The sequence below is a fragment of the Pseudogemmobacter faecipullorum genome (genome assembly GCF_020539525.1).
GTDB classification, from domain to species: domain Bacteria; phylum Pseudomonadota; class Alphaproteobacteria; order Rhodobacterales; family Rhodobacteraceae; genus Pseudogemmobacter; species Pseudogemmobacter faecipullorum.
Window position 1 is genome coordinate 1 of sequence record NZ_JACDXX010000001.1, and the last position, 113,528, is coordinate 113,528.

The 113,528-nt window shown below is 63.9% G+C and carries 105 protein-coding genes and 1 rRNA gene (1 of these 106 running past the window's edge); 42 read left to right on the top strand and 64 right to left on the bottom strand.

Features of this window, described 5'->3' with window-relative positions; genetic code table 11:
• From H0485_RS00005 to H0485_RS00020, 4 genes are all read right to left on the bottom strand, one after another.
• Window positions 1-122 (bottom strand): 16S ribosomal RNA (locus tag H0485_RS00005); the annotation flags it as partial.
• Window positions 123-750: 628 nt separating this feature from the next.
• Complete coding sequence (olsA, locus tag H0485_RS00010) at window positions 751-1,557, bottom strand: lyso-ornithine lipid O-acyltransferase (protein ID WP_435531460.1); 807 nt, start codon at window positions 1,555-1,557, stop codon at window positions 751-753.
• 80 nt (window positions 1,558-1,637) lie between these two features.
• The gene (gene olsB / locus H0485_RS00015) at window positions 1,638-2,420 is read right to left on the bottom strand and encodes an L-ornithine N(alpha)-acyltransferase (RefSeq protein WP_226933265.1); all 783 of its coding nucleotides are present in this window, start codon (window positions 2,418-2,420) and stop codon (window positions 1,638-1,640) included.
• 354 nt (window positions 2,421-2,774) lie between these two features.
• A complete protein-coding gene (locus H0485_RS00020) occupies window positions 2,775-2,948 on the bottom strand; it encodes a DUF3553 domain-containing protein (RefSeq protein WP_226933266.1) in 174 nt (57 codons plus the stop codon).
• Between the two features lie 23 nt (window positions 2,949-2,971).
• On the opposite strand from H0485_RS00020, the gene H0485_RS00025 reads away from it, so the two are divergent.
• Entirely contained in the window at window positions 2,972-3,589 is a 618-nt protein-coding gene (locus H0485_RS00025; RefSeq protein ID WP_226933267.1) for a histidine phosphotransferase family protein, read from the top strand.
• On the opposite strand, the gene H0485_RS00030 is transcribed toward H0485_RS00025, so the two are convergent.
• The 6 genes from H0485_RS00030 to H0485_RS00055 form a co-directional block, all read right to left on the bottom strand.
• Window positions 3,576-4,295: a sulfate/molybdate ABC transporter ATP-binding protein gene (locus H0485_RS00030; protein ID WP_226933268.1), complete on the bottom strand. Its 720-nt coding sequence runs from the start codon at window positions 4,293-4,295 to the stop codon at window positions 3,576-3,578. The genes H0485_RS00025 and H0485_RS00030 overlap by 14 nt on opposite strands.
• A gap of 72 nt (window positions 4,296-4,367) precedes the next feature.
• Window positions 4,368-5,255 carry a sulfate ABC transporter permease subunit CysW gene (cysW, locus tag H0485_RS00035; protein ID WP_226933269.1) on the bottom strand — a complete coding sequence of 296 codons (888 nt, stop codon included), beginning with the start codon at window positions 5,253-5,255 and terminating at the stop codon, window positions 4,368-4,370.
• Entirely contained in the window at window positions 5,248-6,084 is an 837-nt protein-coding gene (cysT, locus tag H0485_RS00040; RefSeq protein ID WP_226933270.1) for a sulfate ABC transporter permease subunit CysT, read from the bottom strand. The genes cysW and cysT overlap by 8 nt, the downstream gene beginning before the upstream one ends.
• A 19-nt stretch (window positions 6,085-6,103) precedes the next feature.
• Window positions 6,104-7,066, bottom strand: coding sequence for a sulfate ABC transporter substrate-binding protein (locus tag H0485_RS00045; RefSeq protein ID WP_226933645.1), 963 nt, complete (start codon window positions 7,064-7,066; stop codon window positions 6,104-6,106).
• Window positions 7,067-7,276: 210 nt separating this feature from the next.
• A complete protein-coding gene (locus H0485_RS00050) occupies window positions 7,277-7,534 on the bottom strand; it encodes a hypothetical protein (protein WP_226933271.1) in 258 nt (85 codons plus the stop codon).
• Window positions 7,535-7,817: 283 nt separating this feature from the next.
• A complete protein-coding gene (locus tag H0485_RS00055; RefSeq protein WP_226933272.1) occupies window positions 7,818-8,270 on the bottom strand; it encodes an RrF2 family transcriptional regulator in 453 nt (150 codons plus the stop codon).
• Between the two features lie 216 nt (window positions 8,271-8,486).
• Between H0485_RS00055 and H0485_RS00060 the strand changes: the two genes are divergently transcribed.
• Together H0485_RS00060 and H0485_RS00065 are read left to right on the top strand one after the other, a co-directional pair.
• Window positions 8,487-8,960 (top strand): Lrp/AsnC family transcriptional regulator, encoded by a 474-nt coding sequence (locus tag H0485_RS00060; protein WP_226933273.1) that lies wholly within the window; start codon window positions 8,487-8,489, stop codon window positions 8,958-8,960.
• A 225-nt stretch (window positions 8,961-9,185) separates the two neighbouring features.
• Window positions 9,186-10,496 (top strand): O-acetylhomoserine aminocarboxypropyltransferase/cysteine synthase family protein, encoded by a 1,311-nt coding sequence (locus tag H0485_RS00065; protein WP_226933274.1) that lies wholly within the window; start codon window positions 9,186-9,188, stop codon window positions 10,494-10,496.
• 85 nt (window positions 10,497-10,581) lie between these two features.
• On the opposite strand, the gene H0485_RS00070 is transcribed toward H0485_RS00065, so the two are convergent.
• Window positions 10,582-11,298 carry an SIMPL domain-containing protein gene (locus H0485_RS00070; RefSeq protein WP_226933275.1) on the bottom strand — a complete coding sequence of 239 codons (717 nt, stop codon included), beginning with the start codon at window positions 11,296-11,298 and terminating at the stop codon, window positions 10,582-10,584.
• A 169-nt stretch (window positions 11,299-11,467) separates the two neighbouring features.
• Here H0485_RS00070 and H0485_RS00075 point away from each other — a divergent pair, with 169 nt between their 5' ends.
• Window positions 11,468-14,551, top strand: a complete 3,084-nt coding sequence (locus H0485_RS00075) for a hypothetical protein (RefSeq protein WP_226933276.1) — start codon at window positions 11,468-11,470, stop codon at window positions 14,549-14,551.
• A gap of 70 nt (window positions 14,552-14,621) precedes the next feature.
• Here the strand turns inward: H0485_RS00075 and cobT are convergent, their stop codons facing one another.
• Window positions 14,622-15,656, bottom strand: coding sequence for a nicotinate-nucleotide--dimethylbenzimidazole phosphoribosyltransferase (gene cobT / locus H0485_RS00080; RefSeq protein WP_226933277.1), 1,035 nt, complete (start codon window positions 15,654-15,656; stop codon window positions 14,622-14,624).
• Between the two features lie 127 nt (window positions 15,657-15,783).
• Between cobT and H0485_RS00085 the strand changes: the two genes are divergently transcribed.
• The 3 genes from H0485_RS00085 to H0485_RS00095 all read left to right on the top strand — a co-directional run bounded on the left by H0485_RS00085 (window position 15,784) and on the right by H0485_RS00095 (window position 17,583).
• Window positions 15,784-16,521 (top strand): adenosylcobinamide-GDP ribazoletransferase, encoded by a 738-nt coding sequence (locus tag H0485_RS00085; protein WP_226933278.1) that lies wholly within the window; start codon window positions 15,784-15,786, stop codon window positions 16,519-16,521.
• Window positions 16,522-16,644: 123 nt separating this feature from the next.
• Entirely contained in the window at window positions 16,645-17,109 is a 465-nt protein-coding gene (gene nusB, locus H0485_RS00090) for a transcription antitermination factor NusB (RefSeq protein WP_226933279.1), read from the top strand.
• 48 nt (window positions 17,110-17,157) lie between these two features.
• Complete coding sequence (locus H0485_RS00095; protein WP_226933280.1) at window positions 17,158-17,583, top strand: META domain-containing protein; 426 nt, start codon at window positions 17,158-17,160, stop codon at window positions 17,581-17,583.
• On the opposite strand, the gene H0485_RS00100 is transcribed toward H0485_RS00095, so the two are convergent.
• On the bottom strand, window positions 17,580-18,536 hold the full coding sequence (locus H0485_RS00100) for an alpha/beta fold hydrolase (protein WP_226933281.1): 957 nt from the start codon (window positions 18,534-18,536) through the stop codon (window positions 17,580-17,582). The genes H0485_RS00095 and H0485_RS00100 overlap by 4 nt on opposite strands.
• Before the next feature lie 26 nt (window positions 18,537-18,562).
• On the bottom strand, window positions 18,563-18,853 hold the full coding sequence (locus H0485_RS00105) for an SCP2 sterol-binding domain-containing protein (protein ID WP_226933282.1): 291 nt from the start codon (window positions 18,851-18,853) through the stop codon (window positions 18,563-18,565).
• A gap of 44 nt (window positions 18,854-18,897) precedes the next feature.
• Here H0485_RS00105 and H0485_RS00110 point away from each other — a divergent pair, with 44 nt between their 5' ends.
• The 5 genes from H0485_RS00110 to H0485_RS00130 all read left to right on the top strand — a co-directional run bounded on the left by H0485_RS00110 (window position 18,898) and on the right by H0485_RS00130 (window position 24,098).
• Complete coding sequence (locus tag H0485_RS00110; RefSeq protein ID WP_226933283.1) at window positions 18,898-19,491, top strand: tetratricopeptide repeat protein; 594 nt, start codon at window positions 18,898-18,900, stop codon at window positions 19,489-19,491.
• A 14-nt stretch (window positions 19,492-19,505) separates the two neighbouring features.
• Window positions 19,506-22,496, top strand: a complete 2,991-nt coding sequence (locus H0485_RS00115) for a helicase-related protein (RefSeq protein ID WP_226933284.1) — start codon at window positions 19,506-19,508, stop codon at window positions 22,494-22,496.
• Window positions 22,497-22,499: 3 nt separating this feature from the next.
• On the top strand, window positions 22,500-22,889 hold the full coding sequence (locus H0485_RS00120; protein ID WP_354002427.1) for an RNA-binding S4 domain-containing protein: 390 nt from the start codon (window positions 22,500-22,502) through the stop codon (window positions 22,887-22,889).
• Window positions 22,890-22,940: 51 nt separating this feature from the next.
• Window positions 22,941-23,279, top strand: a complete 339-nt coding sequence (gene fdxA, locus H0485_RS00125) for a ferredoxin FdxA (protein WP_226933285.1) — start codon at window positions 22,941-22,943, stop codon at window positions 23,277-23,279.
• Between the two features lie 309 nt (window positions 23,280-23,588).
• The gene (locus H0485_RS00130; protein ID WP_226933286.1) at window positions 23,589-24,098 is read left to right on the top strand and encodes a CarD family transcriptional regulator; all 510 of its coding nucleotides are present in this window, start codon (window positions 23,589-23,591) and stop codon (window positions 24,096-24,098) included.
• Between the two features lie 72 nt (window positions 24,099-24,170).
• On the opposite strand, the gene H0485_RS00135 is transcribed toward H0485_RS00130, so the two are convergent.
• Window positions 24,171-24,773: a riboflavin synthase gene (locus H0485_RS00135; RefSeq protein ID WP_226933287.1), complete on the bottom strand. Its 603-nt coding sequence runs from the start codon at window positions 24,771-24,773 to the stop codon at window positions 24,171-24,173.
• 161 nt (window positions 24,774-24,934) lie between these two features.
• On the opposite strand from H0485_RS00135, the gene H0485_RS00140 reads away from it, so the two are divergent.
• The 3 genes from H0485_RS00140 (at window position 24,935) to H0485_RS00150 (ending at window position 29,553) form a co-directional block, all read left to right on the top strand.
• Entirely contained in the window at window positions 24,935-26,224 is a 1,290-nt protein-coding gene (locus H0485_RS00140; RefSeq protein WP_226933288.1) for a capsule polysaccharide biogenesis protein, read from the top strand.
• A 90-nt stretch (window positions 26,225-26,314) separates the two neighbouring features.
• Window positions 26,315-27,454 carry a polysaccharide biosynthesis/export family protein gene (locus H0485_RS00145; RefSeq protein WP_226933289.1) on the top strand — a complete coding sequence of 380 codons (1,140 nt, stop codon included), beginning with the start codon at window positions 26,315-26,317 and terminating at the stop codon, window positions 27,452-27,454.
• Window positions 27,455-27,465: 11 nt separating this feature from the next.
• On the top strand, window positions 27,466-29,553 hold the full coding sequence (locus H0485_RS00150) for a capsule polysaccharide biogenesis protein (RefSeq protein ID WP_226933290.1): 2,088 nt from the start codon (window positions 27,466-27,468) through the stop codon (window positions 29,551-29,553).
• Here H0485_RS00150 and H0485_RS00155 read toward each other — a convergent pair.
• Window positions 29,512-30,891: an MATE family efflux transporter gene (locus tag H0485_RS00155; RefSeq protein ID WP_226933291.1), complete on the bottom strand. Its 1,380-nt coding sequence runs from the start codon at window positions 30,889-30,891 to the stop codon at window positions 29,512-29,514. The genes H0485_RS00150 and H0485_RS00155 overlap by 42 nt on opposite strands.
• A gap of 584 nt (window positions 30,892-31,475) precedes the next feature.
• Here H0485_RS00155 and H0485_RS00160 point away from each other — a divergent pair.
• The 3 genes from H0485_RS00160 (at window position 31,476) to parE (ending at window position 35,527) form a co-directional block, all read left to right on the top strand.
• Complete coding sequence (locus H0485_RS00160; RefSeq protein WP_226933292.1) at window positions 31,476-32,129, top strand: glutathione S-transferase family protein; 654 nt, start codon at window positions 31,476-31,478, stop codon at window positions 32,127-32,129.
• A gap of 142 nt (window positions 32,130-32,271) precedes the next feature.
• The gene (locus H0485_RS00165; protein ID WP_226933293.1) at window positions 32,272-33,291 is read left to right on the top strand and encodes an LLM class flavin-dependent oxidoreductase; all 1,020 of its coding nucleotides are present in this window, start codon (window positions 32,272-32,274) and stop codon (window positions 33,289-33,291) included.
• Window positions 33,292-33,556: 265 nt separating this feature from the next.
• Window positions 33,557-35,527, top strand: a complete 1,971-nt coding sequence (parE, locus tag H0485_RS00170; RefSeq protein WP_226933294.1) for a DNA topoisomerase IV subunit B — start codon at window positions 33,557-33,559, stop codon at window positions 35,525-35,527.
• A 99-nt stretch (window positions 35,528-35,626) separates the two neighbouring features.
• Here the strand turns inward: parE and H0485_RS00175 are convergent, their stop codons facing one another.
• The 4 genes from H0485_RS00175 to H0485_RS00190 all read right to left on the bottom strand — a co-directional run bounded on the left by H0485_RS00175 (window position 35,627) and on the right by H0485_RS00190 (window position 39,224).
• Window positions 35,627-36,610, bottom strand: coding sequence for a lysylphosphatidylglycerol synthase domain-containing protein (locus H0485_RS00175; protein WP_226933295.1), 984 nt, complete (start codon window positions 36,608-36,610; stop codon window positions 35,627-35,629).
• Between the two features lie 181 nt (window positions 36,611-36,791).
• Window positions 36,792-37,184, bottom strand: coding sequence for a c-type cytochrome (locus H0485_RS00180; RefSeq protein WP_226933296.1), 393 nt, complete (start codon window positions 37,182-37,184; stop codon window positions 36,792-36,794).
• 86 nt (window positions 37,185-37,270) lie between these two features.
• Entirely contained in the window at window positions 37,271-37,945 is a 675-nt protein-coding gene (locus H0485_RS00185) for an ABC transporter ATP-binding protein (RefSeq protein ID WP_226933297.1), read from the bottom strand.
• Window positions 37,938-39,224: a lipoprotein-releasing ABC transporter permease subunit gene (locus H0485_RS00190; RefSeq protein WP_226933298.1), complete on the bottom strand. Its 1,287-nt coding sequence runs from the start codon at window positions 39,222-39,224 to the stop codon at window positions 37,938-37,940. The genes H0485_RS00185 and H0485_RS00190 overlap by 8 nt, the downstream gene beginning before the upstream one ends.
• A gap of 322 nt (window positions 39,225-39,546) precedes the next feature.
• Here H0485_RS00190 and H0485_RS00195 point away from each other — a divergent pair, with 322 nt between their 5' ends.
• Window positions 39,547-39,723, top strand: coding sequence for a hypothetical protein (locus tag H0485_RS00195; protein WP_226933299.1), 177 nt, complete (start codon window positions 39,547-39,549; stop codon window positions 39,721-39,723).
• Between the two features lie 53 nt (window positions 39,724-39,776).
• On the opposite strand, the gene trhA is transcribed toward H0485_RS00195, so the two are convergent.
• A complete protein-coding gene (gene trhA / locus H0485_RS00200; protein WP_226933300.1) occupies window positions 39,777-40,439 on the bottom strand; it encodes a PAQR family membrane homeostasis protein TrhA in 663 nt (220 codons plus the stop codon).
• Window positions 40,440-40,632: 193 nt separating this feature from the next.
• Here trhA and H0485_RS00205 point away from each other — a divergent pair, with 193 nt between their 5' ends.
• A complete protein-coding gene (locus H0485_RS00205; protein WP_226933301.1) occupies window positions 40,633-41,568 on the top strand; it encodes an SGNH/GDSL hydrolase family protein in 936 nt (311 codons plus the stop codon).
• A gap of 59 nt (window positions 41,569-41,627) precedes the next feature.
• Here the strand turns inward: H0485_RS00205 and H0485_RS00210 are convergent, their stop codons facing one another.
• On the bottom strand, window positions 41,628-44,978 hold the full coding sequence (locus H0485_RS00210; protein WP_226933302.1) for a M10 family metallopeptidase C-terminal domain-containing protein: 3,351 nt from the start codon (window positions 44,976-44,978) through the stop codon (window positions 41,628-41,630).
• Between the two features lie 31 nt (window positions 44,979-45,009).
• The gene (locus H0485_RS00215; RefSeq protein WP_226933303.1) at window positions 45,010-45,345 is read right to left on the bottom strand and encodes a hypothetical protein; all 336 of its coding nucleotides are present in this window, start codon (window positions 45,343-45,345) and stop codon (window positions 45,010-45,012) included.
• Between the two features lie 293 nt (window positions 45,346-45,638).
• Here H0485_RS00215 and galE point away from each other — a divergent pair, with 293 nt between their 5' ends.
• Complete coding sequence (galE, locus tag H0485_RS00220; RefSeq protein WP_226933304.1) at window positions 45,639-46,625, top strand: UDP-glucose 4-epimerase GalE; 987 nt, start codon at window positions 45,639-45,641, stop codon at window positions 46,623-46,625.
• A 37-nt stretch (window positions 46,626-46,662) separates the two neighbouring features.
• Here galE and rlmF read toward each other — a convergent pair whose 3' ends face one another.
• The 10 genes from rlmF to H0485_RS00270 all read right to left on the bottom strand — a co-directional run bounded on the left by rlmF (window position 46,663) and on the right by H0485_RS00270 (window position 57,464).
• Window positions 46,663-47,568, bottom strand: coding sequence for a 23S rRNA (adenine(1618)-N(6))-methyltransferase RlmF (gene rlmF / locus H0485_RS00225; RefSeq protein WP_226933305.1), 906 nt, complete (start codon window positions 47,566-47,568; stop codon window positions 46,663-46,665).
• Window positions 47,569-47,670: 102 nt separating this feature from the next.
• Complete coding sequence (locus tag H0485_RS00230; RefSeq protein ID WP_226933306.1) at window positions 47,671-48,747, bottom strand: hypothetical protein; 1,077 nt, start codon at window positions 48,745-48,747, stop codon at window positions 47,671-47,673.
• A gap of 69 nt (window positions 48,748-48,816) precedes the next feature.
• Window positions 48,817-49,362, bottom strand: coding sequence for a hypothetical protein (locus H0485_RS00235; RefSeq protein WP_226933307.1), 546 nt, complete (start codon window positions 49,360-49,362; stop codon window positions 48,817-48,819).
• 95 nt (window positions 49,363-49,457) lie between these two features.
• Complete coding sequence (locus H0485_RS00240) at window positions 49,458-50,516, bottom strand: endonuclease/exonuclease/phosphatase family protein (RefSeq protein WP_226933308.1); 1,059 nt, start codon at window positions 50,514-50,516, stop codon at window positions 49,458-49,460.
• Complete coding sequence (locus tag H0485_RS00245) at window positions 50,516-51,229, bottom strand: molecular chaperone DjiA (RefSeq protein ID WP_226933309.1); 714 nt, start codon at window positions 51,227-51,229, stop codon at window positions 50,516-50,518. Before H0485_RS00245 ends, H0485_RS00240 begins: the two co-directional genes overlap by 1 nt.
• Window positions 51,230-51,261: 32 nt before the next feature.
• Window positions 51,262-51,762: a GNAT family N-acetyltransferase gene (locus tag H0485_RS00250; RefSeq protein WP_226933310.1), complete on the bottom strand. Its 501-nt coding sequence runs from the start codon at window positions 51,760-51,762 to the stop codon at window positions 51,262-51,264.
• Window positions 51,755-53,245: a Ppx/GppA family phosphatase gene (locus H0485_RS00255; protein ID WP_226933647.1), complete on the bottom strand. Its 1,491-nt coding sequence runs from the start codon at window positions 53,243-53,245 to the stop codon at window positions 51,755-51,757. The genes H0485_RS00250 and H0485_RS00255 overlap by 8 nt, the downstream gene beginning before the upstream one ends.
• Window positions 53,246-53,398: 153 nt before the next feature.
• Window positions 53,399-55,603, bottom strand: a complete 2,205-nt coding sequence (locus tag H0485_RS00260; RefSeq protein ID WP_226933311.1) for an RNA degradosome polyphosphate kinase — start codon at window positions 55,601-55,603, stop codon at window positions 53,399-53,401.
• A gap of 68 nt (window positions 55,604-55,671) precedes the next feature.
• The gene (locus H0485_RS00265; RefSeq protein ID WP_226933312.1) at window positions 55,672-56,349 is read right to left on the bottom strand and encodes a P-loop NTPase family protein; all 678 of its coding nucleotides are present in this window, start codon (window positions 56,347-56,349) and stop codon (window positions 55,672-55,674) included.
• Window positions 56,346-57,464, bottom strand: coding sequence for an AI-2E family transporter (locus H0485_RS00270; protein WP_226933313.1), 1,119 nt, complete (start codon window positions 57,462-57,464; stop codon window positions 56,346-56,348). Before H0485_RS00270 ends, H0485_RS00265 begins: the two co-directional genes overlap by 4 nt.
• 388 nt (window positions 57,465-57,852) lie before the next feature.
• Between H0485_RS00270 and proS the strand changes: the two genes are divergently transcribed.
• A complete protein-coding gene (gene proS, locus H0485_RS00275) occupies window positions 57,853-59,193 on the top strand; it encodes a proline--tRNA ligase (RefSeq protein WP_226933314.1) in 1,341 nt (446 codons plus the stop codon).
• A gap of 70 nt (window positions 59,194-59,263) precedes the next feature.
• Here proS and H0485_RS00280 read toward each other — a convergent pair whose 3' ends face one another.
• The 11 genes from H0485_RS00280 to H0485_RS00330 form a co-directional block, all read right to left on the bottom strand.
• Window positions 59,264-60,271, bottom strand: a complete 1,008-nt coding sequence (locus H0485_RS00280; protein ID WP_226933315.1) for a Gfo/Idh/MocA family oxidoreductase — start codon at window positions 60,269-60,271, stop codon at window positions 59,264-59,266.
• 38 nt (window positions 60,272-60,309) lie between these two features.
• A complete protein-coding gene (locus H0485_RS00285; protein ID WP_226933316.1) occupies window positions 60,310-63,000 on the bottom strand; it encodes a CDP-glycerol glycerophosphotransferase family protein in 2,691 nt (896 codons plus the stop codon).
• A 21-nt stretch (window positions 63,001-63,021) separates the two neighbouring features.
• Entirely contained in the window at window positions 63,022-63,705 is a 684-nt protein-coding gene (locus H0485_RS00290) for a PIG-L deacetylase family protein (protein WP_226933317.1), read from the bottom strand.
• The gene (neuC, locus tag H0485_RS00295; protein ID WP_226933318.1) at window positions 63,698-64,879 is read right to left on the bottom strand and encodes a UDP-N-acetylglucosamine 2-epimerase; all 1,182 of its coding nucleotides are present in this window, start codon (window positions 64,877-64,879) and stop codon (window positions 63,698-63,700) included. Before neuC ends, H0485_RS00290 begins: the two co-directional genes overlap by 8 nt.
• An 84-nt stretch (window positions 64,880-64,963) precedes the next feature.
• Window positions 64,964-65,947: a hypothetical protein gene (locus tag H0485_RS00300; protein WP_226933319.1), complete on the bottom strand. Its 984-nt coding sequence runs from the start codon at window positions 65,945-65,947 to the stop codon at window positions 64,964-64,966.
• Window positions 65,948-65,990: 43 nt separating this feature from the next.
• On the bottom strand, window positions 65,991-66,689 hold the full coding sequence (locus tag H0485_RS00305; protein WP_226933320.1) for an acylneuraminate cytidylyltransferase family protein: 699 nt from the start codon (window positions 66,687-66,689) through the stop codon (window positions 65,991-65,993).
• Complete coding sequence (locus H0485_RS00310; protein ID WP_226933321.1) at window positions 66,686-67,351, bottom strand: NeuD/PglB/VioB family sugar acetyltransferase; 666 nt, start codon at window positions 67,349-67,351, stop codon at window positions 66,686-66,688. Before H0485_RS00310 ends, H0485_RS00305 begins: the two co-directional genes overlap by 4 nt.
• Before the next feature lie 7 nt (window positions 67,352-67,358).
• On the bottom strand, window positions 67,359-68,378 hold the full coding sequence (gene neuB / locus H0485_RS00315; RefSeq protein WP_226933322.1) for an N-acetylneuraminate synthase: 1,020 nt from the start codon (window positions 68,376-68,378) through the stop codon (window positions 67,359-67,361).
• Window positions 68,379-68,389: 11 nt separating this feature from the next.
• Window positions 68,390-69,655 carry a polysaccharide biosynthesis protein gene (locus H0485_RS00320; RefSeq protein ID WP_226933323.1) on the bottom strand — a complete coding sequence of 422 codons (1,266 nt, stop codon included), beginning with the start codon at window positions 69,653-69,655 and terminating at the stop codon, window positions 68,390-68,392.
• A complete protein-coding gene (locus H0485_RS00325; protein WP_226933324.1) occupies window positions 69,652-70,722 on the bottom strand; it encodes a nucleotidyltransferase family protein in 1,071 nt (356 codons plus the stop codon). Before H0485_RS00325 ends, H0485_RS00320 begins: the two co-directional genes overlap by 4 nt.
• A gap of 3 nt (window positions 70,723-70,725) precedes the next feature.
• Window positions 70,726-71,916 (bottom strand): aminotransferase class I/II-fold pyridoxal phosphate-dependent enzyme, encoded by a 1,191-nt coding sequence (locus tag H0485_RS00330; RefSeq protein WP_226933325.1) that lies wholly within the window; start codon window positions 71,914-71,916, stop codon window positions 70,726-70,728.
• Window positions 71,917-72,188: 272 nt separating this feature from the next.
• Between H0485_RS00330 and H0485_RS00335 the strand changes: the two genes are divergently transcribed.
• Window positions 72,189-73,103, top strand: coding sequence for a GNAT family N-acetyltransferase (locus H0485_RS00335; RefSeq protein ID WP_226933326.1), 915 nt, complete (start codon window positions 72,189-72,191; stop codon window positions 73,101-73,103).
• Here the strand turns inward: H0485_RS00335 and H0485_RS00340 are convergent.
• Window positions 73,097-74,305: a hypothetical protein gene (locus H0485_RS00340; protein WP_226933327.1), complete on the bottom strand. Its 1,209-nt coding sequence runs from the start codon at window positions 74,303-74,305 to the stop codon at window positions 73,097-73,099. The two genes, H0485_RS00335 and H0485_RS00340, sit on opposite strands and share 7 nt — an antisense overlap.
• A gap of 173 nt (window positions 74,306-74,478) precedes the next feature.
• Between H0485_RS00340 and H0485_RS00345 the strand changes: the two genes are divergently transcribed.
• The 3 genes from H0485_RS00345 (at window position 74,479) to H0485_RS00355 (ending at window position 77,547) form a co-directional block, all read left to right on the top strand.
• Window positions 74,479-75,303, top strand: a complete 825-nt coding sequence (locus tag H0485_RS00345) for an ABC transporter permease (protein ID WP_226933328.1) — start codon at window positions 74,479-74,481, stop codon at window positions 75,301-75,303.
• 193 nt (window positions 75,304-75,496) lie between these two features.
• Entirely contained in the window at window positions 75,497-76,876 is a 1,380-nt protein-coding gene (locus H0485_RS00350; protein WP_226933329.1) for a KpsE/RkpR family capsule polysaccharide export protein, read from the top strand.
• Between the two features lie 11 nt (window positions 76,877-76,887).
• Complete coding sequence (locus H0485_RS00355) at window positions 76,888-77,547, top strand: ABC transporter ATP-binding protein (protein WP_226933330.1); 660 nt, start codon at window positions 76,888-76,890, stop codon at window positions 77,545-77,547.
• 15 nt (window positions 77,548-77,562) lie between these two features.
• On the opposite strand, the gene H0485_RS00360 is transcribed toward H0485_RS00355, so the two are convergent.
• Both H0485_RS00360 and H0485_RS00365 read right to left on the bottom strand, forming a co-directional pair.
• A complete protein-coding gene (locus tag H0485_RS00360) occupies window positions 77,563-78,615 on the bottom strand; it encodes an alpha-2,8-polysialyltransferase family protein (RefSeq protein WP_226933331.1) in 1,053 nt (350 codons plus the stop codon).
• A gap of 181 nt (window positions 78,616-78,796) precedes the next feature.
• The gene (locus tag H0485_RS00365) at window positions 78,797-81,976 is read right to left on the bottom strand and encodes a calcium-binding protein (RefSeq protein ID WP_226933332.1); all 3,180 of its coding nucleotides are present in this window, start codon (window positions 81,974-81,976) and stop codon (window positions 78,797-78,799) included.
• An 87-nt stretch (window positions 81,977-82,063) separates the two neighbouring features.
• Between H0485_RS00365 and H0485_RS00370 the strand changes: the two genes are divergently transcribed.
• Window positions 82,064-83,086 carry a glycosyltransferase gene (locus H0485_RS00370; protein ID WP_226933333.1) on the top strand — a complete coding sequence of 341 codons (1,023 nt, stop codon included), beginning with the start codon at window positions 82,064-82,066 and terminating at the stop codon, window positions 83,084-83,086.
• 10 nt (window positions 83,087-83,096) lie between these two features.
• On the opposite strand, the gene H0485_RS00375 is transcribed toward H0485_RS00370, so the two are convergent.
• The 3 genes from H0485_RS00375 to H0485_RS00385 form a co-directional block, all read right to left on the bottom strand.
• Window positions 83,097-84,146: a DUF2793 domain-containing protein gene (locus H0485_RS00375; RefSeq protein ID WP_226933334.1), complete on the bottom strand. Its 1,050-nt coding sequence runs from the start codon at window positions 84,144-84,146 to the stop codon at window positions 83,097-83,099.
• A 133-nt stretch (window positions 84,147-84,279) separates the two neighbouring features.
• Window positions 84,280-85,194: a DMT family transporter gene (locus H0485_RS00380; RefSeq protein WP_226933335.1), complete on the bottom strand. Its 915-nt coding sequence runs from the start codon at window positions 85,192-85,194 to the stop codon at window positions 84,280-84,282.
• A 22-nt stretch (window positions 85,195-85,216) separates the two neighbouring features.
• Entirely contained in the window at window positions 85,217-85,819 is a 603-nt protein-coding gene (locus tag H0485_RS00385) for a LysE/ArgO family amino acid transporter (protein WP_226933336.1), read from the bottom strand.
• Window positions 85,820-85,972: 153 nt separating this feature from the next.
• Between H0485_RS00385 and H0485_RS00390 the strand changes: the two genes are divergently transcribed.
• The gene (locus H0485_RS00390) at window positions 85,973-86,869 is read left to right on the top strand and encodes a LysR family transcriptional regulator ArgP (RefSeq protein ID WP_226933337.1); all 897 of its coding nucleotides are present in this window, start codon (window positions 85,973-85,975) and stop codon (window positions 86,867-86,869) included.
• Here the strand turns inward: H0485_RS00390 and H0485_RS00395 are convergent.
• From H0485_RS00395 to H0485_RS00405, 3 genes are all read right to left on the bottom strand, one after another.
• Window positions 86,852-87,787, bottom strand: a complete 936-nt coding sequence (locus H0485_RS00395) for a lysophospholipid acyltransferase family protein (RefSeq protein ID WP_226933338.1) — start codon at window positions 87,785-87,787, stop codon at window positions 86,852-86,854. The genes H0485_RS00390 and H0485_RS00395 overlap by 18 nt on opposite strands.
• A gap of 223 nt (window positions 87,788-88,010) precedes the next feature.
• Window positions 88,011-88,751 carry a YebC/PmpR family DNA-binding transcriptional regulator gene (locus H0485_RS00400; RefSeq protein ID WP_226933339.1) on the bottom strand — a complete coding sequence of 247 codons (741 nt, stop codon included), beginning with the start codon at window positions 88,749-88,751 and terminating at the stop codon, window positions 88,011-88,013.
• Between the two features lie 118 nt (window positions 88,752-88,869).
• On the bottom strand, window positions 88,870-89,682 hold the full coding sequence (locus H0485_RS00405) for a TIGR00282 family metallophosphoesterase (RefSeq protein ID WP_226933340.1): 813 nt from the start codon (window positions 89,680-89,682) through the stop codon (window positions 88,870-88,872).
• 155 nt (window positions 89,683-89,837) lie between these two features.
• Between H0485_RS00405 and H0485_RS00410 the strand changes: the two genes are divergently transcribed.
• The 13 genes from H0485_RS00410 to H0485_RS00470 all read left to right on the top strand — a co-directional run bounded on the left by H0485_RS00410 (window position 89,838) and on the right by H0485_RS00470 (window position 103,096).
• Window positions 89,838-90,479, top strand: a complete 642-nt coding sequence (locus H0485_RS00410; RefSeq protein WP_226933341.1) for a DUF2927 domain-containing protein — start codon at window positions 89,838-89,840, stop codon at window positions 90,477-90,479.
• Window positions 90,472-90,864 carry a tol-pal system-associated acyl-CoA thioesterase gene (gene ybgC, locus H0485_RS00415; protein WP_226933342.1) on the top strand — a complete coding sequence of 131 codons (393 nt, stop codon included), beginning with the start codon at window positions 90,472-90,474 and terminating at the stop codon, window positions 90,862-90,864. Before H0485_RS00410 ends, ybgC begins: the two co-directional genes overlap by 8 nt.
• 176 nt (window positions 90,865-91,040) lie before the next feature.
• Complete coding sequence (tolQ, locus tag H0485_RS00420; protein WP_226933343.1) at window positions 91,041-91,736, top strand: protein TolQ; 696 nt, start codon at window positions 91,041-91,043, stop codon at window positions 91,734-91,736.
• A gap of 3 nt (window positions 91,737-91,739) precedes the next feature.
• Complete coding sequence (gene tolR / locus H0485_RS00425) at window positions 91,740-92,210, top strand: protein TolR (protein ID WP_226933344.1); 471 nt, start codon at window positions 91,740-91,742, stop codon at window positions 92,208-92,210.
• A gap of 17 nt (window positions 92,211-92,227) precedes the next feature.
• A complete protein-coding gene (locus tag H0485_RS00430; protein WP_226933345.1) occupies window positions 92,228-93,523 on the top strand; it encodes a cell envelope biogenesis protein TolA in 1,296 nt (431 codons plus the stop codon).
• Window positions 93,520-94,023: a hypothetical protein gene (locus H0485_RS00435; RefSeq protein ID WP_226933346.1), complete on the top strand. Its 504-nt coding sequence runs from the start codon at window positions 93,520-93,522 to the stop codon at window positions 94,021-94,023. The genes H0485_RS00430 and H0485_RS00435 overlap by 4 nt, the downstream gene beginning before the upstream one ends.
• A gap of 124 nt (window positions 94,024-94,147) precedes the next feature.
• Window positions 94,148-95,482, top strand: a complete 1,335-nt coding sequence (tolB, locus tag H0485_RS00440; RefSeq protein ID WP_226933347.1) for a Tol-Pal system beta propeller repeat protein TolB — start codon at window positions 94,148-94,150, stop codon at window positions 95,480-95,482.
• A gap of 109 nt (window positions 95,483-95,591) precedes the next feature.
• Window positions 95,592-96,134: a peptidoglycan-associated lipoprotein Pal gene (pal, locus tag H0485_RS00445; protein ID WP_226933348.1), complete on the top strand. Its 543-nt coding sequence runs from the start codon at window positions 95,592-95,594 to the stop codon at window positions 96,132-96,134.
• A 6-nt stretch (window positions 96,135-96,140) separates the two neighbouring features.
• Window positions 96,141-96,971, top strand: a complete 831-nt coding sequence (gene ybgF / locus H0485_RS00450) for a tol-pal system protein YbgF (RefSeq protein ID WP_226933648.1) — start codon at window positions 96,141-96,143, stop codon at window positions 96,969-96,971.
• Complete coding sequence (tilS, locus tag H0485_RS00455; protein ID WP_226933349.1) at window positions 96,962-98,266, top strand: tRNA lysidine(34) synthetase TilS; 1,305 nt, start codon at window positions 96,962-96,964, stop codon at window positions 98,264-98,266. The genes ybgF and tilS overlap by 10 nt, the downstream gene beginning before the upstream one ends.
• A gap of 75 nt (window positions 98,267-98,341) precedes the next feature.
• Window positions 98,342-100,264, top strand: a complete 1,923-nt coding sequence (gene ftsH, locus H0485_RS00460; RefSeq protein WP_226933350.1) for an ATP-dependent zinc metalloprotease FtsH — start codon at window positions 98,342-98,344, stop codon at window positions 100,262-100,264.
• Between the two features lie 76 nt (window positions 100,265-100,340).
• Window positions 100,341-101,312, top strand: a complete 972-nt coding sequence (locus H0485_RS00465; protein WP_226933351.1) for a magnesium transporter CorA family protein — start codon at window positions 100,341-100,343, stop codon at window positions 101,310-101,312.
• A 107-nt stretch (window positions 101,313-101,419) separates the two neighbouring features.
• A complete protein-coding gene (locus H0485_RS00470) occupies window positions 101,420-103,096 on the top strand; it encodes a formate--tetrahydrofolate ligase (protein WP_226933352.1) in 1,677 nt (558 codons plus the stop codon).
• A 47-nt stretch (window positions 103,097-103,143) separates the two neighbouring features.
• Here the strand turns inward: H0485_RS00470 and ruvB are convergent, their stop codons facing one another.
• From ruvB to ruvC, 4 genes are all read right to left on the bottom strand, one after another.
• A complete protein-coding gene (gene ruvB, locus H0485_RS00475) occupies window positions 103,144-104,169 on the bottom strand; it encodes a Holliday junction branch migration DNA helicase RuvB (RefSeq protein ID WP_226933353.1) in 1,026 nt (341 codons plus the stop codon).
• Window positions 104,170-104,290: 121 nt separating this feature from the next.
• Window positions 104,291-105,256: a zinc metalloprotease HtpX gene (gene htpX / locus H0485_RS00480; RefSeq protein ID WP_226933354.1), complete on the bottom strand. Its 966-nt coding sequence runs from the start codon at window positions 105,254-105,256 to the stop codon at window positions 104,291-104,293.
• Between the two features lie 66 nt (window positions 105,257-105,322).
• Complete coding sequence (gene ruvA, locus H0485_RS00485) at window positions 105,323-106,018, bottom strand: Holliday junction branch migration protein RuvA (RefSeq protein ID WP_226933355.1); 696 nt, start codon at window positions 106,016-106,018, stop codon at window positions 105,323-105,325.
• The gene (gene ruvC / locus H0485_RS00490) at window positions 106,015-106,527 is read right to left on the bottom strand and encodes a crossover junction endodeoxyribonuclease RuvC (RefSeq protein WP_226933356.1); all 513 of its coding nucleotides are present in this window, start codon (window positions 106,525-106,527) and stop codon (window positions 106,015-106,017) included. Before ruvC ends, ruvA begins: the two co-directional genes overlap by 4 nt.
• Before the next feature lie 330 nt (window positions 106,528-106,857).
• On the opposite strand from ruvC, the gene H0485_RS00495 reads away from it, so the two are divergent.
• The gene (locus tag H0485_RS00495; protein ID WP_226933357.1) at window positions 106,858-107,061 is read left to right on the top strand and encodes a DUF1127 domain-containing protein; all 204 of its coding nucleotides are present in this window, start codon (window positions 106,858-106,860) and stop codon (window positions 107,059-107,061) included.
• Window positions 107,062-107,244: 183 nt separating this feature from the next.
• Here the strand turns inward: H0485_RS00495 and H0485_RS00500 are convergent, their stop codons facing one another.
• From H0485_RS00500 to H0485_RS00530, 7 genes are all read right to left on the bottom strand, one after another.
• Window positions 107,245-107,592, bottom strand: a complete 348-nt coding sequence (locus H0485_RS00500) for a hypothetical protein (RefSeq protein WP_226933358.1) — start codon at window positions 107,590-107,592, stop codon at window positions 107,245-107,247.
• A 117-nt stretch (window positions 107,593-107,709) separates the two neighbouring features.
• Entirely contained in the window at window positions 107,710-108,582 is an 873-nt protein-coding gene (locus tag H0485_RS00505) for a 50S ribosomal protein L11 methyltransferase (RefSeq protein ID WP_226933359.1), read from the bottom strand.
• Window positions 108,583-108,696: 114 nt separating this feature from the next.
• Complete coding sequence (locus H0485_RS00510; RefSeq protein ID WP_226933360.1) at window positions 108,697-110,094, bottom strand: glutamine synthetase family protein; 1,398 nt, start codon at window positions 110,092-110,094, stop codon at window positions 108,697-108,699.
• A 1-nt stretch (window position 110,095) separates the two neighbouring features.
• A complete protein-coding gene (locus tag H0485_RS00515) occupies window positions 110,096-111,493 on the bottom strand; it encodes an aspartate aminotransferase family protein (RefSeq protein ID WP_226933361.1) in 1,398 nt (465 codons plus the stop codon).
• Between the two features lie 93 nt (window positions 111,494-111,586).
• Window positions 111,587-112,750, bottom strand: a complete 1,164-nt coding sequence (locus H0485_RS00520) for an alpha-hydroxy acid oxidase (protein ID WP_226933362.1) — start codon at window positions 112,748-112,750, stop codon at window positions 111,587-111,589.
• Window positions 112,751-112,781: 31 nt separating this feature from the next.
• Window positions 112,782-113,477: a CbiX/SirB N-terminal domain-containing protein gene (locus tag H0485_RS00525; RefSeq protein ID WP_226933363.1), complete on the bottom strand. Its 696-nt coding sequence runs from the start codon at window positions 113,475-113,477 to the stop codon at window positions 112,782-112,784.
• A 9-nt stretch (window positions 113,478-113,486) separates the two neighbouring features.
• On the bottom strand, window positions 113,487-113,528 hold the 3' end of the coding sequence (locus H0485_RS00530) for an SGNH/GDSL hydrolase family protein (RefSeq protein WP_226933364.1). 597 nt of this gene lie beyond the right edge of the window; 42 of the gene's 639 nt are visible here — the last part of the coding sequence; the start codon falls outside the window, past its right edge — the gene reads right to left on this strand; it ends in the stop codon at window positions 113,487-113,489.

The window sequence follows — 113,528 nt, forward strand, 5'->3', positions numbered from 1 at the left end:
AAAGGGTACGTTCCCACGTGTTACTCACCCGTCCGCCACTCATCCCGAAGGATGCGTTCGACTTGCATGTGTTAGGCCTGCCGCCAGCGTTCATTCTGAGCCAGGATCAAACTCTCAAGTTGAAAGTTCCGAAGCACTATCCTTGACGTCGAACCTTCGCACATCTGTCTTAATCCGTAAGGATCAAGAACAGTCATCTAATCTGATGTGCCAAGTTACCGAAGTAACGTGACCCACAAACTAGTGAAGCTGTCACTCTCATCATCGTCCGCCTGTCCGAAAACAGACTTCCTAGAGAGCCGATATGCTGCGTGTTAGACGCCGATTGCGCCCAAACCGCCCACATATCCCTTCATTTCCATCAATGTCAAAGAGCAGAGACAAAAAATTACAAACCCGCCAGTACTCTGGCTGATCCGCAACCTTGTCAGAATGTCGTTCCGGCAGCTTCCGCCGCCTCCCTCAACCTCCCGCCGCCGTCTCCGTCTGCGTTCCGTTTCGGTGAGCCGGTATCTAGGACCCAATCAGACAGACCGCAAGGGCTAAAAATCGCTTCGTGACGTTTTTTTGTCGTTTTCCGGTTTTTTAACGGCTTTTGGCGAAATTTTACCGCACCACCCGGACCGGAAAGGGCCTCAGCGGCGCTAAGCAAAGGAATAATCTGGTGAAATCCCCGCCGAATCCGGGAATCACCCTGGCCAGCCTCCCCCGGCGCGCCGGCACGAGCCCGCTGCCCGCAGCCGCCTGTGCTCAGTTTTGAGCCAGCGGATGGGCGGTGCGGATCACCCGCTCACAATAGAGCGCCAGCTCCTTACGATGCGCAAAGGCATCCACCGGCACTTCAGGGTGCCAGATCACCTCGACCCGGCCCTGGCGCAGTTTTGACAGCACCTGCAGCAGATGGGTGCCAAATTCCATATCGCCCCACCAGCCATAGAACCGCGGATCAGCCCCGGCGGGCGCATGCCAGACCACAGTCGCCGGCTGGATATGCAGCACCCGCTCGAGCCCCTGGCTGTAGAAAGCCTCAAACAGGCTCGATTTGAACGGCAAGACCCGCAGACTGTCGGTCGAGGTGCCCTCGGGGAAGAACAGCAGCCGGTGACCCAGGCGCAGGCGCTGCTCAAACAGGGCCTGCTGCTTTTTCGCCTCGCTGCCACGGCGGGCAATGAAGACGGTGCCGGTCAGCCGCGCCAGAAAACCGATACCAGGCCAGCTGGCCACCTCAGCCTTGGAAACGAAATACACACGCGCGCGCGCATTCAGCGCCAGGATATCGAGCCAGCCGGCGTGATTGGCCACCACCGCCCCGGCCTTGCGCATCGGCGTGCCACGCATCGAGAAGCGCAGGCCGATCGCCAGCAGCAGCCCGGTGCAGACCAGTTGGGTGACCGCCGAAGTCACGGGGCGCCGGTGCCGCAAGGCAAGCCATTCCAGCGGCCGCAGGATCAGATGCAGCAAAAGCCCGGCCAGCACGACCAGCAGAATAAAGCTGAGGCGCAGCGCGATCAGGAGCCAGCCGCCAGCAGCAATCCGGCCTGGGGGCAGGCCCTGCACGGCCGATACGCCGGGGGCCGGAACATGGCCCGGGGTCGGGATCCGGTCCGGGGTGAGAGCGGGATCTTTGGGGGCTGTGCTCAACTCTGGCCTTGTTTTCGGGTATAGAAGTTACGGTGACGCGCCGACATCCGGCCGGTATCCATCACCAGGCAGACATCAGTGGTGTTAAACGCCCGGTCAATCCAGGCCCCGTCGCCGACAAAACCGCCCAGCCGCAGATAGGCTTTGATCAAGGCGGGCATGGCGGCCATCGCCTCGGCGCGCGCCATCTGCCCGGGCGGGATCAGATCCATCTCGGCGCGGGGCGCGCCCAGCGCGCGGACCCGGATCTCGGAGGGGGCGAGATGGTGATGCCAGAGCCAGGAGAGCGGCAGCGCCAGGGCAGCGGGATCGGTGCCATGAAACGAAGCAGGGCCGAACATGATCTCGATGCCACGTTCCAGCACATAATCGGCAAGCCCGTTCCAGAGCAGCAGCATCGCCGGGCCACCGCGGTGCTCGGGATGCACACAGGTCCGGCCCAGTTCGAGCAGCTTGCGGCCGGTGGCGCGCAGCGGCGCCAGATCAAACTCGGCCTCGGAATAAAAGCGCCCCTCGGGCCCCAGCCGGTCACAGGGCAGCAGGCGGTAGGCCCCGGCAACATGATCGCCACTGGCCGGGTCAATCCGGTTGTCGACAAGGATCAGGTGATCAAACAAAGGATCAAACGCATCCCTTTCGAGCCGGCGGCTGTGATCGACCATCGGGCCGCTGGCGCCCAGCTCTTCAACGAAGACGAGGTAACGCAGGCGCTGAGCGCCCAGCAGATCCTGCGGATCGGTGGCAAGGCGGAGGCTATAGATTGTATCTTCTGCAGGCATGTCGTCAGAAAGGTTCCGGCGGCGATGTTTCGGGCTGGCCGGACCAGATAATACCGGACTGGCGCGGCGCGCATTCTGTCCTGCGCATTCAGAACAGAGCCGGTGCCTGTCACGGTCCCGGACAGATCCTGCTTAGCCAGCAGAGCCCGCTATTGCAATGAAAAGCTGGGCGCGGCCCCGGCTGCAGGGGTAAGGCGCGGGCCCGGCGCCTTGCGGCTTCTGCATCACAGCCGCAGCATCGGGAGAGCAGGCCCCGCAGATCGGACTTGTCTCACCGCGCTGACAGGCGCAGGCTTGCTCCGGAACAGCTCTCACTGATTGATACTCTGCTTTATCCCCTCTCGCTGAGAGGGATCAGTCCGGGAAATCGAGCAGCAGGTTCACAAAGCGGCTGTCGATGACCTGCTTACCTGCATGTTCAAAATTAACCGTGACCCGACCCGCGATATTTGACTGAACCTGCCCCAGGCCCCAGTCCGGCCGCGCGGGGCAGCGGACAAAATTCCCAGGCTCCAGCAGCGCATTCATCGTCATTTCCAGGGAGGATCCAGATGCAAAATCAGGCGGATCTGGCGGCGCTTGTCGGCTCCAGACTGTGTCATGATCTTATCAGCCCGATTGGCGCGATTGGCAATGGCGTCGAGCTGCTGATTTCGGACCACAGCTACAACTCGCCCGAGCTGATGCTGATTGCCGAAAGCGTGGCGGCGGCCAATGCCAGACTGCGGTTCTTTCGCATCGCCTATGGCCTCGCCGGTGCAGGGCAAAGGCTGGCCCGCAGTGAAATCACTCAGGTGCTGCAGGCCATTTCGCAGGGCACCCGGCTGCAGCTGTTCTGGCACAGCGACAGCGAACTTGACCGCGGGGCGGTGAAACGCGCCTTTTTGCTGCTGCAATGCCTTGAGGCGGCTTTGCCCTGGGGCGGCACGATCCGGATCCGCCAGCACAGCGATGGCTGGGAGCTGCTGGCCGAAAGCGAGCGGCTGCGCAGCACTGGCCTGCCCTGGGAGATCCTGTCGCGCCCCGGAGAAACGACGCCTGATCTGACCCCGGCCCAGGTGCAGTTTGCCATGGCGGCCTGCGAAATCAGCCAGGCCGGGCTGCAGCTGCGCTTCAGCCCGGGGGAAGGGCAGATCCTGCTGCCCTCTGACGGCCTCAGGCGCCGATGAAGCTGCGGACGAAATCACTGGCCGGACGGGCACGGATATCGGCGGGGCGGCCGATCTGCTCAATCCGGCCCATCGACATCACCACCACCAGATCGGCAAGTTCCATGGCCTCTTCCTGATCATGGGTGACGAAAACCGTGCTCAGCCCGGTTTCATCGTGAATATCACGCAGCCCCTGGCGCAGCTCTTTGCGGACCTTGGCATCCAGCGCGCCGAAAGGCTCGTCGAGCAGCAGCATACGCGGCTCGATGGCAAGGGCGCGGGCAAGGGCCACCCGCTGGCGCTGGCCACCCGACAGCTGGCTGGGATAACGGGCACCGATATCGGGCAGCTGGATCAGCCCGAGCAGCCTCGCCACCCGGCGCGCGATCTCGGGCTTTGTCGGGCGCGAGGCGCGCGGGCGGGCTTTCAGCCCATAGGCAATATTCTCAAACACCGTCATATGCCGGAACAAAGCATAGCTCTGGAACACAAATCCGGCCCGGCGCTGCTGCACCGTCAGCCCGGTCGCATCCTTGCCATCGAACAGCACACGCCCCGAGGTCGGAAATTCCAGCCCTCCCAGAATGCGCAGCAAAGTGGTCTTGCCCGAGCCGGAAGGCCCGAGCAAAGCCACCAGCGCCCCTGAGGGGATCGCCAGCGAAACCGGCGTCAGCGCCGCGGTGGTGCCAAAGTCTTTGGAAATCTCGTCGATCTCGATGCGCATGTTCAGGCTCCTTTGCGGCGGGAAGACGGGGCCCTGCCCCTGGCCCCCGGAATTATGTCACCAGGGGAGAGATCAGGGGCCGCGTCTCGTGGCGGCCAGACCTGCAGAATGGCGGCTTTCCAGCCAGGATTTCAGGATCAGCGTCAGCAAGGCAAGGAAGGCCAGCAGTCCCGCCATCGAGAAGGCGGCGACCGAGAGATATTCATTATAGAACATCTCGATCATGATCGGCATGGTGGTGGTCTGACCCCGGATTTTGCCCGAAACCACCGCCACTGCGCCAAATTCCCCCATCGCCCGGGCATTGCACAGCAGCACGCCATAGAGCAGCGCCCAGCGGATATTCGGCAAGGTCACGGTAAAGAAGACACGCCATCCCGAGGCCCCGAGCGTCAGCGCCGCCTCTTCCTCGGCCCGGCCCTGCTCGATCATCACCGGAATCAGCTCGCGGGCCACGAAGGGAAAAGTCACGAAAACCGTGGCGAGGATGATCCCGGGCAGCGCGAAGACCAGCGGGAAGTTATGCGCCACCAGCCAGGAGCCGATCGCGGTATTGGCGCCAAACAGCAGCACGATGCAAAGCCCCGCCACCACCGGCGAGACCGAGAAGGGCAGATCAATCAGCGTGATCAGAAAGGCTTTGCCGCGGAAATCGAATTTGGTGATCAGCCAGGCTGCGGCAATGCCAAAGACCGCATTCAGCGGCACGGCAATCGCCGCCACGGTCAGGGTGAGCCGGATTGCCGCCAGGCCATCGCGGCTGTTCAGACTGCTGATCGCGGCCTGCCAGCCTTTGGCAAGGGCTTCGCTGAAGACCGCGATCACCGGGGCGAAAACAAGGATGGCAATGGCGAAGAGCGCGAAGAGGATCAGCCCCCGGCGTGCCAGCGGTGCCTCATCAGTAGGTGAGCGGAAGGCCCGCCTCCGCTCGATGTGATCTCTGGCGGAAATGTCAGACATAACCGATCCTCCTGCGGCTCCAGATCTGAATAAGGTTGATCACCAGCAGCATCAGGAATGAGATCACCAGCATCGCAATGCCAATGGCGGCGGCGCCATCATAATTGAACTCTTCCAGCTGGATCACGATCAGCAGCGGCGCGATCTCGGTCGCCAGTGGCTTATTGCCGGCAATGAAGATCACCGACCCATATTCGCCCACCGCCCGGGCGAGCGACAAAGCAAAGCCGGTCAGCGCGGCGGGCAGCAGCATCGGCCAGATCACCCGGGCCAAGGTATAGGCCCGGCTGGCCCCGAGCGTGGCCGAGGCTTCCTCGACCTCGCGCTCGATTTCCTCGATCACCGGCTGCACGGTGCGCGCGACAAAGGGCAGGCCGACGAAAACAAGAGCGAGGAAAATCCCCCATTGGCTATAGGCAATGCGCCAGTCAAACTGTTTGAAGAAGGAACCAAAGACGCCGTTTGGCGCATAAAGCGCGGTCAGGGCGATTCCGGCCACGGCGGTTGGCAGAGCAAAGGGCAGATCAACCGCCGCATCAAGGATGCGACGCCCCGGAAACCGGTAGCGCACCAGCACCCAGGCAAGGATCACCCCCAGCACCAGATTGAACAAAGCCGCATAAAGCGACAGCCGGAACGACAGGAACAGGGCCTTCCATACCCGCTCGCGGTTCACCGTCGCCCAGATCCCCTCCAGGCCGTAACTGGCGCCCTGCATCAGCAGAGCGCCAATCGGCAGCAGCACGACGAGTGAGAGCATCGTCACGGTGATCCCGAGGCTCAGACCAAGGCCTGGCATCGGCGAGCGGTGCAGCAAAGGTCTGCCCATCGCGCTTCCTTATCTGTGATTACTTCGGAACGTAGATCTGATCGAAACTGCCGCCATCGCCGAAATGTTCGGGCTGTGCTTTGGCCCAGCCGCCAAAATCATCGATGGTCACCAGTTCCAGCTCCGGGAACCGGGCCACATCTGCCGGATCCGCCGCCGAGGCATCCCAGGCACGGTAGAAATTCTTATAGGCGATGGCCTGGCCTTGCGGCGTATAGAGGTAGTTCAGATAGGCCTCGGCCAGTTTGCGCTCTTCCTCCGAGCGGATATTGCCATCGACAAGCGCCACCGGCGGCTCGGCCAGGATCGACAGGCTGGGCACGACAATATCGAACTGATCCTCGCCCAGCTCCTGCAGAGCCAGATAGGCCTCATTCTCCCAGGCCAGCAGCACATCCCCGATTTCGCGCTGCACGAAAGTGGTGGTCGAACCCCGCGCCCCGGTATCGAGCACCGGCACATGCTCATAGAGCGCTTTGACAAATTCCTTCGGATCCTTGCCGTTCTTTTCCGCCCAGGCCCAGGCCGCCAGATAATTCCAGCGCGCCCCGCCCGAAGTTTTCGGGTTCGGCGTGATCACCTCGACCCCCTCCTGAACCAGATCTCCCCAGTCTTTCAGACCCCTAGGATTACCCTCACGCACGAGGAAAACAATGGTCGAGGTATAGGGCGAGGAATTATGTGGCAGCCGGGTCTGCCAGTCGGCCGGCAGTTTGCCCGCCGCAGCGATGCGGTCGATGTCACCGGCCAGAGCCAGGGTCACGACCTGGGCCTGCAGCCCCTCGACCACCGCCCGCGCCTGGGCACCCGAGCCGCCATGCGAGGTCTCGATCACCGGCGCTGCATTGCCCTCTGCTGCCCAGTGCTTTGCAAACGCCTCATTGAATTCGCGGTAAAGCTCGCGGGTCGGGTCATAGCTGACATTGAGCAGGGACTGCGCCTGAACTGGCCCGGCAAGGGCCAGCCCGGCGCCGGTCAGCATGACGAGGGCGGCCAGGCCATTGCGCGAGAAGCGCGCAAGCGTGCTGCGGGTCAGGCCTGGCTGCAGGCGCTCATGGCGGGCAGAAGTGTCAGAAACGGGGGTCTTGGGCATGGTTTTCTCCTCGCGGCCAGGATCGGCCTTTCGGCTGTGGCTGAGAATGAAGGGCGCAGGGCCCGGAAAGATCTGTAAAGGCAGGCTCATCGCTGCCCCTCACGGTTCGATCGGGTCGGTACGGACTTCCCAGATCGAACGATCACGGCCTGAAAGCAGTTCCGCGCTGGCCTCAGAGGGTCGCCGGGTAAAGATCACCAGCGGTGTGCCATTCACCCGATGGGTCAGTCCGGTGCGCCGGTCGATCAGCCGCACCACACAAATGCCGGTCATTCCCTGCCCTGCCGTCAGCGGCGCCATGGCGTGAGAGCTGACAAAGCCCGCTGCGGGCGTTCCGGGAGCAAAAGCTGCGGTCATCCTGCGATCTCCTCTGTGCTGACCCGCAATCCGCCGGTCATCAGAGGTAATAACGACAGGATTTATCGTATTTATCAAAGGATAATTTCTGGCGAAAAATCCGCTGATACAGAAATTTTATTCCACATTATGGCGAAAAATCTGCGGAAAAATACCATTCCCTTCGCTGCGATCGCTGCGCCGAAAAGAATCACGACCCCGCGGGCCGGGATATTTTCACCTGGGTTTAACCGCGAAACGCGTGGGGCACTGATGCAAGGGGCCGCGGCAGAGGCCTGGTGCCTCAGGCGCCGATCACCTGGGCCGCCACCTGATCCGAGCGCAGCATATCTTCGAGCGTCAGCGATTCGATCAGCAGCAGATAGGACCAGAACACCTCGGCAAAGACCTTACGGATCCGGCAGCTCGCCTCATCCGCGCAATCCTCGCAGCGCTGATAGGCGGTGCGCGACAGGCAGGGCAACGGCGCAATCGGGCCGTCGATCAGCCGCAGCAGCTCAGAGATCGGCACCTCGCCCGGCCGTTTGATCAGGCTGTAGCCGCCCGAGCGGCCCCGGGTCGAGGCGATAACCCCGGCATTGCGCACTTCGAGCAGGATATGTTCCAGAAAGCGCTTCGGCGTGCCCGAGCGGCGGGCGATCTCTTCGATGGTCAGCGCTGAGGGCGTGTCACGGCGGGATTCATCTCCCAGCACCAGCAGGGCCTTCAGCGCATATTTCATCTTCTGAGTGATCATCTGGCAGGCCTGAATGCTACAGAAACGCGAATCACGGTCGGGATTGACGGATTTCCCGCAATATCTGCCCTGAATGGAATGTTCACCCCGAAAAAACAAGGCAAGCCGGGTCATCCTTCCTGATGCAGATTAAAGACGACATATTCAGTAGACAAATCCTCGCCTGTGGTTCCAGAATGAGACAGAGACCCCCGCCCTGCTCCGAGGAAAGCAAGAATGGACGAGCTTGATCTGATCGACCGCAAGATCGTTGCCGAGCTGATGCGCGATGCCACTTTGCCCGTGGCGCAGATTGCTGACCGGGTCGGCCTGTCACAGACACCCTGCTGGAAACGCATCCAGAAGCTTGAGGCGAATGGCGTGCTGTCCGGCCGAGTGGCGCTGGCCAATCCGGCGCGGCTGGGCTTTGGCCTGACGGTTTTCATCGGCATCGAGGCCCCTGATCACTCGGCCGAATGGCGCGAGGGCTTTTCCAGGGCTGTCGGCACTTTCCCCGAGATCATGGAGGTCTACCGCATGGCGGGCGAGATGGATTACCTGCTGCGGGTCTCGGTTGCGGATATGGCGGCATTTGACACGCTTTATAAACGGTTGACCGATGCCATTGCGATCAAGAATGTCACCTCGCATTTCGCCATGGAGCGGATGAAATTCACCACCGCCTATCCGGTCGATACCCGCAACCGCTGAGCCGCCCACCAGGCCATAGGGCCGCCTCTGCTTTCATCTGTCCTGAAATATCCCTGCCGGAGGCACATACCATCCCCCTCGCAGCCTGCCCCGGCCGGGTCCACTACCCTGGCCAGGACACTCTTATAACGTGCCTTTTACCAGCAGACGTGCTTTTACACGCAGTGATTGCCGGAGCCGCTTTCCCGCCCTAACCTCCGGCGCAACGACATACGGGAGGAACCAATGTCTGACACCAATGCCCCTCGCCCCCAGGGTTTTGACACGCTTGCCGTCCATGCAGGTGCCAGCCCTGATCCGGTAACCGGCGCCATCAATCCCCCGATCTATCAGACCACGGCCTATCAGTTCAAAGATGCCGATCATGCGGCACGCCTCTTTGGTCTCGAAGAGGTCGGCTATATCTATTCACGCCTGACCAACCCGACCGTCGCCGCCCTGGTCTCACGCGTGGCGGCGCTTGAGGGTGCGGCGGGCGGCATTGGCTGCTCTTCGGGCCATGCGGCGCAGATCATGGCGCTTTTCCCGCTGATGAGTCCGGGCAAGAACGTGGTCGCCTCGACCCGTCTCTATGGGGGCACCATCACCCAGTTCAGCCAGACCATCAAACGCTTTGGCTGGTCAGCGAAATTCGTCGATACTGACGATCTCGGCGCCGTGGCGCGAGCGGTGGATAAGAACACCCGCGCCATCTTTGCCGAGACCATCGCCAATCCGGGCGGCTATATCACCGATATTCCGGCCCTGGCGAAGATCGCGGCGCGCAAAGGCGTGCCGCTGATCATCGATAACACCACCGCCACGCCCTATCTGTGCAAACCGATGGAGCTGGGTGCGACCATCGTGGTGCATTCGGCCACCAAATATCTCACCGGCAATGGCTCGGTTACGGGCGGCATTGTGCTGGATTCGGGCAAATTCGACTGGTCGGCCTCGGATAAATTCCCCTCGCTGTCGCAGCCTGAGCCCGCCTATCACGGCCTGACCTTCCACCCGGCGCTGGGTGCCATGGCCTATACTTTCCATTCCATCGCCATTGGCCTGCGCGATCTGGGCATGACGATGAACCCGCAGGGCGCGCATTACACGCTGATGGGGATCGAAACCCTTGGCCTGCGCATGGAGCGTCACGTCGCCAATGCGAAGAAAGTGGCGGAATGGCTGGAAGCCGATCCGCGCATTGATTTCGTCACCTGGGCCGGGCTGAAATCCAGCCCCTCAAACAAACGGGCGAAGAAGATCGTACCGAAAGGCGCGGGGGCGCTGTTCACCTTCGCCCTGAAGGATGGCTATGATGCCTGCGTCGGTATGATCAAAAATCTGCAGCTGTTCCGCCATGTCGCCAATCTCGGCGATACCCGGTCGCTGGTCATTCATCCGGCCTCGACCACCCATCGCCAGCTGTCTGATGAGCAGAAGATCAAGGCCGGAGCCGCGCCGAATGTGGTGCGGGTCTCGATCGGCATTGAGGATGCCGAAGACATTATCGCCGATCTCGATCAGGCGCTGACCGCCGCCACCGGAAAAACGCGCTGAAAAGCGGCGCAGCCAAAGCAAAGGGGGCCACAGGGCCCCCTTTTTCGTGACAAGCCCGGCTTTGTGACAGAGCCCGGCGGCCAGTTCAGTCCGCGATTTCCCAGACCACCGTGACCGTCGCCTGGTAGGAGACCTCACCGCGCTCGACCGGCACCGCCGAGGCGGCTTCGGCGCGGAACATCGGCGCCGGACCGCCCCCAAAGCCATAGCCTTCGGTCAGCGAGACCAGATCCCCCAGCTTCACCCCGGCGGCGCCCGCCAGAACCTCGGCCCGGGCGCGGGCATCGGCCACCGCGGCCTTGCGCGCCTCATCCAGCGCCGGGCCAGGATTCACCAGGCCAAAGCTGACGCCGTTGAGCGTATTCGCGCCATCCGAGACCACGGCATCGAGCACCCCGCCCAGCCCGTCGAGATCGCGGATCCCCACGGTCAGCACATTCATCGCGGTAAAGCCGCTGGCAGTCGCGGCCGAGGAGCCGGACGGGCTGTTGTTATAAGTCGGATTGACCGAAAGGCCGCTGGTCTGCAGATCACTGCCGGCAATACCGGCCTCTTTCAGCCGGGCAATCACCGCCTCCATGGTTTTGGAATTGGTGCCGAGCGCCTCAGCTGCGCTCTCCCCGACCGAGGTCACGCCGATGCTGATCGTTGCCATATCCGGCGCACGCGAAATGCTGGCATCGCCGGTGACGGTGATGGTGCGGACCATATCAGCCGCCATCACCGGGGCGGCGCTGCTGAGAGCCGCCGCCAGCAGGGTCGCCGCGCCAAAACCGGCAAGAGAGAAAGGAAGCCTGCGCATGGAATTCTCCTTGATCTGCGTCTGGTTTCTATTCTTATGACGCAGATCACCTGCGGTTCCCTGGCGCTCACGGGTGTTTTTCTTTTATTCGGCGAAAAGCTGCTATACGGAGGTTTAACCCGGCCCGGCTCCGTATCCGCGCTTTCCTTTCCTGTGCTAGACCTGTGAAATGAAACCAAACTTCGCTCTCAATTTCACCGACACCAGCATCGCCCTTCTGCACCGGACGGCGCGAGGCTGGTTAAAAGTTGGCGAAACTCCGTTCGACGCCTCTGATCTGGATGAGGCGCTTGCGAAAATGCGCAAAACCGCCCTCGGGCTGGAACCGGGCGGGTTCACGACCAAACTGGTCCTGCCGCCCTCGCAGATTCTCTATTCTGAACTCGCCGTTGCCGGCGGGACCGAAGAGGAGACGCGCGCCGAAATTTCTGCCGAACTGGAGCGCCGCACACCCTATAAGGCGGATGAGGTGGTTTTTGACTGGCATATCGTCACCCCGCGCAGCGTTAAGGTCGCGGCTGTCGCACGTGAAACACTGGAAGAGGCCGAAGGCTTCGCCACCAGCTATGAGTTTAACCCGCTGGGCTTTGTCGCGGTTCCCGAAGAAGAGCAGTTCGATGGCGAGCCCTGGTTCGGCGTCACCGCAGCTGCAGCAGAGCTGCTGCCCGAGGGAGAAAATCCTGAGCGCGACCATGCGCCGATCGCGCTGCTCGACACCACGAATCGCGCCCGCAGCAAGGCCCGCGCCGCCAGTGAGGCTGAGCCAGAAGCTGAGGCTGAGGCTGAAACCGTGGTTAAGGCTGAAGAGATTAAGGCGGAAACTGCTGCCCCGGCTGTAAGCGCCGCTGAACCCGAAGAAGAAAAACCCCTGGCTAAGGCAGATCCCTCGCCTGCCCCGGTTGCACCTGCCACCGCTGCACCTGCCACCACCCCGCTCGCGTCCGAGCCTTTAGCGCCGCGCGCTGCCGCGCCGGTACAGCCGCAGGCGGATGCGGATGTGGATGCGGATCACCAGGCTGAACCGGCCCCCGGCACCAGCCCGGCCCGTGAAGCTGCGGCGTCCGCCGCTGATCTGCGCCCGGCCGGGGATCTCGCCGCAAAGTCTGCGCCCTTGCCCGAGGCGGTCGTCGCCGCACCTGCCGCAAAGGTTGCCACCCCGCCTGCAGCCGCACCGGCTGTTTCCGCTGCCGTGGCACCGGTCACGCGCCCCACCGCCCCGGAAATCACCGCCCCGGCGGTTACGGCTGCCATAGCTGCGGCGCCGGTGGCTGCAACCCCGCTTGCGCCCGCCCCACTTTCCCCGGCCCCACTTTCTCCAGCCACTGAAACCGAAGAAGCGCCTTTCGCGCATGTCGCGGACAGCGACACCGGGGCTGAACTGCCCGCAGCCCCCCCCTCCCCGCGTCAGGGCGGGTCTGGTCCTAGGATTCACCGCCCGGCAGCGCCCGAGGATGATCTGCCGCCCGCGCCCTCCGGCCCGGTGATGGCAGCCTATAACCGCAGCCGTTCTGATGAGCGCGCCCTGCCACAGGCCCGCGCGGCAGCACCGCGCCTTGCCGCCGCGCCGGTGGCCGAACCCCGCCCCGCCGCCCCGGCGAAGCCTTCGGTTGCCCGGGGCTTGAGCGGCCTGGTCACGGCCCCATCGATCCCTGGCACCCGCAAGACGAAGGCCCGTCCGGCTGCAACCCCGGTCGCGCCTGCGGCCGGTCCGGCCCATGAGGCAGCCCGCAGCCTCTCGACCTCGCCGTTCAGCGGCCCGCCGCCGAAACGAAAATCGCGTCATATGGCGCTGATCCTGACCCTGGTGCTGCTGCTCTGCCTGGCGCTGGTTGCGGCATGGTCCTCGTTCTACCTCGCCTCGGATCAGACGGCAGAGCGCGAGGTACAGCTCGCCAGCCCCGCCGCGCCGGTGGTGACCGATCCTGATGACGAAGGCGAAAGCGATCTCGCCTTCGCCGGGGAAACCGGGGCTGCGGCCCTGGAATCGCCGCAGGCCGCAGAGGCAATGACAGCAGAGGCAGCGCCCGAAGCCCGGCAGGACAGCCCGGCAGCAGTGGCGCTGCTCGACGGTGAGGATGAGATCTTCCTGTCCAGCGCCGATGTGCCGCCCCCGGCCTTTGACGCGCTCTCCCTGCCCGCCCCCGAGGCCAGCGCCGAGGCTCCGCCTGGCAATCCGATGCCACCGCCGCCCTTTGGCACCGTATATCGCTTTGATGAGAACGGTTTGCTGGTTCCGACCGCCGTAGGGATCCCCGCCCCCGGCGGTTTTATGCTATATGAGGGCAAGCCACCGCGCGTGCCCCCGGCCCGCAGCGCTGTTGCCACCGCCGCCGCCGGGGCCGCTGCTGCCGCTCGTCAGGCTGAGGCAGAAGCCGCGGCTGAGGCCGAAGCAACGGCCCAGGCCGAAACCGCTACCGCCGCGACGGCGCCCGCCGCTGGCAATCCCTCGCTGCTGCCCGCCGCGCCGGTTGCGGAAGCCCCGGCCGAGGCCCCGGCAGCTGAGCCGGTCGCCCAGCCTGATCCCGAACTGGCAGACCGGCGTCCGCGCACCCGCCCGGCGGGGGTGAGCCCCGATGACGATGCCGCGCTCTCCACCGAGGCTGAAACCGCCACAGCCGCGCTCGATGCGCCCTGGCTGCGCCCGCGCGCCCGCCCCGAGAGCATTATCGCCAGCGCTGCAACCGCCCGGGCCGAAACCGCCTCGGCCTCGCTGGTCGATCCCGATGCCGTGGTACAGCTGGCTTCGGCCGCCGCCCCGAACGGGATCAGCATCACCGATGCCGCCAATCCCTCGCTGCTGACGATCTCGCGCCGCCCGGCGGCAAAGCCCGACAATTTCAGCGCTGCGGTTGAGGCTGCGGTCGCCGCGGCGGTCCGCGCGCCCGAGCCGCCCGCAGCCACCCCCGAACCGGCGCCGAAAAATGGCGGCAAATCCACCGCCAGCGCCGATGAGCTGGATGAGATTGACGAGCCGCAACTGGCCTCGGCCCCGGCGCCGAGGATCCCGACCCGGGCCAGTGTCGCCAAACAGGCGACCTTCACCAAAGCGATTAACCTCTCAAAAATCAATCTGATCGGGGTCTATGGCACCCCGTCGAACCGCTATGCCCTGGTGCGTCTGGCCAATGGCAAATTCCGCAAGGTCGGGGTCGGCGATAAAATCGACGGCGGCCAGGTGCGCGCCATCACCCAAAATGAGCTGCGCTATCAGAAGGGCGGCCGCCTGCTGGCCCTGCCGATGCCAAAGGGCTGAGCCTGCCGCGACAGAAATGGGAAAAGGGCCGGTTTTCCGGCCCTTTTTCTTTTGCGCCCGGGCGTTTTACTCACAGGCCCTTACCGCTGACACCGGCCTCGGCAAAGCTGGCCATGCCGCGGTGACAGGCCAGCGCTGCCTGGACCAGCCCCAGCGCCGTGCCCGCGCCCGAGGCCTCGCCCAGCCGCAGCCCGAGCGACATCAGCGGCTCTTTGCCAATCGCCGCAAGCAGCCGGGCATGCGCGCCCTCGGCGCTCTGATGGGCGGCAAAGCAATGATCCAGTGCGCCAGGCCGGGCCCGCTCCAGCACCGCCGCGGCCGCGCAGGCGATAAAGCCGTCGAGCAGCACCGGCACGCGCTCGAGCCGCGCCCGCAGGATAGCCCCGGTCATCGCCGCCACCTCGCGCCCGCCGAGGCGGCGCAGGATCTCAAAAGGATCCCTCAGCGCCCCGGCATGGGTCTGCAGCGCCAGCGCCACGGCGGCCTCTTTCCGGGCCAGCCCGGCATCATCGACGCCGGTGCCGCGCCCGCACCAGCCGCTCACCCCCAGCTCATCCCCGAACAAAGCCGCGGCCAGCGCCGCCGCCGAAGTGGTATTGCCGATCCCCATCTCCCCGGCGATGAACAGATCGAGACCCGGCTCCACCGCATTCCAGCCTGCGCGCAGCGCCGCAACAAGCTCTGCCTCACCCATTGCCGGAGCCGCGCAGAAATCGGCGGTGGGGCGCTCAAGATCCAGCTCGACCACCTCGAGCCGCGCCCCGAAGGCCCGGGCCAGCTGATTGATCGCCGCGCCACCCTGCCGGAAATTCGCCACCATCTGCGCGGTGACCGCCGCCGGAAAGGCCGAGACGCCCCGCGCCGTCACGCCATGATTGCCGGCAAAAATCACGATTTTCACCGCTTCGGCCTGGGGGAGAGCCCGGCCCTGCCAGGCCGCCAGCCAGAGCACAATCTCTTCGAGCCGCCCCAGCGCGCCGCGGGGCTTGGTCAGGCTGGCATCGCGCTGCTGCGCGCCCTGCAGCGCCCTATCATCAGGCGCGGGCAACTGGTCGAGACAGCTGCAAAAACCGGCAAGATCGGCTGGGGGAAGGCTGCGGCTCATGTCACTCTCCTGACGGCGGGTTCTGTGGGCCGGCCCCGCGCGGGGATTGCTCCGGCCCGGTCAAGGGATTACCCCGGAGCTGGCCCTGCTGCCAGAAGGCAAGCGATGATAGGGCACGAGGAAACGCATGCGACCGCTCAAAGCCCTGTTTTCCGATCTGCTTTCGGGTCTGACGCTGCTGTCACGCCTGCCGGTCCCGGTGCATCAGCACAGCGGGGCGGCCAGCGGCTGGAGCTGGCCCCTGGCCGGGCTGGTGATCGCCGCCCCTGCCGCGCTGCTGATCCGGGCCGGAACCGAGGCCGGTATCGCGCCCGGGCCGCTGGCCGCCGCCGCGCTGGCTGTCATGGCGCTGCTGACCGGGGCTTTGCATGAGGATGGCCTCTCCGATACGGCCGACGGGCTGTTTGGCGGGCGCAGCCCTGAGCGGCGGCTGGAGATTATGAAAGACAGCCGGATCGGCAGCTATGGCACGCTGGCGCTGCTGCTGGTGACCCTTGTCAGCTGGTCTTCGCTTGCTGCTCTGATTGCCGCAGGCCAGGCGCTGCCTGCCCTGTTCGCGATTGCCGCTTTGTCACGGGTGCCGATGGTTCTGGTGATGGCCGCCCTGCCCCCCGCGCGGCCAAATGGCATTTCGGCCAGTTCGGGCCGCCCCTCCGGCCTGACCGCCGCAACCGCATTTTTCATCGGCACCGCCGTCGCAGCCGCGCTGCTCGGCGGCGCTGTCTTGCTGCCGCTCTGCGCCATGTTTCTGGTCACCCTCACCCTGGCGCAGAGCGCCCGGGCAAAGCTGGGCGGGCAGACCGGTGATATCCTCGGTGCCTGCCAGCAGCTGAGTTTCGCGCTTGGCCTGATGCTGCTCAGCTGAAACGCCGCGTGACAGCGGGGCTGCGACGCCAGAGCAGAGGGCTCTGGCCTTGCGTCCGCCCGCGCTTTGGCGCAAAGGGGCCTGTACAGCATAAATTGACATGAAGCAGAACGGATGCCGGGTATGACCTCGCGCGAAGAGAAACGTCAGATGAAATCGGCCGCCCGTCTTTATGCGGTGCAGGCGCTCTTTCAGATGGAGCATTCGGGTCAGAGCGTGCGCTCCATCACCCGCGAATTTGAAACCCACCGCTTCGGTGCCACCTATGAAGAGGGTGAGTTTGCCGAAGGCGAGCCGGGGCTGTTCCGTTCGATCGTCGAGCATGCCGTCAACTGGCAGGCGCTGATCGACCAGATGACCGACCGTGCTCTGGTGGCAAAATGGCCGATTGACCGGATCGATCCGGTGATCCGCGCATTGTTCCGCGCCGCCGGGGCCGAGATGACCCAGCTCGACACCCCGCCGAAAGTCGTGATTAACGAATTCGTCGACGTCGCCCGCGCCTTCTTCCCCGAGGGTCGTGAGGCTGGTTTCGTCAATGCGGTGCTGGATCATATGGCACGCGAAGCCAAGCCCGGGGCTTTCTGATACGTCACAGAGGAGAATGAGGGGCGTTCCGCCCCGAAGGAGACCCTGATGCGACCCCGGATTTTTGCCCTTACCCTCGCCATGACCCCGCTCAGCGCCGGGACTGTTATGGCGATTACCCCCTCAGAACTGCCGCCTGGCGAATGGCAGCTGTTCAGCCTCGATGGCGCAGAAGTTGCGTACCGCGCCACATTTTTCATTGAGGAAGATGGCCGTTATTCCGGTTGGGCACCCTGCAACCGCTATTCTGGCCAGAACGGCGCCGCTTGGCCTGCGCTGAGCTTTGGCCAGCCTGCAGTCACCCGCATGGCCTGCCCTGAGCTGGCGGCGGAACAGGATTTCCTGGCCGCGCTGACGGCTGTGCGTCAGGCACAATCCAAGGACGGCAGGCTGGTGATGCGCGCCGGGACAGGGCCGGAGCTGGTCTTCCTCCCCCTCCCCGCCGCTGCCCCGGCCCCCTCCCCGGCAGATTAATCCAGGCCTGCGCTGGCGCTGAACAGCTGATCGGCGCTGTCAAAAAAGCGCTCACGATGCGGGGCGCGTTCCATCGGAACCTCGTGACGCGCCCCCTCATAGAGGTCGAGACGACAATTCTGCCAGCCGATGATCCGTCGCCGGATCGGGGCGGCGCGGATGATACGCTCCTCACTGCCAAGCGCGATCACCGCGGGCAGCTGCGGCGGCGGCCCCTGCAGCGCCGCCGCACAGCTGCGCAAAGCGCTGCGCAGCCAGCCAAGCGAAGGCCCGCCGAGCTGCAGCTGCGGCTCGGCCTGCAATTGGCTCTGCAGCCAGGCATAGGTTTCAGCACAGCCGGTCAGATGATTGGCGGCAAAGCCGGATTTCAGCACATAGCTTTTACCCGAAGCGGTGGGCGCATAGTGCAGATCCTGCGGCAAAGCCATCGGCAGGCGGCGCATCACCCCTGCCAGCGGCAACCGCCAGAGCGGGATGCGCACCCCCCACATCGGGGCCGAAAACACCGCTGCCCGGAACGGCAGCCCCCGGTTCAGCGCCTGCAGGCCGATCAGCCCGCCCATGGAATGCGACATCAGCATCAGCGGCCCGTTCAGGCCCTGGGCCGCCCCCTCTGCCGCCAGAAAAGCCATCAGCGCATCGAGGTCGCGCTGATAATCGCTGAACTGCTGCACATGGCCCAGCATCGGGTCGGGCAGAAAGCGTCCCGACAGGCCCTGACCACGCCAGTCAAGGCTGATCACCGACCAGCCCCGTTCCCGCAGCGCCCGCGCGGCCCGGCCATATTTCTCAATATATTCCGTGCGCCCCGGCAGGAAAATCACCGTGCCTTTGTCCCCACCCGGCCAGAGGCCAATGCGGATCCGCACATCGTCAGCGGCGATCAGCCAAAAAGCGCGGCCCCCGGAGGGGCCGTCGGCAAGCGTTTCAAACAAAGGGGCCGTTTCAGCCATAAACCGGTCTGCAGCGCCGTTCAGGTTCAGGAGGACAGGACCGAGCCGAGCTTCATCGCCAGACCCATCGAGCCGTCGACTTTAAGCTTGCCGGTCATAAAGGCCATGGTCGGGTTCACATCACCGGTGAGCAGGCCAATGAAAGTATCAGCGCTGGCGGTCATGGTCACATCGGCTTCCTCATCCCCGGCGCGGGCCCCGCTTGCGTCGAGCATGATCGCGCCTTCATCCGTGATCACGAATTTTGCGACCGCGTCAAAGCGGGTGCCGACCTTCTCATTCAGCTTTTCGACCGCCTTTTCGATGATCTGGCTCATCGCATGTCTCCCTTTCGTTACCCGCGGGTGCTGGCTTTTCGCCATTGATCCGCTACCATAGCTATATGAAAGCGCGGCCCGGGTTTCACAATCATATCGTTGCGGCACTTCTGCCGCTGTGCCTGGCGCTGTTTGGCGCTTCGGCCCTGTCTGCACAGGATGCCGCAAAACTTGACGATCTCTATACCCGCCTGAAATCGGCTGATGCCGGGGCGGCGGGACGGATCGAGGCTGAGATTATCCTCGAATCAGGCAAGTCAGGCTCAGCCAGCCTTGATCTTCTGCTGCGCCGTGGCACCGAAGCTCTGGCGGCCGGCAATCCGGTTGCCGCGACAGAGCATCTGACAGCGGCGCTGGATCACGCCCCCGGTTTCACCGAGGCCCGGGCACATCGTGCCCTCGCGCTGTTTGGCGCCGGTGAGACCGGCCCTGCCATTGCCGATCTCGCCATTGTACTGGAAGAAGAGCCACGCCATTTCGTCGCCTGGTCTTTGCTCGGTGCGGTGCTTGAGGAAACTGATCAGCCTGAGCGGGCCCTTGCCGCCTTTCGCCGGGCCGCCGAAATACACCCCCATATTGCCGAGGTGAATGCGGCGATTGCCAGGCTGACCCAGTCCCTGGAAGGCCAGGCTCTCTGACCCCGGAAGAAAAGATGATGACCACGCGTGACAGGGCCGAGCGCGGCCGGGTAACGGCGCTGCTCGGCCCGACCAATACCGGCAAAACCCATTACGCGATTGAGCGGATGCTGACGCACCGGACCGGGGTGATCGGCCTGCCTTTGCGCCTGCTCGCGCGCGAGGTCTATGACCGGGTGGTCGAAAAAATCGGCCCCTCGCGGGTGGCGCTGGTCACCGGCGAGGAGCGGATCGTGCCCGAGCGCGCCCAGTACTGGGTCTGCACCACCGAGGCGATGCCGCTGGAGATCGGCGCGGATTTTGTCTGTATCGATGAGATCCAGCTCGCCGCTGATCCGGACCGCGGCCATGTTTTCACCAACCGGCTGCTGCATGCGCGCGGCCTCTCCGAGACGCTGTTTCTGGGCGCGGATACGATGCGCGGCGCGATTGCCGGGCTGGTCTCAAACCATTCCTATGTGAAGCGCGAACGCTTCTCGACGCTCAGCTGGTCGGGATCGAAAAAGATCAGCCGTATGCCGCCACGCAGCGCCATCGTCGGTTTCTCGGTGGAAAACGTCTATGCAATCGCCGAGCTGATCCGCCGCCAGAAGGGCGGCTGCGCTGTGGTGATGGGCGCGCTTTCGCCCCGGACCCGCAATGCCCAGGTCGAGCTCTATCAGAATGGCGATGTCGATTATCTGGTCGCCACCGATGCCATCGGCATGGGGCTCAACCTCGACATCAGGCATGTGGCGTTTTCGGCCACCCGCAAATTCGACGGCCGCCGGATGCGCGATCTCAACCCCCAGGAGATCGGCCAGATTGCCGGCCGGGCCGGGCGCCATACCGAAAACGGCACTTTCGGTGTGACCGGCGAGGCAAAGCCGTTTTCCTCTGAGCTGATCGACCAGATCGAGGCGCATAAATTTGCGCCGGTGAAAAAGCTGATGTGGCGCAATGATCAGCTGGATTTCGCCTCGGCCCAGGCCCTGATCCGCTCGCTCGAGCGGCCGACCTATAATGAATGGCTGTCGCGCGCCCGCGATGCCGATGATGCGCTTGCTCTGAAAGCGCTGGCCGCCATGCCCGAGATTCAGGACAGGCTGACCAGCCCCAAACGGGTGGGGCTGCTCTGGGATGTCTGCCGCATTCCCGATTTTCGCGGCATCTCTGAAACCGATCATGCCACGCTTCTGGCGCGAATCTTTAACCATCTGGTTGGGCGCGGCCTCGGCGGCGGACGGATTCCCACCGACTGGCTGGCGAAATCGGTGGCCGCTATCGACCGCACCGATGGCGATATTGACCAGATTTCGCGCCGCCTGGCGTTTATCCGCACATGGACCTACATCACACAGCGCAAAAACTGGGTTAATGACGAATCCCATTGGCGGAATGAGACCCGCGCGGTAGAAGACCGCCTGTCCGATGCGCTGCACCAGCGCCTGACGCAACGATTTGTCGACCGGCGAACCTCTGTGTTGCTTCGCCGGTTGAAGCAGAAGGAGGACCTCGTGGCCGAGGTGAACGACAAAGGCGAAGTGACGGTTGAGGGTGAATTCACCGGCCGTCTTGAGGGATTCCGCTTCCAGCAGGATGCAAGCGCCTCAACGGATGAGGGCAAGACCCTGCGTCAGGCGGCGATTGCCGCGCTGAAGCCGGAGTTCAGCCTTCGTGCGGATCGGTTCTATAATGCACCCGATACCGAGATGGATTTCACCGAGCAGGGTGGCCTCATGTGGGGCAATTCTGCGGTGGGCAAACTCGTCAAGGGTGCCGATCCGCTGAAACCCTCGGTTGAGGCTTTCGTCGATGAGGAAGCTGGCGATGAGGTGACCGAAAAGGTCCGCCGTCGTCTGCAGCATTTCATCGACCGCAAAGTGGCAGCGCTTTATGAGCCGCTGCTGGCGATGAGCCGCGATGAGACCCTCACCGGTCTGGCACGCGGTTTTGCCTTCCGCCTGAGCGAAGCCCTGGGTGTGATCCCGCGTGAGCAGATCGCCAATGAGGTCAAGGAACTCGACCAGGAAGCCCGTGGCGCTCTGCGCAAGCATGGCGTGCGCTTTGGTCAGTATACCGTGTTCCTGCCGGCGCTGCTGAAGCCCGCACCGACCCGGCTGCGTCTGGTTCTGTGGTCGCTCTGGGCAGGTCTGTCGGAATTCCCGGAAAGCCCGCCCCCGGGCCTCGTGACCATTCCCAATATCGCTGAGGTGCCGAAAGAGCATTACGCGCTTTCGGGCTATCGCCCGGCGGGCGTGCGCGCGATCCGTATCGATATGCTGGAACGTCTGGCCGATATCCTGCGCCAGAAAGACAGCCGGGCCGGCTTTGAAGCCACGCCGGATATGCTGTCGATCACCGGCATGACCCTTGAGCAATTCGCCGATCTGATGGGCGGCCTGGGCTATAAGGCTGAAAAATCGGAACGCGCCAAGCTGAAGGCAAGTGCCGCGCCGGTGGTCTCAGAAGCCGAAGTCGCAGCCGCGCTCGAAGCGGCTGCAGCTGCTGGCCAGCCGGTGCCGGAAGGCGTATCGCTGCTGGCTCCGGCCCCGGAAGCCGATGAGGCCCCGGCCGCAGCCGAGGCTGAAGCCGCCCCCGAAGGCGCTGATGCTGCCGCCGCCGAAGGCGAGGCTGCGCCGGAGATGGAAGTGTTCTACACCTTCACCTGGGCGCCGAAGCCCCGCTTCCAGCGCCCCGAGCGTGGCCCGCGCCCCGAAGGCGCGGCCCGTCGCGGCGATCGCCCCCAGGGCGAGCGTCCGCAGGGCGAACGCGCACCGCGCGGCGATCGTCCGCAGGGCGAGCGTGGCCCGCGCAAAGAGGGTGGCGAAGCTCGCAAGGAGTTTGGCAACCGTCCGCCGCGTGGCGAGGGTGGCAAACCCGAGGGCAAGGGCAAAGGCCCGCGCCGCGATGACCGCCGCAATGAGGGCGCGAAGAATTTCGAAGCGCGGCCGCCGAAAAAAGACCGTCCGATTGATCCGGACAATCCCTTCGCCGCACTGATGGCACTGAAGGGCAAGGTCTGATCCTTGGCTAAGACCGGCGGCGGCAGGAATGGTGCCGGGCGGGGGGAGACAACCCCCCTGCCCGGAGCCTCTGCCGCCGCCGTTGTTTCTGCGGCCCCCACCCCGGCAGCAAAGATCCGCATCGACAAATGGCTCTGGCAGGCGCGATTCTTTAAAACCCGCACCCTCGCCGCCGCTGTGGTCGGCGAAGGCCATGTCCGGCTCAACAGCACCCCGGTCTCAAAACCCTCGCGTGAGGTTGGCCCGGGCGATGTGCTGACCTTTCCCCAGGGAAGAAATATCCGGCTGATCCGCATTGTCGGAACAGGTGTTCGCCGCGGGCCTGCATCCGAGGCACAGACACTCTTTATTGACCTTGATAGCCCGGCCATGCCCCCTGATGCGCTTGAATGATCAGGCCCACTGGCTTAACTCAGCCCCAGACAGCGTTTTCCGGGCACATCCATGACCTATATCGTCACAGACAATTGCATCGCCTGTAAATATACCGACTGCGTCGAGGTTTGCCCGGTCGACTGCTTCTATGAAGGCGTGAACACGCTCGTCATCCATCCCGATGAATGCATCGACTGCGGTGTCTGCGAGCCGGAATGCCCCGCCGATGCCATCCGCCCGGATACCGAGCCGGATATGGAGGAATGGGTGGCCTTCAACCGCAAATATGCCGAGATCTGGCCCGTGATCACCGAAAAGCGCGACGCCCTGCCCGAGGCGGCCGAGCGTGACGGCGAAACCGGCAAGCTGGCAAAGTATTTTTCGGAAGAGCCTGGCGCCGGCAGCTGAGCCGCAGCGGGCTTTTCAGGCGGCACCGAATGGTGCCGCAAATGCACAAAGGCCAAGACCCTTTTGTGCAACAAAAAACCGGCGACGCATTGCAGGCGCGGCATGACCGCTATCCCTTGCGGCGGTTGGAATCGGGGTGATTCTGTGTTATACTCAGGCCAGAAACCAGCATAAACGCCTGAAACTGCCTCAGGACTGCTCGCCTGAGACAGCTATTTTTGTGACATCGACATCCCGAAGGCTACAGGCCCTGCCTGTGGTGGGTGACGTTTGTCAGGAAATACAGGGGTTTGACCGAGGAAGGCCCGTATGACCAAGTCGAAGAAGCCCGATTTCCGCCCGAATGAGTTCGTTGTCTATCCTGCCCATGGTGTCGGCAAGATCATCTCGATCGAAGAGCAGGAAATTGCCGGGTTCAAACTGGAGCTTTTCGTCATCACCTTTGAAAAGGACAAGATGACCCTGCGGGTTCCGACCCATAAGGCCACCGAAATCGGCATGCGTGCCCTTTCGGCCCCGGATGTGATCGTCAAGGCGCTCGAAACCCTGAAGGGCAAGGCCCGGGTCAAGCGCGCCATGTGGTCACGCCGCGCTCAGGAATATGAGCAGAAGATCAATTCCGGCGATCTGATGGCGATTGCCGAAGTGGTCCGCGACCTGCACCGCGCCGATGACCAGCGCGAGCAGAGCTATTCTGAGCGTCAGCTCTATGAAGCGGCGCTTGAGCGTCTGACCCGCGAAGTTGCTGCCGTTTCGGGCGGCGATGAGGCAGGCGCACAGAAAAAAGTCGGTGAGGTTCTGCTGTCGCGCGCGGCCTGATCCCTCGCCTGACCGCAAAGAAAAACGGCGGCCCACTGCGGGACCGCCGTTTTTTATACCCTGAGCCGGAGTTCAGTCCCATTCGCGCAGGCGGGCGACATAGCGCGCCATAGTATCGACCTCGAGATTGATCTTATCGCCAAGCGCGACCCCGCCCCAGGTGGTCACCTTCTGGGTATGCGGGATAAAATTAACCCCAAAATCGCACCCCGAAACTTCATTCACCGTCAGCGAGGTGCCGTTCAGCGCCACCGAGCCCTTCTGCGCGATGAATTTCGCCAGCGCCTCAGGCGCCCGGAAGGTCACGCGCAGGCTGTCGCCCTCGGGCGTCATCGCCACCACCTCAGCCACGCCGTCCACATGGCCCGAGACGATATGGCCGCCCAGCTCGTCGCCAACCTTCAGCGCGCGCTCGAGGTTCAGCTTTTTGCCGGCCTTCCAGCTTGCCAGATTGGTGATCGAGACGCTTTCAGCGCTGATCTCAACATCGAACCAGTCGCGCCCGGCAGCGCCCGGCCCCTTTTCAACCACGGTCAGGCAGACGCCTTCGCAGGCGATTGAGGCGCCGATATCAATTCCGGCAGCCGGGTAAGAGCTGGCGATGCGGGCGCGCAGATCGCCGCGCTGCTCAAGCTCAAGAATTTCGCCGATATCGGTCACGATTCCGGTGAACATGGCAGGCCCTCTCCGTCATTCCCAAATCTTGCGCTTTGATCTATCCCCGCTCTGTCCGGCCGAAGCAAGCCCCGTCACCGCCGCAATTCCGCCCAGAGCCAGGTGCAAAACTGCAGAGGTCAGAAGCCAGCCGCGCGCCGCGCGCAGGAGGAAATGCCGGAATGCCGCTTTCAGGTCACGGGAAAAGCTTTCTGCTGCTGCAGGGACCGCATGGCCCGTTTTTCTCGCGACTGGGAAAGATGCTCACCCGCTCCGGAGCCTCGGTCTGGCGGGTCGGCTTTAACCGCGGTGACCGTGCCTTCTGGCATGACAGTCGCAGCTATATCGCCTTTCGCGGCACCGCCGATGACTGGGAGCCGCAACTGCACCGGCTGATCGCCGATAAGGGCATTACCGATCTGGTGCTTTACGGCGATACCCGCCCGGTCCATGCAAAAGCGGTGCGGCTGGCGCGTGAAGCCGGATTGCAGATCCATGTCTTTGAAGAGGGCTATCTGCGGCCCTATTGGGTCACCTATGAGCGCGGCGGCTCGAACGGCCATTCCCGGCTGATGCAGACTTCGGTCGGGGCGATGCGCGAGGCTCTGTCACGCACCGATACCGATCTGCCCGATGCCCCGGCCCGCTGGGGCGATATGCGCCAGCATATGTTCTGGGGCGCGCTCTATCATTTCTTCGTCTGGGCCGGGTTCTGGGATTACCGCAACTTCCGCCCGCATCGCGCCCTGACCGTGCGGCAGGAGTTTCTGCTTTACCTAAAGCGGCTGAGCCTGCTGCCCTTCCACGCGCTGGAGCGCCGCCTCGCCAGCTGGCGCATCCGCTTTGGCGGCTTCCCCTATCATCTGACGATTCTCCAGCTCGAGCATGATGCCAGCTTCCGCGATCATTCGCCTTTCGCGACCATGAGCGAATTTCTTGAACTGGTGACCCGGGGATTTGCCGAAGGCGCTCCGCCGCATCACCACCTGGTGTTCAAGGCCCATCCGCTGGAAGACGGCAGGGTCGCGGTCAAATCCACCATCCGCCGGCTTGCCAGGCAGTATCAGGTGGCGGACCGGGTGCATTTCGTGCGCGGCGGCAAGCTGGCGGGGCTGCTCAATCATGCCCGCTCGGCGGTAACCGTCAATTCCACCGCCGGTCAGCAGGCCCTCTGGCGTGGATTACCGCTGCGCGCTTTTGGCCGCGCGGTCTATTCCAAGCCGGAATTTGTCTCTTCTCAGCCCGCCGCGCAATTTTTTGCCGAGGGTCAGCGCCCCGATACCAAGGCCTATCGCGATTATCGTCATTATCTGCTTGAGACGAGTCAGGTTGCCGGTGGCTTCTATTCCTCGCGGGCGCGGCGTGAACTGCTACGACAGGTGGTAGATATGCTGCTTTCCGACCAGGATCCTTATGATGCCCTGGTCAGCGGGAACGCGGCTCCCCGGCAACAGTTGCGACTGGTGACCTGAAAACTGCGCCAGCGCAGGCTTTTAATTAGTGCCCACATTCCCTATCGTTGCGGGCAAAACTTGAGGCAATTTCGCCGAAGGAGCCCGGCATTGAAGCTGAAGACCAACAGGGGGGCCAGAGCCCTCGCCTTGTTTGCCGCTGTCAGCCTGGTTGCAGGTTGCGGCCTGCCGCGTTCGGGGCCGAACAAGAAAGAGATTTACGCCGGTTCGGTGCTGAAAGAGGGTGATGCCTATATCGTCACCGTCAATTCCCGCGTGACCCGCGCCACCTCGGTAATGCCCGCTTTCGGCTTCTCGGATACATTCCGCAATGCGGGCCTGGTCGGTGCCGATACCATCGCCGCCGGCGATGTGCTGGCGGTCACCGTCTATGAAAACGTCCGCGACGATCCGCTGCTCGGCAATACCGGCCAGCGTGTCTCGCAGCTGACCGAGGTCCAGGTCGATGGCCAGGGCTTTATCTTCATCCCCTATGCCGGACGCATCAAAGCCTCAGGCAATTCGGTCGAATCGGTGCGCAGCGCCATCACCCGCAAACTCGACGCCCAGACCCCGGATCCGCAGGTCCAGGTGGCCCGCGTGGCCGGTGACGGCTCGACCGTGACCATCACCGGCGCGGTCGCCACGCCCGGCGTCTTCCCGATTGAGCAATCAACCCGCTCGCTTTCGGCCATGCTGGCGCAATCGGGCGCAATGGCGATTGATCCGGCCACGGCGCTGGTGCGGGTGACGCGCGGCGGCCAGACCGGCAAGATCTGGCTGAAGGATCTCTGGGCCAATCCGAAGATGGATATCGCGCTGCGCCCGGGCGACCGGATCGTGATCGAAGAGGATGAGCGCCGCTTCACCGCACTTGGCGCCACCGGCACCCAGAGCATCGTGCCCTTCGAATCTGAGACGCTCTCGGCGATTGAGGCGCTGGCCACCGTTGGCGGGTTGCAGACCATGGCCGCAGACCCGACCGGCGTCTTCGTGCTGCGCAACGAGCCCGAGGCGATTGCCAATGCAGTGCTGGGCCGCAAGGATCTGCGCGGCGATCAGCGCATGATCTATGTGCTCGACCTGACCGCGCCCACCGGGATGTTTGAGGCCCGCGACTTCCTCGTCCGCGATGGCGATACGCTTTACGTGACCGAGGCGCCCTATGTTCAGTGGCAGAAATCGCTTTCGGTGCTGACCGGCTCGGCAGGGGCAGCAGCAAGTCTTGATGCAGCGGCTGGCGGCAACTGAGACCTCTTGCCTTGGCAATTGAACGCGACCCGAAACCAGAGGCCGCCGTGGAGATCCCACGGCGGCTTTCGCATCTGAACCTGAGCTTTCTGCGCGACCGCCGGCTGAAACGCATATTGCAGCTGGCCGGGCATGATCTGCGCTTTGGCCGCCCGCGTCCGGGCGAGGGGGTGCTGGTCTGGGGCGCCTCGCCCACGGCGCTGCGCGGCGAGAAACAGGCGGCACGAAGCGGCGCACCGCTGATCCGGATTGAGGATGCGTTTTTGCGCTCGATCCGGCCCGGGCGGATGGGTGATGCCCCGCTGGGCCTGATGATTGATGGCGAGGGGCTGCATTTCGACCCCGCTCTCCCCTCGCGGCTTGAGCGGATCCTCTCTGGTGATGCCTTGGACAATTCGCACCTTCTGAACCGCGCCAGGCTGGGAATTCAGCGGGTACGCCAGCTGGAACTGTCAAAATACAACCTTCACGCGCTGAGCCTGCCCCTGCCCGCCCCGGGCTATGTTCTGGTGGTGGATCAGAGCCGGGGCGATGCCTCACTGCGCGCCTCAGCTGCGGATCAGCATAGTTTTGACGAGATGCTGGAGGCCGCGCGCAAGGACTGGCCCCATGCGCCGATCCTGATCCGCAGCCATCCGGAAACGGCGCAGGGCCTGCGCCCCGGCCATTACGGGCCCGAACATCTGCGCGATGCCAATGGCCCCGGCATTGCTTTCAGCGACCCCTCCCTGCCGCCCTATGCGCTGATGGAAGGGGCGCTGGCGGTCTATACCGTCTCCTCTCAGATCGGATTTGAAGCCATCCTCGCCGGGCACCGGCCCAGGGTCTGGGGCCTGCCCTTTTACGCAGGCTGGGGGCTGAGTGAGGATCGCACCCCTCCCTCCCGCCGCAACCGCAGGCTGACCCGGGCCCAGCTCTTTGCCGCGGCGATGATCCTTGCGCCGCTGTGGTACGATCCCTGCCGCGACCGGCTCTGCAGCTTTGAAGAGGTGCTCGACCAGTTCGAAGCCGAGCTGCGCGCCTTCCGCCAGGACCGCAAAGGCCATATCGCCAGCGGCATGCGGCTGTGGAAACGCCAGCGGCTGCAGGCCTTCTTTGGCCGGGAAAAGCCTTTGCGCTTCATCGAGGCACCGGAGCGGGCCCGGGCAAAGGCCGTGCAAAGCGGTAAATCGCTGCTGATCTGGGCAGGCAAAGCGCCGGAGGAACTCAGCACTCCGGCGCTGCGGGTTGAGGACGGGTTTCTGCGCTCACGCGGGCTTGGCGCCGAGCTGGTTCCGCCCTTGTCGCTGGTCTGCGATGATCTCGGAATTTACTATGATCCCAGCCAGCCTTCGCGGCTGGAACAGCTGCTGCTCAGCCCGCTGCCGCCCGGTGGCCGCGAAAGGGCCGAGCGGCTGCTCGACCGGCTGCTGCAGGCAGACCTGACAAAATACAACCTCGACGGTGCGGATTTACCTCAGATCAACCAGGAGGATTTACAGAAATCACGCATTCTGGTCCCGGGCCAGGTCGAGGATGATGCCTCGATCCGCAAGGGGGCAACCGGGCTGTGCCGCAATCTGGATCTGTTGCGCGAAACCCGCGCCGCCAATCCCGGCGCGCTGATTTTCTACAAACCGCATCCCGATGTTGAGGCGGGCCTGCGGCTCGGGGCGCTGCCAGCCGCCGAAGTCGCAAAATATGCCGATCACCTGCTCTCCCGCGTGCCAATGGCCAGGGCGCTGCATGCGATCGACGAGGTCTGGACCCTGACCTCGCTCACCGGATTTGAGGCTTTGCTGCGCGGGCGGCGCGTCACCACTTTTGGCGCCCCCTTCTATGCGGGCTGGGGGCTGACCCGCGATCTCGGCCCCATCCCCGAGCGACGGCTGCGCCAGGCTGACGGCTCGCTGCAGCCCCGCCCCGATCTGCTGCACCTGGTCCATGCCAGCCTGATCGCCTATCCGCGCTACTGGGATCCGGTCTCGCGCCGCCCCTGCCCGCCCGAAGTGGCGCTGGAGCGGCTGGCGGCGGGAGACATTCCGCATCCCGGCCGCCTCAACCGCCTGCTGGCCAGATTACAGGGCCGCTTTGCCAGCCATGCCAGGCTTTGGCGCTAGCAGCCAGAAGCGCAGCATCAGCGACAGCCCGGCGGCAAACAGACCAACCACCAGACCAAGCCAGAGCCCCGGCCCGCCCCAGCCCAGCGGGAAGGCCAGCACATAGCTGGCCGGCACCCCGATCAGCCAGTAGCTGACCGCCGCCAGGACCATCGGCACTTTGGTATCCTGAATGCCGCGCAACAGACCAAGCGCCATCACCTGCATCGCATCGGCGAGCTGGAACAAAGCCGCATAGCCCAGCAGCACCGCGCCAAAGCTGAGCACAAAGGCCGAATCCGCTTTGTTCAGATCAAGGAACTGACGCACCAGAACCTCGGGCCAGGTGAGGAAGACCGCAATCACCACGCAGACCACGCTGCCCGAAATCGCCAGCGCGACCAGCGCCGCACGACGCAATCCGAAAGCATCATGCATGCCCTGATAGCTTGCCACCCGGATCGTGGCGGCATTCGACAGGCCGACATGCGCCATGAAGGCAAGCGCGGTGATCTCAAGCGCAATACCATGCGCCGCCAGCTGGGCCGCGCCAAGCCAGCCCATCATGATCGCGCTGGCCTCAAACAGTCCGGTCTCAGCGAGGCCGGTCAGGCCGATCGGCAGGCCCAAGCGCCAGACCTGGCCCATTGCGGGCCAGTCGGCGCGCCAGAACCGGCGAAACAGCTGATAGCCGCGCAGCGAGGGCAGCAGTGCCGCATAGAGCGCGAGGCAGAGCAGCGAAAAAAGCTGCACCGACAGCGTCGCAACCCCGGCCCCGGCCACGCCCATCACCGGCGCGCCGCCATTGCCGAAAATCAGGAACCAGTTGATGACGCTGTTCACGCCAATTGCTGAAACCGTCAGCCAGAATGCGAATTGCGTGCGCCCGAGCGCCGCCAGCCAGCCCTGCAGCACCAGGACCGACAGGCCCGGCCCGAGGCTCAGGCCGGCAATACGCAGATAGGCCTGGGCCTCGCGTGCCACTTCCGGCGGCTGATGCAGGAGCAGCAGGATCGGCTCTGAGAACCAGAATACCGGATAGATCACAATGCCATAGCCAAGCGACAGCCAGAGCCCCATCCGCGCCGAGCGCCGCAGCTCGGTCTCATCGCCGCGCGCCTTTGCCGATGCCGCCAGCGGCATCACCGCCCGGCCAAAGCCGGTGCCCAGCATGAAAAGAATGAAATAGCTGGAGGTTGCAATGACCAGGCCGCTCTGGGCGATCACGCTATACCAGCCGACCATAGCGGTATTCACGACGTGCAGCCCGACCTGGGCCACCGCAGCACCGACCAGTGGCAGGCCAAGGATCAGTGTCGCCCGGATATGGCCGGGCACCGAAAGAGGCTTTTGTATCATAGTCCAATCCCTAGCCGCTGCCTTGCATCCGGACAAGCGGCCGCTGCAGACCAGGGCAGGGAATATCAGCAGAGACGCAAAAGAAAACAGGGTGGCCCAGCATGGAGCCACCCTGTGGTATTCCTCAATGATAAGTATCAATGCTCGCTGAAATAGGCGCAGTGCTTATCAGTTTCGCCACCAGATCCCGTGGCAGATTGAGGGCTGAAATGCTGCTTCATCTCCCCCTCAGGAAGGGTAGCATTTATAATAAGTTCGACCAAAATAAATTGTTCAACCGAAGAACAGTTTTTTATAGTGTGGCCAATCAATCTTGAGTTTTAAATAACGAATAGAGCCGCCCGAATTATTTCATCTGCCCGCACTGGCGCTGCCGTTTTCGGCGGGCGGAGTATAATACCGCTGTGCTATACCGGGTCAGGCGAGAATAATCCCTGTGGCAGGCCGCGGTACAAAAGCTTCGGTCCTTTCTTGCCCGCTCTGAGGCAAAGCCATAGCCTTGGGCTGAAAAATCGCTAAAAACGCAATGCCCAAAGGCAGATAGCGCGCCGGGGGGCAAGCAGAAGCTGAACCGGAGATCCCTCATGCTGACCCTTTACGGCGTCTATCGCTCCCGCGCCTCGCGCCCGCTCTGGCTTCTGGCCGAGACCGGCACCCCGTTTCGCCACGTGCCGGTGATCCAGGCCTACCGTCTCGCCGGACAGCCTGGCAGCGCTGCTGTGCTGAACACCGCTTCGCCCGAATTTCTGGCGATCAACCCGCAGGGGCAGATCCCGGCAATGCAGGATGATGGCCTGCTGCTCACCGAATCGCTGGCCATTACCCTGCATATTGCCCGTCGTTATGGCGGTGATCTCGGACCACAGACCCCGGCCGAACAGGCGCTTTGCGAGCAATGGGCTTTGTTCGCTGCCACCTCGGTTGAACCCCCGGCGCTGGAGATTCTGCTGGCCATCGAAAGCAATGATCAGCCCGAAACCCGCGCCCATATGGCGCTGAGCGCCGAGAAGCTGCGCCGCCCGCTGCAACGGCTCGAACATTTCCTCACCACTCACCTCTGGCTGGTGGGCGGGCGCTTTACCGTGGCCGATCTCAATACCGCCGAATGCCTGCGTTACGCCCAGGGCTATAGTGAGCTGCTGGCGCAATATCCGGCTGTGCTGGCCTGGCTGGCGCGCTGCCAGGCCAGGCCCGGATTCCAGAGCATGTGGGAAAAACGCCTGGCCGAAGCGCCCTGAGGCCCGGGAGCGAAGCGGATCACACCTGCGCACAGTCACTGCGCGCCTCCGCCACTGGCGCCATCGCCCGCACCGCCCCAGATTCTGCGGCGAGACGGGCCTTCCGCTTCACGGAAGGCGCCACAGGTAAAGGGCGTATGTTATGAAAAAGATCGGTTTTCTGTCTTTCGGGCACTGGTCGAGCCAGAGAGGTTCGGCCACGCGTTCGGCAGCGGATGTGTTGCTGCAATCCATTGATCTGGCTGTGGCCGCAGAAGAGCTGGGCGCGGATGGCGCCTATTTCCGGGTGCATCATTTCGCACAGCAGCTCTCGTCGCCCTTCCCGCTGCTGGCCGCCATTGGCGCGCGGACGAAATCGATCGAGATCGGCACCGGCGTCATCGATATGCGCTATGAAAACCCGCATTACATGGTGGAAGATGCAGGAGCCGCCGATCTGATCTCGGGCGGGCGGCTGCAGCTCGGCATTTCGCGCGGCTCCCCCGAGCAGGTGGTCGATGGCTGGCGCCATTTCGGCTATGCGCCCGAGGCAGGCGATACTGATCAGGATATGGCGAGAAGTCACGCGCTGCGCTTCCTGACCCTGCTCGAAGGCGATGGTTTCGCAAAGCCCAATCCCCGGCCGATGTTCCCGAACCCGCCCGGCCTGTTGCGGCTGGAGCCGCATTCCGAAACGCTGCGCGAGCGGATCTGGTGGGGCGCGGCCTCGGATCAGACCGCGATCTGGGCGGCCGAACTGGGGATGAACCTGCAAAGCTCAACCCTGAAATGGGATGAAAGCGGCGAGCCCTTGCATATCCAGCAGGCGACCCAGATCCGCAAATACCGCGAGGCCTGGAAAGCCGCAGGCCATAAACGCAGCCCGCGTGTCTCGGTCAGCCGCTCGATCTTTGCCATCATGAATGAGCAGGATCATATGTATTTCGGCCAGGGCAGGCCCGAGCGCGATCAGGTCGGCGTGATCGACGATCAGCGCGCGGTCTTTGGCCGCTCTTACGCCGCCGAGCCTGATCAGCTGATCGAAGAGCTGAAAAAGGATGAGGCGATCGCCGAGGCCGATACGCTGCTGCTGACGGTGCCGAACACGCTGGGGGTGGATTATAACACCCATGTGATTGAAAGCATTCTCAGACATGTGGCACCGGCTCTGGGCTGGCGCTGAAGCCTGCCTCCGGCCCCCCCAGGGGGCCGCGGGCCGCCCTCCGGCCGGGATATTTGCAACCGCGCCGGTCCGGGGCCGCGCGCGCATGGGCCTGCCCTTCCGTCTCGATCCCGGGCAGGCTGTATCCCCGACACGGGCCGGACCGCGGCGGCGCCCCATTTGTGCGGCCGCGACCACACGCCCTGGATCTTGCGGGGCGCGCCCCCCTTGCACCCCTCCCCTTGGCGGTGATCTAATGCGAGACCAGAAATCATAAGAGCAGCGCATGGCCCCCAACGATTCCGGCGATCTCCTCGCCGTAAGCTCCGCCCAGACTTATGACGCCTCCTCGATCGAGGTGCTCGAGCCGCTTGAAGCAGTTCGGATGCGCCCCGGCATGTATATCGGCGGCATTGACGAGCGGGCCTATCACCATCTGGCGGCCGAAATCCTCGACAACTCAATGGACGAGGCCGTCGCCGGCCATGCCAATCGCATCGAGGTCGAGCTGCTGGCAGATGGCTCGCTGTCGATCCGCGACAATGGCCGGGGCATCCCGGTTGACCCGCATCCGAAATTCCCCGGCAAATCGGCGCTGGAGGTCATCCTCTGCACGCTCCATGCCGGTGGTAAGTTCAATGGCGATGCCTATGAAACCTCGGGCGGTCTGAACGGCGTTGGCTCTTCGGTGGTCAATGCGCTCTCCGACCATATGCGGGTCGAGGTGGCGCGCAATAAAGAGCTGTTCGTCCAGGAGTTTTCACGCGGCAAGCCGAAAGGCCCGGTCGAGAAAATCGGCCCGGCACCGAACCGGCGCGGCACCACGGTGATCTTCCATCCCGACCCGGAGATTTTCGGCCAGCAAAGCTTTAAGCCGGCGCGACTGATGAAGGCGGTCCGCTCGAAAGCCTATCTCTATTCGGGGGTTGAGATCCGCTGGAAATCGGCGATCCCGGACGGCGATATGCCGCTGGAAGCGACCTTCCATTACCCCGGCGGCCTCGGCCAGTATCTGTCCGAGATCCTGTCGAAAGACAGCACCTATTCGGAAAAACCTTTCGCGGGCAAAGTCTCGTTTAAAGAGAAATTCGGTGTGCCCGGCTCGGTCGAATGGGCGATCAACTGGACGCCGATGCGCGATGGTTTCATCTCGTCCTATACCAATACCGTACCAACGCCCGAGGGCGGCACCCATGAGAGCGGCTTCTGGGCCGCGATCCTCAAGGGTGTCAAAGCCTATGGCGAGCGGGTCAAAAACCGCAAAGCCGATCAGATCACCCGCGAGGATATGCTGACCGGCGGCTGCGCGCTGATCTCGGTCTTCGTGCGTGAGCCGCAGTTTGTCGGTCAGACCAAGGACCGGCTCGCCACTGAAGAGGCGGCGAAATGGGTCGAGAATGCCGTGCGCGACCATTTCGACACCTGGCTGGCCGCCGATCCGAAATCGGCCGGTGCGATCCTCGATTTCCTGGTTCTGCGTGCCGAAGAGCGGCTGCGCCGCCGGGCCGAGAAAGAGACCCAGCGCAAATCCGCCACCAAAAAGCTGCGCCTGCCCGGCAAGCTGACCGATTGCACCGCGACCGACCGGCGCGGCACGGAACTGTTCATCGTCGAGGGGGACTCGGCGGGGGGCTCGGCCAAAGGCGCGCGTGAGCGCAAAAACCAGGCACTGCTGCCGCTCAAGGGCAAGATCCTGAACGTGCTCGGCGCGGCCTCGAACAAGCTGAACGACAATTCCGAGATCCGCGATATCTGCGAGGCGCTTGGCGTGCAGATGGGGGCGAAATTCCGCGTCGATGATCTGCGCTATGAGAAGATCATCATCATGACCGACGCCGATGTCGACGGCGCGCATATCGCCTCGCTGCTGATGACTTTCTTCTTCACCCAGATGCGGCCGCTGATCGACAAGGGCCATCTCTATCTGGCCTGCCCGCCGCTTTACCGGCTGACCCAGGGGGCAAAACGCCTCTATGTCTCGGATGATGCCGAGAAAGAAAAATGGCTGGCCAAGGGGCTGGGTGGCAAAGGCAAGATCGATGTTCAGCGCTTTAAGGGCCTGGGCGAGATGGATGCGAAAGACCTGAAAGACACCACGATGAACCCCGAGACCCGCAAGCTGATCCGGGTTTCCATCGACGAGGATGAGGGTGGCTCGACCGGCGATCTGGTCGAGCGGCTGATGGGCAAAAAGCCCGAGCTGCGCTTCCAGTTCATTCAGGAAAATGCCCGTTTCGTGGAAGAGCTGGATGTCTGAGAAAGACCAGGCACTGCCAGTCGGACAGGAAAAGGCCGCCCTCCCGGGCGGCCTTTTCCTTTATCCCCTTGCGCTGCAGGACGCGCCGCACCCCCGGGATCAGCCCCCTGTCCCCTCGCGCTTTGCTTTCAGCTGGCCATGCTCGAACCCTGCCACCAGCACCAGGCCAAGGACCAGCGGGAAGATCAGGTAGAACAGGCGGAAGACCAACAGGGCGGCAAGTACAGTCTCGGGCGGGAATTCCGGCAGGCCGGTGATCACCACCAGTTCAAACACACCGATCCCGCCCGGAGCATGGCTGAGCAGCGCCAGCGAGAAGCCGACCACGAACACGCCCATCACCACCAGATAGCCCGGATTTCCAGCCTCAGGCAGAGCGAAATACAGGATCCCGGCGGCAAACAGCACTTCAACCGGCGCCACGGTTACCTGTTTGATCGCAATGGGCAGCGAGGGATAGGACAGGCGGAAATTGCGGATCTTCAGCTCGGGCAGCTTCAGCGCCGCCGAGATCAGATAGGCCGCCACCAGGGCCAGCGTGCCATAGGCCAGCCAGCGTGCCATTTCAGCCGGGATGAAATCGCCGATCCGGGCCACCAGATCGGGAGAGAGCGCAAAAGCCACGCCCAGCACGATCATCACCGCCAGCGCGAAGGTCAGCGAGCAGAAGGCAACCAGCACCCCCACCTCGGGCCCGCTCAGCCCTTTGGTCGTATAGGCGCGATAACGGATAACGGCCCCGGAAAAGGCCGAGGCACCAATGGTATGGGCGAGCGAATAGGTGGTCAGCGCGCAGCCGGTGACGAAGGCAAAATTCACCTTCTTTCTCAGATGCTGCAGCGCGATCACGTCATAAAGCGCCAGATTGACATAACAGGCGAGCGTGCAGCCGATAATCATCAGCCAGTGGAGCGGCGGGATGGCGCGGAATGCCGCCTTCAGATCCGCCCAGGACATGTCCTTCAGCTCATGATACAGAAACCAGCAGGATATCGTGATCGCGAGCAGGCCAATCAGCGGCCAGATGAAGTTTTTCCAATTCGCGCCGCCTGAGCTGCTGCTGCCTGGGGTCAAGCCTGCCACGTGTCACTTCCTGTCGTTTTCCGCACCGGGAGTACAGAGCCCCTCACCGGCTTTTACACTATCAGACCCCCATTCCCGGGTGAGGGCAATCACGCGCAGCGGGAAAATCCATGGCTTCACGATTTTCTGTTGCCGCATTGCAGCATCACCTGCCCCGGGAGTCTGTCCTTTTGGTAAAGCCTCAGCGCTGCAGCGATTTCAGATGTTCTGCAATCTGGACAAGGCGCAGCGGTGTCGGGGTGTAAATCCCGTCACCGCCGTCATAGGGCACCAGATCCGACTGCAGCAGCTCGGCAAATTCCGGCATGACCGCATGGCTGTCACGCCCGCCGGTATAGCCCCAGATCTTGCCCATCACCGCCGTCCCGGGGAAGGTGCCGCCATTCCGGGCCGACAGGCGGGTCAGATCCGCCGGTTCTTTGGCCAGACCGGCAGCAGCCAGGCCATTGCCCGCGCCCGCTGCACCATGGCAGGCGCTGCAGAAAGTGGCGAAATCCTCAGAACCAGCGGGCTTAGGCTCCTCGACGCAGGCGGCAAGCGCCAGCGGCAGGATCATCACAAGGGCGCGGCGCATCGCTGGTCTCCGTTCCTGGGGGGTGCGTAGGCGCAGGACTGGCAGACAACCACCGGATTTTCAAGCACCTGTTCTTTTCAACCCCTTCAGAGGACGCGGCCCGCCTCCAGCCGGACGATCCGGTCCATCCGGCCCGCCAGCTCAAGATTATGGGTGGCGATCAGCGCCGACATGCCGGTGGCCCGCACCAGCTGCATCAGCGCGGCAAAAACCTGATCCGAGGTTGCCGGGTCCAGATTGCCGGTCGGCTCATCCGCCAGCAAAAGCCCCGGACGATTGGCCAGCGCCCGGCAGAAGGCGACCCGCTGCTGCTCGCCGCCCGAGAGCGCCGCCGGACGATGCCCGGCCCGGTGATCAACCCCCACCAGCTGCAGCAGGCTCTGCGCCTGAGCCTCGGCCTCGCGCCGTGGCACGCCATTAGCCAGCTGCGGGATCAGCACATTCTCCAGCGCCGAGAACTCCGGCAGCAGGTGGTGGAACTGATAGATGAAACCCACATCGGCCCGGCGCAGCTCGGTCCGGGCCCGGTCCGAGAGGCCATTCACCTCGCGCCCGGCCAGCAGCACCCGGCCCTCATCCGGCGTATCGAGCAGCCCGGCAATATGCAAAAGCGTCGACTTGCCCGCTCCTGAAGGCGCGACCAGGGCAACAACTTCGCCCTTCGCCACCTGCAGCGAAGCGCCACGCAGGACTTCGACTGCACTGGCCTTGCCGCGGTTATAGCCTTTGGTGATCTGGTCGAGGAACAGGGCCTCACTCATAGCGCAGGGCCTCCACCGGGTTCATCCGGGCCGCACGGCGCGCCGGGAAAATCGTGACAATAAACGACAGGCCCAGCGACAGACCTACCGCCGAGAGGACATCTGTCATCTGCAGTTTTGCGGGCAGGGAATAGATGCCACGCACCGAGGCATCCCAGACCTCGCCGCCATTGATAAAGGCGATAAAGGCCATCACCTGATCGACATTCAGCGCGATGGCACAGCCGAGCACAAAGCCACAGATCGTGCCGATGACGCCGGTAAAAGCGCCGCAGATAAAGAAGATGCGCAGAACCGCGCCTTCGGTCAGGCCCATGGTACGCAGAATGCCGATATCGCGGCCCTTATTCTTGACCAGCATGATCAGGCCGGAAACGATGTTCAGCGAGGCGATCAGCACCAGGATCGACAGGATGAGGAACATCACATTATCCTCAATATCCAGCGCCCGCAGGAAAGATCCCGCAGAATCGCGCCAGGTCCAGGGCATGGCATCCGCTCCGGCGGCATTCAGGATCGGCAGCACCAGCTCTTCCACCCGGTCCGGGTTATCGACGATAACCTCAATCTCATCGGCAAAGCCTTCACGGTTAAAGAAGCTCTGCGCTTCGGCGAAAGGCATATAGAGACGGGTCTTGTCGATATCATAGCGCCCGGCGGTGAAAATATAGACCACCTCATAGGCATTGGTGCGCGGCGCCGAGCCCATGGCGGTCCGCACCCCCTGAGCCGAGATCACCCGCACCCGGTCGCCCACGGTAATGCCAAGTTCACGCGCAAGCCCCGATCCGAGCGCAATTCCGGCGCCGAAATTATCAATATCGCCGTAAGCATCCGCCCCGACCCCGATGCGCGGGATCAGCTTCAGCTCTTCGGGGGTGATGCCGAAGACCTCGGCCCCCATCGTGCGCTCGCCATCCGAGACCATGACCTGGCCCTTGATCAGCGGCGAGGCGCGGGTCACGCCCGGCACTTCGGAAATCGCTGACGCCAGCGCGTCATAATCGGAAAAACCGCGCAGTTTCGCGCCGTTCTCATCGACCCGTTCCGAAGTATAGACCGTCACATGGGCATTGGCGCCGAGAATGGTATCGACGAATTCCTCCCGGAATCCGGCGCGCACCGCCAGGGTGACGATCAGCGCCATCACCGCCAGCGTGATGCCGATCAGGCTGATCCAGGTCATCACCGAGACCCCGCCCTCGGCGCGCCGCGCGCGCAGATAGCGCCATGCGATCATCCATTCAAAACCTGCGAAAGGTCTGGTGCTCACTGCCATATGCCGTTTCCTGGCCCTGTTCCGGCACGGTTCCCGGCACCGCGCATACCGGCGCGAAACTGGCGGTTCAGCGCGCAAAGGTCAAGGAATTGCACCCAGTCCCCGGCAGGCCAGCGGCCCCCGATCACGCAGGCTTGACGTTGCCAGGGCCAGAGCATCTGCAGGCTGGCAGATTTGCGGGAATTTGCGGATAAGATCAACGGCTTCCCGATACGGAAAACGGAGTTTCATGATGCCCGTCCGCGCACTGTCTGCCACACTTGCCGCCAGCCTGTTTCTGGCCGCCTGCGATGGACAGTAGAGCTGTAGCGAAGACGAGGCGATGGAGAAGCTCAACCAGGTGGCGGCAAAGTTCCAGACCGCCATTCTGACCAGACCCGGGCAGATGGAGACGCTGTCCATCCGCTTCGCAGAGCTGATGTCGCACCCCGCATCGGACGAGGCTCAGATCAGCGAATTATGCCATGCACTGGATCAGATGATCAGAGAACTCGACTGAGAGCCAGGCCTGAGCGCTGGTGGCCGGTTCGCCCCGCCCGCCGCCGCCCACGCTCAGGCGACCGCAATGGCGATAGCGGCGAAATGCAGCCCGGCGGCCACGGCGACGAAAAAATGCCAGATCGCATTATGGAACATCAGCCGGTGCTGCACGTAAAAGCCCACCCCGGCGATATAGGTCAGCCCGCCGGTTACGATCAGCCAGAGCGACAGCTCGGGCAGGGCGACGGTCACCGGACCGATGGCGATAATGCCCAGCCAGCCCATGAGAATATAGGCGAGAATGGCCAGCCGGTCATAGCGCCCCGGCAGCACGATCTTCACCAGAATACCGGTCAGCGCGCAGCCCCAGACCAGCAGGCCCAGGCTCCAGGCCCAGGCCGGGCTCTCAAACTGCGAGAGAATGGCGGTATAGGTGCCGGCGATCATCACATAGATCATCGAATGGTCAAAGCGGCGCAGCAACCATTTCACCGCCGAGGGCGGGGTCATATTATAGGCCAGTGAAAAGCCAAACATCAGGAAAAAGCCCGCAGCATAGACGCTGAGCGCGGCAAAGACCCCGATCCCGGCGGTCTGCAGCACATGAAACAGCAGGATCGGAAAGGCGATCAGCCCGGCCACCAGGGCGACCGCATGGACGATACCATCGGCCAGCAGCTCTCCGGCAGAGAAGGCACGTTTTTTCAGGCGATAATGATCTGCGGGCAGGGACATGATGCAATCTTAAGTGGTGTCCACTCCAGACTTGCCCTTTGCCCCGATCCCGGTCAACGCCCCGCCGCGCTTTGTGCCGCAGGGTCACATTGCGACAGTGCAGCCCGCTCTCCGCCTGTCGCGCATTCAGCGCTTGGCAGGGGGGCAAGAGACAGGGCTATACTGCGGCGGTCTCAGCTGTGGTGATGGTTTGATGAAAGCAGAAGATCTCGAAAGGCTGACCGCCTGCATTGAAACTGCCCATGCTCTTGCCGCGCAGGGAGACCGGGAGGCGGCGGTGCATCAGTTTGCGACAGCGCGCATTCTCTCGGGCAGCAAAGCCGATCAGGCACAGCTCGATCAGGAGATCCTGCGGCAATATAATATCTGCAAGAAAGAACGCGACTATTACCGCCAGGATGTCCGGGCCCATTCCACCGGCGATCCGAAAGCGGGCAATGGCATTGTGATCCTGTCGGATTCTCTCGCCCTGCCCCGCCCCTATGCCATGGAGACCCCGCGCCGCGGCGCCGAGGAGCTGTACCCCAATCTGCTCGGACAAATTTTTCCCGACCGGGCGGTGACCTCGATCGGGCAGCGCCTGTTTACCACCTCAGATGCGGTACAGATGCTTGAGGAAGAGCCAGATCTTGGCAAAGATGCCAGCATCATCCTGCATCTGGGGCTGAATGACGCCGCCCGCCGGATGTATCTTGAGCGCCAAAGAATATCGCTCGCCTTGCTGCCCGAGCCGCTGCGGATGCGGATCGTGCGCTTTGGCCAGATCTATCGCAACGATATCCTGCAGCATCTGCCAGCCCTGTTCTACACCAGCTATGATCAGTTCGTGACCAATCTCGACCGGGTGATCAGCATCGCCCGCCAGCGCAGGGCCCGCCGGATCGTGCTGCTGACCATTATCGTGCCGCCCCTGAGAACCTGGCCCGGCACCCCCCATGCGGCCCGCTATTTCGCCGAATATAATCTGCGGATCATGACAACGGCGCTGAAACACGATGTGCCCTATATCGATTTTGACCGGCATATCTGGGCGAATCTGGAAAAAGAACCGCTCAATGACGACGGGATGCATCTGAGCTCTTTCGGCCATCAGCTGCTGGCCGGGGAACTGGCGAAAGTCCTGCGCTGAGGCAAGTAAAGGGGCTGGCCGCGAAGCCAGCCCCCCCCTTGTGCTCTCCTGCTCCTGCCTCAGACGATCAGAAATTCCGTCGCCGTCAGGGCCAGCCCGGGTGTCAGCGTAGCAAAATGCACCGCCCCGCCAGCGGCGCTGCCATTGGCATCATAGATCAGCTGACCATTCGCCGGATTATAGATGATGCGGTGCTGCGCGGTCGTTGCCGCCGCACCGCGCGTGAAAGCGCTCACGGCGAGGAAGCCGGGGGCCAGCGCGGCAAACACCGCGTCATCGAGCCAGATCATATCATCCATAACCGAAAAATCATGGATGATATCGACATTGCCACCGCCCAGCGCCGTGTCAAAGACGAAGGTATCGGTGCCCGCGCCGCCCATCAGGAAATCAGCCCCGGCTCCGCCATAGAGGCGGTCATTGCCATTGCCACCATAGAGCGTGTCATTGCCCAGCCTGCCCCAGAGCAGGTCATTGCCGTTATCGCCCCAGATCATATTGCCTGCAGCATCGCCGAGCAGCAGGTCATTGCCGGTGCTGCCATAAAGATCCTCGATGCTGACAAAGCTGTCACCTGCCGCAATCCCGGTATTGGTTGCAGAGAGCTGCAGATCGGCCCGCAGCCCGGCACTGGTATCGTTATACTGCACCCGGTCCCGGCCCTCGCCGCCGTTCATCAGATCGGCCCCCGCCCCGCCGATCAGCGTATCATTGCCATTGCCGCCGATCAGCGTGTCATTGCCGGCCCGGCCCCAGAGCTGGTCATTTCCATTCTCACCCCAGATTATATTTCCGGTGGCATCGCCCAGCAGCACATCATTGCCGAGAGTGCCATAAAGATCCTCGATGCTGACATAGCTGTCGCCGGCCGCAATCCCGGTATTGGAGGCCCAGACCTGCAGATCTGCCCGCAGGCCGGTGGCAGAATCGTTATACTGCACCCGGTCGCGCCCATCGCCGCCATGCAGCAGATCGGCCCCCGCCCCGCCGATCAGCGTGTCATTGCCATTGCCGCCGATCAGCGTGTCATTACCGACCCGGCCCCAGAGCTGATCATTGCCATTATCGCCCCAGATGGTGTTCGCCCCGGCATTGCCCAGCAGGATGTCGTTATGGGCGGATCCATAGAGATCCTCGATACTCAGATAAATGTCGCCGGCCGCAATCCCGGTATTGGAGGCCCAGACCTGCAGATCTGCCCGCAGCCCGGCAGCTGAATCAATATACACTGTCCGGTCACGCCCGGTGCCGCCATCGAGACGATCTGCCCCGGCGCCGCCAATCAGCGTGTCATCTCCGGCACCGCCGATCAGGTGATCATCCCCATCCCGCCCCCAGAGCTGATCATTGCCATTCAGCCCCCAGAGCGCATTGCCAAGCGCATCTCCGAACAGGGCGTCATTATAATTACTGCCCGCAAGGTTCTCGATATTGCTATAGCTATCGCCGGCGGCGAAGCCGGTATTCGTGCCGTGGCTCTGCAGATCGGCGCGCAGCCCGGCAGTCGCATCGCTGTAATGCGCCATATCCGAGCCAAAGCCGCCAAACAGCGCATCCGCCCCCAGGCCGCCGAACAGAGTGTCGTCGCCCTCACCGCCATAAAGCGTATCATTGCCCGCCCGGCCGATCAGCACATCATTGCCACCAAGGCCCTCGACGATGTCATTGCCCGCGAGAGCATCAATCGTGTCATTGCCCGCAGTGCCGGACAGCACATCATCCCCCGCCGTTGGCACTGCAGGGGCAGCCAGGGCCACCATCTGCGCAAGGGTCAGGGTCCGGTCCGAAAACTGAAAGCTCTCCACCCCGGAGGCAGTGACCGAGCCACCGGCAAAGGCGATGCGCAGCAGGCTGGCATTGCCCGTGACCGTGATCGCGACTGAGGCCAGCGAGAACACGGCCAGATCCGTGCCAAGCCCCCCCTGCAGCGTGTCATGGCCGCCGCCACTCACAATCAGCCGGTCATTGCCCGATCCGCCATTCAGCTGATTATTCGCGCTGTTACCGGTCAATGTGTCATTGCCCGAGCCCCCCAGCGCATTTTCGATCACCGTGCCCCGGGCAATCACCACATTGCCGCTGCCCCCGCCGACATCTGAGCGCAGCAGCGGATTGAGATTGATGTTCTGGTTCTGCGAGAAAACCGAAAAATCCAGCGTATCGGTGCCGCCGGTGTCATAGACCATGAAGGCGAAATTATTGCCCGCATAGATCTGCGGATCGGCTACCGTCAGACCACCCCACATATTCAGCAGGATCTGGAAGTAATCCCCGCTGTGATTTCCGCCCGGTCCCCAGGTGGTATTGCCAGTCTCATAGCCTGCCCCCGCGCCATAGAGGTTCTGAATGGCGATCAGATCCGCGGGCATGATCGTTGCCAGATAAGCAAAGCTGGCGGGATCAAAGGTATTATCATCCTGGTCAAAATAGGACATGATCGTCGCCGACCAGCTGTCATTATCATAGCTGTTATCGAGGCCCCAGGCGGCGGATCCGTTATAGGGGCCCGCATGTCCCAGCCCCAGCGCATGACCGATCTCATGGATATAGGTCTGCAGCATATAGCCGTTCAGATTATGCACTTCCCAGTTGTCATCAACATTGATGAAAGAGCGCAGGATCGTATTGCCGGTGATCTCTGACCAGGCATAGGCCCCGCCGGGGTCAGCATCGTTAAAGGTCAGATCCGCCGCTGGCTGCACCGAAAGCTCATAGCCGCCGCTTCTGTTGCCGTAATCACTTACTGCGATGTAATAGGTGCCGGTCGTGACGGCGGTGAATGTGATATATTCCCCGGCAGAGGACGAGCTTGGATCATCCTGGCGGGTGATCAGATTGCCCGCCGTATCATAAAGCGCAAGGACCGGATCCAGCATGCTTCCCGCCGTGCGTGACAGCGACAGAACATAAGACTGCCCCGCCGTCAGCGTCACCGCGTAATAATCCTGGTCAAAGCTCGCGCCGACCGATCCGGTGACGATCGTATTCGCGCTGATACCGCGTGCCGTGCCGGTTGTACCTCCGGCGTCCACCCCCTCATTGACCAGAACCGTCAGGCTGAACTGCGAGACGAAACTGATGCCGGTGGCCGCCGCCCAGACATCGAGTGAATATTCCGCAATGGCCGCCGCCGTCGCCGAGAGCCGCGAGACATCGTAAGTGATCGTCCGGCCAGCGCTGAGATCAAAAGCGCGCCAGGCACCGCCATTAAACCCCCAGTAACCATCGGTCAGATATCCGGCAATCTGATCCCATGTATAGGGCGCATGGCTTCCTTCTGGCCCGGAGGAGCCGGTACCGATCAGACCGGCAGGCATCTCATCGCCAGAGCCCGGCCCGAAGGCATCATCATGATAGTCAAAGCGCGAGAGCGTATCAGAATTTGGTGAGGCAGAGCAGATGTAGCACATCGTTAATTCTCCCTGTCGCAGGATCTGAACTCTATTCAGGCAATGGGCTGGCCATCAGCGCCCGCCGGTAAAGTGACTGTCGCATTGATGAGGAAAGCTGGCGGTCCATGGCAGAGACCGATTCAATCCGGCCTTCGCTTTTCACGCCCTGCAGATCAGTCCAGACCAGCTGCAGAGCGGTGGCGCTGCGACTTGCCTGTGAAATAACCAGATCAAGCCGCGGCCTGCCCTCGCTGTCACTGGCTGCAGAGAGAAAGCTCTGGTCCGGATAGGCTGAGCGCAGCAGCTGAAGGAACTCTTCGCAGACCTCAGCCGCTGAACGGTGATCTGTTCCGGGCCCGGCACTACAGACAACGTCGTATTCCATATCCGCTCTCCCGGCGCTGACCGCGCTCCAGGGCAAGAACCCGATCAGCAGGATTGCTGCCAGGAGGCTCTGTCCGGGATGGGTGAAACCAGACAAGAACACCGAAATGCTCCGCAACAGCTAAGGAATCAAAGAAAACAGCCATTACTGTCCGGTAAGCCTCCATTCCGATCAAGTCCTCAAATCAGCCTTGCTGAACTTTTGAGTGCAGCTCACCCGCAAAAGTCGACAGCCCGGGGCAGAGTTGTTAAATAATCGCCGCGGCAGGGCTTTCTCGTAGCAATATGGATCACATGGGTCAGAACATTCTCGTCACCGGCGGCGCAGGCTATATCGGCTCGCATGCCTGCAAGGCTCTCGCCCGCGCGGGATTCACCCCCATCGCCTTTGACAATCTGTCGACCGGCTGGGCCGGGGCGGTGAAATACGGCCCGCTGTTTCAGGGTGATCTGACCGACCGCGCCTCGGTTGCCGCCGCCCTGGCCGAGTATCAGCCCCTCGCCGTCATGCATTTCGCTGCCCTTTCGCTGGTGGGCGAGTCGATGCGTGATCCCGAGACCTACTGGCGGGTGAATGTGAACGGCGCGCTCAATCTGATCTCGGCCACGGTCGCGGCCGGGATCCGCAATTTCATCTTTTCATCGACCTGCGCCACCTATGGCGATCAGGATGGTGTGGTGCTGACCGAGGCCACCCGCCAGGCGCCGATCAATGCCTATGGCGGCTCAAAACGCGCCATCGAGGATATGCTGCGCGATTTTGGCGCCAGCCATGGGCTGAACCATGTGATCTTCCGCTATTTCAACGTCGCCGGTGCCGATCCCGAGGGCGAGCTGGGCGAGCAGCACCAGCCCGAGACCCATCTGATCCCGCTGATGCTCGAGGCGGTTCAGGGCAAACGCCCGGCGCTGACCGTATTCGGCGATGATTATCCGACCCCGGATGGCACCTGCCTGCGCGATTATGTCCATGTCTCGGATCTGGTCGATGCTCATGTGCTGGGGCTGAACTGGCTGCTCGACGGCAGGCCGAGCCGCGATTTCAACCTCGGCTCGGGAAAGGGCTTCTCGGTGCGCGAGGTGATCGAAGCCAGCCGCTTTGTCACCAATCGCGACGTGCCGGTGATCCAGGGCGCGCGCCGCCCCGGCGATGCGGCCGCCCTGGTTTCGGGCTCCGAACGCGCGCTGGAAGAGCTGGGCTGGCAGCCGAAACGATCCGAGCTGCGCCAGATGATCGGCGATGCCTGGGCCTGGGCGCAAAAGCCCGGCTATCAGGCCTGAGCGGGCAAAATCGCCGCCGCCCCCCCGCGCGGCGGGCTTACAAAGATCGCTGCCGTTCGGGGTAGTAAGTCCAGGCGATAAAGCGGCTGACCTTCTGGCCCTGGCCCATTTCCACAATGCGCGTATCGGCCACCCCGGCGCGCTTCAGCAGCCGTGTCAGCGGCCTGAGGCTGTCCTGCTTTGAGACCAGCGAGGTGAACCACAGGCAGCGTTCGGCAAAATCCGCGCTCTCTTCAATCATGCGGGCGATGAAGCCAATCTCGCCGCCCGGGCACCACAGCTCGGCATTCTGGCCGCCGAAATTCAGCGCCGCCGTATCGCCCTTGCCAAGGTTGCGCCATTTGCGCCGGCTGCCTCTCTCTCCCTGTTCGGGTGAGGCATGAAAGGGCGGATTGCAGAGCGTGACATGGAAGATCTCCTCCGGGCTAATCACGCCGGTAAAAATATCCTGCGGATCCGGCTGCAGCCGGATCGTGACCCCGAGCCCATTTTTCTGACAGATCTGCCGCGCCGAGCGGATCGAGACCGGATCAATATCAGCGGCGGTGAAATGCCAGCCATATTCATATTGCCCGGTCAGCGGGTAGATCAGGCTGGCCCCGGTGCCGATATCGAGCGCCCTGATATCGCGCCCCTGCGGGATCTGCCCGCCGTTGGCTTCGGCCAGCAGATCGGCGAGGTGATGAATGTAATCGACACGCCCCGGGATCGGCGGGCAGAGATAGCTCTCGGGAATCTCCCAGAAATCAACGTCATAATACGTCAGCAACAGGGCCCGGTTCAGCATCCGCACCGCCGCCTGGTCCGAGAAATCAATCGTGCTTTCGCCCCGGGGATTTAGCGTCATCACCCCGGCCAGCTCGGGTGATTTCACCAGCAGCCGCTCAAAATCATAGCCCTCGCGGTGCCGGTTGCGCGGATGCAGCTTATGCTTGACTGACATGGGTCACCTTCGAACGGGCTGGCGCAGATCCGCAGATGCGGCCGGAAAAACAGCGGATTGCCGCAAAATGCGGCGACCGGCAATCCGGTTATCAGGCCGCGGCTATGAACACGAGGCCCCGGCGAGCCATCCGCCCCGGATCGGCAGCTGCCGTTCCGCCCCCCAGTCACCGGTCACGGTCAGGAGATCACCCTCGAGCCGTACCCCGGCCACGGCCTGGCCCGAGGGCCAGCGGATCGCGCCGAGAATATGGCGCATATCCCGCGTGCCCTGCGGTTCCAGCTGCAGCAGCGGCGCCTGTCCGGCGGCGCTGAGGGGATCCGGGCTCTCACGCGAAGACAGACCCAGCACCGGCAAAGCCGCGCCCTCCTCAACCCCGAGACACCCGCGATGGCGGCCGTTCCAGGGTGCATAATCGCGCCCGCCATTGGAATGCCAGAGCATGGTCATCGGCAGCTGGCGCGGATTGCGCAGCGACAGGAAAACATCGCCCTGATCCAGCCGCACCACTGCCGTCCAGCCCAGCGGCGAGGCTGGCTCCTCAACCGCGGCAACGAAATCCTCATGCGCCTCGCCCCAGGGGTAGTGATGCAGATTCACCGCCCCGCCGTCAGCGCCGGGAAATTCGCTGCCATCTTCCATCCGCGCCGGGTATTTCAGGGCCGAACGGCCGCGCGAAGGATCCGCTTCCAGCGGCGTGTCCAGGGTTTCAAACCAGCGCTTGCGCGAGAAAGACAGTTTCGCCGTCCCGGTCAGCGCCACCATCGCATGATTGGCGAAAGCCAGGCTGCCACTGCCGCCGATGAACAGATGGCGCTGATAGAGGAAGGGCTGATCCGGCTCGAACGACAGCTCTTTGACCAGAGACGCACCCTGGATCTCGCCCTGATAGACTGCGCGCAGCACGCCTTCGGGCGAGGGGGTCAGCTGCCACTGGCCATTTGCCGCCCCATGCAGCCCCAGCGCGCCCGGGCCAAAGGGCGCGGCGATAAAATCGCCCTGCAGCCGGGCCTGATGGCGCGGCGCATCCCCGGGCATTGCCTCGCCCAGCCATTGCGCCTTGTGCAGCGGCATGATGGCCTGGCCCTGATCGCTCAGCCGCAGATCGGTCAGATAGCCGCAATCGGGCTCAAACCGCAGCTGGTTCTCTCCGGCGCTGAGCAGAATAGTCCCGGTCATCAGCAGCTCCCTCTCCGACCCTGTCACCGGGCAGGCTGGCAGGTCGGCACGCGGCCCGCAAGGGGCGGATCAGAGGTCGATCTGGCCGTCAGGCCCGGGCAATGGCTGCGCCCTGCCGCCGCCAGGCGGCGGCGTGCCCGGCGCTTTCTCTGGCGGCAGCGGCGCATTGCGCCGGATCAGAATATCGCCGTTTTCCAGCATCACCGGCATGTCGTAATTGCGGAAATCACCCACCAGCCGGGCCAGTTCGCTCAGCTGCGGCCCAAGCGCCCTGATCTGGGGCGCAAGCTCGCGGATACTCTGATCCATGTCAGAAAGGGCGGGCTCCATTTCGGTCATCAGGCCGCGAAACAGCAGCTTTGCCCCCTCTTCGATCAGTGAGAACCCCTGCTCTGCCCCGGCGGCGGGGGGCTCTGCACCCGGGGCAGGAGCGGGTTTTACCCCCTGGGGCGGCAGCTGATGGGGCTGATCCGGCCCGGCCTCAGCCCGCAGATGGCTATGGCCCGGGGCGGTGACAGGCAGGGTAACGAGCAAAGCAAAGGCAAGGCCAGTGCTGGCGGCAAGACGTTGCAGGCTGAACCAGCGGCGCAGCTTTCTTCTGAACAGCCTTTCCATGATGCAGCTCCTCTCTGCCCGGATCACCGCGAAAGCATGCGTCGCAGACCCCTGCCACGCAATTCACAACTCTGCGGCGGGGCCGTGATCCGGCATCAGCCCGCCTGCAGCGGCAGATCCAGCGTCACCGGGAAATGATCCGAAGCCTCAAGCAGCGCCGCGGCCAGATCAGGAATGGCAATGATGCGCGGATCCTGAAACGGATGCCAGATCCGCCAGTCAGGGCTGCGGGCGGCAATGCCGGGCGAGACCATGATGAAATCGAGCAAAGCCTCGAAATAGCGTTTCTGCGGCGCCAGCCAGAACCGCGCCGTGGTCGGGCAAAAACCCATACGCGCGCAGATCGCCATATTGGCATGCGGGTCAGTCAGCCGCTGACCGGGCGGCAGATCCATGCCCAGCACCACCTCGACCCCGGATTTGCCGAACAGTTTCTCAAACTCATCCAGCCCCGGCCCGTCGTTGAAATCGCCCAGAACGATCACATCCTCACCCCGGCTCAGATGATCGCTGACCCGGGCCCGGATCCAGATACATTGCGCCAGCTGTTTACGGCGGTTCTCAATCGAGATCCGCAAAGCGGCCTTTTCATCCGCCGCCCCATGCGGGTTTTTTGATTTGGCATGGACGCCGATCAGCCGCAAAGCCCGGCCATCCGGCCCGGTCAGCGCCAGTTCCAGCGGCGGCTTGGCAAAACGGATGGTGTCTTCGGCCGCATCGGTATCGAGGTCATAGCGAAATGTGCCGTCAAAGCGCGGCACATCACGGCTGCCCTTGCGCCCCGTCGCGGCCCCCTGCGGGTCATGATGCGCCGTGATCCGGTCCGGATCATAGAGGAAGGCAATCTCCTGCTCGGTCTCAGAGGAAAAGCCGTGCACCACCCGCCGCGCCCGCAACCCGAATTTCACCGCGAACTGCTCCAGCGCCCGCACCGTCGAGCGGCGCGCCGTGCTGTCGGGCCCCTCGATGATCATGATGCCATCCGCATCGAGCGCGCTGAACACCAGCCCCAGAGCCCCGAACTGCGCGCCGCGGCTGACGCCATAGCGGCCAGAGGGGGCCTCATCCTCATAGCCCTGCCCCAGATCATCAAACAGCCGGTCGAACCATTCGACATTATAGCTGGCCAGTCGCAGGAAAGGCCGGCTCTGCATCAGGCCGCCTTTGCCTCAGACAGTTCTTTCCAGGCGGCATTGATCGCAATCAGCCGCCGTTCGGCCAGATGCACCGCCTCGGGCGGCACACCGCGCGCGGCCATCACATCGGGATGGGTGTCGCGCACCAGCGATTTCCAGGCCGCGCGCGCCTCGCTCAGATCGGCATCGCGGGCAATGCCCAGCACATCCCAGGGATCACGCGGCGCCCCCTCGACCAGCCGGGCCCGCACCGCGCGGAAACAGGGCTCATCGAGACCAAAGATCCCGGCGACATGGCGTAAAAACTCATCCTCGCCCGGATGATAGCTGCCATCTGCCAGCGCGACCTGGAACAAAGCCTCCAGCAGATCGACCAGAATATGATGATCATCGGCGCAGAGCGCCCGCCCCTCGGGGTTGAACAGCTTGGCAATCTTGCGGGCATAGGCGTCAAAACCCGCGACATCCTCGCGCGCCAGGTTGAACACCCGCGCGGCATGGGCCTCTTCGCCTTCGGGAACCGAGAAAATGCGGCGAAAGGCCGTGACTTCCTCGCGCGAGACCGAGCCATCGGCCTTGGCCATTTTCGCCCCGAGCGCGATGACTGCGATGGTAAAGCCCACCGAGCGTTCGGGCGAGACAGCACCGCGCAAAAGGTCAAATACCGCCGAGAGCGGTTCGCCACGCGCCAGCGCGGCCAGGGCTTCAGAAATACGGGTCCAGAGTGACATAGCGGCAGTCTACCCCGGAAAAGCTAAATTTGTCAGAGCACTTTTCCGAGAAGCCAGAGATCCATATGGCGGCCGAATTTATAGCCGGCGCCGGGGATGCTGCCCCAGAGCTGATAGCCGATTGCCTCATGAAAAGCCCGGCCTGCGGGGTTTTCGCCCGAGACCCCGGCGATCATCAGATGATGGCCGGCGGCGCGGGCATGGTCCTCGAGCCTGCGCATCAGCGCCCGGCCAAGGCCCCTGCCCCGCGCCCCGGGCCGCAGAATCACCGTATGCTCCATCGAGCGGGCATAGCCTTCGCCGGCGCGGAACTGGCTGTAGCCGGCAAAGCCCAGGACATCGCCGGCAGCATCTTCGGCGAGATAGAAGCCATGCCCTGCCGCCTGCCGGGCCGCGAGCAGCGCCGTGATATCTCCCGGGGCTTTCGGCGCGGGGTTAAAGGTAACCGCGGTCTCAAGGATCCAGGGATTCCACAGCGCCACAATCGCCGGGGCATCCCCGGCACAGACCGGGCGGATTACCGGCTCAGCCATCAGCCGCGAGACCGATTTTGGTCTCGGCCTTCAGCGCGACAGCCAGCGAGGCAAAGCGGGCTTGTGCCACTTCGCCAAAGAGGTCGACGCCCAGCTCGGTCAGCTCCAGCCCCAGCACCTTTTTCTTCGGCATCCATTTCAGCCGCCCGGCCGCCGCCGGATCGCCCACGGCAAACATCGCGCCGAACCGCATCGCCTTGCCCAGCACCTCGGCCTGTTTCAGATCCCTGTCATCGAGCAGACGGAACAGGGGCTCAAGCCGGCTGCCCGAGCGCGAGTTCTTATAGCGGTGCAGAAGCGCAAGACCGATAAACACCCGGCCCGGATGATCCAGACCACCCAGATTGGCCCGGGTCACATTGTCAAAACAGGCCTCGGCCCGGTAATCAGGATGGGCCCGCCAGGTGGTGTCATGCAGCAGGCAGGAGGCTTTGACCAGGCGCCTGCGGTCTGCATCAGCATCGGCAAACAGCGGCAGGATGAACTCATAGAGCTTTTTGCCATAGCCCGGGCTGCGGGCCTGGTGGCGCTCGGTCATCCGCGCTGCCTCGATCAGCGGATCACGGGCGCGCAGCCTTTCGGGCATCTGCTCATAGAGCAGCCCCTCCCGGATGCCATAGGCCGACACATCAATCTCTTTCGGCTTCAGCACCCTGATCAGCTCGCGCAGCATTTCGCAGGCATAGGGCACCAGCTCCATGCGCTCAGAAGAGGTGCCGGTTGCAGCCCGCAGAATGCCGGTATCCGAGCTGGCAATCCAGTCCAGCGTTTCCAGCACGCTTTCCGGTGTCATCCGGTATTCATGCAGCACCAGCAGCGGATAATTCCGCCGCTCCATATCCAGGCGGGCAATCACCCGCCACGAGCCGCCGACCAGATAGAGCCGCTCCTGTTCGGAGCGGATCTCTTTTTGCACCTCTTTCAGCACGGCGCCGATATGGGCCTGGCGTTTTTGGGGCCCGCCCTGCAGCTGCTGCAGCCGGAACGGTCCCAGCCGGGTTGAGACCCTTTTGCCGACCTTGCCCTCACCGATCCGCGCCAGCTCCATCGAGTTGCCGCCGATATCGCAGACCAGGCCCGAGGCATCGGGCCGGCCCAGCAGCACCCCCTGGGCCGAAAGCCGGGCCTCTTCATCGCCATCAATCACATGAATGCGCAGCCCGGTCTCACGCAGAACCTCGGCATGAAAATCAGGCCCGTCTGTGGCTTCCCGCACCGCGGCGGTGGCCACCACCATCATCGGGTTCACATCCATGCCGCGGGCGAGATGGGCAAAACGCTTCAGCGCCGCCAGCGCACGTTTGCGCCCCTCGGGGTTCAGCGCCCCGGTCTCGGCCAGGCCTTTGCCGAGGCCGCACATGATCTTTTCATTGTAAAAATAGGCCGGGCTGCGGGCTGCGCCGTCAAAGACCACCATCCGCACCGAGTTTGAACCGACATCGACCACGCCCACCCTGGACAAAGCCCGCGCGTCCTTATCCATGAACAATGGCCGGGCCAGCCGCGATTCCTCTTCCGAGGCGAATGGCTCGCTGGCCGAGGCGGGGATCGTGTCTTCAGGCTGCATGGCAACTCCGGCCAGTAGTTCCAGTCATGCCCCGGGCCGATGACTGCCGCCCCGGGGTTTGCCTGCGCCTTAGCCGGCGCAGTCTTTCTCGGTTCCAGCGCCCGGCAGATGCAGGATACGCGGAGCTTCTTTCGCCGCCGCCGTGCCCCGGCCCGAAAGCGAAGGGTTTTCCATAAAGAAGCGGTGGCAGTTAAACAGGCTTTCCGCCGGTTTGCTCCTGAGATCACGGCTGTAGCGGCCATCCGGGCTCAGCACCCAGCTCTGCGCCTCATCGGCCAGATTGGCCGCCATGATCTGCGACAGGATCTGGCTTTTCACCGTCGGATTATTGGCCTCGACCAGGGTCTCGACCCGGCGTGTCAGATTGCGCCCCATCCAGTCAGCCGAAGACAGGAAGACCCGCGCCTGCTGGGCCGGCAGGCCATGGCCATTGCCGAAACAGACGATGCGCGAATGTTCGAGGAAGCGTCCGACGATGGATTTGACCCGGATATTCTCGGACAGGCCCCGCACCCCGGGGCGCAGCCCGCAGATGCCGCGGATCACCAGGCTGATTTTCACCCCGGCCTGGCTGGCTGCGTAAAGCGCATCGATCACCTCGGGGTCGATCAGGCTGTTCATCTTGGCCCAGATCTCGGCCGGGCGCCCTGTGCGCGCATGTTCCGCCTCGGCGGCGATCAGCTCAAGCAGGCGCGGCTTCAGGGTGATCGGCGAGATTGCCAGGTTTTCCAGCCCCTGGGGCTGCACATAGCCCGACAGATAATTAAACACCCGCGTCGCATCGCGCCCCAGCGCCGCATCACAGGTGAAGAAGGACAGATCGGTGTAAATCCGGGCAGTGATCGGATGGTAATTGCCGGTGCCGTAATGGGTATAGGTGACAAGGCTGTCGCCCTCGCGCCGTACCACGGTCGAGATTTTCGCATGGGTCTTCAGCGTCATAAAGCCGTAAACCACATGCGCCCCGGCACGTTCGAGCCGGCGCGACTGCCGGATATTCGCCGCCTCATCAAACCGGGCCTTCAGCTCAACCAGCGCAGTCACCGATTTACCGGATTCGGCGGCCTCGCACAAAGCCGAGACAATCGGGCTGTCCCAGGAGGTGCGGTAGAGCGTCTGTTTGATCGCCAGCACATTGGGGTCACGCGCGGCCTGCTCGAGGAAGCGGATCACCGTGTCAAAGCTTTCGTAAGGATGATGCAGCAGCATATCCTTTTGCTTGATCGCGGCGAAAATATTGCCGTCATGATCGCGCAGCCGTTCGGGCACACGCGGGGTGAAGGGCGGCCAGAGCAGATCGGGGCGCGAATTCAGCACAAGGTCTTTCAGATCCGAGACCCCGATCAGACCCCGCACCTCAATCACCTCATCCTCATCGGCATCGATCTCTTCCATGATCAGCGCGCGCAGTTCAGGCGGGGCACCGGCCGAAATTTTCAGCCGGATCACCTCACCGCGACGCCGCCGCTTCAGCGCCGTCTCAAATTCGCGCACCAGATCCTCGGCCTCTTCCTCGACCTCCAGATCGCTGTCGCGCAGCACCCGGAAGGTGCAATGGCCGCGATCACTGAAACCCGGGAACAGCATATCAAGATGCAAAAGCAGCAGCTCTTCGAGCGGCAGGAAACGGTTCTCGCCCGGTTTCGCCGGCAGTGGCACGAAACGCGACAATTGCTGCGGGATCGGCAGCAGCGCGTTCAGCACACGTTTATCGGTGGTGCGCTCCAGCTCCAGCGCCAGCGAGAAACCGGTATTGGGGATGAAGGGGAAAGGATGCGCCGGATCAATCGCCAGCGGCGACAGCACCGGGAAGACATTGGAGAGGAAATACTCCTCAAGGAATTTCAGATCCCGCACCGTCAGCTTGGAGCGGGTCAGCAGGATGATCCCCTCGCCCTCCATCTCGCTGCGCAGCTTCTTGAACGTGGTCTGCTGCACCTGCATCAGCCGCCGCGCCTCAGCGGCGATCAGCACCAGCTGTTCGGCGGGGGTGCGGCCATCCTCAGAAATGACGCTGTTGCCGGTGCGTTTCAAGGCCCGCAGCCCGGCCACCCGCACGGTGTAGAATTCATCAATATTGGTGGCCGAGATCGACAGAAAGCGCAGCCGCTCCAGCAAGGGCACGGCGGGATTGACCGCTTCTTCCAGCACCCGCCAGTTAAACGCCAGCCAGCTCAGCTCACGGTTGAAGAACCGCCTCGGGCCGCCCACCTCCACATCAGGCAGCGCTACCGGAGCGGGAATGGCGGTCTTAAGAAAATCTGCCTGGGTCATAGCGGGGATATACGTTCGCGATCCGGTTTTGGGTGTGAAGTTTTTGTAACAGACTGGTAACGTTTTTTCTAAGGCGATATCATTTCTTCGAGCACTTCGGCGGCGAGGCGCAGCCCCGGCCCGGTGCCCCGCGCCAGAGCCAGCTCATCCATCCGCGCCACCAGCCGCCGCGCCGCGCCGAAAGAGCGCGGCATCCGCGCCAGCAGCCAGGGGATCAGCTGCGGTGCGGGCTGCAGCTGGCGGTCGGCGAAAAGTTTATGCAGCACGCCCTGCAGCAAAGGGTCATCGGGCAGATCGATCCGGGTCAGACCGGCCGATTGCAGGCGCGACAGCAGATCCGGCTGCACCAGCCCCCAGTCACGCGGCGGGACCGAAGCGGTGACCAGGAGCCGCCCGCCCGGGATCAGAAAATTATGCAGGTGAAACAAAGCCTCCTCGCCGGCGCGGTAGCCGACCAGCTCCTGGGCATTTTCCACCGCCACCCGCCCGGCCGCGGCCAGTTCCGGCAGATCGGCCAGCGGCAGCTCGCGCGCCGGCAGGCGAATGGCCCCGGCCTCGGCCGCCCAGATCGCCGCCAGATGACTTTTGCCCGAGCCTTCCGGCCCGGTCAGAACCATTTTGCCGTCCGGCCAGTTTCGCCAGTCGTCCATCACGGCGAGCGGCAGTGCAGTTGCGGGGGTGACCATGTAATGCCGCCGGGTAAAATTCTCGCGCGGCGGCAGATCAAAGGTCAGCTGCTGGCTCACCAGTCACCGCCCTCTGGCGGTGGAGTATCGCCATGAAACAAGGTGCTGGTCTGATACTGGCCGACCGCAAAACGCACCAGCACCCCGATCACCGCCGCCACCGGCACCGCCACCAGCATGCCGACAAAGCCAAAGAGCGAGCCGAAAGCCGCCAGCGCCAGCAGCAGCCAGACCGGATGCAGCCCGACCGACTGGCCGACCAGTTTCGGCGTCAGCACATTGCCTTCCAGGAACTGGCCCACGGCAAAGATCGCCACGATCACCCCGATATGCAGCCATTCGCCCCAGAACTGGAACAGAGCGAGGCCAATCGCCAAAGTGCCGCCCACCAGGGCGCCGACATAGGGGATGAAGGTGATCGCCCCGGCAATCGCCCCCACCACCAGACCGAACTGCAGCCCGGCCAGCATCAGCGCCACCGAGTAAAAGGCCCCCAGCGCCAGGCAGACGGTGAACTGGCCGCGAATAAAGCCCGCGAGCGTCTCATCAATATCGCGGAAAATCTGGCGCAGCGCCGGTGCATGCTGGCGCGGCAGCAGAGCATCGGCCCGGGCGACCATCTTGTCCCAGTCGAGCAGCATATAGAATGTGACCACCGGCACGATCAGCAGGAACACCACGATCGAGACCGCGCCAAAGGCGGTGGTGATCACCCCATTGGCCAGCTCGCCGCCGCGCGCCTTAATGGTCTCACCGATCTCGGCCAGGGTCTGGCGCATGGTCGAGGTCGAATCGGCCAGATCCGGGAAGCGCTCCATCATGAACCCCTGCAGCCGCTTGGAGATTTCGGGCGCAGCTTCGACCAGCGCCGTCAGCTGATTGAACAAAGTCGGAATGATCGCCAGCACGAGGGCGACAAATATCAGCAGCGCGCCAAGCGCGATCACCGTGGTCGCCTTCACCCGCGATAACCCCCAGCGCTGCAGACGATCAGCAATAGGATCAAGGAAATAGGCGATGGCAGTGCCGAGGATGAAGGGCAAAAGCACATCGCCGAGCAGCCAGAGCATCAGCAGCACCAGCAGGGCCGCAATTCCCCAGTATCTGGCCTGGGCCCCGAGGGTTGACGGCCGCCGCAGCGGGGCGGGGGCGGGCTTGCAGACAGGCTCAGACATCACAACCTCGGTTCAAATTCACCGCGAGGATAATGCCCGGCCCGGCCTCAGGCGCAAGGGCAGAAGGGGAAAAGCGTCAGTCATCAAACGGCCAGCCGTGGAGACCGTGATAGTCGCGCCATTGACCCGTTTGCCCGACGGCACTGTATCGAACACAGCCCGGCGGCCATGCCGCTGATCAGCGTCAGCAGGAAAATCATAAAAGCCACGGATCCCGGGCTGAGACCGGAGAGTGGAAGGCTGAAGGTCATGAAAATGCATCCCGGCTGAATCCCCCCATCCTGGCCCCATATCCGGCCGCTGCATAGGCGCCAGGCTGAGGCTTCTCTTGCCCGGCAGGCCCCCGCGCGCTAGGTGTTTGGCCAAATCCTGCTCTCATGAGGCCACCATGCGTCTGTCGCGCTATTTCCTGCCCGTTCTGAAAGAAGACCCGAAAGAGGCGCAGATCGTTTCGCACCGCTACATGCTGCGTGCGGGCATGATCAAACAGCAGGCCGCCGGGATCTATTCCTGGTTGCCGCTGGGTCTGCGCGTGCTGAACCGCATCCAGCAGATCGTCAATGAAGAGCAGATCCGCGCCGGCCATATCCCGGTGCTGATGCCGACCATGCAGCCCGCCGATCTGTGGCGCGAATCTGGCCGTTACGACGATTACGGCGCCGAGATGCTGCGCATCAAAGACCGCCATGAGCGCGATATGCTGTTCGGGCCGACCAATGAGGAGATGATCACCGACATCTTCCGCGCCCATGTGAACAGCTACAAAGACCTGCCGCTGACGCTCTACCAGATCCAGTGGAAATTCCGCGACGAGACCCGCCCGCGCTTTGGCGTGATGCGCGGGCGCGAATTCCTGATGAAGGACGGCTATAATTTCGACGTCGATAAAGCTTCGGCGCTGCATGCCTATAACCGCCATATGGTCAGCTATCTGCGCACCTATGAGCGTATGGGCCTGACCGCGATCCCGATGCGTGCCGACAGTGGCCCGATCGGCGGTGATGACACCCATGAATTCCTGGTACTCGCCAATACCGGCGAGAGCGAGGTCTTCTATGACGACCGCGTCACCGCGCTGAAACTGGGCGATCGTGAGGTCGATTTCGACAATCGCGACGAGGTTCTCGGCGTGTGCAAAGAATTCACCACCCTCTATGCCCGTACCGATGAGACCCATGATGCGGCTCTGTTCGAGCAGATCCCGGACCAGCACCGCAAGGTCGGGCGCGGCATCGAGGTTGGCCAGATTTTCTATTTCGGCACCAAATATTCCGAGGCCATGGGCGCGACTGTCGTGACCAAAGACGGCAATAAGGTTCCGGTCGAGATGGGCTCGCACGGGATCGGCGTCTCGCGCCTGCTCGGCGCGATCATCGAGGCCAGCCATGACGAGAAGGGCATCATCTGGCCCGAGGGCGTCACCCCCTTCCCGGTCGGCATCGTCAATCTCAAACAAGGCGATGCCGCGACCGATGCGGCCTGCGCCGAACTTGAGAAAGCGCTGCTGAAGCAGGGACTTGAGCCGCTTTATGACGACCGCGATGAGCGCGCCGGCGCGAAATTCGCCACGATGGATCTGATCGGCCTGCCCTGGCGCATCACCGTCGGCCCGCGTGGTCTGGCCAATGGCGTGGTCGAGCTGACCTCGCGCCGCAGCGGGGAAAGCGAAGAGCTGACGGCCGAGGCAGCGGTAGCGAAACTGGTCGGGATCTACGCCGCCCACCGCTGAGCGGGCGACGCCCCCCGGGCCCTGAGATCTGAAAGCCCCCTGCGCAGCCGCGACAGGGGGCTTTTTTCTGTCACTTTGCGGCACTCCAGCTCTGGCCGCTGCGCATTGCCTCCAGCGCCTGCATCACCGCCGCATGATCCTCCAGCGGCAGCAGTCTTGGATCCTGTGGCCTGCTCAGGAAAGCGCGGGTCTGCGCCAGCAGCCCGGGCTTGAAGGCCTGATCCTCGTGATCCTCCAGCGCCACCTCGGTTTCGGCAAAGCTGGCATGGCTCTGCAGCCGCAGCTTCTCCAGCGGCTGGAAGATCAGCCGATGCGCGCGGGTGACCACCTCTACCCCCCAGCGCCCCGGCCCGATCCAGTTGGCATGCCAGGCCAGGTGACAGCCCGAGCGGCTGATGCCATGACCGGTGAAAATCCCGGCCTGCGGGTCAATCACCGATCCCCCTGCCACTGCAGAGTGCAGCGAGGCCGGGAGACCCGCGAAATAGAGCGCCAGATCAACCACATGGGTTGAATTGCCATAAAACCAGGTTGTCAGCTCGCGCGCGGGCTTGCCCAGAGCGGCAATGCGATGCGCCGGTTCAGAAAAGTTGAAGAATACCGAGAGCGCCCCGCCATCTGCGGCGATGATCCGGTCCGCCGCCGCCACCGAGGCGAGGAAGCGCCGGTTATAGGCCACCCAGGCCCGCGCCCCCGCGCTCCGCATGGCCTGCAGCAGGTCCGCCATCTCGCGCAGATCCAGCGCCGCAGGTTTCTCGATCAGCACCCGCCGGATACCATGCCCTGGCAGCATGGCGCTGACCGCGGCAAGATTGCGGGCATTCACCGCGACAATCGCCTGATCAGGCAGAGCGCCGGTACCCTGCGCCTGCAATGCCGCCAGCTGATCCGGCAATGGCCCGCTGCCGGCCTTAAGGCCGGTCGCAGCCTCAAACCGGGCGGCAGATTCCGCGCCCCGCCCCAGCACCACCGGCTCGACGTTCAGGGATTTCAGCACCTTAGAGTAATCAATCGCCATCTGCCCTGCCCCGATCAGCAAGATCCGCTCTGGCAGCGCTGACCTGACACTATCTTTCATCTCGCCTCACTCCCGGCCCTTCTGAGGGCACGGCTCTGTTAAATACGGAAGACCTCAAACGGCCCTTCCAGCACCAGCCGCTCTGGCAATTCCGCCGCAGGACGCAAAGCCCCGGCGCTGTTCAGCAATTTGTCGACCGAGGCGATCAGCGGCTCTTCCGGCCCGGTCACAAACTGCGGCTCTTCGGCAACAAAGCGCGCGACACTGCGGCGCGCCGGGCCGGGATCTTCCAGAAAGGCCGCAAGCGCCGCCTTCAGGCTTGGCGCATCCCGGTAGAGCGGGCCGCCATAAACCTCATTCTGGTTCAGCGGGTAATTCTCGGCACCGCTGGCGATGCAGAACACCGGCTTGCCCATGATCGCGGCCTCGGTGGCGGTCGCACTATAGCAGGTCAGCACCAGATCCGAGGCCTCGATCGCCTCAGTCGCGCCGCCGCTGATCAGGTGCAGACGATCCGACAGCCCCGCTGCGGCGGCGATTGACAGAAACATATCGGCCCGGGCTGAACCCTCTTCGGGATGAAGCTTCAGCAAAATCGAAATCCCCGGCAGGGCGGCACAGGCCGTGACCACGCTCTGCCAGACTTCGGCCATCTGTGCCTGATGCGAGGGTTGCGAAAAGAAGGTGACGCTGATCCGGTCCGGCGCAAAACTCAGGCCAGGGTTTTTCCCGGCCAGCGCCAGACGGGCCGCCTGCTGCGCCGCCACAGGATCGCGGCCCGGCTCGAGGGTCAGACGCGGGGCACCGATGACATCCACCCGCTCTGCCGGGACACCGAAATCTTTCTCGGCCGCCTGACGGAAATAGCCCGAGATCACCCCATAACGATCCGTCGGGATTTTGCAGTAGCGGCAATAGGCCCCGTTCAGCCCATGCGGCTCAAGCGCAAGGCTTGGAATGCCAAAATGCCGGGCCGCCGCCGCCGCCATGGCGGCAAAGGCCGGTCTGAAAGGCGAGATGACCACTGCCTGCGGCGGACGCCCCTCATCGCACATCAGCTGCAGCCAGCCACGCAGCATAAACCAGTGGCGATAGCTGCCGAGCAGGGCCTTCATCTCGATCATGGCCGCATTATCTTCCAGCACTTTCACCACATGCGGGCTGCGCCCCTCGCGGATCATGCGCCGGCGCACCTGGTCGAGCAGGGCCTGGGCCATAGAGCTCAGCAGGTCATGACTGGCCTCAGGCTCGGCCAGCAGCTGAACCCGGGCGGCCGCCGGCATCTCGCCCGCCGAAGCACTGGCAAAGAAAGCCCGCAGATCCTTGCCCACAAAGCCGGTCAGCTGGGTGTAATGGCGATCGAGCATCGCCAGCCAGGCGGCCGAAGAGCTGTTATAGGCCGCCACTGCGGTGGAAATATAAAGAATACGAGGCTTTCCCGCCGCCTCTGTCGCCGGAAAGCGGCGCATCTGGGCGATAGATTCCTGCAGATCTGCGGCCATCTCTGCCATGAACCCCGCCCCCGAGGCACCGCGGCGCAGGCGGGGAAACTCAACCGCTGCAAGTTCGGTCTCAGGCGGCGCAAAGGCCTGGCTGACCTGCTCACGCAAAGCCGACCGCCGGGCCGCCTGGTCCTGCAGTGTCACGAATTCAAGGCGCGGATCCTCGGTCAGCCCGGGCACAGAGGCGAAATAGCGCAGCAGTGACGCCGTGCTTTTCACCTCCTGCGAGGCGATGATGATCTGATCAAACTCTGGCGCCTGCAGGTAATCCTCTACTGCGGCAAACTGCAGCGCGGGGAAGAACAAAGTATCGGCCAGCTGCAGGGTCGCATAGGGCCGGGCCTCCTGCAGGGCGGCCCCGGTCAGCTCCTCCATCGCGGTCAAAATCTCCTCGGCGGCGCGCCAGGTCTCCTCATGGAGCGCATGATATTGCCGCGAGAAACGGGTGATCCGGCTGCGCGCATGGGCCACGATAATCTCAGCGGGGCGCGCATGCAGCGCCAGATCCTCGATGGCACTGCTGCGACCGTAGAGATTGGCGGGCGCGATCAGGGTGACTTTGTCTGCGCCCTCGAACAGCAGCGAAAGCCGGCGCATATCGGTCAGCCCGTCGGTAAAGATCAGCCGGTGCTGCGCCGGGCGCCGCGAGGGCGCCAGATCAACGGTGCCGGTCTCGGGCAGCGGCGCGTCAGACAGCACCATGGCCTGAGCATCCAGCAGCCGGTTGAAAGCGGCGCGATCGCGCGGCAGGCAGGCCCGCGCCAGCTTCTCATAGCCGCGCCGCTCTTCCTCGCTCAGCAGGAAAGCCACCGCCGCCATGACATCAGCGCAAAACGCTGTCGATTGCCGCATACGCCGGCTCAGCTCGCCACTGGCGCTCAGATCCGCGCTCAGCAGCGCGTCGCGCAGCATGGCGCGGACCAGACCAGAGCGGGCCATCAGCGACAGCGCCATGCAATGCACCGCAGAATAATGCTTCAGCGTTTTGCCGACAAAATCCCGCAGCAGCTGCGGATTATCCTGTGCCGCGAGCACAAAAATCCGGTCCTCGATTTCGGGCCAGCGATGCGCGTTGCTATGGCTCCAGAACCAGGAGTTTCCGGCCTCAAAACTACGGCTGTCGGCCCTGGCCTGGCGGCGCAGCAGCAGGCGGCGGCGCAGATCCTCGGGCAGCACACGGCGCAGCCCCCGGCGCAGCACCGATCTGGCCCCGCCGAGCAGAGGGCCGCTGCCCGCCTGTTTCATCATCGCCGCGAGACGCAGGTTTTTGCGGATTGCCAGTGTCACACTCATCCCTCCTGATCGGGCTTAAACCCGTCCGCGCAAAATCATAAACGCCTCTGCCGCTTCTGATCCCGAGGCCGCCCCCCGCAGCTGGGCCTGGGCGCGCAGAGCGGTTTCGCTGCGCGGGAAGGGAAAGGCGTGAAATTCTCCGTCAAAATGCCGCGTCATGGCCAGTTTACGCTCGAGCTGGCCCGAGATGTCGACAAAAAGATCGGGGCGGAAGGCCGGAGCCTGCTGCAGCCCGGCATCGGTTTCCGACAGGGTCTCATAGACGAGCGTCCAGCGCACCGAAGGATAGCGGAACCATTTTGAACAGGCCGCACCGGCATCATGCACCACCTGGTGATCGCTATGCGCATCGCCCCGGTGCGGCAGCAAAATAACCTCGGGCTGTACTTCGGCCACCACCTGGCCCAGAGCCGCCACCACATCGCCCAGCGGCAGGGTATCGAGCCGCGCTGTCGGCAGGCCGAGCCGGTGCACCGCGGCAAAGCCGTAATCCGCGGCCACGGCGGCAATCTCGCGGTCGCGCTTTGCAATCCGCCCGGCGGGCCAGCCCTCTTCGGGGCGCATCGTGGTGACGATCAGCCAATGGATCGCCCGCCCCGCGGCGGCCGCGCGCAGCAACAGCCCGCCCGCGCCCAGGGTTTCATCATCGGGATGGGGCGCGATCACCAGGACCGGACCGCCTGCAGCCGGATCAAACATCGCTATCCCCCATTACGAAACGTTTATGCAGCAGCCGCGCATCGACCGGGCTGTCGCGCAGAATATCGGCGATGCGGCGGCTGGCCTTGCCATCGCCGTAAGGGGTGTCACAGCAGGCCACCCGGTCACGAAAGGCCTGGTCCGAACTGGCCCGGTTCAGCGCCGCCGCGATTTCAGCCGGATCATAGCCGGTGAAGATCACATTCTGCGCATGTTCGCGGTCGCGCTGGCGGCGGCCGATATTGACCACCGGCAGGCCCAGCGTCGGCGCCTCAAGGATCCCGGCCGAGGAATTGCCGATCATCGCTGTCGCATGGCGCAGCAAATTCACAAAGACCCGGCGCTCCAGGAAGGTAAACAGCTTCACCCGGTCACAGTCGCGCGCCAGCTGGTTCAGCCCGGCCTGCACCGCATCCGAGCCCGGATCGGTATTCGGGGCCATCGCCGCCACCCGCAGCCCGCTCTCGCTCAGCACCTTTGCAATCGCCTGGATATGGGCCGAAGCCGCATCGAAATCGGTGATGGTGGGATGGTAGAGCAAAACCACATAGGGCGCCCCCGCCCAGCCCGCACCAAGCGCCGCATCCAGCTCGGCCCGGGTCATCACCGGCGTCGAGATCAGCCGGTCGAGACCGCTTGCCCCCACCACATTGATCCGCCAGGCCTCCTCACCCAGAGCGCGCAGGCGTCGGCCCGAAAGTTCGGTGGTCGCCATATGCAGATGCGCCAGCTTCGAGACCGCATGCCGGATCGGGTTATCGACATTGCCATCCTCGGCATGATCACCGCCGCCGATATGTACGATAGGGATATGGTGATAGCTGGCGGCAATGGCCCCCGCCATCGGCTCTTCGCGGTCGCCCATCACCACCAGCATATCGGGCCGGTTCATCGCGAAAAGATCGGTCATGCCCGCCAGCTGCAGCCCCAGGCCCTTCACCCGTCCCGCCAGACCATCCGAGGCCAGAAGCGAATCGATCCGCGCCACGATGTTAAACCCGTCCGCCTCGATCTGGCGCACCGAATAGCCGTGGCGCGCGCCCAGATGCGCGCCGGTGACAATCACCCCGGCCTCCAGCCCCGGCGTGTCATTTATCGCCCCGATCACCGGGGCCAGAATGTCATATTCCGAGCGGATGCCGGTCAGGATATGGATCTTTTTGGCTGCTTGCATCGCTGGTCTCCGGGGTCATTCTTGTCAGATCGTCATCGGCCTCGGGCGCGCGCGCGCAGTCTCAGGCCCGGCTTCGCCCCGGCGCTAGCTGACCGGACAGGGGTCATCTGTGGCATTCGACAAGCCCAGCCAGGGGCGCAAAGCGTTCAGATAGATCCGGTGCTGACGCGCCGAAGCCGCATAGGGGGTCAGCGCGCTGCCCCGGCCCTGAAACAGCCCCTCATAGAGATCGGGCATGCCCGAGACGAAGCGGATGCCAAAGGGCGTGACCGCTCCTGCCTCGCTCAGAGTTCCGGCCCGTTCATCAAGCCTGAGCACCGCGCCGCCCTGCGGCTGCAGAGTCACGCCGATCTCCAGCCCCTCACGGTTTTCGCAGAAAGCACTGAACCGGGCCCCATTGCTGAGCCTGCCCTCAACCCGGCCGAAAATCTCGATGTAATCACCACGTTTTGAGCTGACAGTCGCAGGCTCCAGCCCCGAGAAATCCAGCGAGACCAGCTCGGCCTGGTTCAGAAACTCGGCCAGATCGAGGAAATGCACGAGGTTTGAGGCAAGGCCATAGCTGCTGCCCGCAACCGCCAGATCGACCGGGATGCCGGTGCTGGCAAAACGCGCCTGCAGCCGGTGATAATCGGCAAAGCCACGACGGCCGCAGTTCACATAGCCCGCGATCCCCTGCCGGGCGAGCCGGGCCCCGACCTCATCGAGATCGCGCAAAGTGGTGAACAGCACTTTTTCAAAGATCACCGCAGCGGGGCGGGTCACGGCGCATAAATCCTCCCAGGCGGCGCGGCGATGCAGGCTGCCGGTCGCGATCACTGCCAGCCCGACCTCTGCCGGAACCCCGGCCTCGGCCAGCGAGGCAGCGAGGGCAAAACGGTGCCGCCCCTTTGCGCTTTCCTCCCCGATCAGCGCCTGAATGCGCGGATGCAGCGCCAGCACCGGCTCGATGATAAAAATCTGCACCGGAATCGCCATTGAGGCCAGGGCCTGAAGATGGCGAAAGCCGATATTGCCACATCCCATCAGCACCACACTGGCGCTGGTCTGCCCGCTGTCTCTCCGCACGCTTGCCTGCCTCCCTTGTATCAGGGTTACTTTTTACGTCGCCTCAGCCCGCTGCTGCCGCCTCTTGCATCAGCATCTCGACCAGGCGGAAATCGATCTCACTGTCGATATCGACCGAGCGTTCGCGCGGCATATCGTAAAGCCGCACCCGGCCGGACCAGACCCCGTAAGACAGGGTGGCGCGATGCCAGACATAGACCGAGCCATTCATCGCCCAGACCGGCGGTGCCGCCTGGCGTGACAGCACCCGCTGGCCGTCGGGCGCGGTTTTCACCATCTGCACACAGCCATCCAGCCGCTGCTCGACCATATTGAAATAGGGATTTTTATCAGCGTGATAGCCGGTGATCACCACATCGGTCTGATCATCCAGCATCGCAATCGCCGCCGAAATATCCGAAACCCGGCGCAAAGGAGAGGTCGGATCCAGATCGACAACCCGGTCGATCTGCAGCCCGCCCGTCTCAACATGGGCGACCAGATGCTCGATCACCGGCAGCTTGCCGGCCTGCGATGTGGCCAGCTCGGCCGGGCGCAGACAGGGCACCTCTGCGCCACAGGCTGCGGCAATCTCCGCGATCTCGGGATCATCGGTCGAGAAAAACACCCGGTCAATTTCCGGACAGGCCAGGGCCTGTTCAATCGTATGCGCGATCAGCGGCCTGCCGCGCAAAAGCCGGATATTCTTACGCGGCACCCCGACCGAGCCGCCCCGGGCGCAGATTGTGCAGACGGTCGTCATTCGCTGTTCCCTCCGGCAGATCTGACCATAGCGGGCACCCCGGTGACCATGGCGCCGGGGGGGACATCGCGCAGCACCACGGCCCCCGCCCCGACCAGCGCGCCCGCGCCAATGCGGATGCCCTGGCGCAAAACGGCTCCGGCCCCGATCAGCACGTCGCGGCCCAGCCCGACCCCGCCGGTCAGCCTGGCCCCGCTGGCGATGTGGCAATTTTCGCCGGTGCTGCTGTCATGCTCGCACAGACTCTGGCTGTTCATGATCGTAGCCGGCCCGAGCCGTGCCGCGGCACTGACCACCGCGCCCGCAGCGATGAAACTGCCCGCACCGATGCTGGCCGAGGCTGAAATGACCGCCGCCGGATGGCTGATCACCGGCAGATCGGCGCCGGTCTGGCGCAACCGCGCCAGAACCCCGGCCCGCCGCGCCGCGCCGCGCTGATCGACAAAGCCCATCGACAAAGCCATGGCGCTGCCCCCGGCCAGCAGCGCCCGGAAAGGGTCATCGCCGAGAATGTCATCGCCGCCAAGCCAGGGGCCGAACCACTCAGCCGCGCCTGCCTCAGGCGCAACATGACCCTGGATCGTCCAGCCGCTGAGCCGGGCCGCTTCGGCGACCACTTTGGCATGGCCGCCTGCCCCGATCAGGATCAGACCGCGCCCCATACCGCACTCAGTCATGCAGATCTGCCAGGCTCAGCGGGCTGCCTTCCGCCAGGCCATGCTTCAGGCGCCGCCCGGTCACCCGCTCCAGCTCGCGCGGGTGCAGACCGGTGCCAGGGCGCAGAATGGCCAGATCTTCCGGCCGCAGCACCGCGCCCGCCGCCAGATCCCGGCGCAGAGCAATCGAGCGCCGCCCGACTTTGGCGGTCTCGCGTTCCGCCGCAGAGGGCTGTTTCACCCCAGAGCCAAGCGCCCGTTCAATCGCCCGGATCCCTGCGACAAAATCAGCGAAATCAGCGGGTTCGCTCGAGGCGCGGTGATCCGGCCCCGGCAGATCCTGCGACAAAGTGATATGTTTTTCGATAATCTCCGCGCCCCGCGCCACTGCCGCCCATGAGATGGCCGGGCCCATGGTGTGATCAGACCAGCCGACCGGCAGCGCGAAGACCGCGCGCAGAGTATCAATGGCGCGCAGATTGCAGTCTTCCGGCGCGGCCGGGTAATTTGAGACGCAATGCAGGATCGAGATCTGGTCGTTGCCCGCGCCCCGGATTGCCTCGACCGCCTCCTCAACCTCGGAAATCACCGCCATGCCAGAGGAGAGGATCACCGGCTTGCCCTTGCGGGCCAGATGGCGCAGCAGCGGCAGATGGGTCAGATCGCCCGAGCTGACCTTATAGCAATCCACCCCCACCCGTTCGAGCAGATCGGCCGCCGCCTCGCTGAAGGGGGTCGACATAAATTCAATGCCGCGCTTCCGGCAATGCGCTTTCATCGCCGCGAAATCGGCCTCGGACAGTTCCAGCGCCTTCAGCATGGCAAACTGGCCATCATCGCTGCCGGTATTGGCGACCTGATAGGCGGCTTTGCGCGCCGAGCGCGTCACCAGCTCTTCGGCAAAGAAGGTCTGAAACTTTACCGCATCCGCCCCGGCTTCGGCGGCCACATCAATCAGCTGCAGCCCCAGATCTGGGTCACCATTATGATTGACCCCGATCTCTGCGATGATCTTACAGCGTTTTTCCTGCATATCCCGCCCCTTCAGATCCGCTGATCCAGCGATTTGGCCGAGGCGACATGACTGTCGCGAAACCCGGCCTCAACGCCTGCGATCATCTCTTTCAGCCGGTCGATCGACAGGGTCTCACCATCCGAGGCCAGGATCTGCCGCAATCCGGCGATCAGCCCTGGCAGCGAGGCCGGATCTTCGGGCGGGATATAGGGCACATGGTTCAGCGAGGCGAAGCGGGTCGGCAGCTCCTGCTCGCCCTTGCCGACAAATTCCTCATAGGGTTTCTCGCCTGCGGTATCGAGCGGCGTCAGCAGCATCGGATATTTGCCTTCGGCCAGCAGGCGCTCAACCGAAAGCCGCGCCTCATCCTCATCGCGGGTGAAGAAGGGCGTCAGGCCCTGGCTTTGCAGAAAGGCCATAGCCACATCCTCAAGCAGCACCAGATGCCGGGCCGGATCCAGCGTCGGCACCATCACCGAACGATCTTCGCCCAGCAAAGCCGCAAGGGTGCACAGATGACCGGATTCCGGCAAAGTGACAAAGAAACGCCGGGTGTTCTCGGGGCAGGCCATCGGCTGGCGCAGCGCGAGCCGGATCTGCCAGGACTGCAGCAGCGAGCCATTCGACAAAGCCACATTGGCAAAGCGTGCCGAGGCGATCCCCAGCTCCGGCGCCCAGTTCACCGCCGGGGAAAACAAAGCATGTTCCATCAGCCGCTTGGTCGCCCCCATCATCGACGAGGGATTGGCCGCCTTATCGGTCGAAACACAGAACAGCCGCTGCGTGCCCGGCGACTGCGCGATCAGCTGCGCCAGGGTATCGAGCCGCATCAGATTGGTCTCAAGCATGGCAAGGATCGAATAGGGATCCTTTTCCGAACGCACATGTTTCAGCGCGGCAAAGTTCAGCACCAGATCATAATCGGCGCTGCGGGCCTTAAACCACAGCCGGAAGGGCGCGCCGCCATAATCGAATGGCAGGGTCAGCAGATCACCGATCTTTGGCGGACGCGGCGCTGAGCGGATGCGGCGCACCACTTCCGCCAGACCGTTTTCATTGTGATCAATGACATGCAGCACCGCCGGCTCAAACTGCGCCAGGGTGGCGAGGGTCTGAAAACCGATCGAGCCCGCACCGCCGATGACCAGCAGGCGCCTGCCGCGCACCAGAGCACTGATCTCATCACTGGCGGCCAGCATATCGCTGGCGAAATAGCTTTCGCTGCGGCCGACGATCCGGCTGTCGAGCGCATCATGACGGAAATCCACGGGAAAAGCGGGGAAATGTTCCGTCATCCGATGGGATCCTCAAAGATTTTACGGGCCCGGGTCAGCTCAGAGATGGTGCCGATATCAATCCAGCGCCCCTCATGCTGATAAGTACCGACAGGGCGTCCCTGCTGGCGCAGGCTTTCAAACAGGCAGGGCATGTCGAAAAACACCCCTTTCGGCACGTCTTTCAGCACCGATTTCGACAGCATGTAGATGCCGGCATTGATCGGAAACTGCAGCGTCGGCTTTTCATCCGAGCCGTTAAACGTCCCGTCCTCGCCTATGCGCACCACACCATAGGGCACGGTATAGCCATGGGTGCGCGTGACCATTGTCGCCTCCCAGCCACCGGCCTGATGCCCGGCCAGCAGGCTGGGCAGGTCGAGATCATTCAGGAGATCGCCATTGAGGCAGAGGAACGGGTCCGAGAGCGTATCAGGATCAATCAGGCTCAGCGCGCCACCGGTGCCCAGACGGCTGGTCTCGCGCACATAGGACATGGCAATGTCATGCGACGAACCATCGCCATAATGGTCGACGAACATATCGGCGAGATAATTCAGCGACAGCACGAAGCGGCTGACACCATGGTCGCGCAGATGATCGATGATATGGCTGAGGATCGGCTTTCCGCCCAGATCCAGAAGCGGCTTGGGGCAGCAGTCGGTCAGGGGCGAAAGGCGCTGGCCCAGCCCGCCTGCCATGACCACTGCCGTCATTTCACGCGCGATTGAGGTCAGCCAGAGCGAGTAGAGCGCGACCACCCGTCCCTCGATCACCAGCGGCAGATATTCCACCCCGCGCCGCAGCATGGCCGAGCGCACCTCGCGGTCGCCGCCGGGATCCTGATGAATGATGATCGGATTGCGGTTCATCGCCCGCGAGACCGGATCACCGGCATCGCCGCCCGACCCCAGCATACGACGCACATCGCCATCTGCCAGCACGCCCTCAAATCGTCCCTCGCGGTCCACCACCGGCAGCAGCCGCAGCCCTGCCGCATTCATGCGCGAGATCACCACCCGCACTGTCTCGTCGCTGCGCGCGAGGATCGCATCAAGAGCCGGCCCACGATATTCGTTGAGCTTCATCCGTTATTTACCCTTTACCGGCGCCCGCCAAAAACACTCTGCGGCCGCCAAAACCTGTTCCAGCTCCTCTTCAGTCAAATGAGTGGAGCAGGGAAGCGGGTAGATGCGCTGCCAGAGTGCTTCGGCAATATCCAGCCGTCCGGCAGGGGCACCGCGATGCGCTTCCTGCAGGTGCAGGGGCTTCCAGAACAGCCGCAGATCAATGCCCGCGGCCACCATATGCTGACGAAATCCCTTTGAAAGTTCCGCCGCCTCCTGATCGCTCAGTCCCGGATCCGACAACCAGAAACCCGAGAACCAATGCGTACTGCGCCCCCCGGCCGGGGTCGGGAAAGGTGAAAGCTGATCAAAGCGCGCCGCCAGACCGGCATAGGCCTGGGCCAGCGCGGCCTTACGCGCCAGGAATTGCTCCAGCCGCTCCATCTGTGCCACGCCAATCGCCGCCTGCACATTGGTCATGCGGAAATTATAGCCCGCGATATCATGATCATAATCGCGCCCGACCCGCCCGGTCGTGGTCATGTGCCGGATCCGCGCGATCAGCGACTCATTCGCCGATGAGACCGCGCCGCCGCCGCCACAGGTGATGGTTTTATTGCCGTTGAAAGAATAGCAGACCGCATCCACTCCGGTCTCGCAGAGCCTGCGCCCGCCCGAAGCCCTGGCCCCGATCGCTGCTGCCGCATCAACCACCACCCGCAGATCATAGCGCCCGGCGATCTGCATCAGGCGGTCAAAATCCAGGCTCGCGCCCATGATCATCACCGGCATGATCGCCCGCAGGCGAAGCCCGGTCGCGCGGTGAATGCGGATCCCCCCCGCCAGCAGCTCGGTCTTCGCCTCGATCTCGGCTTCCAGACTGTCCAGATCGATCAGCCAGTCCTGCGCCGCGCAGTCGATGAACCAGGGGCGTGCGCCGCTGTGATGAATGGCATTTGCCGTGGCGATGAAAGACAGCGTCGGACAGAGCACCAGATCCCCGGCCCCTATCCCCAGCCCCTCCAGCGCCATCTGCAGCGCCACGGTCCCCGAGCAGAGCACGGCAGAATCCACCGCCCCGCTTTCGCTGCTCAGCTGAGCGGCAAAGCGGTCAACGAATGGCCCGACAGATGATACAAATGTAGTGCTGATGCACTCTTGCAGATATTGGCCTTCATTCCCGAGAAGGTTCGGTACAGCCAGCGCTATGGACATCTAAAATCCTCAGGGCCGAAAAAATGATCGTTACTTCAGGCTGCCCGGAACATTGGATAGGCAGCCTGTGAATGAGCTTAGCAGCGGTTGCCTGGGGTGAACAGCCAGCAGATGCGGATTTCTCGGGACCAGGCGAAACCCTGTCACCTGTTGATTTTTTCTGAACGTTTCGTCGTTTTTCTGCCCGGTTTTGCCTGAGCGGCAGGGCCAGGCTTGTCCGGTTCAGACACTGGCCCTAGACTCAGCTCTCCCCTGCAGTAAGGAACCCGGCTTTGGAGATCAGACCCTGGAAGCCCGGCGATGAGATCGCCATCCGCGCCCTGTTCGAAGCGGTTTTCGGCAGCGCCATGAGCGAGAGCTTCTGGAAATGGCGCTATCACGATCACCCGGCCGGACCGCCGATGATCATGCTCGCCTGGGAGGGGGACCGGCTGGCCGCGCATTATGCCGCCAGCTATGCGCCTTTGCTGATTGACGGCGAGCCGCAGCTCTCGGCGCTGTCGATGACCACGATGACCCATGCGGATTTTCGCGGCCAGGGGCTGCTCGAACGCACCGGCCTTGCGCTTTATGAAGAGCAGCGCCAGCGCGGCCTGATCGGCTGCTGGGGCTTTCCCAACCGCAATGTGAATGTCACCCGCCGCCGCAAGCTGGGCTGGGAGGGCATTGCCGATATTCCGACGCTGCAGCGCCCGATCAGCCCCGGAGAGAAATTTGCCAGCGTCGCAGTCTCGCTGTCTGACAGGATCCCCGCGCAATATGACAGCCTTGCCCGTGCCGCGGCCCCGGTCCGGGCTGATCGCGCCCGCGCCTTCCACGCCTGGCGCACCGATGACAATCCGCAAAGCCGCTACACCCATCTCACGCCCGAGGACGGCAGCGGCTATGCGGTGATCAAGCCCTGGAAAGACGGGGCCTATGATCTGGTGCTGCTGGAGGCCGCCGATCCCGGCAGCCTTGCCCGGCTGACGGAGGCCTGTCTGGCGGCGGTCCAGGCCCTGGGCGGCAAGCTGCTGAACGCATGGAGCCTTGCGCATCGTCCCGAGCGCGTGGCGCTGGAACGCGCCGGTTTTCTGCCGCTTGGCATGGTGACCAATTTCGGCGGGCGCAGCTTTCCCGCCGGGGACAGGCGCCTGACCACGGCGCAGAGCTGGAAGCTCGATATGATCGATTCAGATCTTTACTGATCACGGCGCTGAGGCCCGCCGGCCTGCGCCTCGAAATCCCCGACCAGCTGCGCCAGCCGGGCCTCGCTGTGCCGGATCAGCGCGTCATAGCGCCGGTTGGAAAAGCCAAAGATCGTCGAGCGCTGCTCTGAATTGTGACCGGCAAGGAATGGCAGGGTGGTCGCGACCCGCAGTCCCGGCATCTGGCCAAGCCAGGTATCGATTGAATTCTCGCGGATCCCCCCCCGCCCGGGCGACCAGGCGGCGAGATGCTGCAGCGCGCTTTCACGGCAGATATTGAACACCATGCCGGTGGTGAAATTGAGAAAGACCAGCTTCTGCCCGGGCAAAGCGATCACCTCGCTGACCTTTGCCCCCGGGGCCAGATCACTGATCAGACCCGAGAACACATCCCAGTCCGGACGCGCCGCCAGAACCGCCTCAGCCGCCCTCAGCCGCTGCTGAAAACCGGGGCAGGGCTGCAGATCATCCTCGCAGAGCGTCAGCGGCACCGCGCCACGCGCCAGCGCGCCGCGCGCGATCAGCGCATAGCTCTGCGCCGCGCCCTGCCAGCCAGGCCCCTGCCGCAGGCCCGGGAAAAACCGCAGGCCAGCGAGGCTGAGCGCCCTGAAACCGGCCCGCCGCTCGGGCGATTCGGGCAGGCTGAGACACAGACCCTGGCCGAAGGCCGCGCCAGGCTGCAGCGCGGCCAGCTCGGGGAAAAGCTCCGGGGCCAGATCTGCCGGATCGAGCGCCTGCGCCGCCACCAGCCAGCGCAGCAGCCCCGCGCCCAGCGCCGCCGGACCATCATTCACCGCCACCAGCATCACCTGATCCAGGTGATAGCCCGCGGCCCGGGCCAGCTTCAGGCTCGCCGCATCCGGCACCAGCAGCATCAGTCCCGGCAGGGGGGCATCCTGACCAGAAAGAAATGCCGTAAGGTAATCGGGGCGGGTAAACAGCGCCGCTGCTGCCGCATGGCCCTGCTGCGGGTCGGGATCTGTGATCAGCAGGGCCCCTTCGGCGGCAAAACAGGCCGCAAGCCTTGTCTCGCGCAAAGCCTGTTCCAGCACGCCGGATCCATCCCTCAGCCGCAAAGGCAGCTGCACCGGACGCACTCCGCCCAGCGCAAGACCAGGGGCCCTGCGATAGCGCAGCCGGGCCCCCAGACCCGCCAGCCCCTCGCGCCGCAGTTTTTGCCAGATCGCCTTCAGCCCGGGCAACAGATACTCTCTCTCCCTCAGGGATTTCGCCCCAGATCTGCCCGAACCAGACCCCGAGGTCCATGTGGACCGGCGAAACCCGGCGCAGTCCCGGCGAATAATTTGCATGAATCGCGACTTTGGCGCATCAATAGCAGAGTTCCAAGGCTGCCCCGTGAGCGTCAGACCTGTTAATGCGTGATCCTTCGTCCCCCATTCTGCCCATGAACCGGCCCCTGTCCGGGCTGAAACCTGCGAGCTTTCCGGCGCTGCGCTCGATCGGCGCCCTCATGCTGCGCGAGATGGTCGCGACCTATGGGCGCAATCCCGGTGGCTATGTCTGGGCCGTGCTGGAGCCAATCGGCACGATTGCCATCTTCGCCCTCGGCTTCTCGCTTTTCATTCACAAACCACCGCTTGGCTCGGATTTCCTGCTGTTCTTCGCCACAGGTTTTCTGCCCTTCAGCATGTATCTGTCGATCTCGACCAAGGTGCAGCTGGCGCTGCGCTATTCGCTGCCCCTGCTGAATTACCCAAGGGTGGTCTGGATTGACGCGGTGATCGCCCGGCTCGCTCTGGCGGTGATCACCGATCTAACAGTGATGTTTATCGTACTCTCCACCCTGATCTGGCTGGGCCGTGATCAGATGCTTCTGGATTTCGCCCCCATGCTGACCGGGCTTGGCATGATTGTGATCGGCGCCACCGGCATCGGGCTGATCAATGGTCTGCTGGCGGGGTTGGTCCCGATCTGGCCCACCTTGTGGAATATCATCAACCGGCCGATTTTTCTCGCCTCGGGCGTGTTGTTTCTGTTCGATTCCATGCCGTCGGTCGCACAGGATTTCCTGTGGTGGAACCCGCTGCTCCAGGCGATCTCGGAATTCAGATCCGGCTTCTACTCGGGCTATGATCCGGATTTTATCTCGCTGCCCTATGTGTTCGGCGTCACGATGGTGCTGCTGACCATGGGCCTGCTGGTGATGCGAAAATGGCACAAAATCGCACTGGAGCGCTAAGCATGGCGCTTGTGATGCAGAAAACCAGGCCCGCCCGGGTTTTACTGGAGCAGCGCAGTGTCAGCCCCTGCGCGCGCAACTCTTTCGCGGGCTGGGCCTTTGCCCCGAACCTGGTCTCGCCGCTCCGCAAGGGGAGCCGCAGGCCCCGGTCGGGGTTGTCGCTATGCGGCATTGCAGAGGGAGTGCTTAAATCGTGACGACTGCTCAGGGTGCCACACCGCCCGGACCTGCCAGAACTGCGCCTTCCGGCGTGGCGCCAAAGCCCCTGCCGGCAGCGGCAGCGCCGCTGCATCCCCCCCAGGTGACGCCGATCCGCGACACGCCGGCCCGGCCCCCCGGGGTCGCGGGCCCCAAAGCAGCACCTCCGGTGATGCCCGCGCCGCCCGGACCGCGCCCGGTACCGGTCGCTGTGCCGCCGGTCCAGCTGCCAGGCGCGCGCCCGGTGCCGCCCCCTGCCCCTCCGGCACGGCTCAGACCCCGTCACCGCAGGCTGGCCATCTCCTTTGGCATCATCGTGGTGCTGCCGGTGCTGGCCACACTATGCTACCTGCTGCTGATCGCCACGCCGCAATATGCCTCACGCATGGCCTTTACCGTGCGCTCAGAGGCGCATTCCCCGGCCGCATCCGAGCTGCTCGGCGGCTTTGGCGCGCTGCTCGGCGGCTCGGCCTCGTCCGACAGTGAAATTCTGAAGAATTTCATCCTCAGCCAGGAAATGGTGTCGCGTGTCGATGCCCGGATAGATCTGGGCAAGACCTTCCGTGGCAACGGACGCTATGATTCGCTTTTCACCTATGATGCCGATGGCAGCACCATCGAGCACCTCACCGATTACTGGCGCCGGATGGTGCATGTCTCGCATGAAAGCGCGAGCGGTATTCTGGAGCTGGAAATTCTGGCCTTCAGCGCTGAAGATGCCCAAAAAATCGCCGAAATCGTGCATGAGGAAAGCACGGTGATGATCAATAACCTCTCAGCCGTCGCCCGGGAGGATGCTTTACGCTACGCCGGAGAGGATCTGTCACGCGCGCTCGACCAGGTGAAGATCGCGCGGGAGGCGGTGACCGATTTCCGCATCCGCAATCAGATCGTCGATATCGCCACCGATCTGGCCGGGCAGTCGGGGATCATCGCGACGCTGCAGCAGCAGCTGGCAACGGCGCTGGTCGAGCTTGATCTGCTGCAGAATTCCACCACCGCGAGCGACCCGCGCCTGACCCAGTCCGAGCGCCGGATCCAGGCCATCCGCGACCGCATTGCCGAAGAGCGCCAGAAGATTGGCTATAGCGACGGCGAGGAAAGCTATGCCACCATCGCCGGTGAATATGAGCGGCTGACGGTGGAACGGGAATTTGCCGAAGCGCTCTATGTGGCGGCGCTGCGTCAGCAGGAGCTGGCCCTGGCCGAGGCAAAGCGGCAGACCCGCTATCTCGCCACCCATATCCAGCCCAGCCTGGCGCAATCGGCTGAATATCCCCGCAACGGCTTTATCCTTGCCGGGGTGGCATTCTTTGCCTTCCTCAGCTGGGCGATCATGACGCTTGTGTTCTACGCGGTCCGCGACCGGAACTGAGCCAGAGCGATATGATCCGCCTCGAAAACCTCAGCAAATCCTTTCGCACCCCGGGCGGGGCGCGAAAGGTGGTGGCGCAGAATATCAGCGCAGTCTTCCCCTCCGGCGTCGCGGTCGCGCTGCTCGGGCGCAACGGCGCCGGGAAATCAACGCTGATGGAGATGATCTCCGGCAAGGTACGCCCCGGCAGTGGCCGCATCGTGGTGCGCGGCACCGTGTCCTGGCCGGTGGGCTTTTCCGGCTCGTTCCATGGGGATCTGACCGGGGCACAGAATACCCGCTTCATTGCCCGGACCTATGGGGTCGATTCAGACGAGCTGATCGCCCATGTGGCTGAATTTGCCGAGCTTGGGGACCATTTCACCTCTCCCGTGCGCACCTATTCCGCCGGGATGAAATCGCGCCTCGCCTTTGGCGTTTCCATCGGCATCCCCTTTGACACCTATCTGGTGGATGAGGTGACCAGCGTCGGTGATGCCGCGTTCCGCGAAAAGAGCAAACGCTACTTTCTCGCCCGGATGCAGACCGCAGGGGCGATTTTCGTCAGCCATTCCATGCCGCAGATCCGGGAATTCTGCCAGAGCGGCGCGGTGCTGGAGAACGGCCGGCTGCATTACTTCGATGATCTCGAAGAGGCGATCCGGATGCATGAGGAAAATATGGCGCTCTGAGGTGCCGCTCCGGGATCAGGAAAGCGCGCGCTCGAGCCGGCTACGCCAGCCCGAGACCTGGTTGCGGCCAAATTCGCGCGGCGAGCAGAGCTGCAGCTGATCGCGGCTGAACATCGATCCCACCTCATCCAGCGCGGCCGAGCAGAGCGCGACCGCCAGATCAAATTTCTCGGGATGCAGCCAGCGCCAGGCCTCAATCGGGAAGAAGCCGGGCAAGGCGCCCTCGCGCCGGGCCCGCTCCTGGGGATGGGTCTTAAACATCACCGAATATCCGGCCTGCCTCAGCATCCCGGCCATTTCAGCATAAAGCCGCTCCGCCTCCGGCGCGGACATCATGCCCATACCGGCAAGCGGCTGCGACAGGATCAGCGCACTGCGCATGGGCAGGCCGCCAAAAGCCGGGCCGGGCCAGAAGGCCTGAACCAGCCGGCGCGCGGCGGCATCGGGCAATTGCTCCATCATGGCAAAGACCTGGCGCGGCGCGGCCTTGCGGCGCAGCCCGGGGGGCAGCGCCTCGGGCCGGGCGATCTCGATGCGGTCCACCCAGTCCTCTTCGCCCATCCATTGCCGGAAGGGCGACAGGCCGCGCGCCGCCCGGGCCAGGGCCTTGACCGGCGGGATCTGCTGGCTGTGGTAATTGCCCAGCCCCTCTTCGCGCAGGATGATGCTCTGGCACCGCCGCCGCAGCGTCTTCATCATGAAGGGGCCGGTGACATAGATATAGGCATTGCGGTAGCCTGGGCCTAGCCATTCCGGCGGCCGGTCCGCCGGGCCGGCCAGCAGACCCGAGGCCCCGGGGGCAAAATTGCGCCGCAGCAGCGCGGGCATCCAGCGCGGCAAAGTGGCGAATTCCTCGATACAGTCACTGTCGCGGCGCACCGAAAGATGAATATCGGGAAAGGCCCGGATCAGCCCGAGCCGCACCTCTTCGGGCAGCGGTGCGTAATCGTTCATATAGACGATTTCGGCCGCATGACCGCTGAGCAGGGCTGAAATGTAAGAAAACAGCAAAGGGCGCGAACTGGGCGCGAGGTAAAGATCCGGCGCGGTTGCAACAGCCTTCATCATTCCACCATCTGACGAAAAGTGCTGAAAAGCTCAGGCGGCACACGGCCTTTGAACCTGGAATCGCGATCTGGTGAAGACAGGGCTAACGGATCTCGCATCACCCGACAATAACTTCATTGGCAAATGGCTCCCTCCAGGCGGGAGGAAGCGGCAAAATCTTTCCCCCTGGGGCAAAAGCGCGTCAGATCAGCCAGAAATCCGCTGCAGTCAGACTGAGACCGGGCGACAGAACCGCGATCAGCGTCCCCCCGCCCGCCGCATTGCCATTGGCATCCCAGAGCAGCTGGCCCGTCACAGGGTCATAGAGCAGGCGATGCTCTGGCGTCGTCGCCAGCGCAGCTGTGTCAAAGGCAGCAAAGGAGAGGCTGCCTGGCCTCAGACCAGGGTATGCAGCACAGACCAGCCGGATCTGATCCTCCCCCGGCCTGAAATCCTGAATACGGTCGATATTATTCGCGCCGGGGGCGGTATCAAACACGAAGACATCCGCCCCCGCCCCTCCGGCCAGCAGATCGAGACCAGCGCCACCGATCAGCGTGTCATTGCCATCGCCGCCGATCAGTGTGTCATTACCCGCCCGGCCCCAGATCTGATCATGGCCAGCGTCGCCCCAGATCACATTCCCCGCCGCATCGCCCAGAAGCGTATCGCCAAAGCGGGTGCCATAGAGATCCTCGATACTGACGTAGCTGTCCCCGGCGGCATAACCGGTATTCCCGGCCGGGGCCTGCAGATCGGCCCGCAGACCGGCAATTGCGTCATTATACTGCACCCGGTCGCGGCCATTGCCGCCATGGAGCAGATCCGCCCCCGCCCCGCCCAGCAATATATCATCACCCTCGCCGCCGATCAGCGTGTCATTGCCCGCCCGGCCCCAGATCTGATCATTGCCGGCATCGCCCCAGATCACATTCCCCACCGCATCGCCCAGAAGCGTATCGCCAAAGCGGGTGCCATAGAGATCCTCAATACTGACGTAGCTGTCCCCGGCGGCATAACCGGTATTCCCGGCCGGAAGCTGCAAATCGGCCCGCAGACCGGCAGTTGCGTCATTATACTGCACCCGGTCGCGGCCATTGCCGCCATGGAGCAGATCCGCGCCTGCCCCGCCCAGCAATGTATCATCACCCTCGCCGCCGATCAGCGTGTCATTGCCCGCCCGGCCCCAGATCTGGTCATTGCCAGCGTCGCCCCAGATCACATTCCCCGCCGCATCGCCCAGAAGCGTATCGCCAAAGCGGGTGCCACAGAGATCCTCGATACTGACGTATCTGTCCCCGGCAGCATATCCGGTATTCCCGGCCGTAAGCTGCAGATCGGCCCGCAGCCCGGCAGGGGCGTCGTTATACTGCACCCGGTCGCGGCCATTTCCACCATCCAGCAGATCCGCGCCTGCCCCGCCCAGCAATATATCCTCTCCGGCACCACCATAGAGGCTGTCATTGCCCGCCCGGCCCCAGAGCTGATCTGCCCCGGCCTCGCCCCGGATCCTGTTGCCTCCCCCATCGCCGAGCAGCGTGTCGCCAAAGGGCGATCCCGCCAGATCCTCGATGCTCAGATAGCTGTCCCCGAGCGCGAAACCGGTATTCGCAACAGGCAGCAGCAGATCGGCCCGCAGCGCCGCAGACGCATCTTCATAGCAGGCCCGGTCCCGCCCCTCACCACCCTGCAGCAGATCGGCCCCGGCGCCGCCGCGCAGCACGTCATTACCCTCTCCGCCATAAAGCCAGTCATTTCCCGCCCCGCCGATCAGCGTATCATTGCCGCCCATCCCCTCAATCGTGTCGCTCTCTGCCCCGCCGCGCAAAAGATCCGGCCCAGGGGTGCCGAAGATCGTGCCCTGGTCCACTAAGGGCAGGGGCAGGCTGTGCCAGAGCCCGGTGAGCGTGGCGAGGCGCAGCTCTTCGCGGCTGAGCGGCAGCCCATTCGCGCTGAAAATTTCAAGACGCTCGGCCCCGAACCACAGCACGGCACCGCTGGGCGTGGCCAGAAACTCAACCGCAGAAAAATCACGCAGCCCGGACCAGCCCGTCAGATCGAGCCGGTCGAGACCGGGCTGAAAATCGGTGATCACATCCGCCATGCCATCCGCGCTGAGCACGAAAAGATCCGCGCCACCGCCTCCGGTCAGCCGATCCTCGCCCGGCCCGTCGGTCAGCACATCACTGCCCTCGCCCCCCGAAAGCGTGTCATTGCCCGCCCCGCCGGTCAGCAGATCATCAAGCGCGGTGCCGTTCAGCCGGTCCGCACCCTCACCACCGCGCTGCGGCAGAGCGATGGCCGAAAGGTCAAGGCCAAGCCGGGTGATGCCGCTGCCCTCTCCGGCGAGGAAAATTTCGAGCTGCCCGCTCTGCAGCCGCAGGCTGATTGCGCTGATGGCCCCGGGCGCGACCAGGCCCTCGCCGGTCAGCTCCGCCATCAGCACCAGCCGCCCGCCAGGCAGGATCTCAAACAGATTGAGCCCCTGATCCGCCCCCCCCGCCAGGATGAAAGCGCGCTCCTGCAGCACCACAACCTCCAGTGCCCGCAAGGCCTGAAACCGGGTGTTCAGCGTATCGATGATGTGATCGGCAGCCTCCATCCCACCGCTGGCGGTCAGGCGGATCAGGCTGATCGAGGAACTGCCGGAGGAACCGGCCACCAGCCAGGTCCCGCCATGGGCCGTGACCTGCCGCACCACCTCGGGCGAGGCGATGCCAAGCCCCTCAGCCGCACCGATGGCGGCGCTTTCGCGCGGGCGGCCATCATCCTCCAGCGCGATCAGATGGATCCGGGCGGCGGTCTGCGATAAAACGATCAGATAATTGCGGCCGTCATAGCTGAGCGGCTCAATTGCCGTGATATTGATCTGATCTGCGACATCCGGCCCCAGCCGCAGCCCGGGCAGTGCCGTCAGCTCGCCGCTGTTGCCGAGCCGCCAGGCCTGCAGCATACCCGCTCCGGTTGCAGATCCGTAGCAGAAATTTTCACCACCCAGCGCCAGGCTCGCACTGGCGGAGAAGCTGATGCCGCCGCCGGCAGGGGGCAGGACATTGCTGCGCAGGGTGCCGCTGTCGCGCAGCTGGTAGAAACTCAGCCCGCCCGGCCCGAGGCCGGAGACCAGCAGCATCTGCGCGCCATTGAGGCTCAGCGCCGCCAGCTCCGGCCCGGCGGAGAGGCCACCAGAGGAGCGGATATCATAGCTGCCGCTGAGCCGCAGCGGGCCGTCGATCTGCAGCGCCAGCACGCCACCGCCCGCCCGGGTGAGGCTATAGAGCATAAATCCGCCACCCGGGGCCTGCAGGATCAACAGATCTTCGATCCCCGAGAGCATATGGAGCGGCGCCTCGGTAAAAGTCTCTATCCAGCTGAACCGGAACATGTCACACCTTTTCCCTATAGTGAGTTTCCCCGGCTAAGGGTGTGGTGCTGTGAGCGCTCTGTGGCGGAAAAGGGGCGTTAAAGTAGAATGCGAGTAAGTACAGACAAACCAGGCATCGCTGCCGCTCTGCCCTGCCGGGCCTGGCGAAGTCAGGATCCCTGCAGGACGACTGGTGCCACCGAGAGCCCGGCCGGGCCCTCGGCGCCGGTCACCATCCTTATGGCCACCTATAATGGCGAGCGGCATCTGCAGGCCCAGCTCGACAGCTTTGCCGCACAAAGCCATCGCAACTGGCAGTTGTTCATCACTGATGACGGATCGGGCGACAGAACGCTCGGAATCCTGCAGGATTTTGCCCGGCAGTATCCGGTGCAGATCGTACAGGGACCGCAGCAGGGCGCGGGGATGAATTTCCTCTCGGCGCTCTGCCATCCTGAGCTGCCCCAGGGCATCCTGGCACTGGCGGATCAGGATGATGTCTGGCTGAAGGGCAAGCTGGCGCGCGGCCTGCGCCGCATGGCCGCGGCCCCCGATCCCTCCGCCCCGGTGCTCTATTCGGCCGAGAGCCTGATCGCGGATGGTGCGCTGAAGCTGATGAAGCGCTCGACCAGCGGCACGGTCGCCCCGGGCTTTGCCCCGGCACTGGCGCAGAACCTGTTCGCCGGCCATTCGATGATGCTGAACGCCCCGGCCCTGGCCCTGGCGCGCAGCGCGGGCTGTCCGCCGGGAGTGATCTGGCATGACTGGTGGCTCTATCAGCTGCTGGCCGGGGCCGGGGCGCAGCTGATCCTCGATCCGCTGCCCACGGTGATCTACCGCCAGCACAGCAGCAATACGCTGGGCGTGGTCAATGGCCCGGGCGCAGCCTTGCGCCGGTTGCAGATGGTGCTGCGCGGTGAATGGGGCGAGACCATCCGTGCCCATGCCGGGGCGCTGCAGTCACGGCGCAGCCTGCTGACCGCTGCGGCTCAGGGGCAGCTCGATGCTTTCCTGGCCCTGCCGCCAAAGGGCCTGGCCAGGGCGCGCCGTCTCCAGGCGCTGGGTGTCAGGCGCAGCTCAAAGGCCGGAGACCGGATGATGTCGCTCGCCGCGCTGTTCGGCCGGATCTGAACCTCGCGCCTCAGATCCAGCGTCCGACCGCCATGACGCGCAACGCCTGGCTGCCGGCTTTCGACAGGAAAGACAGCACACGCAGGCTGGCACTGCTGGCCGAAGGGGCGGCCGCGGCCAGCCAGCAATCGACGCCATCCGCCAGGCCGCTGACCACCGGCGCCGATCCGGCGAGGAAGGACTGCGGATAGCTCCAGCTGACCGCAGGCGAGGTAAAGCCCGCGCCCAGCGCCGTGCTGACATTCGCGACCGAAAAGCCGTGATGCCAGCAGATCTGCGTGCCATCCGCGAGACGCAGCCAGCTGCCGCTGGCATTTGAGCCGCGTTCCAGCACCGCGCCTGTCGGCAGGCCCGCGCTTTGCGTCACAGTGCCGACCAGGCTGGCGCGGCTGCAGACCGGGCTGCCCGCCACCCGGAGCCCCTGGGGAAAATCGGCAATGCCCGTCGCCGCGCCAAGCGCCAGCGCCACCTGCCAGGCGCTGCCATCGGCACTGACCTTCACTGCGAAATCATCGCTGCCGGTGCAGCCCATTTCGGCCCGGCCCGACCAGCCGGTCTGAAACAGCAGGCTGCCGGTCTCGGCGGCAGAGGCCTTGTTCAGCTTCAGCTGCATTCCCGCCCCGGCATGGCTCATCAGCACCGCAGGCGAGGCCAGGGCAAGCCGGTTCACCGCATCTGCCGTGGCCGAGATGCCGAGCCGGGCAAAGCTTCCTGCCGTCTGATCCGGCGTGACCCAGGACAGGCCGTCATAGACCGCCAGCCGCGCCTCGCTCAGCAGATAGGCCTGCCAGCCGGGCCGGGGCGCAAGGAACTGCCAGCCGGCCGCAGTCATCACCGCCAGCTGCCCCTCCTGCCCGGCCCAGAGCCCGGTGGCCCCGGCGGCGACGATATGGCGATCGCCGGCCACCGGCAGCGCAGGCGGGGCGCTGCGGTCACGATCCGCCACCGCCAGCTGCACCAGGGCATCCAGCAGAAGCAAAGCTTCATTATGGGTGACATGTTTCTGCGCCTGGGCCGGCAGGATCAGCGGCAGCTCCAGAATATCGGTGGTGTCAGACATGAAATCCTCCGCACGGGACCAGGGCGGGGCGGTGGCTGATGCGCCTCCTGCCCTTCCCGCGTGAGGCTGAGGGCATTGTGCTTACGCCCCTCCTGGCCCGGCGCACGCTGCCCGCCCCAGAGCGGCAACAGGCTCAGCTCACCGGGCCGCCGGTGCCCGCCCCATCGGCGCGGCGGATCACCCGCCGGGCCGAGGCCTCGCGCCGGATATTCACGCTGATCGCGCCGATGATCATCGCCCCGCCCAGGATCACCCAGGGGTCAAAGGCCTCGCCGAAGACCACCATGCCCAGCAGCGCTGCCCAGAGGATCTGCAGGAAGGTCACCGGCTGGGTCACCGCCAGCGGCGCGGCGGCAAAGGCGCGGGTCATGGCATAATGGCCAAGGGTGGCAAAACCCGCCCCTGCCGCCAGCCAGACCAGCTGCCAGAGCTCGGGGCGCTGCCAGACCGGCCAGGCCAGCAGGCCAAGCCCGGGGGCGGTGGCAAAGGTCATCATGGCGACAATCACCCCGGCGGGCACGCTGTCACTCATGCGTTTGGCGATGATATAGGCGATAGCGAAAGAAATGGCTGCACCGAACTGGGCCAGATGACCGGAACTGATCTCGCGCAGCCCGGGCCGCAGCACCACCATAGCGCCAAGAAAGGCCACCAGCGCCACCATCATTCGCCCCGGCGTCACCCCCTCGCCCAGCAAGAGCCCGCCAAGGATCAGCACGATCACCGGATTAAGAAAGCCGATCGCCGAGACCTCGGCCACCGGCAGCCGGGCCATAGCGTAAAACCACAGCGTCACCGCCAGCACCGTCACCAGCCCGCGCAGGGCGAACATCACCCAGATGCGGCGCGGATACTGGCTGCGCATCAGCTGCGGCAGCAAGGGCAGAAAGATCAGCGCGCCGAAAGCATAGCGCAGAAACGCCGCCTGAGGCGCGGGCAGCGAGGTGCCCACCGCCTTTACCACCCCGTTCACCCCGACCATCGCAAGGCCCGAGATCACCATCCACAGAATGCCGGCAAACGGCCTATGCGCTGTCTTTTCCCACATGGCGCGCACCAGAGGTGAGCGCTCAGGAAAAGGCAAGCCCCGCCGCGATGCCCCACATCAGCAATCCGGTCCCCGCCTCGAGCCAGACCCAGGCCACCGGCCGGGCGAACAGCGGTGCCAGCAGCCGCGCGCCATAGCCGAGCGCGGTGAAAAAGCTCAGCGAGCCCAGTGCGGCGGCAGTGCCAAAGGCCCAGGCCTGGCCGGGATATTGCGCCGAGACCGAGCCGATCAGCACCAGGGTGTCGAGATAGACATGCGGATTGGCCCAGGTCAGCATCAGGCAGCTCAGCACCACCTGACGGCGCGGGGCGCTTTTGCCGCCGGAAGGCAACAGCGCCTCACCGCCCCGCATCGCCGCCCTCAGCCTTTGCGCGCCATAGACCACAAGGAAGGCCACGCCGCCCCAGAGCATCAGCGATCCAAGCCAGGGCACGGCACGCGAAAGCGCGCCAAAGCCCGCCACCCCCGCGCCGATCAGCAGCGCATCCGACAGGGCACAGATCGCCACCACCGATCCGATATGCTCGCGCCGCAGCCCCTGGCGCAGCACGAAAGCATTTTGCGCGCCTATGGCGAGGATCAGGCTTAACGCCGTGAAATATCCGGCAAAAATCGCCTCAGCCAAAATGCGCCCCTCCCGCTTCCCCTGCTGAAAATAGCCCCAGGGGATCAGGGGGGCAGAAGGCCCCCCTCTGTTCAGCTTCCGCTTCTGACGCCCTGCGCATAGTTAATCAAATTAAACTGTTTCACGTGACACCAGTTTTGCTAATCTGACCCCATGCTTGATCCTGCACAGCTTGCCGCCCTTGCCGCCGTGCATCACCGCGGTGCCTTTGATCTGGCCGCCGCCGATCTGGCGGTGACGCCTTCGGCGATCTCGCAGCGCATCCGGGCGCTGGAGGAAAGGGTCGGCACTTTGCTGATCCGCCGCGGCCAGCCCTGTATCGCCACCCCAGCCGGGCAAAAGCTGATCCGGCATTTTGAGGCGATCCGGCTGATGGAGCGCCAGCTCAGCGCCGATCTGCCCGGTCTCGGGGATAGGGCCCTGCCGCTGCGGATTGCGGTCAATGCCGACAGCCTCGCCACCTGGCTGCTGCCCGCCCTCGCCGCGGTGCCGGGATTGCTGTTTGATCTGGTGATTGCCGATCAGGATGTCGCGCATGAGCATCTGCGTCAGGGCGAGGTCAGCGCCGCCATCACCTCGGATCCCGGTCCGCTGCAGGGCTGTGACAGCACGCCACTCGGGGCTTTGCGCTACCGCGCCACCGCCAGCCCGGCCTTTCTCGCCCGCCATTTCAGCGCCGGGGTCAGCCGGGACAGCCTGAGCCGCGCCCCCTGCCTGATCTTTTCCGAAGCCGACCGGCTGCAGCATCTCTGGGCCAGCCAGCAGGGCCTGCTGCCGCCATCCGGGCTGCGCGGCCATCGCCTGGCCTCAGCCGAAGGCTTTGTCGCCGCCTGCCTCCTCGGCATGGGCTGGGGGATGAATCCCGAAGGGCTGATCCGCGAGGCCCTGGCCCGCGGCAGGCTCTGCGAACTGATCCCGGGCAGCTATACCGATATTGCGCTTTACTGGCAGGTCACCCGGCTGGCGGCTCCGGCGCTGAAACCATTGAGCCGCGAAATCCGCCGCGCCGCCGCAACCGCGCTGATCACGCCCTCAGAAGCGGATACGTGAGGGAAAGCGAAATTCGACATCGGCTTTCGGCCCTGTCCTGCCCGCCAGCCCATAGGTCAGGCGGCGCAGCTCACCGGCCAGCCCGGCTTTCATCCCGGGATCGATCTCTACCGGCTGACCCACCGCCAGCTTCAGCGGCTTTTTCGCCCGTTTCAGCGTTTCGCGGAAGATCAGCGCCACCCGCAAAGGATAGGAATAATGGCTGACGATCTGGAACAGGCGCGAATTCTGGCCATGGAACCAGACCGGCAGCACCCTGACCCCGGCCCGCAGCGCCAGCCGGGTAACGAAAGGATGCCAGGCCGGATCGGCGGCATGGCGGGCCAGGGGCCTCGGCGCAGTCGCCACGCCACCTGCCGGAAAGATCACCAGCACATGGCCCTGATCGAGCCAGTCGGCGGCCGCTTTGCGGGTTTCAGCCGAAGCGCGGCGCGCCGCTGCCCCGGTGCTGAAATCGACCGGCAAGAGCAGGGACCGGGCCTCCGGGGCCTGACAGAGCGCCGCATGGACCATGATTTTCACATCGGGCCGCACCCGGGTGATCAGATCCCCGAGCGCCAGACCATCAGCAATGCCGAAAGGATGATTGGCGATCACCAGCAGCCCGCCGGTTTTCGGGATCAGCCTCGCATCACCACGGGTGAATTCAAGCTGCAGCCCGAGCAGCCGCACCGCTTCGGCAAAAAGCGGCGCCCGGCGGTCGCGCCCGGGGTCTGCCCGCCAGCTGCGGTAAAGCTTTTCGATCCGGCCCTGGCCTGAGAGCCGCTCGGCGATACGGATCAGCCTGCGGCGAATCGGGCTTTGCTCAGGATGGGAATAGCTGAAGACCGGCGCCTCCGGCAGGCCGGTATCCCCCGCCACCGGCAGGCCCGGTACCGGCAGGCCCACCACCGCCTCTTCGCGCAGCATCTGCCCCATATCTCTCTCCGCTGTCAGCCTGTGCCGGGGCGCGCGGTGCCACCACCGCCGCTCTCCGGCATCTGACTGCCAGCTCTGCATGACAGGCCAATGACAGCAGCCACGACAGGGACAACGCCAAGGGAGAGGCAGGGCCTGCCTCAGGGCAAAAGAAAACCCCCGGCCGGAGCCGGGGGTTTTCCTGAACTCATCAGAGGAGCGCGGGCCCAAGCCCGGGCGCGGCTCAGAGCTGCGCCGCGACATCCTCGGGCACGTCGAAATTATGGGTGACGGTCTGCACATCGTCATCCTCTTCCAGCAGATCGATCAGCCGCATCAGTTTCTGCGCGGTGTCGAGGTCAACCTCGGTGCGCGACTGCGGACGCCAGATCAGCTTGGCCTCGGTCGATTCCCCGAGGCTGGCTTCCAGCGCATCCGAGACCGCCGACAGATCCTCAATCGGGCAATAGATGTAGTGACCATCTTCATCGGTCTCGACATCCTCGGCCCCGGCCTCAATCGCCGCCATCATCACCGTGTCCGCATCACCTGCGCTCAGCGGATAGGAAATCTCACCCAGGCGGTCAAAGCTGTGCGAGACCGAGCCGGTCTGGCCCATATTGCCGCCAGCCTTGGTGAAATAGCTGCGCACGTTCGAGGCGGTGCGGTTGAGGTTATCGGTCAGCGCCTCAACGATGATCGCAATCCCACCGGCACCGTAACCTTCATAGCGGATTTCGGTATAATCTGCCGCATCGCCCATCTGCGATTTTTTGATCGCGCGGTCGATCACGTCTTTCGGCATAGAAACCGCTTTCGCAGCTTTTACTGCCAGACGCAGACGCGGGTTTTTATCGGGGTCAGGATCGCCCATCTTTGCGGCGACGGTGATCTCTTTCGAGAGTTTCGAGAACATTTTCGAGCGGATACCATCCTGCTTGCCCTTGCGGTGCTGGATGTTCGCCCATTTCGAATGGCCTGCCATGGGGCACTCATTATCCCATTTTGATACCCGGGTTCCATACACCCTTAGCAGTGCTGCGGGCAAGGCCAGGGGAAGTCTCACCCTCCCCTGCAGGTATATTGTTACGTTTTGGCCCGGATCAGGGGCCCGATTGCTGCAGCCGGCCGCCCTGACGCACCATGACCACGCGTTTTGCGAGGCCGGTATTGTCATCGGTCTCGACATAGACCCCCGAAAGGGTCGCCTCGCCCCCGGCCGGCTCAAAGCGTGATTTCGACATGCCGGTGATGAAGCGGCGCATCGGCTCAAGCTTTTCCATGCCGATCACGCTGTCATAATCGCCGCACATTCCGGCATCTGACAGATAGGCGGTGCCGCCCTTCAGGATCTGGGCATCACCGGTCGGCACATGGGTATGGGTGCCGACCACCAGGCTGGCCTGGCCATCACACCAGTGCCCCATGCCCATTTTCTCGGAAGTGGCCTCAGCATGAACATCAATAATCGCCGCCTGAACACTGACGCCCAGACGATGCGTCTTGAGCACCGGGTCAATCGCCGAGAAGGGATCATCAAAGGGCTGTTTCATAAACACCCGGCCCAGCACCTGCGCCACCAGCACTTTTTTGCCGTTCGGAGCATTGAAGACCCGCGCGCCTTTACCCGGTGCGATCCGCGAATAATTCAGCGGACGGATGATCCTCGGCTCTTCCTCAAGGAACTGCGCCATGTCTTTCTGATCGAAAGCATGATCACCAAGCGTCACCACATCGGCCCCGGCCGCGAGGATGCCTTTGGCATGTTCGGCGGAAAGCCCCATGCCCCCGGTCGCATTCTCGCCATTGACCACGACGAAATCGAGACCCCAATCCGCGCGCAGCTTCGGCAGCACACTGGCAATCGCCGTCCGCCCCGCACGCCCCATCACATCGCCAAGAAAAAGCAGTTTCATGGGATTTGCCTTATTCCCCCCGCCCCCGGGCTTCAACCCCGCCAGCGGCCGGTTTTCCGCCCGGTACGGCAAAATCCGCATCTTGACCCGCCCCGGGCCGCTGCCAGGCCTGCCGGGCAGTTGAGCCAGCGCCCGGGATCCGCTAGTCAGGCCCCATGACCCCAGATCTGATCCAGAGCCTTTTCACCCGCCCCGATGGGCAGTTCCTCTGCGCCCGCTGGGCCCGCCCGGTGGCGCCGGTGGTCTTCGGCACCGATGATGCCACCCTGGCCACGGTAAAGGGGGCAATTGAGGCCCTCGCCCGGATTGCCCGTCTGCCCACCGCCGAGACCGATCCCGAGCTTGGCGCGAATTTCATGCTCTTCTTCTTCCGCGACTGGGCCGAGCTGACCGGAGTGCCCGATCTCGACCGGGTGATCCCCGATCTGGCGCCGCTCTGTGCCCGGCTTGCCGATCAGGGGGCCAATCAGTACCGGGTGTTCCGCTTTGACGAGGCCGGAGCGATCCGCGCGGTCTTCACCTTCCTGCGGATGGATGAGCATCTGGCGGAAATGCCCGCTGCCGATCTGGCGCTGGTTCAGGCGGCCGAGGCCATGCTGACCTGGGGCGAAGGCGCTTTCTTCAAAATCGCACCGCTGGCCCGCACGCCCGAAGGCGATATCTTCCTGCGCCCCGACCTCGCCACGCTGATCCGGGTGGCCTATGATCCGGCCCTGCCCGCGAGCGCCAGCGATCCGAGCCATGCGCTGCGCCTTGCCGCCCGGCTTGCGGCGGCCGAGGGCGGCACGAATGCATGAATTTGCGGTCCGGGTCTATTACGAGGATACCGACCTCGCGGGCATCGTCTATTACGCGAATTATCTGAAATTCATCGAACGCGGCCGCAGCGAATGGGTGCGCGGTTGCGGAATTGATCAGATGGGGCTGAAAGCCAGCCAGGGCATCGTCTTCGCGGTGCGCCGGGTCGAGGCCGATTACCTGCGCCCGGCCCGTTTTGGCGAGGATCTGACCGTGACCACCCGGGCTGATGCTGTCACCGGGGCGCGGATCACGCTCAGCCAGCAGGTTCTGCGCGGCACCGAGCTGCTGTTTGATGCCAAAATCACCCTCGCCTGCCTCAGCGAGGCCGGGGCCCCGGCCCGGCTGCCATCCGCGATCCGCACTCTGCTGAACCAGGGCTGAAGCACCGGCGGAAAGCGGACTTTACCACCTGTCTGGGCAAAGCTTTGCCAGGCTACAAGATCTTGTCAGCGGTCACTCGCCGCTCTCCAAGATGTGTTGGCATTCTCCTTGTATCACTGATAGAATCAGCGCTAACGACCGGCGAAACTGACCGGCGATACAAACGAGCAGGCTAAATGGATACCCAAACCCTCGCGATGGCGCAGGAGCTTGACTTCTCGCTGCTGGCGCTTTTTGCGCGCGCCACTTTCACCGTTAAGCTGGTGATGATTATGCTGATCGTCATGTCCTTCTGGTCATGGGCGATCATCTTCCAGAAACATATCCTGTTCCGCAAATCCCGCGCCGAGGCCGCCGAGTTTGACCGCGCCTTCTGGTCAGGTGAGCCGCTTGATGAACTTTATGAGCGGATCGGGCCGGAACCCCAGGGCGCTTCCGAGCAGATTTTCTCGGCCGGTATGCTGGAATGGCGCCGCAGCCATAAGCAGGATGGCGCGCTGATCGCCGGGGCCCAGGCCCGGATCGACCGCGCCATGGATGTGGCCATCGCCCGCGAAAGCGAGCGACTGAACAAGGGCCTGTCCTTCCTCGCCACCACCGGCTCGGTCGCGCCTTTCATTGGTCTGTTCGGCACGATCTGGGGCATCAAACACTCATTCGAGGAAATTGCGATCTCGCAGAACACCTCGCTGGCGGTTGTGGCCCCGGGCATTGCCGAGGCGCTGCTGGCCACCGGCATCGGCCTGATCGCCGCTATTCCTGCCGTGGTGGCCTATAACAAGCTCAATGCCGACAGCGAGCAGATCCAGGGCAATTACGAGAGCTTTGCCGATGAATTTGCGACCATCCTGTCGCGCCAGCTGGACAGCTGAGCCATGGGTGGCGGTGTCATGAAAAAATCGGGCGGCGGCGGGCGGCGCGGCAGGCGCCGGGGCGCCTCGGCCGCGATGAGCGAGATCAACGTCACGCCCTTCGTCGACGTTATGCTGGTGCTGATGATCATCTTCATGGTGGCAGCGCCGATGATGACCGTGGGCGTACCGATCGAACTGCCGAAGACTGCGGCCACAGCCCTGCCGACCGAGCAGGAAGAGCCGCTGTCCATCACCCTGACCGCCGATGGTCTGGTGATGATCATGACCAGCGAAGTCTCGGAGGCTGAACTGATCCCGCAGCTGCGCGCCATCGCGGCGGAACGCACCTCGGATAAAGTCTATCTCCGGGCCGATGGCCAGCTGCCCTATGAGCGTGTTGCCCAGGTGATGGGCGCGCTGAATGCAGGTGGCTTTACCAATATCGGCCTGGTGACCGATTCACGCGGCCCCGATTTCGGCGCCGGGAACTGAAAGCAGAGCACAGGCTGATGGAGCGCCGCTTCCAGACGGGCACAATTCTTTCCGGCGCAGGGCACGCTGGCCTCATCCTCTGGGTGCTGGTCGGCGACTGGCTGTTTGCCCCTGCCGCGCCGGTTGAGGTGCTCACCACCCAGGTCTCGATGATGTCCTCATCGGAATTCGACGCCATGGCGGCTGCGGCCCCGAAAGCGTCGGATACCCCGAGCGAGGCCCCTGAGAGCCCCTCCGCGCCGGATGCAGGCGAAGCAGAGCTGAGCGAGCCGGTGGCCGAGACCCCGCGCCCGCCGCCGCCGCGCCCCGATGCGGTCTCGCAGCCTGACACCATCACCCCGCCGCCTCCGGCGGATACGGCCCCGCCGCCACCTGCCGATCCCTCCCCGGAGCCGGTCGGAGAGGAATTGCCGCCCGATGTCGCTTTCGCGCCGGAAGAGCAGCCGATGCCCTCGATGAACAGCTCGATGCGGCCAAAGCCAAAGCCCGCTGAGATCGTGGCACCGACGCCAAGCCCGACCCCGGTTGAGGAGCAGGTCGAGACCGCACCTGCCCCCGAAGAGGCCGTGACCGAAACGCCGGAGCCGACCCCCGAGCCGCCGCGTGAGCAGCAGGAAGCCGTCGCCCAGGAGGAGACCGGCGATGTTCTGCGCACCGAAGCGACCGAGGAACAGACAGAATCGATGGGGATGAGCACCTCACCGCGCCCGCGCGGCAAGCCTGCCCGTCCCACCCCCGCCCAGGAACCGGCAGCGGAAACCCCGTCACGGCCCTCGGCCCCGGCTTCGGATAATTCCTCCAGCGCGGAGAACGATGCCATTGCCGAGGCCCTGGCCGAAGCTGCGGCCGAGGAAGCCGCTGCAGCCGCCAAAGCCGAAGCTGCGGCTGCCAAAGCTGCCGCCGATAAAGCGGCTGCGGATAAGGCTGCGGCCGATAAAGCCGCTGCGGCAGCGAATTCCGGCTCGGGGGGCAATGGCTCTGCATCCAGGGGCGCACCGCTGACCGGGGGCGAAATGGGCGATATTTCCTCGGCGATCTCGCGCAAATGGAATGTCGGCGCCATGGGGACCGAGGCGATGTCGACGGTGATCGTGGTCAGGGTCGAATTCGATGCCTCGGGCAAGCCCGGCAATATGTCGCTGGCCGAATCCAGTGGCCCGAGCGATCAGGCGATCCAGGTGGCGTTCCGTCAGGCCCGTTCGGCGATTGCCCGCGCCTATCAGGAGGGCGGCATCCCGCTGCCCGCCGATAAATACGAGACCTGGAAAGTTCTGGAATTCGTCTTCGATGCCAATGGGATGAGGATGCGATGACCGCTGGACTGCGCCTTGTATCCGCGCTTTGCTCTGGCCTCGCTGTGCTGGCGGGGCCCGGGCTGGCGCTGGATGGCCCCGGGGCGGAAACAGCTGTCGCGCCCGACAGCGGGCCACAGCGGCGCGACTGTCCGGCAGAGGCGGCAGATCCCGGCCTCAGCGGCTCTGATCTGGCGCAGCAGCTGCAGCGCTCGATTGCTGCGATCTGGCAGGCCGGAGGGGTACTGCCCGGCACAGAGGGCGCAAAGATCAGCGTCCGGCTCTGCCCGAGCAAAGATCCCCGCGCACCTCTCGATGTGTTCATCATGGACTATCAGGGCCCGGAGGGTGAGGCGCAGCAGGCGCTCTTTGGCGCTCTGATGGCCGCCATCCGTCGTGTCGCCGCCCCGGGCCGCGGCTTTGAGGCAGTCATGCTGGAACTGGGCCGGGGCGATCCGGATCTGGTCACCCTGGATCTGGAGTTCATCGCCGAAGCCCATGGCACCGGCGCTGCACCATGATAGAGATGACAGAGATGTCACGCAGCACGGCGCAACCATTCCTGCCGCATCACGTTGGCAGTGCAATATTGAAACCTTTTATGCAAACGGGCAGCAGACCCGGTCAATTCGGAGCCAGAGGCAGATGACCTTCACCAGAAGAAGCTTTGCAACCACCATGCTGGCAGGCGCCACGATGCTGCCCGCCATGGCCCGCGCCCAGGATGGCCGCCCGCCGCGCATCGTCATCGGCCCTGGCACCATCGAGCCGATGCCGATTGCCGTACCGGTTTTTGTCGATGAGGGCGGCGCGGGCGAGCTGACCGGCAACCTGGCCAGCGTCGTGCTGTCGGACCTGACCGGCACCGGCTTCTTCCGCGAGATCCCGCGCGAAGCCCATATCAGCCGCATCTCGTCTTTTGATGCTGCCATCCCGTTCGAGGACTGGCGCGCCGTCAATGCTCAGGTGCTGATCGTTGGCGCCGTCTCGGCCGCGGGCGACCGGATTTCGGTGAAATTCCGCGCCTGGGATGTGGTCAATGGCCGCCCGATGGAGGGCGCGGCGCTGCAACTCGCCGGCACCAGAGGCGGCTGGCGCCGCATGTCGCATAAAGTGGCGGATGCAGTCTATTCGGCCATCACCGGCGAAAGCGGTTATTTCGATACCCGTGTGGTCTTCGTCTCGGAAGCCGGACCCAAGAACGCCCGGCAGAAACGCCTTGCCGTCATGGATTACGATGGCGCCAATGTGCAATATCTGACCGACAGCCAGTCGATCGTTCTGGCGCCGCGCTTCTCGCCTGCCGGGGATCGCATCATCTATACCAGCTATGAGACCGGCTTCCCGCGCATGACGCTGCTCGATGTTGGCAGCCTGCGCCGTCAGACCCTGGCCGAACAGCCGGGCACCATGACCTTCGCACCGCGCTTCTCGCCCGATGGCCGCTCGGTGGTCTTCTCGCTTGAGCGCGGCGGCAATACCGATATCTACAAAATGGACCTCGGCTCGGGATCGACCAGCCAGCTGACCAATTCCCCCTCGATTGAGACCGCCCCCAGCTTCTCCCCCGATGGCAGCCGCATCTGCTTTGAAAGCGACCGCACCGGCGGCAGCCAGATCTATATCATGGGCGCCGGTGGCGGTGAGGGGCAGCGGATTTCGGGCGGAGATGGCCGCTATGGCACGCCGGTCTGGTCGCCGCGTGGCGATCTGATCGCTTTCACCAAACAGGCTAAGGGCCGCTTCCATATCGGTGTGATGCGCGCGGATGGCTCGGAAGAGCGTCTGCTGACCTCGTCCTTCCTGGATGAGGGCCCGACCTGGGCCCCGAACGGAAGGGTGATCATGTTCACCCGTGAGACCTCGGGCGACGGCGGCCAGGCTTCGCTCTGGTCGGTTGACATCACCGGACGCAACCTCAAGCAGATTCCGACCCAGGGCCCGGCTTCGGACCCGGCATGGTCGCCGCTGCTTCCGTAAATCGCCGCTGCGGGCAATGGGCAACGCTGCCCGATTGCCCGCGCCACGGCAAAGCTGCTAAACTGGTGCGACACTCTGCCCCGCCCGCGTTGAAAAAGGATAAGAGCCGATGACTTTCACTCCCAAGGCCCTGCTTTTGCTGGCCACTCTCGGCCTCGCGGCCTGTCAGAACCCCGACCGCTATGGTTCGGGCGGCGATGGCGGCTATGGTCAGGGCGGCAATGGCGGCAATGGTGGTTCGGGCTATATCGACACCAGCGGCCTCGGCGATCCGAATGATCCCCGTTCCATCGCCTATTTCAACCAGTCGGTTGGCGACCGTGTGCTGTTCGGCCTCGACCAGTCCACGGTTTCCGATGAGGGCCGCCGCATCCTGAGCGCACAGGCCAACTGGCTGAACCAGAACCCCGGCTATGCGATCATCATCGAAGGCCATGCCGACGAAAAAGGCACCCGTGAGTATAACCTTGCACTCGGTGCACGCCGTGCCGCTGCCGCCCAGCAGTACCTGATCTCGCAGGGCGTTTCGGGCAGCCGTATGCGCACCATCTCTTATGGTAAAGAGCGCCCGATCGAGGTCTGCTCGACCGAGAGCTGCTATTCGCAAAACCGCCGCGCCGTCACGGTGCTGTCGGTTGGCGCAGGCGCCTGACCCGTGATGCGGGCCCGGTTTCTCCTGCCTGTGCTGGCACTTGGCTTTGCCATGCCCGCCAGTGCTGAATCGCTTGCCGATGTGCGGGTCGAACTGGGCCAGCTCGCGGCTGAGTTCAACAGGCTCAAGGCTGAACTGACCACCACCGGGGCCTCGGCCCGGGTGGGCGGTGCCGATGCGCTGGCACGGATGGATACGCTCGAGAGCGAGCTGATGCGTCTGACCTCGCGCACCGAGGAAATCGAGCTGAAACTGAACCGGGTCGTCAGCGACGGCACCAACCGGATCGGGGATATCGAATTCCGCCTCTGCGAGGCCGAGCCGGGCTGTGACCCGATGAATATGCCGCCGACCGGCACGCTTGGCGGTGGCAGCGGCGGTGGCTCAGCCTCTGCCGCTCCGGTGATCACCCCTTCGGCCCCCGCGTCGAATTCCTCCGCAGGCCCCGAGCTTGCCGTTGCCGAGAAAGAAGACTTCGACCGGGCCAAGGGGGTGCTCGGTCAGGGTGACTTTCCCGGTGCTGCATCGCTCTTTGAGGCCTATGCGCAATCCTATCCTGGCGGGCCGCTAGTCCCTGAGGCGCATTTCCTGCGCGGCGAGGCACTTGGCAAAGCGGGGGAGAAAACCCGCTCGGCCCGGGCCTATCTCGATGCCTATACCAGCGATCCGAAGGGGCCTTTCGCCCCTGAGGCGGTGCTGAGGCTGGGCCAGTCGCTGGGTGATCTGGGCCAGACCGATCAGGCCTGCGTGACCCTGGCGCAGATCGGCATCGAATATCCGGGTTCAAATGCGGCCTCGCAGGCGCCGATGGCGATGCAGGCGCTCGGGTGCCGCTGAGCCCCCTGCCGGTCGAGAATACCTCCGGCGGGCTAGGCGCTTATGCCCGGCCCGCCGATGATCGCCCCCCCTCTCCGGCTTTTGCCCCCGGGCTGACCGGCGATGCCAGTGCGCCGCCGCTGGGTCTCGCGGTCTCGGGCGGCAGCGATTCGATGGCGATGCTGCATCTGGCGGCCCGGGCAGCAGCCGCGACCGGCCAGCGTTTTGAAATTGCCACTGTCGATCACCGGCTGCGCCCGGAAGCCGGTGATGAGGCGCGTTTCGTCCACGAACAGTGCCAGCGGCTCGGCCTGCCGCATCAGACCCTGATCTGGGAAGACCATCCCGGGACCGGCAATCTGATGCAGGAGGGCAGCCGCGCCCGCTACCGCCTGCTCGGCCAATGGGCCTGCCAGCGCGGCATTTCCCGCATCGCCCTCGCCCATACCGCCGATGATCAGGCCGAATGCTTCCTGATGGGGCTGACCCGGGCTGCGGGTCTCGACGGGCTCAGCGGCATGCGCCCGGGCTGGCAGGAAGCCGGCGTCACCTTCCTGCGTCCGCTGCTGCACGAAAGCCGCGCGGCGCTGCGCGCCTTTCTGCGCCGGGAGGGGCAGGACTGGTGCGAAGATCCGAGCAACAGCAACCCCCGCTATCTGCGCGCCCGGATGCGCAGCCTGCGCGCGGCGCTGGAACCCGCCGGGATCGGCCTCACACAATTGCGTGAGACCATCGCCCATCTTGCCCGGGCCCAGGCCCTTTTGCGCCATGAAACCGGCGCGACTTTTGCCCGCATCGGCACCGAAGAGGCCGGTGCGCTGCGCCTTGAGCGCGCCGGTTTTGCGGCGCTCCACCCCGAGATGCAGCGCCGCCTGATCAGCGCGGCGATCCGCTGGCTCTCGGCCGCGCGCCATGCGCCGCGCGCGCCGATGCTCGCGCATCTGCTCGAACGGCTCAGCAAGGAACAGCCTGCCACGCTTGGCGGCTGTCGCTTCCTGTTTACCCAATCCGCATTGCTGATCTGCCGCGAGCCGCGCAGCCTTGGCCCTGCGGTTGCTGCCCCCGGGCTCTGGGATCAGCGCTGGCAGATCACCGGCCCGCTCAGCCCGGATCTGGAGCTGCGCGCGCTTGGCGCCGAGGGGCTGCGTCAGGCTACGGACTGGCGCGAGACCGGTCTGGCGCGGGAAATCCTGCTGGTTTCGCCCGGGCTCTGGCAGGGTGAAATCCTGGTCGCGGCGCCGCTGGCGGGCTCTGGCGCGGCGAAATGGCAGGCGAAGCTGCGGCAGAGCTTCGCAAACTTCGTGTTATCGCATTGAACCTGATGCAGTGATGGCTAAATTAGACGCAACGCGGCGGCTAACCTTGGCCATGCCGCCTGTCGGGAGATTCATGTGAACAACGCGCGCAATATCGCCTTCTGGGTCGTGCTGCTGCTGCTGATCCTTGCGCTTTTCAATCTGTTCTCGGGCGGAGCCTCTTCGGTATCCTCACGCAGCCTTTCCTGGTCGGACTTTATCGAACAGGTAGATTCGGGCCGCGTCGCTTCGGTGACACTTGACGGCGAGCGCGTGACGATCCGCACCAAGGATGGCGGAACCTTCAGCACTGTTAAACCGGGTGATGAGCAGATCACCGAAAAGCTGGTGAATAAGGGCGTTGAGGTTCAGGCCACGCCGCAGCAGCAATCGGGCTTCATGTCGCTGATTTCGCTCTGGCTGCCCTTCATCGTGCTGATCGGCGTCTGGTTCTTCTTCATGAACCGCATGCAGGGCGGCGGCAAAGGCGGCGCTATGGGCTTTGGCAAATCGCGTGCCAAGCTGCTGACCGAAAAGCAGGGCCGCGTCACCTTTGACGATGTCGCCGGCATTGATGAGGCCAAGGAAGAACTGGAAGAGATCGTTGAATTCCTGCGCAACCCGCAGAAATTCTCGCGTCTCGGCGGCAAGATCCCGAAAGGTGCCTTGCTGGTCGGCCCGCCCGGCACCGGTAAAACCCTCCTGGCCCGCGCCATTGCCGGTGAGGCAGGCGTGCCCTTCTTCACCATCTCGGGCTCGGATTTTGTTGAGATGTTTGTCGGCGTCGGCGCAAGCCGGGTGCGCGATATGTTTGAACAGGCCAAGAAAAACGCCCCCTGCATCGTCTTTATTGACGAGATCGACGCGGTCGGTCGCGCCCGTGGCGTGGGCATGGGCGGCGGCAATGATGAGCGCGAGCAGACCCTGAACCAGCTGCTGGTTGAAATGGACGGCTTTGAGGCCAATGAAGGCGTGATCATCGTTGCGGCCACCAACCGCAAAGACGTGCTCGACCCGGCCCTGCTGCGCCCTGGCCGTTTCGACCGCCAGATCACCGTCGGCAATCCCGATATCAAGGGCCGCGAAAAGATCCTCAGCGTCCATGCGCGCAAAGTGCCTATCGGCCCGGATGTCGATCTGCGCACCATCGCGCGTGGCTCACCCGGTTTCTCGGGGGCGGATCTGGCCAACCTCGTGAACGAGGCGGCACTGACCGCTGCCCGCGTCGGCCGTCGCTTTGTCACCATGGCTGATTTTGAACATGCCAAGGACAAGGTGATGATGGGGGCCGAGCGCCGCTCGATGGTCATGTCCCAGGAAGATAAGGAAATGACCGCCTATCATGAGGCTGGTCACGCCATTGTCGGGATCAAACTGCCGAAATGCGACCCGGTCTATAAGGCCACGATCATGCCGCGCGGCGCCGCGCTTGGCATGGTGATGAGCCTGCCGGAAATGGACCGCCATTCCTGGCATAAAGACCAGATGCGGGACCGTATCGCCATGGGCATGGCCGGGAAGGCCGCCGAGATCAAGAAATGGGGCGAAGACCGCGTTTCCTCGGGCGCTTCGGGCGATATCCAGATGGTGACCTCGGTGGCGCGCGCCATGGTGATGCGCTGGGGCATGTCGGATAAGATCGGCAATATCGATTATTCCGAAGCGGCCTCGGGCTATGACGGCAATACCGGCGGCTTCTCGGTCTCAGCTGAAACCAAGCGCCTGATCGAGGCCGAGGTCAAAGCCATCGTCGATGAGGGCTATGCCAAGGCCTTCCAGATCCTCACCGAATTTGAAGAGGAATGGGAGCGTCTGGCCCAGGGTCTGCTCGAATATGAAACCCTGACCGGCGATGAGATCCGCAAGGTTATGGCCGGCGAAAAGCCCGGCGATGACAGCGATGATGCGGGCCAGAACGCCGAGAGCGAAATCTCGGTTGCAGCGATCCCCCGAACCCGCAGTCGTGGCCCGAGGGCCGAGGCTGCGCAGGCTGAGGATCCGGAACCGAGCGCTCCGTAATCCCCTCTCAGAAAGCCCCGCCAGCCCGAGCTGTGCGGGGCTTTTTCATGTCTGAAGATCCCCCGGAGTGCTGCTGATGATCCGCACCTATCATTGTTCCGGCCTGCGGCTGCGGCCAGGCGAGACGCCCCCCACCGATCTGCGCCAGCCGGTCTGGATCGATCTTGAGGCCCCAAGCGCCGCGGAAGAGGCCAGGATTGAGGCCGCACTGGGGATCGAGGTCCCGACCCGCGAGGATATGCAGGAGATCGAGCCTTCCTCGCGGATCTGGAAGGAAGAGGGCATCCTCTATCTGACAGCGCAGATCCTTGCCACGCCCGATCCGAAAAGCCTCGAGATCGGTCCGGTCACCTTCATGCTGCAGCCCGAGCGGCTGATCACCGTGCATTACCACCGCCCGGGTTCTTTCGCCTTTTTCGCCGACTGGGCCGGCCATCATGATACGCCCTGCTCCACCGGCGTCACCGCCTTTCTCGGGCTGATGGAGGCGGTGGTCGACCGCCTTGCCGATATTCTCGAAAGCGAGGCGCGGAGCCATGAACAACTGACCCGCAGCATCTTTGAAAGCCGCCAGGGCTCGGGCGATGATCTGTCGGGGGTGATCCGGCTGATCGGCCGCGCCGAGGACCGCAATGGCAAGATCAATGAAAGCCTCGCCACCGTGCAGCGCATTCTGGCCTATCTTGTCACCCCCGGCGCCAGCGCGGCAAAGGCCCTGCTCCAGGGCCAGCAGCGCGATCAGCTGAAAAGCCTGATCCAGGATCTGCGCTCGCTGCGCGAAGTGGCGCGGGTGCAGTCCGAGAAGATCCGGTTCCAGCTGGATGCAACGCTTGGCGTGATCAATATCCGGCAGGCCGATATCATCAAAATCTTCTCGGTCGTCGCTTTTGTCTTCCTGCCGCCGACCCTGATCGCCAGCATCTACGGGATGAATTTCGAACATATGCCCGAACTCAGCTGGCGCTGGGGCTATCCGGCCGCGCTTGGCCTGATGCTGACCTCGGCCATTGTGCCCTGGGCGCTGTTTCGCTGGAAGAAATGGCTCTGAAGGCCTGACGCCTTCGGCCGCACCCATGTCGCAATCCGCCCCTCTGGCGGCGTTGGACAGGCTATCACTTGAGGCGGGAATGCCCTGTGGCATGGAGGAATGAACCAGTGGCCTTTAAATCCGATATTGAGATCGCACGCGATGCGAAGAAGAAGCCGATCCAGGAGATTGGCGCGAAGCTGGGGATCCCCACCGAACATCTGCTGCCCTATGGCCATGACAAGGCCAAAGTGGGTCAGGAGTTCATCCGCTCGCTCGAGGGCAAGGCCGATGGCAAGCTGATCCTCGTCACCGCGATCAACCCGACCCCGGCCGGCGAGGGCAAGACCACCACCACCGTGGGTCTGGGCGATGGTCTGAACCGCATCGGCAAGAAGGCGGTGATCTGCATCCGCGAAGCCTCGCTCGGGCCGAATTTCGGCATGAAGGGCGGCGCAGCGGGCGGCGGCATGGCCCAGGTGGTGCCGATGGAGGAGATGAACCTTCATTTCACCGGCGATTTCCACGCCATCACCGCCGCGCATAACCTGCTGTCGGCGATGATCGATAACCATATCTACTGGGGCAATGAGCTCGAGATCGACCAGCGCCGCATCGCCTGGCGCCGGGTCATGGATATGAATGACCGCGCGCTGCGCGATGCGGTGGTCTCGCTCGGCGGCGTGTCGAACGGCTTCCCGCGCCAGACCGGCTTTGACATCACCGTCGCCTCGGAAGTCATGGCAATTCTCTGCCTTTCCAGAGACCTGGAAGATCTGCAAAAGCGCCTTGGCGATATTATCGTCGCCTATACCCGCGAGAAAAAGCCGGTCTATTGCCGCGATATCAAGGCCGATGGCGCGATGACCGTGCTGCTGAAAGACGCGATGCAGCCCAATCTCGTGCAGACGCTCGAGAACAATCCGGCCTTCGTCCATGGCGGCCCCTTCGCCAATATCGCGCATGGCTGCAACTCGGTGATCGCCACCCGCACCGCGCTGAAGCTCGGCGAATATGTGGTGACCGAAGCCGGTTTCGGTGCCGATCTCGGCGCGGAAAAGTTCTTTGATATCAAATGCCGCAAGGCAGGCCTCAAGCCTTCGGCCGCGGTGATCGTGGCCACGGTGCGGGCGATGAAGATGAACGGCGGCGTGGCCAAGGCCGATCTTGGCGCCGAGAATGTCGCCGCGGTGCAGAAGGGCTGTCCGAACCTTGGCCGCCATATCGCCAATGTGAAGGGCTTTGGCGTGCCGGTGGTGGTGGCGATTAACCACTTCTACTCGGATACCGATGCCGAGGTGGAGGCGGTCAAAGCCTATGTCGCCGAACAGGGCGCCGAGGCCATCCTGTGCAAACACTGGGCCAAAGGCTCGGAAGGCATTGAGGATCTGGCGAAAAAGGTCGTCGAACTGGCCGAGGGCGGCAAATCGAACTTTGCCCCGCTCTATCCTGATGAAATGGGCCTCTTTGCCAAGATCGAGACCATTGCCAGGCGGATTTACCATGCGGGCGATGTGATTGCCGATAAATCGGTGCGCGATCAGCTTAAGGCCTGGGAAGCTGCCGGCTACGGTAACCTGCCGGTCTGTATGGCAAAAACCCAGTACAGCTTCTCGACCGATCCGAACCTGCGCGGCGCGCCCGAAGGCCATACCATCCCGGTGCGCGAAGTGCGTCTCTCGGCCGGGGCCGGTTTCGTCGTCGCGATCTGCGGCGAGATCATGACCATGCCGGGCCTGCCCCGCGTGCCCGCCGCCGAGACCATCCGCCTCAATGAGGCAGGTCAGGTCGAAGGCCTGTTCTGAGCCTGTAAAAAAGGGCCCGGGGGGAGACCCTCCCCCCGGATCCGGGCCTATTCGAAGAGGTCGGCCTGGCCTGGCGGGCGCGGGGCGGCAAGGCCGAGATGTGTCCAGCCTTTTTGCGCCAGCATCCGCCCCCTTGGCGTGCGCTGCAGCAGGCCCTGCTGCAGAAGATAGGGCTCGATCACTTCCTCAATCGCATCACGCGGCTCGGACAGAGCGGCAGCAATGGTCTCAACCCCGACCGGGCCGCCGCCGTAATTTTCGGCCACCAGGCTGAGATAACGCCGGTCGGCCCCGTCGAGGCCGATGCCATCCACCCCCAGCCGGGTCAGCGCCCGGTCGGCCAGAGCGCGGCTGATTTTGCCCCCCGCCTCGACCAGCGCGAAATCGACCACCCGGCGCAACAGCCGTCCGGCAATCCGCGGTGTACCGCGCGCCCGGCGGGCAATCTCGCGGCAGCCGGCCTCATCGGCCTCCACCCCCAGCAGCCGCGCGCCGCGCGCGACGATGCTGAACAGCTCGTCTTCGGTATAGAACTGCAGCCGCGTCGGAATGCCGAAACGGTCGCGCAGAGGCGTGGTCAGCAGGCCAAGGCGGGTGGTTGCCCCCACCAGGGTGAAGGGCTGCAGATCGATCCGGACGGTGCGCGCCGCTGGCCCCTCGCCAATCACCAGATCGAGGGCAAAATCCTCCATCGCCGGATAGAGCACCTCTTCAACCACCGGGGAAAGGCGGTGGATTTCATCGATGAACAGAACATCGCGCGGCTCAAGATTGGTCAGGATCGCCGCCAGATCGCCGGGCCGCGCCAGAACCGGGCCCGAGGTCATCCGGAACCCCACCCCCAGCTCGCGCGCCATGATCTGCGCCAGCGTGGTTTTGCCAAGGCCGGGCGGGCCGTGGAACAGGGTGTGATCCATCGCCTCACCGCGCATCTTCGCGCTTTCAATAAACACCCGCAGATTGGCGCGGGCCTCGGCCTGGCCGACGAATTCCTCAAGCGCCTGCGGCCGCAAAGCGCGGTCACTGTCTTCGGGAAGGCGTTCGGGGCGAAGCTGGGGATCTGAAAGGCTCATGGCGGGAACAATCCCCGAACATGCGCCTGCTGGCAAGGGGTTACGCTCACCCCGGGCCCAAAGAGCCACAGGGCAGGCACATTTCTCCAGGCCAGGCTGCCAGAGATGCAGCGGCCCGCCCTCAGCTCCAGGGGTTGGAGGGCGGTTTTCTGCGCGAGACCCGCGGGATCGAGCTGGTGCTGGTCGGGCGCGGCGGTGTGGGCGCGGGGCGGGGTGAGGGCGGCCTGCCCTGGCGTGCAGGGGCAGGACGCACCGGGGGCAGTTTCATCAGCGCCGCCACCCGGTTCGCCGTGCTCGGATGGGTCGAGAACAGGCTGTCCACCCCCCTGCCGTTCAGCGGATTGATGATGAACATATGCGCCAGCGCCGGATTGCGTTCGGCCTGCTGATTGATCCGGCCCCGCGCCAGCGCCTCAATCTTCTGCAAGGCCGAGGCCAGCCAGGAGGGTTCGCCACAGATTTCAGCGCCCAGCCGGTCGGCCTCATATTCGCGCGAGCGCGAGATCGCCATCTGCACAATCCCCGCCGCCATAGGCGCAAGGATCATCATGGCGATTGTGCCAATCATCCCGCCCGGCCGGTCGCGGTCGGAACTGCCAAAGAACATGCCGAAATTGGCCAGCATTGAAATCGCCCCCGCCATTGTGGCGGTAATGGTCATAGTCAGCGTGTCGCGGTTTTTGATATGCGCCAGCTCATGCGCCATCACGGCGGCGATTTCCTCCTGCGACAGGCTGCGCAGCAGGCCTGTGGTCGCGGCCACTGCCGCATTGGCGGGATCGCGCCCGGTGGCAAAGGCGTTCGGCTGATCGTTTTCGATAATATAGACGGCAGGATGCGGCAGGGCTGCGCGCTCCGCCAGCCCGCGCACCATCCGCACCAGCTCGGGGGCGGTCCGGTCCGTGACCAGCCGCGCCCCGGCCATGCGCAGCACCGCCTTATCGGAATTCCAGAAGGCAAAGGCATTCATCGCCCCGGCAATCACCAGCGCGATCACCGCACCGGCACCGCCGCCGATCATGGCACCAAGGCCCATGAACAGGGCCGTCATCACGGCCATCAGAATGAATGTGCGGATATGGCCCATTTTGCAAAGCTCCCTCTGCCTCTGATATGGTCCTGGCAGAGGGGGCTGACAAGATCGGCCCCGCTTTCAGCGCGGTGCGAGGCGCTTCAGTGCCAGCCGGATCAGCGCCGCGGTATCAGCATCGGGATTTTCACCCGAGACTATGGCGACAGCCTCTGCCGCATCCGATGGTCCATAGCCGAGATTGGCCAGAGCCGAGAGCGCATCGGCATTCGAGGCGGCCCGCTTCGCCGCCTCGCTCGGGGCTTTCTCCGCCGGCTTTGCCGCTTTCTTCTTCGCCGGCGCTGCCACCAGGGGCTCGGATTCGATCACCTCCGCCGCCTCGGCGCCACGGCTGAGCCTGCCGCCCATCGCCATCAGCGAGGGTGCTTTGGATTTCAGCTCAAGGATCACCCTTTGCGCCAGTTTCGGCCCGACACCAGGCGCGGCCTGGACCGCACGGGCATCGCCAAGGGTAATGGCGCGCGCCACGCCCTCGGGCCCGAGCGTGCCGAGGATCGCCATCGAGGCCTTCGCCCCTACCCCCTGAACCGTGGTCAGAAGCTTGTGCCATTCTTTTTCAATCATGGTCGGGAAACCGAAGAGCTGCAGCAGATCCTCGCGCACCAGAAGTTCGGTATAAAGCGCCACTGCCTCGCCCTCGGGCGGCAGCGAGGCCATGGTGCGATCCGAGACATGCAGGATATAGCCCACCCCCCGGCAATCGATCAGCACAGTATCGAGGCCCTTCCAGTCGAGCCGCCCGGAAATCTTCCCGATCATCCTGCTGCCCTCCTCAGGGCGTCCTGCAATCGTCCTGCGCTTTGCATGTGATGGGCATGGCAGATCGCGATGGCCAGCGCATCCGCGGCATCGGCCCCGGCGATTGTGGCGCCGGGCAGATGCAGCCGCACCATGTGATCGACCTGCTGCTTTGCGGCATGACCCACGCCAACAACGGTTTTTTTCACCGCATTGGGGGCATACTCTCCGACCTCCAGCCCGAATTGCGCCGGAACCAGCAGAGCAATGCCCCGCGCCTGGCCCAGTTTCAGTGTTGCAACCGCGTCTTTATTGACGAAAGTCTGTTCAATCCCTGCGGTCTCGGGGGCATGTGCCTCAAAAATCGCGGTCAGCTGGCGATGCAGCGAAACCAGACGGCGCGCGAGGTCGCCATCCCCCGAATCGGAATGGCAGATACCATTGGCAACATGGCTGATCCGGGTGCCCTGCACATCAATCACACCCCAGCCGAGATTTCTCAGCCCCGGATCAATGCCGATAACGCGCATTTTGCCCCTTTCCGATCTGTAGCCACTTTGCTCAGGGCTAGCACGAAACAGGAACATCCGCCAATGGTGAAGTAAGCCCAATCGATTCGCCGATGCAGATTTTGCGACAAGGCAGCCGGAAAGCGACAGAGCGCCGGAGCGGCACGACACAATGCTGCACTTGCAGCATCCCACTCGTCGGAATCACGACAAAATCATGACCTGAGCCATGCAATCCCTGCAATACAGGCTTGCCCGGGCATAGCTTGCTTTGCACCTGCAGCAAGACTATCTGGCTGCAGGGAAGCAAAAACGCTCTCATATTAAGCAGTTTGAAAAAGGAACAGTCCAATGGCCGCCTTCGAAACGAGCCGTCCCGCGCCGTTCGGCGCCATCACGACGTACCGCGCTGTGAACGGCGTTGGGGGCATCTTTGCCGCCCTCAAAGCCTGGAACGACGCACGCATCACCCGCAAGGCCCTGTCGAAGCTCTCGGATCGCGAGCTTGACGATATCGGTCTGTGCCGTGGCGACATCGAGATGATGGGTCGCTGAGTTCAACTCAGCCGCCCTGCCCCTGACGGGTCGACGGACATAATTTCGGGACCGTGCTGCACCAGCAGCCGGTCCTTCTGCTTTTCCGGGGTCTGCATTGCCCCTCGCCTGCTTTGCGCAGAAATGACAACGCCCGCGGCAACAGCCTGCGGGCGCATTTTTATCGCAGGCCCGGGCCCGCTGTCAGGGGAAGACCTCTCCGAGGAAAGAGGCGATCAGCCGCGTCACCGGATCCGGGGCCATAATGGTCGCGGCGACCGGGTTGAGATCATGGCCCATAGCCAGGCCCGCGACCCGCTCGCGGTAGAGCGCATCACCGACAGTGAACAGGATGACGCCCTTCATGACCCAGGCCAGCGCGAAAGCCAGCAGCACGATGCGCAGAATTTTCCCGAGGCCGAACTGCCGCTTATAAGTTGAGGAACGGCCGAGGGTGCCCCGGGCCTCAAATCCATAGCCCTTGCGATGCGCCTTTTCGAGGCGGCGCAGACGGTTGTTAAAGCTTTCGGTGCTGGAATGACTTCCGGTCATCGCCTGAACTCCTGGGCCCCCGCCTGAAGGAATTCCTGCGGCTTAATTGTGTCCTTTTTTGGGCAATCACCTGGTCACTCGGCCCGACAGTATAAAATCGGGCCGATTAACAATTGGTTAGATGCGTTCCAGAACCAAAGCCGACCATTCGCCCAGATCGTTTCTGTCTTCGAGACGGAAGCCCTGTTCGACATAGGCCGCGATGATCCCCTCGGCCTGAACCGCCAGCAGGCCCGAGAGAATCAGTTTCGAGCCGGAAGCGGTCATTGCCTTCATCGCCGGAGCCAGCTCGATCAGCGGGCCTTTGAGGATATTGGCAAAGACCAGATCCCAGGGCGCGCCCGCCTTCAGACGGCGGTGATCAAAGCCTGCCGCCTCCAGACAGTCGATCCGGCCCGCCAGATCATTGACCGCAACATTGGCCTTAGCCACATCCACCGCAACCGGATCGATATCCGAGGCAATGATATGGGCCTCGGGCAGCATTTTCGCCGCTGCCATGGCCAGAACCGCCGTGCCCGCGCCGATATCGGCGACTTTGGCGGGGCGGTAGCCCGCAGTGTAAAGCTTATCAAAGGCCAGCAGGCAGCCCAGAGTGGTGCCATGATGGCCGGTGCCGAAGGCCATGGTGGCCTCGATCAGCAATGCGACGCGGCCTTCGGGCACTTTATCGGCATCATGGCTGCCATAGACGAAGAAGCGGCCGGCATCGACCGGATGCAGCTCGCGCTGCACTTTGCTGACCCAGTCAAATTCCGGGATTTCCGACACCACAAAGCTTTTCGCGCCAAAGGCGGTGGCGAGGATCTCGAGGATGATGTCATCGGGCTCTTCCTCGAAATAAGCGCCGACCTCCCAGAGGCCAGAGCCGTCCTCGACCTCAAAGACACCAACCCCCAGCGGCTCGATATCAAGATCTTCCAGAGCCTCGCCAAGCGCGCGTGCAGCCGGTTCGCCGGCGAGGGTGGTGAGGGCGGACCAGTTTTGCATGGGGAACTCCGGAAATGACCTGTTCTCCCCCTAGACCCGACAGGCGAAGCGGTCAAGCAAAGCACCTCCCCCGCAGGCCCGGGGCGGCAAGGCGGGGTTTCCCCCGCCCCTTCCTCAGACCGTATGCAGATAAAGGTCGAAATCGACCTCGGACACCGTGCGCATCACCCGGGCATATTCCGCCGCCTTAATCGCGGTGAAGGTGCGGTGCATATCCTCTCCCAGAGCGAATTTCAGGAAGTCCGAAGCCTTTGCCGCCTCAATCGCCTCGCGCCAGTCGGCCGGGATTTTGCCGCCCCCCTCGGCATCATAGCCATTGCCGGTGGTTTCGGGGCCGGGATCGATGCGGTTTTGCAGCCCATGCCTGATCCCGGCCAGCACCGTTGCCGCCACCAGATAGGGGCTGGCATCAACCCCCGAGGGGCGGTGCTCGATCCGGCGCGCCCTGATATCGCCGGCCGGAATGCGCAAAGCGACCGAGCGGTTATTCACCCCCCAGCTCGGCGAGACCGGCGCATAGGAATTAGAGGCAAAGCGGCGCCAGGAATTGGCATGGGGCGCAAAGACCAGCATGGATTCACCCATGGTCTCTTTCAGCCCGCCGATGGCATGGCGGATGGTCTCGCTCCAGTCGCCCTCGACCTCTTCCACGAAAACATTCTTCCCGGCATCATCAAGCATCGAGACATGCAGATGCATACCCGAACCGGCGTAATCCTCATTCGGCTTGGCCATAAAACAGGCCACCACGCCATGGGCGCGCGCCTGGGCCCGCACGATGCGCTTCAGCCGCACCAGATCATCGGCCGCCTGCAGGATATCCTCGCGGTAATGCAGGGTCAGCTCATACTGGCCCGGCGCATATTCCGAGATCAGCGTCTCCGCCTTAATCCCCGCCGCTTTCGCCCCGGCATAGATATCGGACATCAAGGGCAGCATGCCATGCAGATGGTCGACCGAATAGACCTCGGTCTTGCGGCTTGAACGGCGGTCAAGCACATCCCGGGCGGGCTGCATTTTGCCATATTGATCCCGCTCGGGGTCGAGCAGGAAAAACTCCAGTTCAAAGGCCCCGGCCGGATGCAGTCCCTCAGCCGCCAGAGCCTCAACCTGACGCGCGAGCGCATGGCGCGGGTCCGAGGTCATCGGCTCGCCTTCCAGCGTATACATGGTCATGAAGACCTCGCCCCGCGGCGGGTTGGTGCCATGCAGCGGCACCAGCGTGCCCGGCACCGGCCAGGCGCGCAGATCCCCGTCGCCCTGATCCCAGATCAGCCCGGTTTCATGCACATCCTCGCCGCAGATATCGAGGCCGAGGATCGAGATCGGCAGATGGCGGCCCGATTTGTAAAAGCTCAGCAGCTCATGACGGCGGATGATCTTGCCCCGGCCAATGCCATTGGCATCGTGCAGGATGATATCAAAAGCCTCGATTTCGGGATGTGCCGCGAGAAAGGCCTCGGCTTCAGCGACGGTTGAGCCAGAGGGGCTGGAGCTATTCATATCAGTCATCTCAGAGGGGCCTGGAGTTCGGGAAGAGGTCGGAAAGAGCTTCGGTAAAGCCCGCGATCAGCCGGTCAATCTGTTTCTTTGTCGTCACCGGGCTGACCAGCATCATATTGTGGAAGGGGGCGATCAGTGAGCCACGGTTCAGAAGCGCCACATGCAGTGCCGCCTCGACCGGGTGATGATGCGCCAGCGCTGCCTCGCTGCCGTTTTTCAGCGGCTCGGGCGCACAGATAAACTCGACCCGCGCCCCCACCCGGGCCACATGCCAGGGCGCATTTGCGGCGGTAATGGCCTTTGCCAGCCCGGCCTGAAGCCGCGCCGCCCCCTTCTCCATCCTCGCATAGGCTTTCGCCGTCATCACCTCGGCGAGATTGGCGCTGAGGCAGGCAAACTGCATCGGATTGGCAGAAAGGGTGGTGCCCATGCCGGAATGGCCGGAAAGACGGGCCTCATTGGCCTTTGCATAGGCGCGGGCCGTGGCCTCATTCAGACCCCAGACCGCGGTGGGCATGCCGCCCGCCACGCATTTGCCGACCACGAAAATATCGGGTGAGAGGCCATGCACGCCGGTATAGCCGCCGAGACCCGAGGAAAGCGTATGGGTTTCATCGATCATCAGCAGTGCGCCATAGCGGCTGCAAAGCGCGCGCAGCCCGTCATGGAAGCCCGGCGCGGGCAGAACCATACAGGAATTGGTCATCACCGGCTCGGTCAGCACCGCCGCCACCTCACCCGTGGCAAGGGCCGCTTCTACCGCTGCCAGATCATTGAACTCAACGCAGACCGCGCCCAGGGTCAGATCGGCCACCTGGCCCAGCAGCCCCTCGCGGCTGGCGGTCACCCCGCCGCGCAGCTCAACCATCACGTCATCTACAGTGCCGTGATAGCAGCCATTGAACACCAGGATTTTGGGCCGCCCGGTCACCGCCCGCGCCACCCGGATGGCAAAGCGGTTGGCATCGGTGGCAGTGGTGGCGATCTGCCAGTGCATGGCGCCAAAGCGCTCGGACAAAAGCCGCCCCGCCTCGGCCGCCGCCCCGGAGGGCAGCATATAGGTCAGGCCTTTGCGGGCCTGTTTGCGGATGGCACGCGCCACCGGCGCCGGCGAATGGCCAAACATCGAGCCGGTATCCCCGAGGCAGAAATCATCGATCTTATGACCGTCGATATCCTCGATCACCGCGCCTTCAGCCCGGGCAATCACCGCCAGATGCGGCATCGGCCAGTCACTCATCCAGTGCATCGGCACACCGCTGAGATAATGCCGGGCAATCTCGCCGCAGGCCTTCAGGCTTTTCGGATTGGCCCGGGCAAAGCGCCGGGCCTCACGCCCGGCGAAATCCTGCAGCACCGCAATGCTGACCCCGGCAATTTCCGTCTCTGCGCCCTGTGCTTTTGCCATCTGCCACGACCATCCTGAGAGCAAACGAGTCATTCGTTTCGCTTCAGCGGATAACAGGGGTAATTTGATCAAAAATCAAGTGGGCCGGGCGGATCAATCGGCAGGGGGCTCAAAATCCTTTGGCAGTGAGAGATTGTGACAGCCGAGATCCGCCAGCTTACGCTCGCCACAAAGCGCCATGGTGATGTCCAGCTCATCGCGCAGGATCTCAAGCACCCGGGTCACCCCCGGCTCGCCCATCGCCCCCAGACCATAGAGCCAGGCCCGGCCGATCATCGTGCCTGTCGCGCCCAGTGCCAGGGCTTTCAGCACATCCTGGCCGGTCCGGATGCCGGAATCGAGCCAGACCTCGCAGCCGCCATCCACGGCGCGCAGGATCGAGGGCAGCATACGAATGGCCGAATAAGCGCCGTCGAGCTGCCGCCCGCCATGGTTTGAGACCACGATGGCATCGGCCCCCGCATCGCGCGCCATCCGCGCATCCTCGGCATCCAGAATCCCTTTCAGCACCAGCTTGCCGCCCCATTGCGCGCGGATCCTCGCAACCATCGCCCAGTCGAGGCAGGGTTCAAGCGATTCATTGCTCCAGCTGGCAAGGCTCTGCATATCTTTCACGCCTTTGGCATGGCCAAAGACATTGCGGAAGGTGCGCCGCGAGGTGCGCGCCATGCCCAGGCACCAGCCTGGCCGCGTCATCATATTCAGCATATTCGGCAGGGTCAGGCGCGGCGGGGCCGAAAGGCCGTTCTTCAGATCCTTATGGCGCTGGCCCATGACCTGCAGATCCAGCGTCAGCACCAGCGCCGAGCAGCCGGCGCGTTTTGCCCGCCCGATCAGATCGGCAACAAAATCATGGTCGCGCATCACATAGAGCTGAAACCAGAAAGGCTCGGGGCTGGCCTGATGCACATCCTCGATCGAGCAGATCGAAAAGGTGGAGAGGGTGAAAGGCACGCCGAATTTTGCCGCAGCCCTGGCGCCGAGGATCTCGCCATCGGCGCGCTGCATCCCGGCCGAGCCGGTCGGCGCAATGGCAACCGGCATCGTCACCTTCTGGCCCAGCATCCGGGCCGAGACATCACGCCCGGAAAGATCGCGCGCCACGCGCTGGCGCAGGCGGATCAGGCTGAAATCACTGGTGTTTTCCCGAAAGGTCTGCTCGCTGTAACTGCCGCTTTCGCAATAATCCCAGAACATCCGCGGCGCGCGCGCCTGATGCAATCGACGCAGATCCTCGACACAGGTGATAACGGGCATTGCAGTCTCCGGCCTGATATTTGCCGCGATGCTATTCGCCTGCCGCCGCCCTCACAAGCCGGGCAATCACCCGCGGCATGGCAGGATGCAGGCCCAAAGCCGGCAGAATTGCCCCCGGGAAACCCGCCTCGCCCAGCGCGGCGGGCAGATCTTCCAGCACATGGGTCAGCTCCATGGCAAAGAAGGGCAGGCAAAGCGCGGCCTCACTCCAGCCGCGGGTGGCCGAAAGACGGGGATCTTCCTCGATATAAGCCGCCTCAACCCGGGTCAGCAGGGTCTCGGCCCGCAGGCGCGCCACCAGCGCTTCGGTCACCGCCGCCGGCGCGCGGGAGCGGCCCGAGCCATGCGCGGCGACCAGCAATTCGCGCGTACCCGAGTCGCGCGCCAGGGCCACTGCCAGATCCTGCACCACCTCGGCACAGCCCATCGGCTGCATCACCTGCCAGCCGCCAAGCCCCGCCGCCTCCAGCCGTTCCGGCAAAGCCTTGCGGGTAAACCAGCCATCCGCCATGAAGACCGGAAAGACGAGGCCGGGCGCGCCCGTGACCCGCTCCAGTGCGCCTGTCCCGGCCAGGGTGGCCGACTGCACCTGCCAGCCCGGCAGTTCCGCTGCCACCCGCGCCGCGAGCGCCGCCAGCACCCGCGCCCCGGTCTGCGGCTCAGAGGGCTGGCCATGCGCCACCATCAGCAGCCTGCGGGCCGGTGCCTGATCCCTGTCAACCGCCATCACGCCCCCTCAGTCCAGCGCCCGGATTTTATCGGCAAAAAACTGTGCCAG

Excerpts from the sequence above, each read along its gene's own strand:
- H0485_RS00380 (WP_226933335.1), bottom strand. The coding sequence starts at position 85,194 with ATGTGGGAAAAGACAGCGCATAGGCCGTTTGCCGGCATTCTGTGGATG.
- H0485_RS00355 (WP_226933330.1), top strand. The coding sequence starts at position 76,888 with ATGATCCGCCTCGAAAACCTCAGCAAATCCTTTCGCACCCCGGGCGGG.
- H0485_RS00195 (WP_226933299.1), top strand. The coding sequence starts at position 39,547 with ATGGAGAAGCTCAACCAGGTGGCGGCAAAGTTCCAGACCGCCATTCTG.
- H0485_RS00185 (WP_226933297.1), bottom strand. The coding sequence starts at position 37,945 with ATGAGTGAGGCCCTGTTCCTCGACCAGATCACCAAAGGCTATAACCGC.
- H0485_RS00025 (WP_226933267.1), top strand. The coding sequence starts at position 2,972 with ATGCAAAATCAGGCGGATCTGGCGGCGCTTGTCGGCTCCAGACTGTGT.
- H0485_RS00525 (WP_226933363.1), bottom strand. The coding sequence starts at position 113,477 with ATGGCGGTTGACAGGGATCAGGCACCGGCCCGCAGGCTGCTGATGGTG.
- ybgF (WP_226933648.1), top strand. The coding sequence starts at position 96,141 with ATGCGGGCCCGGTTTCTCCTGCCTGTGCTGGCACTTGGCTTTGCCATG.
- H0485_RS00240 (WP_226933308.1), bottom strand. The coding sequence starts at position 50,516 with ATGCAGAGCCGGCCTTTCCTGCGACTGGCCAGCTATAATGTCGAATGG.
- H0485_RS00515 (WP_226933361.1), bottom strand. The coding sequence starts at position 111,493 with ATGGCAAAAGCACAGGGCGCAGAGACGGAAATTGCCGGGGTCAGCATT.
- ruvB (WP_226933353.1), bottom strand. The coding sequence starts at position 104,169 with ATGAGCCTTTCAGATCCCCAGCTTCGCCCCGAACGCCTTCCCGAAGAC.
- H0485_RS00105 (WP_226933282.1), bottom strand. The coding sequence starts at position 18,853 with ATGAGCCAGATCATCGAAAAGGCGGTCGAAAAGCTGAATGAGAAGGTC.
- H0485_RS00020 (WP_226933266.1), bottom strand. The coding sequence starts at position 2,948 with ATGAATGCGCTGCTGGAGCCTGGGAATTTTGTCCGCTGCCCCGCGCGG.
- H0485_RS00520 (WP_226933362.1), bottom strand. The coding sequence starts at position 112,750 with ATGCCCGTTATCACCTGTGTCGAGGATCTGCGTCGATTGCATCAGGCG.
- H0485_RS00085 (WP_226933278.1), top strand. The coding sequence starts at position 15,784 with ATGCGACCGCTCAAAGCCCTGTTTTCCGATCTGCTTTCGGGTCTGACG.
- H0485_RS00465 (WP_226933351.1), top strand. The coding sequence starts at position 100,341 with ATGATCCGCACCTATCATTGTTCCGGCCTGCGGCTGCGGCCAGGCGAG.
- fdxA (WP_226933285.1), top strand. The coding sequence starts at position 22,941 with ATGACCTATATCGTCACAGACAATTGCATCGCCTGTAAATATACCGAC.
- H0485_RS00410 (WP_226933341.1), top strand. The coding sequence starts at position 89,838 with ATGACCCCAGATCTGATCCAGAGCCTTTTCACCCGCCCCGATGGGCAG.
- H0485_RS00180 (WP_226933296.1), bottom strand. The coding sequence starts at position 37,184 with ATGCGCCGCGCCCTTGTGATGATCCTGCCGCTGGCGCTTGCCGCCTGC.
- neuB (WP_226933322.1), bottom strand. The coding sequence starts at position 68,378 with ATGCAGGAAAAACGCTGTAAGATCATCGCAGAGATCGGGGTCAATCAT.
- trhA (WP_226933300.1), bottom strand. The coding sequence starts at position 40,439 with ATGTCCCTGCCCGCAGATCATTATCGCCTGAAAAAACGTGCCTTCTCT.
- tolQ (WP_226933343.1), top strand. The coding sequence starts at position 91,041 with ATGGATACCCAAACCCTCGCGATGGCGCAGGAGCTTGACTTCTCGCTG.
- H0485_RS00400 (WP_226933339.1), bottom strand. The coding sequence starts at position 88,751 with ATGGCAGGCCATTCGAAATGGGCGAACATCCAGCACCGCAAGGGCAAG.
- H0485_RS00430 (WP_226933345.1), top strand. The coding sequence starts at position 92,228 with ATGGAGCGCCGCTTCCAGACGGGCACAATTCTTTCCGGCGCAGGGCAC.
- H0485_RS00095 (WP_226933280.1), top strand. The coding sequence starts at position 17,158 with ATGCGACCCCGGATTTTTGCCCTTACCCTCGCCATGACCCCGCTCAGC.
- H0485_RS00135 (WP_226933287.1), bottom strand. The coding sequence starts at position 24,773 with ATGTTCACCGGAATCGTGACCGATATCGGCGAAATTCTTGAGCTTGAG.
- tolB (WP_226933347.1), top strand. The coding sequence starts at position 94,148 with ATGACCTTCACCAGAAGAAGCTTTGCAACCACCATGCTGGCAGGCGCC.
- H0485_RS00270 (WP_226933313.1), bottom strand. The coding sequence starts at position 57,464 with ATGTCTGAGCCTGTCTGCAAGCCCGCCCCCGCCCCGCTGCGGCGGCCG.
- H0485_RS00055 (WP_226933272.1), bottom strand. The coding sequence starts at position 8,270 with ATGATCACTCAGAAGATGAAATATGCGCTGAAGGCCCTGCTGGTGCTG.
- H0485_RS00255 (WP_226933647.1), bottom strand. The coding sequence starts at position 53,245 with ATGGATAAGGACGCGCGGGCTTTGTCCAGGGTGGGCGTGGTCGATGTC.
- nusB (WP_226933279.1), top strand. The coding sequence starts at position 16,645 with ATGACCTCGCGCGAAGAGAAACGTCAGATGAAATCGGCCGCCCGTCTT.
- H0485_RS00390 (WP_226933337.1), top strand. The coding sequence starts at position 85,973 with ATGCTTGATCCTGCACAGCTTGCCGCCCTTGCCGCCGTGCATCACCGC.
- H0485_RS00290 (WP_226933317.1), bottom strand. The coding sequence starts at position 63,705 with ATGTTTGATCCGGCTGCAGGCGGTCCGGTCCTGGTGATCGCGCCCCAT.
- H0485_RS00100 (WP_226933281.1), bottom strand. The coding sequence starts at position 18,536 with ATGGCTGAAACGGCCCCTTTGTTTGAAACGCTTGCCGACGGCCCCTCC.
- H0485_RS00495 (WP_226933357.1), top strand. The coding sequence starts at position 106,858 with ATGGCCGCCTTCGAAACGAGCCGTCCCGCGCCGTTCGGCGCCATCACG.
- H0485_RS00045 (WP_226933645.1), bottom strand. The coding sequence starts at position 7,066 with ATGCTGACCGGCGCCGGGCTGGCCCTTGCCGGGCCAGTTCAGGCGCAG.
- htpX (WP_226933354.1), bottom strand. The coding sequence starts at position 105,256 with ATGGGCCATATCCGCACATTCATTCTGATGGCCGTGATGACGGCCCTG.
- H0485_RS00205 (WP_226933301.1), top strand. The coding sequence starts at position 40,633 with ATGAAAGCAGAAGATCTCGAAAGGCTGACCGCCTGCATTGAAACTGCC.
- H0485_RS00250 (WP_226933310.1), bottom strand. The coding sequence starts at position 51,762 with ATGGCTGAGCCGGTAATCCGCCCGGTCTGTGCCGGGGATGCCCCGGCG.
- H0485_RS00235 (WP_226933307.1), bottom strand. The coding sequence starts at position 49,362 with ATGGAAAGGCTGTTCAGAAGAAAGCTGCGCCGCTGGTTCAGCCTGCAA.
- pal (WP_226933348.1), top strand. The coding sequence starts at position 95,592 with ATGACTTTCACTCCCAAGGCCCTGCTTTTGCTGGCCACTCTCGGCCTC.
- H0485_RS00130 (WP_226933286.1), top strand. The coding sequence starts at position 23,589 with ATGACCAAGTCGAAGAAGCCCGATTTCCGCCCGAATGAGTTCGTTGTC.
- H0485_RS00190 (WP_226933298.1), bottom strand. The coding sequence starts at position 39,224 with ATGGCAGTGAGCACCAGACCTTTCGCAGGTTTTGAATGGATGATCGCA.
- rlmF (WP_226933305.1), bottom strand. The coding sequence starts at position 47,568 with ATGTCAGTCAAGCATAAGCTGCATCCGCGCAACCGGCACCGCGAGGGC.
- H0485_RS00030 (WP_226933268.1), bottom strand. The coding sequence starts at position 4,295 with ATGCGCATCGAGATCGACGAGATTTCCAAAGACTTTGGCACCACCGCG.
- olsB (WP_226933265.1), bottom strand. The coding sequence starts at position 2,420 with ATGCCTGCAGAAGATACAATCTATAGCCTCCGCCTTGCCACCGATCCG.
- H0485_RS00500 (WP_226933358.1), bottom strand. The coding sequence starts at position 107,592 with ATGACCGGAAGTCATTCCAGCACCGAAAGCTTTAACAACCGTCTGCGC.
- H0485_RS00330 (WP_226933325.1), bottom strand. The coding sequence starts at position 71,916 with ATGTCCATAGCGCTGGCTGTACCGAACCTTCTCGGGAATGAAGGCCAA.
- H0485_RS00395 (WP_226933338.1), bottom strand. The coding sequence starts at position 87,787 with ATGGGGCAGATGCTGCGCGAAGAGGCGGTGGTGGGCCTGCCGGTACCG.
- H0485_RS00325 (WP_226933324.1), bottom strand. The coding sequence starts at position 70,722 with ATGAAGCTCAACGAATATCGTGGGCCGGCTCTTGATGCGATCCTCGCG.
- parE (WP_226933294.1), top strand. The coding sequence starts at position 33,557 with ATGGCCCCCAACGATTCCGGCGATCTCCTCGCCGTAAGCTCCGCCCAG.
- H0485_RS00510 (WP_226933360.1), bottom strand. The coding sequence starts at position 110,094 with ATGACTGATATGAATAGCTCCAGCCCCTCTGGCTCAACCGTCGCTGAA.
- H0485_RS00405 (WP_226933340.1), bottom strand. The coding sequence starts at position 89,682 with ATGAAACTGCTTTTTCTTGGCGATGTGATGGGGCGTGCGGGGCGGACG.
- proS (WP_226933314.1), top strand. The coding sequence starts at position 57,853 with ATGCGTCTGTCGCGCTATTTCCTGCCCGTTCTGAAAGAAGACCCGAAA.
- ruvA (WP_226933355.1), bottom strand. The coding sequence starts at position 106,018 with ATGATCGGGAAGATTTCCGGGCGGCTCGACTGGAAGGGCCTCGATACT.
- neuC (WP_226933318.1), bottom strand. The coding sequence starts at position 64,879 with ATGCAAGCAGCCAAAAAGATCCATATCCTGACCGGCATCCGCTCGGAA.
- H0485_RS00155 (WP_226933291.1), bottom strand. The coding sequence starts at position 30,891 with ATGATACAAAAGCCTCTTTCGGTGCCCGGCCATATCCGGGCGACACTG.
- H0485_RS00210 (WP_226933302.1), bottom strand. The coding sequence starts at position 44,978 with ATGTGCTACATCTGCTCTGCCTCACCAAATTCTGATACGCTCTCGCGC.
- H0485_RS00245 (WP_226933309.1), bottom strand. The coding sequence starts at position 51,229 with ATGTCACTCTGGACCCGTATTTCTGAAGCCCTGGCCGCGCTGGCGCGT.
- H0485_RS00070 (WP_226933275.1), bottom strand. The coding sequence starts at position 11,298 with ATGCGCAGGCTTCCTTTCTCTCTTGCCGGTTTTGGCGCGGCGACCCTG.
- H0485_RS00165 (WP_226933293.1), top strand. The coding sequence starts at position 32,272 with ATGAAAAAGATCGGTTTTCTGTCTTTCGGGCACTGGTCGAGCCAGAGA.
- cysW (WP_226933269.1), bottom strand. The coding sequence starts at position 5,255 with ATGTCTGACATTTCCGCCAGAGATCACATCGAGCGGAGGCGGGCCTTC.
- galE (WP_226933304.1), top strand. The coding sequence starts at position 45,639 with ATGGGTCAGAACATTCTCGTCACCGGCGGCGCAGGCTATATCGGCTCG.
- H0485_RS00365 (WP_226933332.1), bottom strand. The coding sequence starts at position 81,976 with ATGTTCCGGTTCAGCTGGATAGAGACTTTTACCGAGGCGCCGCTCCAT.
- H0485_RS00215 (WP_226933303.1), bottom strand. The coding sequence starts at position 45,345 with ATGGAATACGACGTTGTCTGTAGTGCCGGGCCCGGAACAGATCACCGT.
- H0485_RS00060 (WP_226933273.1), top strand. The coding sequence starts at position 8,487 with ATGGACGAGCTTGATCTGATCGACCGCAAGATCGTTGCCGAGCTGATG.
- H0485_RS00160 (WP_226933292.1), top strand. The coding sequence starts at position 31,476 with ATGCTGACCCTTTACGGCGTCTATCGCTCCCGCGCCTCGCGCCCGCTC.
- H0485_RS00140 (WP_226933288.1), top strand. The coding sequence starts at position 24,935 with ATGCCGCTTTCAGGTCACGGGAAAAGCTTTCTGCTGCTGCAGGGACCG.
- H0485_RS00260 (WP_226933311.1), bottom strand. The coding sequence starts at position 55,603 with ATGACCCAGGCAGATTTTCTTAAGACCGCCATTCCCGCTCCGGTAGCG.
- H0485_RS00375 (WP_226933334.1), bottom strand. The coding sequence starts at position 84,146 with ATGTCTGACACCACCGATATTCTGGAGCTGCCGCTGATCCTGCCGGCC.
- H0485_RS00280 (WP_226933315.1), bottom strand. The coding sequence starts at position 60,271 with ATGAAAGATAGTGTCAGGTCAGCGCTGCCAGAGCGGATCTTGCTGATC.
- ruvC (WP_226933356.1), bottom strand. The coding sequence starts at position 106,527 with ATGCGCGTTATCGGCATTGATCCGGGGCTGAGAAATCTCGGCTGGGGT.
- H0485_RS00505 (WP_226933359.1), bottom strand. The coding sequence starts at position 108,582 with ATGCAAAACTGGTCCGCCCTCACCACCCTCGCCGGCGAACCGGCTGCA.
- H0485_RS00320 (WP_226933323.1), bottom strand. The coding sequence starts at position 69,655 with ATGACGGAACATTTCCCCGCTTTTCCCGTGGATTTCCGTCATGATGCG.
- H0485_RS00360 (WP_226933331.1), bottom strand. The coding sequence starts at position 78,615 with ATGATGAAGGCTGTTGCAACCGCGCCGGATCTTTACCTCGCGCCCAGT.
- H0485_RS00075 (WP_226933276.1), top strand. The coding sequence starts at position 11,468 with ATGAAACCAAACTTCGCTCTCAATTTCACCGACACCAGCATCGCCCTT.
- ybgC (WP_226933342.1), top strand. The coding sequence starts at position 90,472 with ATGCATGAATTTGCGGTCCGGGTCTATTACGAGGATACCGACCTCGCG.
- H0485_RS00345 (WP_226933328.1), top strand. The coding sequence starts at position 74,479 with ATGCGTGATCCTTCGTCCCCCATTCTGCCCATGAACCGGCCCCTGTCC.
- H0485_RS00050 (WP_226933271.1), bottom strand. The coding sequence starts at position 7,534 with ATGACCGCAGCTTTTGCTCCCGGAACGCCCGCAGCGGGCTTTGTCAGC.
- H0485_RS00370 (WP_226933333.1), top strand. The coding sequence starts at position 82,064 with ATGCGAGTAAGTACAGACAAACCAGGCATCGCTGCCGCTCTGCCCTGC.
- H0485_RS00435 (WP_226933346.1), top strand. The coding sequence starts at position 93,520 with ATGACCGCTGGACTGCGCCTTGTATCCGCGCTTTGCTCTGGCCTCGCT.
- H0485_RS00065 (WP_226933274.1), top strand. The coding sequence starts at position 9,186 with ATGTCTGACACCAATGCCCCTCGCCCCCAGGGTTTTGACACGCTTGCC.
- cysT (WP_226933270.1), bottom strand. The coding sequence starts at position 6,084 with ATGGGCAGACCTTTGCTGCACCGCTCGCCGATGCCAGGCCTTGGTCTG.
- H0485_RS00230 (WP_226933306.1), bottom strand. The coding sequence starts at position 48,747 with ATGACCGGGACTATTCTGCTCAGCGCCGGAGAGAACCAGCTGCGGTTT.
- H0485_RS00115 (WP_226933284.1), top strand. The coding sequence starts at position 19,506 with ATGATGACCACGCGTGACAGGGCCGAGCGCGGCCGGGTAACGGCGCTG.
- tolR (WP_226933344.1), top strand. The coding sequence starts at position 91,740 with ATGGGTGGCGGTGTCATGAAAAAATCGGGCGGCGGCGGGCGGCGCGGC.
- cobT (WP_226933277.1), bottom strand. The coding sequence starts at position 15,656 with ATGAGCCGCAGCCTTCCCCCAGCCGATCTTGCCGGTTTTTGCAGCTGT.
- H0485_RS00305 (WP_226933320.1), bottom strand. The coding sequence starts at position 66,689 with ATGACGACCGTCTGCACAATCTGCGCCCGGGGCGGCTCGGTCGGGGTG.
- H0485_RS00310 (WP_226933321.1), bottom strand. The coding sequence starts at position 67,351 with ATGGGGCGCGGTCTGATCCTGATCGGGGCAGGCGGCCATGCCAAAGTG.